Raw genomic sequence first — 115,343 nt, 5'->3', positions numbered from 1 at the left:
AAAGCTGCTCTGGCGGCTAACTTTCTTTTGGAAGATGGTTCCCGGTAAAAATTATTTAACTTCAATAATTTTTATCGCAATCTGCAAATAATTATTTGTAGCAGCAAGTAATTCATATTTCATTGGATATGCGCTAAAAAAATCTACAAATGCGCGGAACTCATGTGTTGGCACTCCAAACTCATCAAAAATAATAATATCTCCCTCCTTTAAATATCTTGCAACGGAGGTTAACACATAAAGAGTCGATGAATACAGGTCGGCATCCATATGAATTACAACTTTACGATTCCAAGAAAACTTGTTCAAAAATTTCGGTAAAGATTTTTGAAACATTCCGCTCCAAAATTCAACACGTTCATCATTGATCGGTGGGAATTTTCCATTCTGGGAATAATCGTTTTTTTTGAACACGCCAAAATCTTCTGGTAAACCAGTAAAAGTATCAAAGCCATAAAATTTCGATTTAGTATTTTTATTATTTTCTACCCACCACTTAAAAGATACTCCGCTTGCTACACCGAATTCCAAATAGTCAATATCATTTTCAAGTTCTTCTTTTTCCAAAATGTATTTATGCATCAACATCCGTTTACCGTAATCAACTTTTTTACAATAGAAATCATTATAGGATGGTTTTGGTGCGTCATTGATCCATTTGGATAGTTTTGAAAGATAAACTAATTGCAAAAAGATGTTGCTAAAAGGATTGATAAAAATGTGCAGCTTAAATCTTTCAAAAAGATTTTTTGTTTTACGAATAAAAAAAAGTTTTGTGTTCATCAAAAATTATACTTGAGTTAAAAAAGGATTGTGAGATCGGTGAGATCTCTGATAATTATTTTCGACTTTGTGTTCTAGGTGTAATCTTCAAATTAAACCGTTTTTTCTTCGGGTACTTCTAATTCAATTAATTTAGAACTAACCCCTTTAATTACGGCAACTTTTCTGGCAAGTTCTTCTTTTTGTGTCGGCTCACCTACTAATTCCAATATTAAAAGACCCTGGTCAGAACAATTATCCAGAACACCGTCGTGTATACCAAGACGCGTTTTGATTAGGCATCCCCAGCCAGTAAGCACTTTTTGAACATTGATTGCTGATTCTTTTCTGCTTCCTATAAGAAGAATTAAAACTGATTTTTTCATAACGAACTCCCGGGTTATTTATTTGCAAAACAAATATAAAAAATTAGCGGGAAACAAATAAACAACTACTCCAAGATAGGATTGCAATTGGCAACAACCATTTGTTTTCACAAAAATATTTCTATGCTGGGATCTATTTTTTCTTATAATATTTCTTCATTGGTTGGAAATAAAAATCTTTCCAACCTTTTTTATAATCATTCCCTTGTCCTTCCGGTAAATCAGAATGAATTAAAGTAATTTTTGTTCCGGTTTTTGTGGCACCAAAAATTATTTCTAACCTTGAATCCGGACAACCAGCAGGAAAATCTGTTGACCGCCATGATTGAATAATTTTTTTATTTGAATAGAGTAAAATATTTTTTCCAGAAATGTAACCATTCCAGGCGGTATAACCTGCTCCGACTTTAGAACTAACAACTGCTTTTCCACCAGTGAATGCACTGTGCTCTTTACTGTTTAACCAGGCTTTATATAATATTTCCGGCGTAGTAGAAATTGTTACTGAAGTTTTAATTTTTTCTAACATATAATCTCCACAAAAATATTACTGCTTGATAAAACTAAATTTTCCATTTTCGCCAACCCGAACAACTATTGAATCTCCGCTTCTAAAATTATTCATTAATATTTCCTGGGAGAGTGGGTTAACTAAATATTTCTGGATAGTTCGTTTTAATGGTCTGGCACCATAAGTTACATCATAACCAATTTTTGCGAGCCAATCTTTCGCTTCATCATCAACTTTAAGCAATATGTTTTTTTCACCAAGTGATCTAACTAATTTTTGAAGCTGTAAATCGACTATTTCTCTAAGTTCATTTTTAAGCAATGGTTTAAAAATTATTACTTCATCAATTCTGTTTAAGAACTCTGGTCGGATTGTTTTTCTTAACATCTCTATTAATTTCACTCTCAGATCGTCCAGAATATCACTTGCATTTTCTTCAGTAAATGATTCAAGTTTATCGTGAATTAACTGCGAGCCAATGTTTGAAGTCATTACAATAATAGTATTTTTAAAATCAACTGTTCTTCCCTGGTTATCAGTTAAACGTCCATCATCAAGTACCTGAAGCAAAATATTGAATACATCATGATGAGCTTTTTCAATTTCATCTAAAAGAACAACCGAATATGGTCTTCTCCTTACTGCTTCAGTTAATTGTCCACCTTCTTCATAACCTACATATCCAGGAGGTGCTCCTATTAATCTTGATACTGAAAATTTTTCCATATACTCTGACATATCAATCCGGACTAATGAATGTTCATCATCAAATAAAAATTCTGCTAACGCCCGAGCCAATTCTGTTTTTCCAACACCCGTTGTTCCTAAAAAGATAAATGATCCGATGGGGCGATTTGAGTCTTGCAAACCAGCACGCGATCTTCTGATTGCATTAGCGACAGCCACCACCGCATCATCCTGACCGATAATACGTTTATGCAATTCATCTTCCATCCGAACTAATTTAGTTCTTTCACTCTCCATCATTTTACTTACCGGAATACCCGTCCACTTAGCTACAATTTCTGCAATATCCTCAGGGTCCACTTCTTCTTTTAACATCTTGTGGTATTTTTGTATTTCATTTAATTGATCGGACTCAAGTTTTAATTTTTTTTCCAAAGAAATTATTGTTCCATATCTAAGTTCTGCAACTTTAGCCAAATTACCATCCCGTTCCAGTTGTTCAGATTGCATTTTTGCATTCTCTATTTCACTTTTCATTTTTTGTATATTTTGGATTTTTCCTTTTTCTAATTCCCAGTGACTTTTCAACCTATTTCGTTCTTCAATCAATCCAACAAGTTCTTTATTCAATTCGTTAATCCTTTTACCAGATTCTTCTTCCTTTTCACGAAGTAAAGCTTCTTTTTCAATTTCTAATTGTTTTAGCTTTCGCTCAATAGTATCAAGCTCTTCTGGCATTGAATCAATTTCAATTCTAAGTTTGGATGCTGCTTCATCAATCAGATCAATTGCTTTATCCGGAAGAAATCTATCGGCTATATATCGTTTAGACAATTTAACCGCTGCGATAATGGCTCCGTCTGTAATTCTAACTCCATGGTGTATTTCATATCTTTCTTTTAATCCTCTTAATATGGAAATTGCATCTTCTTCAGTTGGTTCACCAACGTATACCGGTTGAAATCTTCTTTCTAATGCAGCGTCCTTTTCAATATATTTTCTATATTCATCTAAGGTAGTAGCACCAATGGCATGCAGTTCACCCCGTGCAAGTGCTGGCTTTAATATATTTGCTGCGTCAATTGAACCTTGAGCTGAACCAGCACCAACTAATGTATGAAGTTCATCTATAAATAAAATTATTTCACCATTTGAATCTTGCACTTCTTTTATAACTGCTTTTATACGTTCTTCAAACTGTCCTCTAAACTGAGTTCCGGCTACCAATGCACCGATGTCCAGAGCAACAATTCTTTTTGTTTTTAGATTTTCCGGAATGTCTCCACTTACTATTCTATGTGCTATTCCTTCTGCAATTGCTGTTTTACCAACTCCTGGATCACCAATTATAACTGGATTGTTTTTAGTTCTTCTGGAAAGTACTTGTAAGACACGTCTTATTTCTTCATCTCTTCCAATTACAGGATCTAATTTTCCGGTTTGAGCCAATTCATTTAAATCTCTTCCATATTTTTTTAAAGACTGATATGTATCCTCTGCTGTCTGAGAAATTATTCTTTGATTGCCCCGAATATCCTTTAATGCTGAAAGAATTATTTCCCGGTTTAATCCGTTATCTTTTAATATTTGGCTGGCTTTTCCAGTCACTGAGATTAATGATAATAAAATATGTTCGGTAGAAACAAATTCATCCTTTAGTTTCCCCGCTTCTTCTGCAGCATTATCAAGAAGCTTCGCTGTGTTTTGAGAAAGTTGTTGATTACCGATTCCAGCACCACTTACTTTTGGTAATTTTTCCAAAACTTCATTTATTTTAATTTTAAGATGGTTGATATTTGCTTCAACTTTTTTTAGCATGGAAACAACAATATTTCCTTCATCCTGGATCATTGCTGCAAGAAAATGTTCGGGCTCTACTAGTTGATTATTATAATTTTGAGCGATTTCAATAGAATATTGAACTAATTCTTGTGATTTTACAGTTAGTTTGTTAAAATTAAATGCCATGTAAATCCTTATTACTTCATTTGGTTATACATCAAACTTAATTATTCAGATCCAATATATTGCTTTAAATTTGAATCGCACACTTTCACGTGAAACTGCACTAAAGAATAAATATTTCTCCTTGTTTTTAAGTATTTTTTTGTTCATTGAGATTACTTTGGAATATACGTAATTTTTTATAATGAATAATAATAACGAAGATACCATAGTAGCAATAGCAACGCCGCCAGGTTCTGGGGCAATTGCCGTAATTCGTCTTAGCGGAAAGCAAAGCATTAAAGTCGCAAATAATCTCTTTTATGGAAAAGCAGACTTACAAAACTCCGCTTCTCACACAATCCACTATGGTAAAATTAAAACAGCAAATAGCGCTTATATTGACGATGTTTTGGTTTCAGTTTTTAGATCACCTAATTCTTATACCGGTGAGGATTGTATTGAAATTAGCTGCCATGGAAGCCAGATAATTTCACAAAGAATTATTTCTTCTCTACTTGAACAAGATATTCGAATGGCTGAACCAGGAGAGTTTACTAAAAGAGCTTTTTTAAATGGGAAAATAGATTTGGCTCAAGCTGAAGCAGTTGTTGATCTGATCAATTCCCGAACTGAAGCAGCTTTAAAAGGTGCAAGAAATCAACTTGATGGTATCCTCTCAGCAAAAATAAAATATTTAAGAAATTCATTGTTGGAAATATCTTCCATAATAGAATTAGAATTGGATTTTGCAGAAGAAGATATAGAATTAATAACCAAAAAGAACATCGGCGAAAAAATTAATTCGCTTACTAAAGAAATTGATTTACTTCTTAAATCTTATTCCTTTGGAAAAATAATAACCGATGGATTGAATGTTGCAATAGTTGGTGCACCAAATGTAGGGAAATCTTCATTACTAAATTATTTGTTAAAAGAATCAAGAGCGATTGTAAGTGAAATTCCAGGAACAACTCGTGATATTATTCATGAGGATATTAGCATTGATGGCATCTTGTATAAGCTTTATGATACTGCCGGCATAAGATTGACCGAAAATAAAATAGAAATTGAGGGTGTGGAAAGAAGTCGACAAGTTACCCGTGAAGCAGATTTGATTCTTTTTCTTTTCGATAGCCAGCAAGGTTTTTCAAAAAATTTATATGAAGAAATAATAAACCTATCTAATAAAGAAAGAATTATTACGGTTCTTAATAAAATTGATTTGAAAGATGATCCAAATTTTATTGCTGATGTTAGAATTTCCTCTTTAACCGGCGCGGGCATTCAAAATCTCATTAATCTTGTACGCGAAAGATCATTCGGAGAATTTACATATAGTGAAAATACAGCGATACTGACAAATGTAAGACATTATTCTGCATTAGAACAAACAAAAACTCATTTGTTAGAGGCAGGTTTGTCATTGAAAAACAATTTTAGCGGGGAATATATAGCGGCAGATCTCAGAATCGCAGAAAACTGTCTAAATGAAATAATTGGTTTAATAACTTCTGACGATATATTGAATAATATTTTTTCTAAATTCTGCATTGGGAAGTAATATATTTCACGTGAAACGATTCAATTTGAAAAGGGAATATGGAAAATTTTGATGTCTTGGTAATCGGGGGCGGTCATGCTGGCATTGAAGCCGCCGTAGCTAGTGCCAATATGGGTTGTTCTGTTTTACTAATTACAATGGATAAAAAAGCAATTGGAAGGATGTCATGCAATCCTGCAATAGGCGGTAGTGCAAAAGGACATTTAGTTCATGAAGTTGATGCTCTTGGTGGTGTTATGGGTTTAATTGCTGATAGAACCGGAATTCAGTTTAGAACACTCAACCAATCAAAAGGTCCGGCAGTATGGGCTCACAGATGTCAGTCGGATCGCGAACTATATTCTAATGAAGCAATAAATGTTGTCTTTTCAACAAAAAATTTAAGTGTAATCGAAACTTCTGTTAAAGACCTTATTATAGAAAATCAAAAAGTAATTGGTGTCTTAATTTCTAATAATGAACATATTTTTTGCAAATCTGTGATAGTATGTTCTGGTACTTTTATGAATGGATTAATGCATACTGGGATGAAAAGTACGGCGGGCGGGCGTTTTGGCGAAAAGCCCTCACTTGGACTAACAGACTCGCTAATTAATTTGGGATTTCAGTCTGGAAGATTAAAAACTGGAACACCACCAAGACTTTTAAAAAAATCAATAAATTTTAAAATACTAGAAGAGCAAGCTGGAGATGAACAAATTCAACCTTTTTCGTTAAGAACAGATAAATCGAGCTTTCCTTTTCAACCGCAAGTAAGTTGTCATTTAACATACACTAATCTTCTAACACATAAAATATTGGAAAAGGGCTTTTCTGAATCACCACTATTTACCGGTTTAATAAAGGGAGCCGGTCCTAGATATTGTCCTTCAATTGAGGATAAAATTGTAAGGTTTAAAGATAAAACACGACATCAACTTTTCTTAGAACCAGAAGGCTTAAATAGTGATTTGATCTATCTTAATGGATTTTCTTCATCGCTTCCAGAAGAAATTCAACTTGAGGCAATTCATACAGTACCTGGACTTGAAGATGCAGTAATGGTGCGTCCTGGATACGCAGTTGAATACGATTACTTTCCGCCCTATCAAGTTGACCTTACGATGGAAACAAAACTGATAAAGAACCTATATTTTGCCGGTCAAATAAATGGAACATCCGGTTATGAAGAGGCTGCGGCTCAAGGAATAATCGCAGGAATTAACGCTGGCCTAAAAATTCGGAAAGAAAAAGATTTTACTTTAAAAAGAAGTGAAGCATATATAGGAGTTTTAATTGATGACCTTGTTACAAAATCAACCGATGAGCCATACAGAATGTTTACTTCAAGAGCTGAACACAGATTAATACTAAGACAGGATAATACAGATAGAAGACTTTTGGAATATGGTTACAATTTTGGACTCATCACCAAAGAATTATTTGAATATTTTAAGAAAAGAGAAATATTAATACAAAAATCTATTGATATTTGTAATAAAACAAAGTTGACCGCAGATTCTGTAAATCCACTACTTAATCAGCAAAATACAAATCAAATAATATCAAATGAAACTGTTTCAAAATTATGTAAGAGATCGGAAATATCTTTGAAAAAATTATTGATGTGTATAAAAGAAGAAAATGGAAATAACCTCGCTGATTTGCTAAATGATGAAACAGCATTGATGCAAGTAGAAATTGAGCTAAAATATGAAGGTTATATCAAACGACAAAAAGATCAAATAGATAAGTTGGAAAGATATGAGTTCTTTGCAATACCTTTAAATTTCAACTATCGAGCAGTGGCATCCCTTTCTTCTGAAGCAAAAGAAAAATTGTCTAAGATAAAACCACGATCAATTGGTCAAGCCACCCGGATTTCTGGATTAACTCCTTCAGATATATCAGTTTTATTAGTATATTTGAAACGATAATTTCATTATTGTTTGGAAAATTCATTGGATGCTCAAGAACAGTATCTTCGTCAGCTTACATCACTCTTTCGGGAAAACGGACATAATCCTGAAGAAAATCAACTTGAAAGACTTTCTATTTTCACTTCATTAATTTCTAAAAAAAATCTCACCCTAAATTTAATTTCCCGTAAAGATATTAATTCGGTTGTAGAAAACCACATATTTATTTCCGCTTATTTAAATGTTTTTTTACCAGATAAGATTAATAACTTTTTGGATATTGGAACGGGGGGCGGATTGCCAGGGCTCCCTTTAGCCATCGTTCGACCAACAGCAAAAGGGCTCTTGGTTGATTCTATCAAAAAAAAGGTTACTGCAGTGAACGAGTTTATTAATAAACTTAAAATAAGTAATGTTACGGCGGAAAACTCGCGAGTTGAAAACCCTGAATTTATTATAAAATATTCAAATTCCTTCGACTTGGTAGTAAGCCGGGCTACGGTACCACTCATTATGTTAATCAGTTATTCTCTACCGCTGATTAAAGAGAAAGCATTCTTAGCTTCTATAAAAGGGGGAGACCTTGGTGATGAAATAAAAAAAGCGGAATTAAAATATAAAACCGTCATCAAAAAATTAACTGTTTTTGAATTATCATATAAGCCAAACAATATAAGAAACGAAAAAGGGAAAAAATTATTACTACTGGAATTAAATAAATGACGGATATAAATACTAAAAAGCTTTTTAATGAAATAGCAAATCTTACAACCGAACAAAGAAATCCGCACTCGATGGATATTGATGCTAAGTCTACTGCGGATATTTTAAAAATAATAAATAACGAAGATAAAACGGTTCCTTATGCTGTTGAGAAAGAACTTCCATATATTGCGCAAGCGGTTGAGTTAATAGTAAAAGCTTTTAAAAACGGGGGGCGACTTTTATACTTTGGGGCTGGTACAAGTGGAAGACTTGGTGTTGTAGACGCTTCAGAATGCCCACCAACATTTGGAACACCACCAGGTTTAATTGATGGATATATCGCTGGGGGTAAGGAGGCAATGTTTAAAGCACAAGAAGGGGCAGAGGATTACGAAGAAAATGGTGCCGCTGATGTTGTTAAAGCAAAAGTAACAGGAAAAGATGTTGTTTGTGGTATTGCTGCTAGCAGGCGAACCCCATATGTTGTTGGAGCAGTTAAAAAGGCAAAAGAATTGGGTGCTGTAACTTTGTATATAACTTGCAATCCTAGGGAAAATTTTGATATTAAAGAAGTTGATGTCGCAATTTGTCCCTATATAGGTCCTGAAGTAATTATGGGTTCAACAAGAATGAAAAGCGGAACCGCACAAAAATTAGTCCTTAATATGTTAACAACAACAGCTATGATTAGACTGGGAAAAGTTTATGAGAATATGATGATCGATCTTCAAATGACAAATAAAAAATTAGTAGAAAGATCAAAAAGAATTGTAATGACAATTACCGGTGTTCCTTATGACAAAGCCGAAGATTACTTAAAGCAGGCAGGCGGTCATGTAAAAACAGCGCTTGTTATGATTAGAGCAAATGTAACAGCGGATGAGGCTCACCAAAGATTAATTAAAGCAGATGGTTTTGTTCGTAAAGCCATTGAAGGGAAATACGAATAAGTAAAATTTATAATTATTCTTTAAAGGCGAATCTATGATTCGCCTATTTTTTAAAATCGAGAGGATTGTTTGAAAAAAGGTGAGTTGCTTGAATTAGAAATTTCTAAATATGCTTTTGAAGGGAAGGGAATTGCCCGAATCGATTTAGAAAATAACAAACCTTTTTCTGTAGAAGACACACAAGAGAAAAAAAACTTTGTAATATTTGTTAATGGTTCATATCCCGGCGATAAAGTTATTGCAAAAATCATTAAAGTAAAAAGCTCGTATGCTGAAGCGAAAATTGAAAATATTTTATCTCCATCACCCGAAAGAATAATTGCAGAATGTAAGCACTTTGGCATTTGCGGTGGATGTAAACAACAAGATCTAAATTATCTGACACAGTTGAAATATAAACAAGAACAGGTTAAAGACATTTTTGATAGACTTGGGGGATTTGAAAATTATGAAATGCTAACTGTTGTTCCGTCAAAAAAACAATTTTTTTATAGAAACAAACTCGAGTTTTCTTTTGCCGATAAAAAATGGCTTACCAATCTTGATATGGAAAGAATCATTCCCGATAACAATTTTGCTCTCGGGTTTCATGTTCCAAGAATATTCAACAAGGTGCTTGATATTGAATCTTGTCACCTGCAGTCCGAGGAAAGCAATCAAATACTCAACTTCACAAGAGAATTTTTTAAAACACGGAACTCTACCATCTACTCAACCTACACACACAGCGGATATTTAAGAAACTTAGTTGTTAAACAATCCCGCACTACAAATGATTTAATGGTTAACCTTGTTACGTCAGAAGAGAATGACGATCTTATAGAAGAATACACCAAATCAATCATTAAGCGAATTCCGGAGATTACAACAGTAGTAAATAACATCAGCACCAAAAAAGCTGCAATTGCCCTTGGCGATTATGAAAAGATTTTTTTTGGAAATGGATTTATTTATGATTCAATCGGTAAATACAAATTTAGAATTAGTCCAAATTCATTTTTCCAAACCAACACTCTGCAAGCTGAAAATCTATATCAAACAACTTTAGATTTTACCGAGCTTGCCGGAAGTGAAATTGTGTACGATTTATATTCTGGCTCCGGAACAATTTCAATTTTTATTTCGGATAACTGCAAAAAGGTTTTCGCTTTCGAGATGATAGATTCTTCAATTGCAGACGCACAGGAAAACAGTAAGTTGAATAACACAAAGAATGTTCAATTCATTTCAGCCGATTTAAATAAATCATTCTTAGGAATTGCGAAAGAAAAAGAACTGCCTAAACCGGATACAATTATTATTGATCCTCCACGAACGGGAATGAATCCGGCTACTGTAAATGATGTTATCGAATTAAATCCAAAAAGGATTGTTTATGTAAGCTGCAATCCAACAACTCAAGTGCGGGATTTAAAATTATTTGAATCCGCCGGGTATAAATTATTAAAGATAAAACCAGTTGATATGTTCCCGCATACTTATCATATAGAAAATGTAGCCTTGATGGAAAAATAATTTTATTTTCAAATGGGATTTAATTTCATAATCGGAGTTTATATTCCGAATTGTTTCTTATAAACATTATTCACATATTTATCCAACCAATTAATAAAATATTTCAGCTTCATCTTATTAAAACATTTTTCTTCTGCCTTACACATGGGGATTCTTATAGCTAAGCAGGAATAATTTTAAGATTGGTTTGGAATGATTGTTATGTATTATCAAATTCCTAACTTTGATTTTTTTCATGATTCAACTATCTTTGAGCCGAGCATGGGTTATATGAATAAATACCAGCTTCAAGCTTTTACAAATATCGAGTGGAATTATTGCAGAAAAAGAACGATAGATTATCAGAAGCGCTGAATTATAAAGTTACGATTCGGAAAACCAGATCAATCCTTTTAATGTTTTCTATTTATTTTTTTTGGATGCTTCTCGATTCAATATTTTGGGTGGCATCTTTTCCTAAAAGCACTGTCATCTTTATTGGTTCCAATTTAACCAGATTATTACCAGGATTTCTGATTTGCTTCTTACTATTCAACATTCAGATGAAGCTATTGAATAAATACTCTAACAGGTCATTTCTATTAATGGTATTTATAATAATTTCTACGATGCTTTTATCAATTGCTGATGCCTCGTTGTATATAGTTAATTTTAATTTTTGGGTGAATGCCGCAGCATGGAAAATAAGTGTTCAAGCAATATTTCAAGCGGCTATAAATAGTTTTGTAACCTTTATAGGTACAACCAGTTTGTTCTATATTATTTATTACCGTACTGTTATAAACAAACAGGAACAGCAAATTGCTGAAGCACAAGCGCTGGCTAATGAAGCTCAACTGTTGATGCTTCGTTATCAAATTAATCCTCATTTCCTTTTTAACTCCTTAAATGCAATTCAATCTATGATTGAGAAAGATAAATCGCACGCAAAAGAAATGATTGGAGATTTGGCTGATTTTTTTCGATATACTTTATCAAAAAACAATCAAATGCTTGTAACAATACGTGAAGAAATTGAAGCCGTAAAAAAATATTTGGCAATTCAAAAAGATAGATTTGGAAATCGACTTGAAACAAGTATGCAAATTGATCCCGATGTTCTTAAAATCAGAATCCCATTTTTTCTAATTCATCCATTGGTAGAAAACGCTCTTAAATATGGGTTCGCATCAAAAATGGAAATACTTCAGCTTAAAATAAAAATTGAATTAAAAGATGAAAAGCTTTCCATACTAATTAGTAACTCCGGCAAATTAGTTCAAGTAGAGACTTCAGAAATCAATGAAAAACAGAGCACTAAAACAGGCATTGAGAATATTCGAAAAAGACTTGCCCTTTTTTATCCTTCTATTCATGAATTTAATCTATATGAAAAAGATGGATTTGTTCACGCGCAAATATCAATAAACCTGGCATAACAATGAGAGCTTTAATAGTAGAAGATGAACCTTTAGCAATAGAAAATTTGATGTTCTATTTAAAGGATTATCCAATTGAAATAATTGGTGCAGTATCCAGAATTCCCGAGGCAATTGAACTAATCAAGAAAAATAAGCCTGATGTTGTTTTCCTTGATATCAATTTATCTGGAGAAAATGGTTTTGAATTGCTGGATAAAATTGATACTGGTTTTAAAACCATTTTTGTTACAGCTTATGATGAATATGCAATAAGAGCTTTTGAAGTGAATGCACTGGATTACATATTAAAACCATTGAAAAAAGAGAGGGTTGATAAAGCTGTTAATCGATTGCTTAAAGAAAAAACAGAAACAACCAATCGCCCGAACTATACTATTACGGACACCATATTTTTATCCAATGGTAACCGCGCTTCATTTATTAAGCTAAAAGACATTTGCTTTATTGAAGCAGATAGTTGTTATTCTAAAGTCGTTCTTTCAGGAACAAACACCAAAGTTTTACCACAAACTTTGAAAAGATGGGAAGACTTATTGCCACGGGAAGAATTTATTAGAGTTCATCGCTCGTACATTATTAATATCAACCAGGTAAAAGAAATTAAGAAAAAAAACAACAGCACTTACGAAGTATTTTTTTTAAGTACTAATGGCTCAATTGAAATTAGTAGAAGATATGCTTCTGATTTGAAAGCAAAATTTATAATCCAACTTTAGGATTCAATAATTCTTATAGGTTCTTGCCAAATTGAGTTACCGCTCGCTTAATAATTCTACCGTTTAATTAAAAACATTAGTCGTTTTTATTACTACCTCCTAAATTTGCGAACGACTAATTAAGAGCATTGATACTCCTGTTTATTTCAAAACATAATCTGTATTAAGAAATACCCGAACAATAAAAAAGAGAGACTTGATTATGAAATTATTTTACCAACCTGTAATTGTTGAGAGTATGCTAAAAACAGTGGTCCTGTTTTTGTTATTTACCAATTCCACATTTTCTTTTAACAGGAATGAAATAACTGATTTGCAAAAAGATTTAGAAAACCACAAAAATAATTTTGCCCAGGATGATACGCTTTTTGGTAATCCACCGGATGCAAATGCAGTTATCTTTGGAAAGGGAATCATTACTCTTAAGGATAGAGATGAATATGGGCTGGCAGTATCTCCGGATTTATCAGAAATATTTTATACTGCAAGCGGAACAGGTTATGGATTAATGGTAATGAATAAACAACCAGATGGTTCGTGGTCAACACCAAAGGTTGCTAATTTAAGAAGAAACAATAGCGAAGAGTTTGAGGCGTTTTATACATATGATGGCAGTAAAGTATTTTTTTCTTACATGGTCGGAGAATATGATTCCAAAATCACTTATGTTGAAAAAACTTCCGATGGATACTCAACGCCGGTAGATATGAGTGATTCCCCAATTAATAGTTATAGTGTTTTTTGGAGCACACTTTCTAAAAACAATACAATGTACTTCACTAATTTTACACTTCGGGAAATTTACAAATCGGAGTTGGTAGATGGAAAGTATAAAGAAATTAAAGCTGTTGGCTTACCAAATGGTTCTTACCATCCGTTTATTTCTCCAGATGAAGATTTGGTTTTATTCGATTACAATGGAGACATTTTTATAGCATTTATTATGACTGATGGAAAATTCGGCGTTCCAATTAAATTAGGCAGTCAAATCAATACAAGTTATTGGGAAGGTTGTTCAAGTTTATCGCCGGATGGAAAATATATTTTCTTTTCCCGTTATAATGATATAAAGGAAAAAGGAGATATTTATTGGGCAAGGATTGATGATGCAATAAATTCTCTAAGACCAACCGTTGACGTAAAAGAGAATAAAACTGAAATGCCAAATGAAATTCAGCTTTACCAAAATTATCCGAATCCGTTTAATCCAATAACAAAAATCAGATGGTGGTCACCAGTTGGCAGCAGGCAAGCTCTGAAAGTTTATAATGTTTTAGGCAATAAAGTAATAACATTGTTGGACGAATATAAAGATGCCGGAACTTATGAAGTAGAATTTTCCACCAGAGACGGGGCAAGTGAATTACCAAGCGGATTATATTTTTATCAAATTACAAGCGGAGGTTTTTCGGAGACAAGAAAGATGATCCTGCTTCGCTAAAGGCTTCAGTGGACAAGTATTGTTGGGGTAAATCCATATTTACTGCCACGGAATCATTTGCCGATGGAGCGTGACAGGCAGGAACTCTTCACCAGATGCAGAGCGTAAATTTTCAGTTCGAAAAATTCCATTACCAAGAGGCTTGGTTTTGTTTCTACCAAAAGGTAAATTTACACGGCTGCCTGAAGAGATTACGCAGCAGCCGGCGATATTCCGCTCCGATAGTGGCAATATAGCCGTCATTAAGAATTAATTATCGATCATTTAAACAATACTGAAATGAACAAAGAAGTAACCAAACCCACCCGAATAGCTTCAATTGATGCTTTGAGGGGATTTGATATGTTATTCATTATTCTTCTCGACCATTTTTTCAATGCACTGAATGTTGGGGTTGGTTCACCCTTTACAATGGCAGTTGCAAAGCAGTTTGATCATCCTGAATGGTTCGGCTCAACCATTTACGATATTGTAATGCCCCTATTCTTGTTTATTGTTGGTGCAGCTATACCGTATTCTTTATCAAAACAAAAGCAGCAAGACTCAAGTTTGTTCTCCATATATAAAAAGCTGATCCGGCGTTTTGTGATACTCTTTATCCTGGGGTGGATTGTACAGGGTCATTTACTGGAATTCAACATTGAGACTTTTAGTGTCTTCAGTAACACATTACAAGCCATCGCAGTTGGATATTTATTCTCCAGTATAGCCTACATTCATTTCGGAAGAAATGGAAGGTTGATTATTTTCGCTTCGTGTTTAATAGCTTATATTTTACTTCTTACCATTCCGAATGTTCCAGGAGTTGGCAGTGGAGTATTATTGCCTGAAAGCAGCTTTGCCTGGTATTTTGACCAACTGGTTCTTGGAAAATTTCAGGATGGAACACAATACACATGGCTGCTTAGTGGATTTGGTTTTATTGCTACCACATTGTCTGGTGTATTTGCCGGCGAACTTATAAAATCAAATCTTCCACGAAAGAAAGTAGCATTGTACCTATTTATCATCGGTGTGGCGGGAGTTCTGCTTGGTTTATTGTTAGGCATTTGGCATCCAATCATTAAAAAACTTTGGACAAGTTCTTTTGTCCTTGCATCATCTGGTGTTTGTTTTCTTCTGTTGGCACTTTTCTATTGGGTAATAGATGTAAAAGGAAAAGTAAAATGGGCATACCCCTTAAGGGTTATTGGGATGAATGCAATTGTTGCTTATGTACTTTCACATGTATTCAACTTTCACCTGATTGCTGAACAGGTTTTATATGGATTAAAACAATATGTTGGAAATTTTAATTACCTGGTTCTGGTAATCGGTGGCTTTTGTATCCTGTACACGATCCTATGGTATCTGTATAGAAATAAGACTTTCATTAAAGTTTAATCATCGATAAGGATTTCACAATTCACTGCTCGTTCCGGATCATTCCGTGACTATTAATTTAGTTAAGGAGTAATAATTCATACCGACAAGAGGAGTTCCGAAAATGGTGATTAATTAAAATGCATTTTGAAATTTAATAATGGTGACAATAAAAATAATTGCTATGAAAAAATTAATGCTTTCATGTTTTGCGTTACTACTTATATGCAGCTATTTGCAGGCTCAGGAAGAAATAAAGTTATACAAGAACAGGCCTGCAGAAAAAAGTGGAATTACTGAAAAAGAAACACAATACGGTACTTCCTGGGTTGTAAATGTAACAGAGGCACGGATGTACGCCTATATAGCCCCGAAAGAAACTGCCAATGGTACTGCTGTGTTAATTAGTCCAGGAGGTGGATATGGAGGCCTTGCAATTGAACATGAAGGATCAATGTTTGCAACCTGGCTCAACTCAATAGGAGTTTCAGCATTCGTTCTTTATTATCGTATGCCAAACCAACACCCGGAAATTCCTTTGAAAGATGCTCAAACTGCTGTGGTCTGATTTGCTATATAAGTGGTTAAAAACAAATAAATGGATTCCCTGACCGTAACTGCGTGTCAGATCTATCGGGAGATTATTACGATAATAAAGGAGTCCGCAATGGGCGGACAGGTCAGAAAATAATTAACGAAACCTTTGCAAAGCCGCATAGATGTTCCTTTGATTGGTTAATCAGCGTAAGAGTCTTCGAGTTCGTACATTGTTGCGCCTTTTGTTCTTTCCAGGGCAACTTATTTCAGGACAAGGCAAACTCTGAAAGTTTATGATGTTTTAGGAAAGGAAGTATAAACATTAGTAGATGAATATAAAGATGTCGGAACGTATGAAGTTAAATTTTCCGCCAGAGACGGAGCAAGTAAATTACCAAGTGGATTATATTTTTATCAAATTACAAGCGGAAGTTTTTAGGAGACAAGAAAGATGATATTGCTTCGCTAAAGTTATTCTTGAGAACTACAGCCTGTCCCGATTTTTTTACCGGGAGTCTTAACCGTGGTTCTGTACACAATATAAACTTTGGAGATACAGATCAAATTCCAAACTCGTTCATGTAAACACTATTCACATATTCATCCAACCAATTATAAAATTTCTTTGCTTCTTCTTTATTGAATTTATTCTTTCGCCAGTCTTCAATCAAGTTCGTCGCTTTTTCAACAATTGCTTTTTCTTTTGGAAGAAGTTTTTGTGCTATTCCACTTCCCTTTTGATTAACCACAGCCGAAAGATTTAAATAATCTTTGCTGTTATCATAATCTAATGGATAACACCTGGCTTTTAATTTTAACGCTTTTTTGTTTATCGAAGCAGTCTCTTTATTATCAGCTACCGTTACTTTCGGTAATTCTTTTCCAGCAGCAACCCAAACTGGAGTAACAATTGTAGTAAGCTGCCAGCCTAAAACAGTCCAGAGTGTTGTTAGAGCAGGATCTTCATTCGGTTTTACTCCTTGAATAATCATCGTTGATGTTGAGGAATTCCGAACAATATAATCTCTAAAGAGAATAAACTTTTTTTCTGAAGTATCTTTTGGTAAATCTGTTTTATATAAATCGTTATTTAAAACTGCGTGTTGAAGATTTCTATCTGCCACATCCAGAATAAAATTAACAGATAGGTTTTTATTCTTATATGCCGCATCAAAAATCTTTTCTGCAGTTTGATATCTGAAATAACCATAACCTTCACCCTCTTTTCCACTACAGGAATAATTTGTACGAATAAGATATCCGTTTGGTGCGACAGTTGGATCATTAACATCATACTTGGTTACAGATTTGCAGTCGACTTCAAAATAAGCAGCGGCACCCGTAGCATCAATAACTCCAAAGTTAGCTTCAACTCCCCATTTCCCTTTTTCTTTATGTAGAAATTCTTCAAACTCTTTAACTGATGAACATTTACCTAACGCTGCTTTCATTAATAGTCCTTCCTGATCAGAAGGAACATTACAAACTGAGTAATCATTCAGGTTATAAGAAGCTGTATTGATTATAGAAAAACCGGAGTTGTTGCTTCCCATCCAGACTTCTTTTCCTTCTGCATCTATAGAATTAACTACGGCAATAAAATAATATTTCACTCCTTGGAAATACATTAATTTATTTTGTTCATAATCAGAGTCTCGGTGTTTCCACATTATGGGTCTGCCATCTGCAGAAACTTTTCCTGAAATTATAATTGATGTGCAGGCAACAGATAAAGAATTAAAGATTAATAATGCGATTAGTAAAAACAAAAATCGTTTCAACTGAACCTCCAAAAATTACTTTCGGAAATCTATTCATTATACTATCTAATAATCAAGAGGAAAGTTGAATCTCATTTTGACTTCAAACCAATAAAGTTTTAATTTACACTTAGAAAGCAAAGCCATTAACTAAATTTCGTTGTGAAATTGTTTAATTGCTGGAAAAAGATTGAGCACAATTTATCTAAGGCTAATAAAATGAAAAATATATTAGTGGTTTTTACCGGCGGTACTTTCTCTATGAAAATTGATGAAACTACAGGTGGAGCTATTCCACACTTTTCCGGCAATGATTTAATTGATATGATGCCGGAAATTAAAGCACTTGCAAATATATCGATCTATGACTTTGGTAAATTCCCGGGACCACATATGACACCTGAATTGATGTTATCTCTTTCAAAAAAAATTCAGGAATTCTTAATTGAAACTTCTTACGATGGAATTATTGTAACCCACGGAACAGACACTCTTGAAGAAACTGCTTATCTACTCGACCTTACAATTCAAACACCAATTCCTATAATTCTAATTGGTTCGATGAAGAACAGTTCCGAACCGGATTGGGATGGACCAAGAAATTTAAAAGATGCAATCCAAACCTGCCTGAATCCAAACAGCAGAAATCTTGGCGTGCTTGTATGCCTTAATGGAGAAATAAATGCTGCAAGCGAAGTTACTAAAACTCACACGGATAATATAGAAACTTTCCATAGTTTGGATTTTGGTGCGCTGGGTTTTGTTGATAGAGGAAGAGTTTTTATCAACCGAATGCCGCGGAAGCTTGAAACAATTACAACGGAAATGATTAATTCCAATGTTGATTTGATTAAAGTTTACGCTGGAATGAATGAAAAGTTTTTCAAATTTTCTGTTGATAGCGGAACAGAAGGAATTGTTGTTGAGGCAATGGGTGTGGGCAATGTACCACCGTTATCTTTTGAAGGAATTAAATACGCTGTTGAAAAAGGAATTCCGGTTGTTTTGGTTTCCAGATGCCCGGCTGGTGAAACACTTGATATTTACAGTTATCCCGGTGCTGGAAAATGGTTGCACAAAATGGGAGTTGTTTTTTCGGATTATCTAAATGGGCAGAAAGCAAGAATAAAATTGATGCTTGTTTTAGGAATAACAAAAGATATAAATCAGATTAGAAAAATGTTTGAGGAATAGATTTTCAATTCGCTTTATAATAAACAAGAGATCATACTTGCAAATATTTATCATCTTAATCAGGAAAAGGAAAAGAGACAAGACAATTTTTTTTAATTTTTATAAATAATTTTTCCACTCTTTAATAAACTTTCAAGAAAACCACTCTTGTCATTTTCAATCTCAATCAATAACGGTTCAATTCTTAAATCCACTTTTTTCACTAAATGGAAAAGCAGCGTACTTATATCCAAATATTTGCCATTTGCTTTTTCAACAACAACAGCAATGTCTATATCACTCTCTTCCTTTTGTGTTCCCTTGGCAAAAGAGCCAAAAAGTATTACAAATCGAACCTCAAGATTTTCAACAACTATTCGAGAAAATTCTTGTGCTATTTTAACAACTTTTTTATCCAATCGTAAAACTCTTTGGTTTGTTTTAGTAAAGACCGGCATCGGTTGTAATTTAACTCCTTTAAAAGACTTGTTTTATCATCAGGATAACGAGCTTTAATATTTAACGGCATAAGTTCTTCGAGTAATAACTCATTCTTAAAGCCGCTTATTTTATCAAGCCCTGATTTAGAGGAGAGAATGTTTAAGTTGTGCGTATACGGAGGTTCTTGTTTTTGAATAAACCAGTGAAATGCTTTAATACTTTTTTCAACAACCTGGTGACACATAAACCCAACATAAAGGTACCGCTTTGACTTTAACATCGATTCAGCAGTAATTAAATCATATTCCGCTAAGTCTAACCAGTACCCAATTCTTCCACGAATTTTATCTGTCATTTTATTTTTTGTATTTCAAAATTGCTGATTTAAATTAACGGATTTTTTCCTATTTCTCAAATTAAACTAGATGCCCAAATTATACTGTCGGGTTTTAATAAGTCGGTTATTTTAGAAAAATGTTTGAGGAATAGATTTTAAGAAGGACCTTCAAGGTTTTGAAGAACCTTGAAGGTCTTTAGGTTATTTTTCAATCCCTAAAAGTTCAACTTCAAAAATCAAAGTAGCATTTGGTGGAATCTGTCCTTGTCCCGCACCTTGTTCGCCATAAGCTAAAGCACCAGGAATAAACAATTGCCACTTATCACCCACATGCATCATTTGAAGTGCTTCGGTCCATCCTTTAATAACCTTACCACATTCAAATATAGCCGGCTTCCCTCTTTTAATCGAGTTGTCGAACTCGGTTCCATTTAATAAAGTGCCTTTGTAATTGCAGGATACTTTATCCGTAAGTTTAGGTTGTACACCTGTTCCGGTTTGAAGAACTTTGTATTGTAAACCGCTTGGTAATGTTATTACGCCTTGCTCTTTTCCGTTCTTTGCAAGGAATTCATCACCTTCTTTTTTATTCTTATCACCTTCTGCTTTCATTTTTTCCATCTGTTTTTTCATCATTAATGATTGAAGATTCATCATTGTTTTTTGCATTTCTGCATCTGTTAATAAATAAAGACTGTCTTTTGCAACGGCATCTTTAATACCCTGCAAGAGAACTGCTGGTTCTGTTTCAATAGCATCTTTCTTTAAACTTTTTCCAATGCTAATTCCAATTGAATAACTCACGCTATCTTTCTGTGTTTTCAAATCAGATTTTTTTACTTCACCTTGCTGGCAGGCAGATACTCCAAAACACAAAAGTGCAAAGACAAGAACTAATCGATATTTCATTTATTCTCCTTAATAGATTTTAATTATAAATTTGCCTTCAAAATTAGGGGAAACCATCAAGAATTCAAAACTCATTGGTTATAAATCAAAGCTAATCCTGATAACTATTTTCTAAGTGACCCATACTTTTATATGTCTTACCTTTTATTTCCGAACAGTTGGAATTGTTCCCATAAATTCTGTAGAAGTTGAAATTTCCAAACTCAATTATCCATTGTTAAAATAGATTACCCCGGATTTCAAAATTGCCTTGTTAAATTTAACGCAAAGATTTGCTTCACCAATTATTATGTTAGTCTGGATTCCTCTTTTTCGTTTTTACTTCTCAAAAAGAATAAACTTTCTAACCAAGGATGAGAAAAAGCCGCTCTCACTTATTGTTTTAATCAGAAAATTCTTTCTATTCAGATGTTTTCACCTTATTTTTCGTGGCAAATAATTTGACTTTGCTTTATGCCGCGTCTAATTGCGGTAAACTAAAACTATAATCTGCAGGTGTTCAAATGCAAATCAAACTTGACAACTCAGTTGATGCCTTTGCCAAAGAAATACATAGTTGTTCTGGAATAAATGTATACGATTGTTATCAATGCGGTAAATGCTCCGCCGGATGCACAGTTTCATCTTTTATTGATGAATCACCAACCCGGTTAATCCGGCTAATTCAACTTGGGCAAAAAGAAATAGTTTACAAATCAAAGACTCCATACCTTTGCGCAAGCTGTATCACCTGTTCATCAAGGTGCCCAATGGAAATTGATGTAGTAAAAATAATGGAATCGATTAGAATATCGGCAAAGAAGAATGGAATAGAACCTCCGGTAAAGGAAGTCCCTGCATTTGCGGAAGCATTCCTTGCGCCGATTAAAGCGAATGGAAAATCTTTTGAACTTGGGATGATGGTTGGTTACAAGATAAAAACACTTACACCATTTACCGATGCAGAACTAGGACCAACAATGCTATTAAATCAAAAGCTTCCGTTCTTTCCAACAACAATTAAAAACAGAAAAAGAATTAAGAATATTTTCGATAGATCAGAATATTTTGAACCAAAAGAACATTCTGAAAAGAATAAACACTAGAAAAAGAAAACAGAAGACTGAATACAGAAAACAGAATTAAGTATGAACGGAGCAAAGAATTTTAAAGAATTGATAGTTTGGCAAAAAGCACATGCGTTTGTTGTTGGTGTTTATAAGCTTACAGATAATTTTCCAAAAAGTGACGTCTATGGTCTGACTTCTCAGTTTCGTAGAGCAGCTATATCTATTGCGGCAAATATTGCAGACGGATTTAAAAAATTTGGTAAACAAGATAAAATTCGTTTTCTGAATATAGCACAAGGTTCTGTGGAAGAGTGCCGGTATTACCTTATACTTGCTAACGATTTAAATTACGGTTTCTCGGTTGAGTTAGAAGTGTTAATCGAAGAAGTAAGTAAACTACTTGCTTCATATTCGAATAAAATTCAAGTAGATAGAATTCAAAATTCGGAATATAAAAAACAGACGTTAAAAAAATTCTGTTTTCTGTGTTCTGAGTTCTTAAGAACAAAGGAGATTATAAATGAGTTTTGGATATTACCCTGGTTGTTCTGCCCACGCAACAGCAAAAGAATATGGTATGTCTATGCGTGCAGTTTGCAATGCGTTCAACATTCAACTTGAAGAAGTTGAAGATTGGAATTGCTGCGGCGCCACTCCCGCCCACACAACAAAAGAAGAACTTGGGGTTGCACTTCCATATGCAAACATTGTTAATGCTTCCAAACAGGGACTCGAAAACATCATTGCTCCTTGCGCCGCCTGCTATAATAGATTAAAAGTTGCGGATTATGAAGTTCATCATTCTAGCAGTATGAAAGAAAGAATGAACTTTATCATAGGTGAAACAGCCGAGAAAGATTTAAGAATTATTAATATCCTGGAGTTTTTTAAAGATGTTTATGGATTGGATAAAGTAAAAGCTGCAGTTAAAAAACCATTAAAAGATTTAAAGGTTGCAAGTTACTATGGTTGTCTGCTTGTTCGTCCTGGAAAAATTTTACAGTTTGATGATGAAGAAGATCCAACTTCTATGGATGAATTAATTTCTGCTTTGGGTGGAACCCCGGTTGAATGGTCATGCAAAACCGAATGCTGCGGAGGCAGCCATGCAATTCCAATGAAAGGAATTGTGTTGGACCTTGTTAAAAAAATTCTTACTTCTGCACAAAATGTTGGGGCGGATTGTATTGCAGTTGCGTGTCCGCTCTGTCAGGCTAATCTTGATATGCGGCAGGATCAGATTAATATAAAATATGGGACGAACTTTAAATTTCCGATTCTTTACATTACTCAATTGCTTGGTCTCGCAATTGATATTCCGACAAAAGAATTGGGAATGAATTCACATTTTGTAAGTCCAATAGATGTACTCAAGAAATACAATCTAAATTAAGTTTTAGAAATAGAAAGTGTTCGGAATAAATTCTTAAATAAGATGAAACAAATTTTAAAGCAAGAAAATATTGTCCAAATCATTTATCTGATTCGAGCAGAAAAGGTAATCCTTGATTTCGATCTTGCCTTGCTTTATGGAGTTGAAAATCGCGTATTAAAACAATCTGTAAGAAGAAACCTAAGTCGGTTTCCTTCGGATTTTTTATTCCAATTAAATAAAATTGAATGGAATGAGCTTATCACAAATTGTGATAACCTTAAGAAATACAAATTCAGCCCCGCAACTCCGTTTGCTTTTACCGAACAAGGCGTTGCTATGCTTTCAAGCATTTTAAGGAGTTCTAAAGCAATAAAAGTAAATATAGAAATTATGCGTGCTTTTATAAGTCTAAGACGGCTGATAGATACGAATAAAGAATTTGCATCCAAGCTAAAAGAAATAGAGCACAGAATTTTTAAACACGATGAACAAATTGCTACAGTATTTGAAATACTAAAAGAATTAATGACTCCGCCCGAACCGGAAAGGAACAGAATTGGTTTCTAGAATAAAAAGAAAATTGTTGATTCAGAATAAAGTTTTTAAAGTATAAGGATTAGAGCTAAGAACTCATGGTGCAGAACGAAGAATTAAATTTCATTCTTCGTTCTACACTCTACGTTCTAAACTCACAAGGAGAATTAAATGGCTCGAATTGGAGTCTTCGTTTGCCACTGCGGCGAAAATATTGGAAGAACTGTTGATTGCCCAACGGTTGCACAAAGAGCTGCCTTATTGCGCGATGTTGTCTTCGCTACAGATTATAAATATATCTGTTCAGATCCAGGACAAACGATTATAAAAGATGCAATCAAGCAGCATAAACTTAGCGGAGTTGTTATTGGAAGCTGCAGCCCGTTGATGCACGAAAAAACTTTCCGTCGCGCAGTGGAAACCGCTGGAATGAATCCATTCCTTTGCGAGATAGCAAACATTCGCGAGCATTGTTCCTGGGTTCACGAAGATAAAGTTGCCGCGACCGAAAAAGCTTTAGACCTTATCCGCATTATGGTTGAAAAAGTTAAGCGCAATGTTCCACTTGAACCAATCCGAATTCCAGTAACCAAAAGAGCGCTTGTAATTGGTGGTGGAGTTGCCGGCATTCAGGCTGCATTAGACATTGCAGATGGCGGGCAGGAAGTAATTCTGCTGGAAAAATCGCCATCAATCGGCGGACATATGGCTCAGCTTTCGGAAACGTTCCCAACACTCGATTGTTCTCAATGTATCTTAACTCCAAAAATGGTAAGCGCAAATACTCACAAGAACATTAAAGTTTATGCTTACAGCGAAGTTGAAAATGTTGCCGGCTATATTGGAAATTTTGAAGTTACTATAAAAAGAAAAGCAAGCTACGTTGATAATTCGGTCTGTACTGGTTGTGGTATTTGTCAGGAAAAATGTCCTATCAAAAAAATTCCAAGCGAGTTTAATGAAGGACTCGGAACGCGCAAAGCTATTTATGTCCCTTTCCCTCAGGCTGTTCCAAACAAACCCGTAATAGACGCTGAACATTGCACGCATTTCAAAACGGGGAAATGCGGACTGTGCGAAAAAATGTGCGGACCAAAAGCAATCAGGTGGGATCAGACTGATCAATTTATAAAAGAACAAATAGGAGCTATAGTAGTTGCAACTGGTTACGATCTTTATAATATCAACAAGAAGACTGAAAGTGTCTCGCCTAGCGGGATTAAAGGTTACGGTGAATATGGTTACGGAAAATATCCTGATGTAATTGACGGACTTCAATTTGAAAGATTGGTAAGCGCATCTGGTCCAACCTTTGGCGAAGTAAAAAGACCATCAGATGGGAAAGTGCCGGAAACAGTTGTGTTTATTCAATGCGTTGGTTCACGTGATGCGGCAAAAGGTGTTAGTTACTGCAGCAAGATTTGCTGTATGTATACCGCGAAGCATACGATGCTATACAAGCATAAAGTTCATAATGGAAAAGCATTTGTTTTTTATATGGATATCCGCGCGGCTGGAAAAAATTATGACGAGTTTGTCCGTCGTGCAATTGAAGAAGATGGCGCAATTTATTTGCGCGGAAGAGTATCCAAAATTTCGCAGGAAGGTGATAAGCTTATTGTTAAAGGTGCCGATACCTTGAGTGGTGCTCAAGTGGAAATTGCCGCCGACTTAGTTGTTCTTGCAACGGCAGTTGCTGCGCAACAAGACATTGTTCCACTTGCACAAAAACTTGGTGTTGGATACGATCAATATCATTTCTTGTCAGAAGCTCATCCTAAACTTCGTCCGGTTGAAACCAACAGTGCTGGAATTTTCTTGGCTGGTGCTTGCCAGGCGCCTAAAGATATTCCTGAAGCAGTTGCGCAAGCATCTGCCGCCGCGGCAAAAGTTTTAGGATTATTCAGCTCTTTCGATCTTGAACGTGAGCCTTATGTTGCAAGAGTAAATGAAACCACTTGTGTTGATTGCGAATTTTGTATGATCGCTTGTCCTTACGCTGCCATTGCAAGAAAGGAAATTAAAAATCGTGTGGGCGAAGTAATTCGTATTGTTGCCAACGTTAATGAAGGCAAATGCCAGGGCTGCGGAACATGCGTTTCAATCTGCAGATCAAAATCTCTCGATCTTGCTGGATTTACAGATGAGCAGGTTTACTCGGAAATTAATGCAATGTTTGTTTAAATACTAAATGAAAAACCCTAAACTCTAAACAAATTCGAATATCAAATTTCAAAAGAGTTTTGAGCTTACGTTTTGTTTAGGGATTAGAAATTGGTGCTTTGAGTTTGTTTAGAATTTAGTGTTTAGATATTAGAATTTATATTTTGACATTGTTTTGTAAATAGAAATTAGTATTTAGGATTTAACAACAGGTACACTGATGAATAAACCAGAAAATAATCAAGAAGTATTCGAGCCCAAAGTTGCCGCTTTTGTCTGCCAGTGGTGTACTTATACCGGTGCAGATTTAGCCGGCACAAGCAGATTAAAATACGAATCAAATGTTCGGGTTCTACGTCTGCCCTGCACTGGACGAATTGATTTTTCATTTATCATAAAAGCATTTGAGAACGGGGCTGACGGGGTCCTGATTAGTGGGTGCCACCCAAACGATTGCCATTATAATGCCGGTAACTTCCACGCACGCAGACGATTTGCAATATTCCGCAAGCTGCTTGAATTTGTTGGAATAGATTCCCGACGCATTCAATTTAGCTGGGTCTCGGCAGCCGAAGGTGGAAAGTGGAGAGATGTTGTAAATTGTGTTACTGATGAAATACGCGCTCTTGGTCCGTTTACAAATTATAGGGAAATTATTAAAGAATCTTTTCCGTTCAGAAACTTTGAGAAAGAAAATGAATTGGAACGCGGATGACACAGATTAAGCGGATGTTCGCAGATTATTCCTTTTTATTAATTTTAGTTCGCTTCCAAGGTAAGCATTCAAAAAATAGATGATGGCTAAATTATCTTCAACATATAAAAATTTTTTACTTCAGGTAAAAGAAAGAATTTCTGAAGCCCAGTATCAAGCACTTAAAAATGTTAATAAGGAATTGATTACTCTTTACTGGGACCTTGGCAAAATGATTGTTGAAAAACAGGCAACTACCAGTTGGGGAAAATCGATAGTTGAGCAATTATCAATCGATCTTCGAAAAGAATTCCCAGGTATAACTGGCTTTTCGTCTCGAAATCTTTGGTATATGCGAAATTTCTATTTTACCTATAAAGAAAATTTAATTCTGCAACCATTGGTTGCAGAAATTAGTTGGGTGAAAAATCTTGTTGTGTTAGACAAATGTAAAGATGATCTCGAACGAGAATTTTATATTCGTATGACTAAAAAATTTGGGTGGTCTAAAAATGTTCTCATTCACCAAATTGAAAATCAATCTTACGAAAAGTATTTACTTAACCAAACCAATTTTGATAAAACTGTACCCGAAAAAAATAAACACCAGGCTAAGCTTGCTGTTAAAGATGAGTATACTTTCGACTTTCTTGAATTGGGGGAAGAACACTCTGAAAAAGAACTTGAGACTGAGATGGTAAATAACATCAGGAACTTTCTAACGGAAATGGGCGGCTATTTTGCTTTTATTGGCAATCAATATAAAATTGAAGTTGAAGAAGAAGAGTTCTTTCTGGATCTTCTTTTGTATCATCGAAAGTTAAAAGCATTAGTTGCTGTTGAACTAAAAATTGGAGAATTCAAACCAGAGTATGCAGGTAAAATGCAATTCTATTTGTCCGTTCTTAATGATAAAGTAAAGCTGGAGGGCGAGAATCCTTCAATCGGAATTATACTTTGTAAAGATAAAAAACGATTAATAGTTGAATATGCTTTGAAAGATTTATCGCAGCCAATTGGCGTGGCTACTTATAAAATAACTAAATCCCTACCAAAGGAATTTAAAAATCTTTTACCATCACCAAAAGAAATAGCTGGAATAATTACGGAGATTGAAATACAATAAATGAACTCAAATAAATTTTTAAAAAGAATGAAAGAAAGTTCAATGGAGCGCGGTTTAATCTGTATTAATCCGCGTTATCCGCGTTCTATTGTCTTAATAAAAAATGAGAGAGAATATGTTATCGCCTAATCAAATAGCAAAAGAATTACTGGAATCCGGCAAGGTTGCTGTTGTGGTTGGTTATGCCAGCGGAACGATCCCCGGCAAAACACAAACGCTAATTGCCAAAACTCCGCAGCAGGCAGAAAAATTTGTTTTCAACAAATACTGTGTTAACAACCTGGCAACATATTTAAATAAATCATACAAACTTCCAAAACCAATTGGGATTTTTGTTAAAGGCTGCGATGCTAAAACAATAGTAGGATTAATCCAAGAACACCAAATCAACCGGGAAGATGTTTATATAATAGGTCTTCCTTGTGAAGGTGTTACAGAGCAGGTTAATGGTGAAGTTCTTGGCAAGTGCCGATTTTGTAATGTTCATATACCAAAAATATATGATGTTTTAGCCGGTGAAGCAATAACAGAATCCCCAGTGGACACAAGCAAGAAATTTGCACGGCTTGATATGATAGAACAAATGCCGATTGAACAGCGCTGGGATTTCTGGATGAAAGAATTTGATAAATGCGTTCGCTGTTACGCTTGCCGCCAGGCTTGTCCACTGTGTTACTGCGAACAATGTATAGTAGATAAAACTCAGCCGCGGTGGATTGAATCAAGCGCTCACCAAGTTGGCAATTTAAGCTGGCATTTCATTCGCGCATTTCATCTTGCCGGAAGGTGCATTGGATGTGGCGAGTGCGAAAGAGTTTGCCATCAGAATATTCCGCTTGGATTATTGAATATGAAAATGGCAAAAGAAATTTTTGAAGAGTATGGTTATGTTGCAGGTGTTGATGCCGAAGCAAAACCACCGTTAACAGATTACAAGATGGAAGACGATCAACACTTTATCCGATAGGCAATGGAGATTGATAATGAAAATTTACAAACTTAAAACCAGTTATAAAGATTTTATTAAAACTCTTCTGCAACAAGGGAAAGAGGTTGTTGCTCCAGTAAATTACCAAAACACTCTTCTCTTTAGAAAAATAACTTCCGTTGACGAAGTTGTTGAACCAGAAAATTATATTAACACCGTTCGTTCGGCAAAGGAGTTTGTGTTTCCTATAACCGAACCGATTATTGAATTCTCTTACAAGAATAAAGAAATTCAATTGGATGATTATACTCCGGAGATAAAACAAAAAATTATTGTCGGGCTTCGTCCCTGCGATGCCGCTGCGTTTCCGGTAATAGATAATATTTTTAATTTCGAATACAAAGATAATTTTTATAACAGTCGCAGAGAGGATACCACCTTAGTTGGAGTCGCTTGCGAGAATTCGGATGAAAGTTGTTTCTGTACGTCGGTTGGCGTTTCTCCTGATAGCCTTCAGGGAAGTGATCTCTTCCTGAAAAAAAATAAATCCGGAAATTTTTTCGCTTATGCACACACCGAAAAAGGTGAGCGGTTAGCCGATCAATTAAAAACTGTTCTGGAAGAAGTGATAGAATTAGTTGATGAAAATCCTGTTTACAAACAAACCGCAGAGAAAATAAGAACACCACTTGAAGTTGATAAGATTAAAGATTGGCTCGATAAAAATTTTGATAATCCGGCGTGGGATGAATACGGCGCCCGCTGCCTTGGTTGTGCAAGCTGCGCTTACTTGTGTCCAACCTGCCACTGTTTTGATATTGTTGACGAGATGAAATACGATCATGGTTTGCGCAGAAAAAATTGGGATGTATGTCAATTCAATTCATTCACGTTGCATGCATCGGGACACAATCCACGCTCTGATCAATCAAAGCGATACAGACAGAGAGTGATGCACAAGTTTAAATATTACAGCGATAGATTTAACAAAACGCTTTGTACCGGCTGCGGAAGATGTATTCGTGCTTGTCCGGTTAATTTAGATATATATGAGGTAGTTAAGAGCCTACCCCTAAATCCCCTTCCCAAGGAAGGGGACTTTTAAATCAAAGCTGTATTTTAAAATGAATGATAGATATTTATAAACTAAAATTAATTCTAAATCCTCTCCCTTTGGGAGATGGTTGGGAGTAGGCTATGGAAAATATTTATAAACCATTCCTTGCAAAAATTGAAGAATCAATTTGGGAAACGCCGGATACAAAAACTTTTAAACTAAAGTTTATTGATCCGGAAGTTTCAGAAAAGTTTACATTCCGTGCTGGACAATTTGGAGAGTACTCCGCATTCGGTGAAGGAGAATCTACATTTTGTATTTCATCATCACCTACGCGCAAAGGATATATAGAATGCAGTTTTAAAGTTGTTGGCAAAGTAACAAAATCCCTTAACCAAAAAGATGTTGGCGATGTTGTTGGCTTCCGCGGACCATACGGAAACTGGTTCCCGATAGAAGATATGTTTGATAAGAATTTAATTTTTATTGGCGGTGGAATTGGATTGGCTCCGCTGCGTTCTTTAATCTGGAACTGTTTAGACTTACGTGATAAATTCAAAGACATAACTATTTTATACGGCGCCCGTTCTATTTCTGATCTCTGTTATAAAAATGAATTGAAAGAGTGGGAAGGAAGAACCGATATAAAATTTGTTAAGACTGTTGATCCTGGCGGAGAAAATGGAGAGTGGGATGGTAAAGTTGGTTTTGTTCCCACAATATTAAATGAGATTGCTCCATCGCCAGACAACGCAGTTGCAATTACATGCGGTCCGCCAATTATGATAAAGTATACTATTCAAAATTTAGAAAAGCTTGGCTTTAAACAAAACCAGGTTGTTACAACGCTTGAAAACAGAATGAAGTGCGGGTTGGGTAAATGCGGTAGATGCAATGTTGGCAACACTTACGTATGTATTGATGGACCGGTTTATACTGCCGCTCAGCTTGCAGAGCTTCCGGATGATTTTTAGTCTTGTTGTATTAGTATTTCAATATTGCTAAGTTTGATTAAGTAAAGTATAAAAACATTTTTCACTTATACTATTTTTTAGGAATTGGTCGGATAAAAAAATATATCCGACCATTTTAATTTATGACAACTGAAAAAATAGCCGCTTACGAAAAAAGAAAGATTGCATTAACTTCAGTTATTGCAGCGGTATTTTTAACTTCATTTAAACTGTTGATTGGTTTTCTAACCGGAAGCTTGGGAATATTATCCGAAGCCATGCATTCGGGTCTGGATCTTGTCGCCGCAACAATTACTCTATTTGCCGTTAAGTTTGCCGATAAACCAGCCGACAGCGATCATAACTACGGACATGGAAAGATTGAGAATTATTCGGCACTAATTGAAACTCTTTTACTTTTATTAACCTGTGCCTGGATTATATATGAAGCAGTTAAAAGATTAGTTACGGGTAAAGTTGAAATTGAAGTTACTATCTGGAGTTTCATTGTTATAATTACTTCAATTATTATTGATGTTTCCAGATCAAAGGCGCTTTACCGGGTTGCAAAGAAGCACAACAGCCAGGCTTTGGAAGCAGACGCACTACACTTTTCAACTGATATCTGGAGTTCCAGTGTAGTTCTTATTGGATTAGTAGGAGCCGCTTTTCAGTTTTATTATGCTGATTCCATTTCTGCATTAATCGTTGCAATAATTGTTTTGGTAATTAGCTTTCGTTTAGGAAAGCGCTCGTTTGATACTTTAATTGATAAAGCTCCGGAAGGTTTGAATGAAAGGATTTCATCAATAATAAATGAAATTCCAGAAGTGATCAAATTTCACAATGTTCGTGTTAGAGAAAGTGGTCCATATAAATTTGTTGAACTGAATATTCATGTTGATAAACAATTAAGTATCGATCAAGCTCATAAAATATCTCACAAAGTGGAAGAGGCTATCCTTCAAAAAATAGAAAACATAAATGTAACCGTTCACATCGAACCGGAAGTAGAAAAAGAGCAATTATAATAATTTTGCACAACCCAGCACTAAAAAATGGCGCATATAAAAAATAAATCAAAAGATTGTCTTAATTGTGGTTATGTTTTTAACGATGCAAATAATTATTGCCCTCATTGCGGTCAAGAAAATAACAATTATAATATTCCTCTTAAGCATATGTTTCTAGAGCTGCTCGAAGGAACAATTCATTTTGACACAAAATCATTCCAGACATTTCTGGTACTGCTATTTAAACCTGGGCATTTAACCTTACAGTATAACCAGGGAAAAAGAGTTCGTTATGTTCCCCCCTTGCGGTTATATGTTTTTATCAGTTTTTTATTTCTTATTACCATCAGCATCCTTCCGAGTAAATCCCCCTCAAATCAAAGCACATCAAAATTTGATTTCGAGATTTATTCAATAACCTCTCTCGAACTGACTGGATTAAAAGAATCGAAACTTGATTCCCTGCTTACTATAAGGAAAATAGAGAAAGGGGGATTTGCGGAATACCTTATCCATAAACTTTGGAATCTCTCTAATGACAGTGGCAAGGAGTTTGGACACTCCCTGGTTAAAAATATTTCGTACATGATTTTTATATTAATGCCTTTCTTTGGCTGGCTGGTTTTTCTTTTTCACAAGAAAAGAAAAAGCTATTATTTTGAATACTTAATCTATTCTATACATTTTCACAGCTTTCTTTTCCTTGCGCTTTTTATTTTCATTCTAATTTCTATGGCAGGAATAAATATTTATGTTTTGATTTGCTTTTTACTTTGGATGCTCATATATCTTTATAAGTCGCTCAGAAAAGTATTTACTCAAAAACGATTTTCTGCTGTTATAAAATCTTTTTTCCTATCCATTTTATATTTCTTTTCTCTGCTTGCATTTTTTCTGGCAACTGTAGTTTTAAGTATAGCAATTTTTAATTATTAAACATCCAGCCAATACGTAAATTTAACCAGGTAAATATTATTTGGTTGTGACTTAAACAAATTATTAAAATCTCTACGGAAGGAGAACTCTCCCGGATTGTCATAGTTTTCTTTGAAATTCTGCCATACAAAATAGAAAGCAGAACCGGGGAGAAACTCCCAGCGTAAAACTAAATTTGCCCTAATGGATTTGAAATTAAAATTTGGATTGTTGAAGCTAAAATTTGCCGCACTACCGGAACCATCAGGATCAATGGTATACTCCTCTGTATCTTTATTATAATTTATGGTTGCACCATTTTTTTCAAACACATTATATTCTTTTGTTTTAGGTTTCGCCAACTGTTTAAAGTTTTTATAATCCCCAACAGAAACTAATGGCTGAAGATAAAGCTGCAAAGTAAGTTTTGGGGTAAACGTCCAATTTACTCTAATATTTCCGGCAACAGTTTTTTGATTCATCTCTGCAAAAATATATCTTTTGCCATATGTTGCAGTTGCTACCGGGTCATCAATTTCAGTTACCCATTGCACTTTTTCAAGATTCCTATCCATTGACGGACCGATAGTAATGTTTAACGCTGAAGTTGGTTTCCATTCAATATTCAAACCTGCATTAAAATATTTGCTTCCAAAATCATCGCCGGAATAATAACCGAAAACCTCAGAGACAATTGGCTTTCTGCTATCGCTATAGCCATTAAAGCTAAGTTCATAACCAGGTGGATTTTTGGCTAAAGGTCCCCCACGTGTTAAGCGGGAAGAAAAATTTTCCAAACCATAAAACATCTGCAAACTAAATCCATAATAATTCAAAAATTGGACGTTGGTAAATAAGCCCCAAAAATTGTTTTCAATATTGCCATCAAAATCATAATTTCTTGCATGCGAAACAAAAACATTTTTATTCCTGAAAATATTATCCGGCTCAAACCATTTATATCCAATCACCAAATGTGAGTTTATTGTATTTGCCCGCCACTGAAAACCAGCATCATTGGATTCAAATCCAGGCGACACAACCCCAATTCCACTATTTATATAAAAATTCCCTTTCTGTTTGTTTAACGCAAACCGTGTTATAAATCCAGAAAGCGAAGTACGATTACTATCCAGCTTTGCATACCTGGCATCTGGTCTCTGCATATATCTTAGAGGTGCTTCTTGTAATTTGATCAAATAATCTTTAGAACCTTGCACATATGTGCCGGCTGCATATCCGGTTAAAACATAAGTCTCCGAACTATCAAGAAAAGACCACCCATCAACTCCAAATGCATATGCTTGTTTACTAAGATTATTTTTCAATTCGGGGCTTTGCAGATCTCTGTTTACAGAAGTGACTATAAATCCGAGAGATTGTTTGCCGGAATTAAATTCATTTTGAACCCGTAGAATTCCATAATTAGTCAATGGTTCAACTTCTACTTCTGCTCTATTGCCCAGTAAATCAGTTTTTGCAAAAGTTCTTTCGGTAACAGCATCAACAGCACCAAACGACCAAGTATCGCCTATCTTACCGCTAACTTTAGCTGCGCCAAGTATTCGAGTCTCGGTTGGAAAATTAACATAATCATTTTCACCGGCATCTCCTTCCGGAGTTCGTCCAATTCTTCTGGAATAAAAGAATTCCGGATTCCCCCAGTTAAAATTCCAGTTACTATTTGCCCCGTTAGTGCCAAAATTAAAAATGTTCAATCCTTCTATAAAGAACGGGCGCTTCTCTTCAAAATATGTTTCGAACGCGGATAAATTAACTACAGCAGGGTCAACTTCTACTTGTCCAAAGTCAGGATTAATTGTTGCATCCAATGTTAAATTACTTCCCAAGCCAAGTTTAATATCCGCTCCAAGCATCGTCCTGTATTGGTTGCTTTTATAGAATGGATCATTTATATCATGAACTAAATATTGCGCTTTCTGTACAAGGTAAGGTAAAACTTCTACTCGCTGTTTCGGTTCTATACCTTTTAATCCAACCAATTGTGCAAAGTGAGAAACGTATCCGCTCTCTTTCTTTGGAACCATTACAAAATGATCTTCTTCGTTTTTGCGAACAATCTTGCGGGCAATATTAATTCCCCAAACCATTTCTTCGGCTTTATTAAAACGTAACTGCGAAAATGGGATTTTCATTTCAACATTCCAGCCTTCCGAATCAATTGAGGAAGCGCAATCCCAAATACCATCCCAGGAATCATCGCTCCAGCTATCGTTGTAATATAAACCATCTTCTATGGAACCGGCGGGATTTACTACAAAGTAAAAAGCTGTTCTTCTATCGTGGTAAGAATCTATTGCAATACCAAACCAATCCGAATCCTCCATATCATCTCTTCTGGCTAATCTTCCATGGATTGAATCGGGATGAGAGTCATTTAATTTTGCTGAACAATAAAAATAAGATTCGTCGTAAGCAAACCACACATAAGATTTTTCAGTTGGCTTATCTCCTTCCTTCGGATCCCGTTGTGTAAAATCTTCAATGGGATTATTTTGCCAGACTGACTCAGTAAGTTTACCATCAATTGTAATTTTTTCTGTTGTATGGTATGCTTGTACCCTGGTAGTATTTTCAGGAGTAGCAAATAATTTATACTGGAGAAAAAAACAGAAATAAAATAAAAGTACCGCATTAAAAATTTTACTCATAAGAACCTTTCTTTTACTTTTGATTTATTAGACGAAAAGTAATGGGAAAGGTTGTTGAGTACTTAAACTTTTATTCCCCTTTTTTTAATCAACTGCTCTACAAGTTCTTCCAGTCTGCCATGTACTTGAACAATAACCATCTGTTCGTTTTCAACTGATAAAACCAAAATATCCTTTATACGATCTGGATTTTTCATGTTTACATAAACAAAGCAAAGTTCTTCCCCGTCACAACTCTTTACTAATTTAACCCAGTTTCTTTGCCTGATTCTTTCCTCAAAAGAAGTAAATGAGTTCAAAGTAATTTTTTCGTTCTCATTTAAATTATAAATACCAATTTGAGCATTGGAAATTTTGTCGAGCAAAATTTCAAGATCGAAAGTACGATCTGATATTTTGGCTAACTTGCTTGCTAATAAAATTTCGAAGCCACTAACGGAGTATTCTAACTCTCTATCAAAATCTTTATAATTCATTTCATCAAAGATTTCATTTCTCATATGCTTAAATTCGCCATCTACTCCCCAACAGCCAAAAAGCAGAAATGAAAAAGCGAGCAGCAGGACAATTTTAATAGCTTTTTTCTTATTCATAAAAACACCCGCTATTTAATTTTCTTTTTAAATTGGTCTAAATCCGGAATGTTAAATTTATCAGATAACTTGCTTATTGCTTCTAAATCGATATTGCCAACAATATTTACAAATGTCGCCTGTCCGCCTTTCTCCATAGTTAGCACAGTAACACCGACAATATTTTCGTTAACATTTTTCAAATAGACATTTACTTCTTCGCCTTTTTCTTTAACCTTAACTATTCTTTCCCAATTATCGGAGGTAAGTTTAGTTGTAATGCGAATCATTTTCTGTGTTACATCTGCTTCTTTACTATCAGCAATTTGAAATGTGTAAACCTTTACCAGCTTTAGATTACCAAGTAAGTTTGCCAATTCCTGATCTTTATTTTTAGAAGCTTTGGAAGCTAAGCTTAGTAATGGAGCTTCTATGTTTACCTCCGTAAACTCTTCGGGATTGTATAAACCTTCGAAGCTGCCAAAATCTACATACCCATCAAGTTTTTTATAATCTTCCTGCCCAAATAAAAGAAGTGAAGAAAATATTATCGTTAGAAAAATTAAATTAATTCTTTTCATTTTTTTCTCCTGATTTGAATAAATCATTTATTGCATTTAAACTTTTATTTAAAGGATTTGCTACCTGTTTTGTTAAAATCTCTTTCTCCAATCTGGATTGAGTTGAGTTAAGCACTTTGCCAACCAGTGCAAGTGCCTGCTTTGCTTGTTCGTTTGCGTGCTCAACTTCTAAAGTTGAATATTTTGTTGCATCATTGCTTTTATTATTGTTTCTAAGAGAAATAGCAAAAACAACCAAAACAGCAATAGTAACCACGCTTACTATTGCTGTTTTATATGAAACTCTTGTGAAGATAGAATAAAAATCTACAAGAAATGATGTTGCTTCGAATTTCCTTTCTCCAATTCTCGATTCTATTTTTTGTATAATAGAATCCGGACATTCCATTTCTGGCAGTACATGCAACGCTTCAGCAGCAATTTTGTGCTCGAGATATAACGATTTACAATTACTGCATTTTTTTAAATGATGGAAGACCTTTAACCTTTGAATAATCGAAGCGTCGCCATATGCAGTGTTAATTATTGGAATAAAAATATGTTTGCATTCTTCAGACATTAAAAACTTCTTCCCTTTTCAATTCTTTTAATAAATTTTGTCTTGCTCGTAGAATATAAACTTTAATTGTGTTGATGGGTATTTTCATAATTTCACTTATCTCTCTGTATTTCATACCCTGGATTTCATATAATACCAAAATATGTTTCTGCTCTTCTGATAATTTATCAATAGCGTTTAATACTTTACTCTGCAAAAGCTTCTTTTCAAAAAGTATGTCCGGTTGTTGGGAGCCACTTGAATCGCGAATAAATTCCACCTGATCATCATCTAAATACTCTTCTTTTCTGAACATCACATTCCTTTTTCTCAAATAATCTATGCACTTATTGTAAGTTGTTCTCATAATCCAAGTTTTTACTGCGTTAAGATTTATATCTTCTATATTTTGCCAAAGTATCAGCAAAACTTCCTGGGTTACATCTTCCGCATCCATTCTGTTTCTAAGAATATAGTAGGAATAACTATATACCTTATTCTTGAACTGCTGAAGAATTATTTTATATCGTAATGATTTAATCATATTGCATTATAAGAGACGAAATAAACATTAAAATTGTTACAGTAAAAATTATTTTTTTATCGTTTAGGATTATATCCATTTGTTTTGGATTTACCAAGAATTGATTATATTATTTGTGGTTTAGGTCTAATTACTCCGCTATAATAATAATTGTTATGGAAGAAATTAAAAAAGCAATTGAGCAAATTTTTAGAGAATCAACTTCCTCAAATGAATTGTTCGATACATTACAGAAAGCACTACAACTAAAACTCCACGATGCCCAAACTTATAAAATTTTATTAGGTAATATTGTCCTTACAACTGATGAAGTTAAACTGTTTACTGAAAAACTCTGCGAAGAATTTCCTGATCTTTCTTCTGAACTTTTTATGTGGACAGGGAGCATCCTGGAAAGCGACCCGACAACGGATAATTTGGATTCCGCTTTTGAATATTATAAAAAGGCAATTCAGGTAAATCCCCAGGAACATTTTTCTTATCTTGCAATTTTAAAAATGTACAACAACGATTTGGACTTTCCGCCCAGAATACATATAGAGCCATTGTGTGAAAAAGGATTGTTAGAAGTAAATTCCAAAAGTAAACTTTGTGTTGCAATTGCAGATTTTTATGATAAGATAGAGGAACCTGCTTTAAAGAAGAAATATCTTACACTTTCCGCCATCTTTGCTAAGAAAGAAAAGTAGCCATATAATTGTTGAATTGGATACGGGCAGAAACTGAGATTGAGAAATTATAATTTGGTGATTACGATTAATTATTAACCGAACATTAATCGCTGATCCTAATAATAATAACCAATCGTAAAGTAGAAATAAGCGGTACCCCATTTTATCCTATCGCTCAAATTTCCTTTAAATAAAAAACTTCTACCAACGGAAAAATCCGCAGGACCAAGCGGTGTATCAAAGGATAAAGTTGCACCGGCACCATGTCTAAGATCTTTAAATCTAATTTCTTTTCTATCTGTCCAAACAGAACCCAAATCATATCGGAAACTAATATATGAATCAAAGAAAACGCTGAAGGGAAGTTTGTACCGATATTGAAGTGATGTAAGAAAGATTTGCCTTCCCCTGTAATCATAATCCCGCAAACCAAAAAATGAATTTTGCCCACCCAAAGAAAACTGCTGGCTTAGCGGTAGGGTGTTGTCTGCAACTCCAATTGTAAGTCTTGGGATTATTGTATGCGAGTCATATAATGATAAAAAACCATGATAATCAAAATAAAATTTTGTATAGCTAACATCACCACCAAGCAGCTTTTGGGCAGTTTCGTAAAAGGCTTTTACCAGCATTCCTTTACCAGGAAAAGGATATTTATCCTGCGAATCTATGGTTGATGAAATTAGAAGACTGACTAATTTTTTCTTGTAAATATCCCCTTTATAATCTTGTTTATTTTTAATCTCATCCCACTGGTACCTGCCCTCAAAAATTAGATTTCCAAACCGCTGAACCTGGGCGCCTAAACCAATAGAAAATCCTTTAAAAATCTGACGATATTCCCCATTTTCTGAACGTGAAAATTTCCGATCCGAAAAGGAAGAATCATCTTTATAAACAAACACATCATTAAATTCATAGAAAGCCCTCACTTTATAAGTCAGATACGTATCAAAAATTCTATTCGCTTTATGTTCCAAAATAAATGAACGATTTCTTAAACCACCACCAAACATCAGTCCAAGTTCAGTCCCTGATTTTGCAAAGTTTTCATCTCGTACATCAACATTTACCTGTGTAAGGTTTTCGTTATCAATACGTAACCCAAATCTTATTAATTGGGAGGGTTTTTCATCAACAATAAAGTGAAGCGCATTTTCTTCTCCCTCTTTTTCAACAACAAGATTTATATCATTAAACAAATTTATGCTTCTTAAATTAGAAAGTCCTTTTTCGACTTTCTGATAAGAGAATAGTTCACCCGCATTGAATGGTAATTCTCTTCGGATAACCCAGAATGCCGTTTTTTTATTTCCCTCTACTTCTATCCTTGAAATTTTTCCTTCTGAAAATTTTATTTCGAGTGAACCTTCTTCTTTATTGAAAAAAATGTTTTCAACTTCTGCAAGTGAGTAGCCGCGCTTACGATATAGATTTAGAATTACAATTAATTTCTTAGAAATCTTCCCGGCATTATATGGTTGATTTTGCAAATCAATTAAAATCGAATCTATTTGTTCTTTAGGAAAAAGTGATATACCATCAACTAAAGTATTTTTTATTTTGGTGTTTTCTCTAAGTATAAATCTTACTTCTGTTCCTTCACCAACCGGTTGTGTTTCAACAAAAACGTCATCATAATCGCCCGACTTAAAGAGAGTGTAAATGTCGTCCAGGATTTCATAATTACTTACAGAATCTTTATGCGAGTATTTTAAAAGAAATGGTCTTTCGATAGGAAGAGCATTTTCATTGTAAAAAACTTTTTTTAAGTAAAACTCTTTTTCGTCAATTTTTTTTCTGAATAACAACCTTATTTTTTGCTCAATATCATTAAGCATCGGTTGCGCTGCTTTATAACCTGCGTTAACTAAAGAATCCAGATTTGTAAAATCGTTATTCTTTTTCCTCCCCAGGTCCGGTGCAATAACTACATCTGCGTATTGAAGCTGCTGTATACTTAAAAGTTGCATTGGAATACTTACAATTTGATCTGCAACATTCCAGGGATAAGCTAATTCTTTGGCTGTATTCAACGGACTAGTAGTATTTAAGACAATAATAAAATCGCTTCCCAAATCTTTTGCAACTTTAACGGGGATATTTGCCACTAAGCCACCATCAGCAAGGAGTAATGTATCCATTTTAACAGGAGCAACTAATAGCGATATGCTTGAACTTGCGCGCATTGCCAGACTTAATGAACCCTTATTTAATACAACCATTTTTCCGGTTATTAAATCGGTGCAGACAGCATTAAAATCTGTTTTTAATTCATCAAAGTTAGATCTGGTATGAATTGGTGCGTTTAGAGTAAGCAGGTTCAAATAACTTGATAATAGTTCGCCAGTATTAACTGAAGTTGGAAGTAGTGGTTTTAACCCTTCAAGACGCAAAACAAATAAAGCTTTGTCTTCTGTAATTTTCTGATCGACAAAAAGATCTTTTCTGTTAGAGGAGCTTTTAATTTTTAAAATTTCATCCCAGGGGATTAACGAGGCTATGGAATCCAACGCATCTATATTATATCCCGCAGCATAGAATCCACCAAGTATGCTACCCATACTTGTTCCAACTATTCTATTTATTGGAATTTCTTTTTCTACAAAAGCACGGAGTATACCTATTTGAGAAACACTTCTTGCGCCTCCACCGCTAAGCACTAACGAAACTGTTGGCTCTTGTTTTATTACTTTTTGAGTTAGCCCGAAAGGGATTTTTTTGTAAGTATAATCTAAAGAAATAATACTTTTATTCTGTGGGAAAATTGAACCGGCAACTATTAGGAGCGTTGATAAAAATATTTTAAACAGTTTTATCATTTAATATAAAAGCAGTTTTGAATTGCTATTGAACCCTTTTTACGAAGTATTTCTTAAACCAACAATGCTTTCTGAGATTATATTTTGGCAAACTATTTTACTCAGCGATAAAATTATATTATAGCAAAACTACCAGCACACCTATTTGCCCAAAGTTAGTATGCTTTAATTTCCCAACAATCTTTTTTTTAAAACACAAAATACTATTTTTTCTTAGCCGTCTTTTGCGATTGTTTTTCTGCCGCATCCATTAACTTAGACATAAATCCACCAGACTTTTTAGGATTTTTAACAGGTACCAATTCAATATTTGAATGATGGTGGTTAACATAATACTGTTGTGCTATCGAAAATAAATTAAACATAAAATAGTAAAGGTTTAATCCTGAAGGAAAGCCCATAAACATTAAAGTGAAAAGCACGGGCATCATATAAACAAGCGCCTTCTGGCTTGGATCTTTTATAGACATTTTCTGCTGGAGAAACATTGTTATTCCAAGCGCTAACGGTAGTGCACTAATCTGATTTATTCCGAAAATCGGCAACCTGAAAGGTAGTGTAGCAATAACGTCCGGGGAAGACAGGTTGTTTATCCACAGCATAAAATGAGCTTGTCTCAGTTCGATGGCTACGTTGAACAGTCCCCACAATGCAACAAGAATTGGCATTTGTAAAACCATTGGCAAACATCCACCTGCGGGATTTATTCCGTATGTGGAATATAGTTTCATCGTTTCTTTATTTAATTTTTGTGGATCATCTTTAAGTTTTTCTTTTAGCTCTGCAATTTTAGGTTGCAGTAACTGCATTTTCTTCATCGATTTCAAACTGCTTTTGGTTAAAGGATGAAGCGCCACTTTTATAATCAGTGAAAATACAATAATCACAATTCCGTAATTTGGTATAAATAGATGGAGAAATTTAAACAGCGGCAAAAGTACATATTCAGAAATTGGTCTTATAAGAAATTTTAAACCAAAAAAACTTCCAAAGTCCACGATGGCTTCAAATTTTTTACCAAAAGTTTTTAGGATATCATATTCGACTGGTCCGATATAAATTAAAAAGGAGTTTTTCTGGTAACTTTTATTTTCGAACGGAATTTTAAGTCTTGTATCATAATATTCAATAACTCCGCCGCCAACTGGCTTTTGCTTTCCTTCAATTGAAGCGCCACCCTCTTCGTTTGGTTTATCCGGAGCGATTATAACAGCAAAATATTTATTTCGAACACCGATCCATTCAACTTTACCATTAACTTCTTTATTAACTGTTTCGCTTGGACTAGATGCATTTACAATCGTTTCTTCACCAGCAGAAAACAAACTGGAGTTAGAATAATTTGCTTCGTCAGTAGAATTATGTTCAACAAAATTAATTCCATTTCCCCAAACAACATCATACCGGTAATTGCTTATGATGTTTTCCATATTAATCATTTCAACATCGCACCTGGAGGCGTAATCATTTCCTTTAAAGAAATACGTTTTCTTTATAAAACTATTCTTTCCTATCTGAATTGAAAATCCTATTTTTAAAGAATCTTTCTCACCTAAATTATAATAAAAATTGTTTGCATCGGTGTTAAAGTTAGCCTCACTTGTATTTACTAATTTTCCATCCTTGGAGACAAATACAAGATTAAAGTCACCGTCACTTTTTTCGTTAACTAACTGAACATGATTATGGTAAAAATCTTTTTCGTCTTTTGCGTACCAGGTTCTGTATTTTTTTAGGAAATATCTCTTAATGCGCGCACCGGTACTGTTCAATTCCAGTTTTACTAAACTGTTTTCAATCGTTATTGTTTTTCCACTATCCACAGACTGGTTGAAAATTTTCCCGAGGTAGGAGGTATCTTTTTGTACAGCAGTATTTGCTGGAATTGGTTTATCTTTTACCAGTAAATCTTCCTTCGCTTGTTTTTCAACATTTATTAGTGTGGTATCTTGTCCTTTCTTAATATCCTGCTTTGGAGGCTCAGGATTATTAAAGTAAAGCCATATTATTAAGATTGCACCAATTATGACAAAGGCTATGGTTGTTTGTTTATCCATTAGATTTCCAAATTATAATAAAGGATCGTAACCACCTTTGTTAAATGGGTTACATCTTAAAATACGCCAAACAGATTTATATCCTCCTTTAAAGACGCCATACTTTTCAAATGCTTGTCTGCTATATTCAGAACAAGAAGGATAAAATCGGCAAGAAGGAGGAAACAGGGGCGATATTAATTTCTGATATATTTTTATAAAGTAAACAAAAACGAAACGCATCTTACAAGCCCGACTTTAATTTGATAAGAATATCAATTACGCCGGGCATTATCTCTCTAAGTTTTATTTTCTTATTTACTAATCGAGAATAACCTAAAGGTGTAAAAATTAAAAAGAGTGATAATTTTTTTTCTTTGCAAGCCTCCAGGAATCCGTGTTTGTTAAGACGGTAAGATTCTTTAATTAACCGCCTAATTCTATTTCTCCAAACTGCTTTTCCGGCTTTTTTAGAAACTGCTGCAACAATTTTAACAATTGGTTTATCTTGATTGGTTTCTATTAAAAATGTTACTTTAAGTTTTCGATCTTCTGAGTAAACAATTTTACCATCAAGATAAATTTTTCTAAAGTCTTTTGCTTTCTTGATTCTTTCATTAGCAGAAAGACCAAAATTTTTCAAGACTATTATTTCTCGTCACTTACTGTTAATTTTTTTCTACCTTTTGCACGTCTTCTAGAAAGAACTGCACGTCCATTTTTAGTGCTCATTCGTTCTCTAAATCCGTGTTTATTCACTCTTTTTCTTTTACTAGGCTGAAATGTTCTCTTCATAATCTTTACCTTATCTTCTAAAGGTTCAAAAAATACGCATATACAGGTAAAGTTACAAGGTTTAAAGACTTACCATATAGAACTTTATTTTTCTATCTTTCATGTTTTATGATGTTGCTTGTAAAAAATATCTTATCGTTTCTTTCAATCCTTGCATTAAATCGACTTTTGGAACAAAATTAAGAATTTCAGCAGTATCTTTAATAGATGCCAGGCTATGTTTAATATCTCCCGGGCGTTCAGATTTAAAAACAATTTTGCTTTTACTGTTTGTTTCTTTAATAATTAATTTTGCAATTTCTAAAATAGATATTGAAGAACCGTTTGCAATATTCAATGTCCCATTAAAAATTTCATTTTGTGCAGCTAATACATTTGCAAAAACTACATCTTTAACAAAAACAAAGTCCCTTGTTTGTTCACCATCTCCAAAAATTTCTATAGGATCATTTTTAAGCGCTTTGTTTATAAAGATAGGAATTGCAGCCGCATATTGACTTTTTGGATCTTGCCTTGGACCAAAAACATTAAAATAGCGTAAAGATGTTGTTCGTAAGCCAAAATTTTCAAAATACATTTGGCAATAATATTCGCCATCTAACTTAGTTATTCCATAAGGAGTTTTTGGTTGTGGTTTCATAAATATGAATTTAGGCGATTCTGAATTATCACCATAAACAGCTGCCGAACTACTGTGAACAACTTTTTTTACACCCGCAGCTTTAGCGGCATCTAATATATTTAATAAGCCAATTACGTTAATCTCAATGCATTCTTTTGGTTTAATAATTGATTCTGGAACGCTTACCAATGCCGCAAGGTTGAAAATGTAATCTGCTCCTTCAACAACTTTTTCAACTAGTTTTTTATCTGTAATACTACCCTGATAAAACTTTACAAATGAAGATTGGGGAATATTTCTTTTAAACCCCGATCTTAAATCATCTATTATATGAACTGAAGCATTTTCTTTCATCCAATATTCAGCAATATGGCTACCTATAAAACCTGCTCCACCGGTTATAACAACTTTTACTCGATCCAATTATTTTTCCTTATAATTACTCTCATAAAAATATATCATTGTTTGAACAAAGTCTCTCCATTTCTTCTTTGTAAGAAAAATATTTTAATTAAAACATCAAAATTAATTTGCTCTCAAAACTAATTGTCTCTATTTTTTTACTGATATAAAACGACAAAGACAATGTTGATAACTTGTTAATACTGGTGCTATGTGGAACGGTTTCACATTATAAAAAATGTTTTTCCAATACATTTAAGAGATGGCTTTGTGGTGATTATTCAAAAGCGACGGCAATTAAACCGTTAAAATATTATCGTTTATGTGTTGGTGTTAATTGTTAACAATTTGTTTACGGATTTTATTGTTATAAATTTGTCCCTAAAATTTTCTTGATTTTTATCAGAAATACTTTACTTAATTGTTGATAACTATGGAAAATGTTTCTCTTGTAAGCGGTAATGATTCCAAATTAGTCTGGAAAGAGTGTCTTAAAATAATAAAAGAAAACGTACCTTTTTTAAGTTATAATACTTGGTTTTTACCTATTAAACCGCTTCAAGTAGAAAACAGTACATTTAAGATTCAGGTTCCTAATAATTTTTTTATTGAATGGATTGATGAACATTATAATACTTTAATAAACAAAACATTGCTTCAGGTATTTGGTTCAGAAACAAAACTCATTTATGTAATTTCTACCGAGCAGGAACATGTTTATAACGATGATGAAGTTCTACGTTCCACTGCCCCAGAAATTAAACTAGTTAAGTTGCCCATAGAAGATAAACAACAATTTGAATCATATCTAAATCCTCGTTATACATTTGAGAATTTCATAAAAGGTGAAGGAAATCAATTAGCACGAGCTGCTGCTTTAGCTATTGCTGATAATCCTGGAGAAACGTCTTTTAATCCTTTCTTTATTTATGGTGGTGTTGGATTAGGCAAAACTCATTTAATTCAAGCTATTGGAAACAGAGTTTGTAACACACTGCCAAACAAAAAAACAATCTACCTTTCTGCTGATACTTTTACCGTAGAGTTTGTTGAGTCCATTCAATCGGATACTGTTAATGAATTTTCCGCCTTTTATAAAAACATGGATGTCTTGATTATTGATGACATTCAATTTCTTATCGGAAAGGAAAAGACTCAAGATTTATTCTTTCAAATATTTAATACGCTTCATCAATCAGGCAAGCAAATTATTCTTTCGAGCGATAAACCCCCAAAAGATCTGAAAGGATTAAACGAAAGACTAATTTCAAGATTTCAATGGGGATTGTCAGCTGATATTCAACCACCAGATTTTGAAACACGTATTGCCATTTTAAAAAAGAAAAGTGAGAACTACGGAATATTTCTATCTTCAGAAATAATAGAATATATAGCGACTAATATTACATCCAATATTCGCGAGTTGGAAGGTTGCTTAATAAAATTATTGGCAAGTTCTTCCTTGAACTCTAAAGAAATTAATTTTGAATTAGCAAAAAAAACTGTTAAAGAAATAGCCACCAATAGAAAAGTAAATATTTCAATTGAATATATTACTAAAGTTGTTTGTGAGATACTAAACGTTGAAGAAAATAAAATCCGGGATAAGAATCGTAAAAAAGAAGTTGCTTTAGCTAGACAAATTGCAATGTATCTTTCAAAAGAATTAACAAAATCATCTTTAAAAACTATTGGATTGCATTTTGGTGGAAGAGATCACTCAACTGTTATTCACTCATATAACAGCATAGAAACCTTGATGGAGACAGATGCAACATTGAAAGAAACCATTAACTCAATTAAAAGCAGAATAGAATTGAGTGTTGGTTAACTGTTAATTACGAGTGGATAAATAGTTAAGAAATCATACTTGTTAACATACCGTTAATAACCAAGTGTTTTTATTCAAGTTACTAACATAATGGTTGGTTAGAAAAATCGTTTTAGGAAATAAAAACTTAACTATTTTATACAATCAACATATTAACAGTATTCTTATAATTATTCTTTATTCAAATATATTTTTATATAAGAAAATTAATAAAGGTGTGTATAAAATTCATATGTTTTTACTTAATTAAAAATTGAATGTCTTATCTAAATTCGGTAATTTTAACTGTCAAAACGGAGATAATATAATGGAATTTAAGGTTAACAGTAAGTCTCTTGAAAAACTTCTAACTAAAATTATTCCTGCTGTTCCTTCTCGTACACCAATGCCGATTTTAGAGAATTTTTTGTTCGATTTGAAAGATGGATTACTTGCCATTATAGCTACTGATCTAGAAATAGCTCTTAAGTCTTCGCTTAATGTAGTTTCCGAAGAAAATATTAAAATTGTAATACCAGCAAGATTACTTTATGATATTGTTCGTTCGTTAAAAGAAACTACAATTCATTTTGAAGTTACACCAGCAGGCAAAATTAATCTTAAAACAGAAAATGGTTATTACACAATAAGCTATTTATTACCCGAAGAATTTCCGGACATACCTACCTTTCCAGAAAATGTAACCGAAAAAGAATCTTTAGGAGAAGTAATTATTAGTGGTAGTGATCTTAAAAAAGCGATAGAGCAAACTGCTTTTGCAATGAGTAAAGAAGATATGCGCCCTGCTATGATGGGTACACTGTTCGAGTTTATTGAAGAAGGTGTGCGAATAGTTGCCACTGATGGACACAGATTAGTTAATTTGCTAAAGAAAAATGTTAAAACAGAATTAACAGAACAATATATTATTCCGGAAAGAGCAATCTCCGTACTAATAAAAATATTGGAAGAGAAAGATGTTAGAATGCTGCTTAGCAAAACACATATTTCATTTAAAGTTGGTGATATTGAATTTATAACAAGATTAATCGGTCAGAAATATCCAGACTATAACAGCGTAATTCCATTTGAAAATGAAAACAAATTAAAAATTAAAACTGAAGAAATACATTCCACAATTAAAAGAATGCTTTTATTTTCTCCAACTACTTCACGTAAAGTTAAATTTACAATTACCGAAAATAATGTTGAAGTTTCTGCAGAAGATTTAGATCAGGGTTCGTTCGCTAAAGAAAATATCTTATGCGAATACGCCGGTGAACCAATGGAGATTGGATTCAATTCAACTTATGTTAACGATATGCTTGGGCATCTACAAGGTGAAGAGGAAATAATTTTCAAACTTCACTCCCCAACTAAAGCAGTAATTGTTGAACCAGTTAAAACAAAAGAAGATGAAGAGTTGGTGATGCTATTAATGCCAGTCCGTTTAAATAGTTAAAATGTTATTAAAAAATATAGTACTTAAAAACTTCAGAATACATAAAGACACTAATCTAAATTTTTCTGAAAATATAAATTACATAATCGGGGGTAACGGGCAGGGAAAAACAACTATTCTGGAAGCAGTTTATTATTTGTGTACATCAAAAAATTTTAATTCTAATGCTGATGGCGAATTTGTTAGTTTTAATAGCTCGTTTTTTGAAGTGACCGGTTTATTTAGCAACCTGACCGAAAATAAAGTAAGAATATTTTATTCTCAGTCAGAAGGTAGAAAAAATTTATTTGTCGATGGAAAACAGATTTATAAAACAGCAGACATAATCGGAAAATATCCAATAGTAATTTTAACTCCAGCCGATCACAGCATAACACAAGGAGCACCAGCAGAAAGAAGAAAATTTGTTGATTCAATAATTTCTCAAGCGAGTCAAACTTATTTACAACTGCTTTTAGATTATAATAAAACACTTAGACATAGATCGGCGCTTTTAAATCAAATAAAAGAAACAAATGACAAGAACTTATTTTTACAATTAGATGCGTGGTCAGAAAAATTAATCCAAACAGGAACAGAACTAATTAAGCACCGATTAAAATTTGTTAATGAGTTTTCAATATTTGTAAAAGACTCATACAAATCAATTATGGAAGGAAGTGAAAACCCGATAATTCTTTACGAGTATTTAAACGAATTAGTTTCTGAAGATGAAATCGATATTAAATATAAAAAATTGTTAGAGCAGAAATTACCAGATGAAATAAGAAGAGGAACCAACCTGGTTGGTCCGCATCGGGATGATTTTGTTTTTAGAATAAATGAAATGGATTTAAAAAAATTTGGTTCACAAGGTCAGCATAAAACATTTCAAATTATGTTGCGTTTTGCTGAATACTTTTATTTGAAAGAATCTATAGGAAGAAATCCGATTTTTTTAATGGACGATGTATTTGGAGAACTTGACGCATATAGATCGGCAAGAATTAGCCAACACTTAAGTGAACTTGGACAAACATTTATTACGCTTACTGATTTTTCAAACTTTTCATTTTTAAAAAAATCTGATAGCGACCTTGTAATTAAAGTTTATTCAGGAACGGCTGCATATGCATGATTTCAGAAGTATAAATGAAGTGTTTAAAAAAGATGAGGCTTTAGCCAATATTAGAATTTTTGTAAAGCAGTCGGATATTGTAAGTCTGTTTGGTAGTTTATTTCCAGATTTAAAAAATATTGCCAGTGCCGTTAAGCTTGAAAAAGAAATTCTTTTTTTAAGAGTTGAAAATTCTGTTTGGCGCAGCGAGTTAAAATTTCATCAAAAAATAATTGTAGAAAGAATAAATGATCATTACGGAGAGATCGTGGTTAAATCCGTAAAATTTTTAGCGTAGTTAAATTATTCTATTATACTTAGAACAATATCATATTCAATAAGCCAGTTTAATAGAAATTGAAAAATATAAAGGAGAAAAGTTGACACAGGTAACGAACGATGGTGATTATACCGCAAAAAATATAAATGTATTAAAAGGGCTCGAAGCCGTTCAAAAACGCCCGGCAATGTATATCGGTGATGTAGGTGCGCGTGGTTTGCATCATTTAGTAAATGAAGTTGTTGATAACAGCATTGATGAAGTGCTTGGTGGCTTTGCAGATAAAATTATCGTTACGATTAATAAAGATGAAAGCATTAGTGTTGAAGATAACGGGCGCGGCATTCCTGTTGATATGCATCCGGAAGAAAAACGTTCAGCACTTGAAGTTGTTATGACGGTGCTCCATGCCGGAGGAAAGTTTGATAAATCAACATATAAAGTATCCGGTGGTTTACATGGTGTTGGTGTTTCTGTTGTTAATGCACTATCTGAATGGTTGAAAGTTGAAGTAACAAGAGATGGAAAAGTATATCGCCAGGAATATGTAAGAGGAGATCCTAAATATTCAGTTAAAGAAGTTGGGAAAGCAAAAAAAGACGATAGAGGAACTGTTGTAACTTTTTTGCCGGACTCTAAAATATTTAAGAGTTTCAAATTTAAGTTTGATACTCTTGCAGAAAGAATGAGAGAACTTGCTTATTTAAATAAAAACGTAGTAATTAAATTAATTGATACCAGAAACGGCGGCGAAGAAGCCACGTACCATTTTAAAGGCGGCTTGATTGAGTTTGTAAAATATCTTGATGAAACAAGGGAACCGCTTCACAAGACAATTTATATTGAAGGAGAAAAAGAAAACACACCGCTGGAAATAGCATTCCAATACAACGATTCATATTCAGAAAATATTTTTTCCTATGTGAACAACATAAATACAGCCGAAGGTGGAACGCATTTGATCGGTTTTAAAACAGCACTAACAAGAACCTTAAACAACTACGCTTATAAAAACAATCTTTTAAAAGAAGGAAAGATTACATTATCAGGTGATGATTTTAGAGAAGGATTAACAGCAGTAATCTCCGTAAAAGTAGCAGAACCTCAGTTTGAAGGACAAACGAAAACTAAACTTGGCAATGGCGAAGTTAAATCGATTGTTGAAACTATTGTTGGAGAAAAGCTATCAGAATACCTTGAAGAAAATCCAGCCATCGGTAAGAAAGTAATTGAGAAATGCCTTCGTGCCGCAGAAGCAAGAGAAGCCGCAAGAAAAGCAAAAGAACTTGTAAGAAGAAAAAATGCACTTGATAGCATGCACCTTCCTGGTAAACTTGCAGATTGCTCCATTAACGATCCCGAGCATTGTGAAATTTATTTAGTCGAAGGTGATTCTGCCGGTGGCTCCGCAAAGCAAGGGCGCGATAGAAGGTTTCAAGCGATACTTCCTTTGAGAGGAAAAATTCTTAACGTAGAAAAAGCCAAGCTAAATAAAATTCTGGAAAGTAATGAAATTAAAACAATCATTGCGGCTATTGGCGCTGGTATAGGGATGGAGTTTGATTCATCGAAAGCTCGGTATGGAAAAATTATTATTATGACGGATGCTGACGTAGACGGAAGCCATATCAGAACGCTGTTGTTAACTTTCTTCTACCGACATATGCACGATTTGATAACCGATGGAAAAATTTATATTGCTCAGCCGCCGTTGTATAAAATAAAAAAAGGGAAAGAAGAGAATTATGCTTTTGATGATGAAGAAAGAGACATCATTTTAAAAAGATATAAATCAAGTGGCGGAAATGATGATAAGGATGCGGTTGATGAAGAAGGATCGCCGAAGGGAGTTCAGGTCTCGCGATATAAAGGTCTTGGAGAAATGAATCCGGAGCAGCTATGGTCAACCACAATGAATCCAGAAACACGAACAGTTCTTCAGGTTAATCTTGAAAGCGCGGCAGCAGCGGATAAAATTTTTGAAACACTTATGGGTGATGCGGTTGAACCAAGAAGAGAGTTTATAGAGAAGAACGCAAAGTATGTAAAAAATCTTGATGTGTAGAGAAATTAAAGTATAAAATTATGTATTCGGAAACATTAAAAAATATTGTTGAAGATATCGTCAGCGAAGCAAAACCCGAGAAAATAATTCTTTTTGGTTCTTTTGCCAGAGGTGAAGAAAATGAAAATTCTGACATTGATTTGTTGATTATTGAAAAAAGTCCTTTCTCAAAGAAAAGATCCAGAAGAAAAGAAATTCAAAGAATCAGAGAAAAATTATCAAAATATAAAATTTCCAAAGACATTTTGATATATGATGAAAAGGAATTTGAATTTTGGAAAGATTCCTTGAATCATATTATTGGCAGTAGTTTGAGAAATGGGAAAATATTATATGAGCGATAAAAAATATTCAGAGCAACTACTGCTTTTAGCCAGAAAAGATATTCTTGCATTAAAGGGAATGTTGGAAAACAAAGAGATGTTTCATGATGAAGTATTTGGGTTTCATGCCCAACAGGCTGTTGAGAAAAGCCTTAAAGCGCTACTTTGTTTGAATGCAATTGAATTTAGAAAAACACACGACTTGAGTTTATTGTTCAATCAAATATTTGAAAATAAATTTGAGATTCCAGACAATTTAGAGGACTTGCAAGCTCTAAATGATTTTGCAGTTGAATACAGATATGATTTGTTCTTTGAAGAAGAAGGATTAAATAGAAGAGAAATATTAGAAAAAGTAAACGACCTTTTTTTGTTCGTCGAAAAAAAAATCACAAATAAAGTTTAATTCATTTATAAGAATAAAGTAAATTTTTATGGCTACAATTTTTGAAAAGATAGTTCCTGTTTCGTTAGAAGAGGAAATGAAATCCTCATACATCGATTATGCAATGTCTGTTATTGTTTCCCGTGCCTTGCCTGATGTACGAGATGGTTTAAAACCTGTGCACCGCAGAGTATTATACGGAATGACAGATCTCGGATTGGCATACAATCGCCCATATAAAAAATCCGCAAGAATAGTTGGAGAAGTTCTCGGTAAATATCACCCACATGGTGATACCGCCGTTTATGATTCAATGGTAAGAATGGTTCAGGAATTTTCTCTCCGCTACCCGCTTGTAGATGGGCAGGGAAATTTTGGCTCTGTAGATGGTGATTCCCCTGCGGCAATGCGTTATACTGAAGCACGCCTTTCTAGAATTGCAGATGAGATGCTTCGCGATCTTGAAAAAAACACGGTGGATTTTACAAATAACTTTGATGAATCACTTCAAGAGCCGACAGTTCTTCCATCTTACTTACCAAATCTTTTAGTAAATGGAGCAAGCGGTATTGCAGTTGGAATGGCAACAAATATTCCTCCACACAATCTTACAGAAGTTATCGATGGTTTAGTTGCACTTATCAAGAACCCGGAAATTACAGTAGAAAAATTGATGAAGTATATAACCGCACCGGATTTTCCAACAGCAGGAATAATTTTTGGGTACGAAGGAGTTAAAGAAGCATACACAACTGGTAGAGGCAGAATAATCGTTCGTGCAAAAGCTAACGTAGAAACGCTTAAGAACGAAAGAGAAAATATTATTGTAACCGAACTTCCTTACCAGGTAAATAAAGCAAACTTGATTGAAAAAATAGCCGATCTGGTTCGTGAAGGAAAGATTACGGATATCTCAAATATCAGGGATGAATCTGACCGCGACGGAATGAGAATTGTAATTGAGCTGAAACGGGATGCACAGCCGGAAGTTGTGTTGAACCAATTATTCAAGCACACACAAATGCAAATTACTTTCGGTGTAATTTTGCTTGCGCTGGTTAAAGGAATGCCAAAAATTCTTACTCTTAAAGAAATGATGCAGCATTTCATCAGCCACAGGATGGTTGTTCTTGTTAGAAGAACAAAGTATGAACTTGATGCAGCTGAAAGAAGAGCGCACATTTTAGAAGGTTACATTATTGCGCTGGATAATATTGATGATGTTATAGATACAATCAAAAAATCACGCGATGTTGAAACCGCTAAAAATAACTTGATGCGCAAATTCAAGCTTTCAGAAATTCAGGCTAAAGCAATTCTTGACATGCGCCTGCAAAGGTTAACCGGACTTGAAAGAAAGAAAATTGAAGATGAATACAAAGAAGTAATTAAGTTGATTGAGAAACTGCGCAACATACTTCAAAGCGAAGAAAAAAGATATTACATTATCACCCAGGAACTTCTTGCACTAAAAGAAAAATATGGCGATGAAAGAAGAACGGAGATTATTAAAGACTTCAAGGAGTTTTCTCTTGAAGATATAATTGCAGAAGAAGATGTTGTTGTTACAATTTCGCACAGCGGATTTATAAAACGTTTTCCTGTTAGTGGATACCGCAGACAATTACGCGGCGGCAAAGGTGTAACAGGTGCAGGAACAAAAGAAGATGATTTCATTGAACATATGTTCATCGCCTCTACCCATAACTACATTCTTTTCTTTACTGATAGAGGAAGATGCTACTGGCTGAAGGTTCATGAGATACCGGAAAGCGGCAGAGCATCCCGCGGAAGATCAATTATAAATCTTCTTGAAAAAGAAAAAGAAGAAAACATAACTGCGTTTGTTTCAGTAAAAGAATTTAGCGATGATAAATACCTTATAATGGCTACCGAGCAGGGAACGATAAAAAAAACAGTTCTTTCTGCTTACTCAAATGTTCGTAAAGGCGGAATAATAGCTATCAATCTGAATGCTAACGATAGGTTGATAGAAGTAAAAAGGACGGAAGGAAATAACGACATCGTTATGGGAACTCGAAATGGAATGGCAATCCGCTTTAACGAGAAAGATGTTAGAGATATGGGGAGAACAGCAACAGGCGTGCGCGGAGTTCGCTTAGGTAAGGGAGATGTTGTTGTTGGTTTGGTTGTTATTAATCGTGCTACAACAGTATTGGTGGTAACAAATAAAGGCTATGGTAAACGATCAGATATAGAAGATTATAGGATTACACATCGCGGTGGAAAAGGCGTTATTACGATTAAGACAAGCGATAAAAATGGAAAGATGATTGCGATCCGCGAAGTTAATGATAATGACGAGCTTGTTATTATCACAAAGAACGGAATGGTTATTCGTCAAAGCGTAAGAGAGCTTAGAGTAATGGGAAGAAATACTCAAGGTGTCCGATTGATCCGCCTAAACGAAGACGATTCGATTGCTGACATTGCAAGAGTAATATCCGAAGATGAAGATCTTGGTGAGAATGGAAAAGCTGAAATTAAAAATGATGCAGACGATACAACAGGAGAAGCTGAAGAGAGTTTGGATTTATAAATAAAATGAGCAAAGAAGAAATAATTAAAAGTTGGATTGAATCCTCCGATAGAAATTTCATTTCTATGGAAGTTAACTATAATTCCAAACAATATGATTGGTCGCTATTTATTGGGCATTTGGTCATTGAGAAGTTGCTTAAAGCGATATTTGTAAAATTGAATTCAATAAACCCGCCTCCAATACATAACCTACAAAGACTTGCAGAGCTCGCAAATCTTAAATTAACAGACGAACAATTTTCGTGGCTGGCTGATATAACCTCATTTAATATTCAAACGAGATATGAAGAAAAGAAGATTGATTTTTATAAAAAGTGTACACAAGAATTTACATTAAAGTATACTGAAATAATAAAGGAATTAAGAGATTGGCTGAAACAGGAATTGATGAAGTAATAGAAATAAGCAAACGCTATTTGTTTTTTCTAAAAACGCAAAATATTTTTTTCGAGAAAGCATACCTCTTTGGTTCATTTGCAAAAGGAAATCCTAAAGAATATAGCGATATAGATTTAGCTATTATTGCCCCCAAGTGGAATCCTGATTTAATTGAAGCGCAAATGGTGCTGTTGCGTTTAACAAGAAAAATCGATACCCGCATTGAACCTCACCCGATTGAGACGGCTGACTTTGATGAATCAAATCCTTTCGCTTCGGAGATTATAAAACACGGTAAAGAAATTTCCATCAATTAGAATTAAAAGAGCATTTCATGAAAAATACATCCTCGCTAAACATCGAATCAAAATGTGTTCACTCCGGAATTGGTAAATATGAATTTGGTTCAGTGGTTCCACCAATTTATCAAACTTCTACATTTGAATTTGAATCTGCACAACATGGAGCAAATCTTTTTGCCGGAAAGGAAAAAGGATACATTTATACAAGGATGTTGAATCCCACTGTTGAAGCGCTGGAAAATTGTGTTGCCCAGCTTGAAGGCGGCTATAAAGCGCTTGGCTGTGCAAGCGGTATGGCGGCGGTTCACACGGTCTTTGCCGCGCTGCTAAAAGCTGGAGATCATGTTGTTTGTTCTTCTATCGTGTATGGTCCAACAACCACGCTCCTTAGTACAATTTTGGCTGGCTTTGGAGTTGAAACAACTTTTGTAGATACAGCCAACCTGGAATTGGTTAAACAGGCAATTAAGCCAAACACAAAAGTAGTTTATGTAGAAACACCTGCCAATCCAACACTTTCAATTACAGATCTTGAAGAAGCGGCAAAAATTGCGCACAACTCAGGAGCAAAGCTCGTAGTTGATAATACATTTTTAAGTCCTGTACTGCAAAGACCATTTGAGTTTGGTGCCGATGTAATTCTACACAGTATGACGAAATTTTTAAATGGGCACGCAGATGTTGTTGCCGGAATTATTATTGTGAAGGATGAAGAAACGTATAAACATTTTAGAAAAGTGCTTAACCAGCTTGGTGGAGTTATTGATCCGTTCAATTCTTTCCTTGTTCACAGAGGAATAAAAACTTTATCCTTGCGAATGAAAAAACATTGCGAGAATGCACAAACAGTTGCAGAACATTTGGAAAAACATCCTTTAATTGAATGGGTGAAATTTCCCGGATTACCAAATCATCCACAATACGAACTTGCAAAGAAACAGCAGGATGGATTTGGTGGAATAATTTCTTTTGAAGTTAAAGGCGGCTATGAGGCTGGCGAAAAGATGATGAACTCAGTTACACTATGTAAGCTTGCCGTTAGTCTTGGTGGAGTAGAATCTTTAATTCAGCATCCTGCAAGTATGACTCATCAATCGATGGGTAAAGAAGCGCGAGCCGCAGCCGGTATTACGGATGGATTAGTGCGGCTTTCTGTTGGAATAGAGAACGTGAACGATATTCTTGCCTGTTTGGATAACGCTCTTGAGCATACACAAAAAGCCGATTCTGCATTTGAAGGGAACGCACACTAATTTTATTTTAATTAAAAAGCTAACTACTCATTAAATCATTTAACATTTTAAGATTTGGTGATTCTGACCGTGAGATAATAATTTTTATTATTGCAGTTAACGGAATGGAAAGCAGAATACCAACAATCCCCCAGATATAACCCCAAAGCAGCAATGAAAGTAGAATAACAAGTGGATTAAGTCCCAGCTTGTTTCCAAATATTTTTGGCTCCAGGAAATTTCCTATTATGTTCTGTACAACTATAATTATTAACGCTATTATAAGTGCATAGGATACTGACTCGAATTGAACAAGCGCCATCATCGAAGGCAAAGCAACGGCGATTATTGAACCTACAACCGGAATAAAATTTAATAGAAAAGCGCAAGCCGCCCAGATAATTAAAAAATCAACCCCAAAGATCCACAAGATAATTCCTACAGCTACACCACTTAGAACGCTGGTAAGAAATTTTGTAAGCACATATCGCTGAACCTGATCTGTAATTTCTTTAAAAGTATTTTTTAAAAAATTCTCCTCTTTTTTAAGAGAAAAAGCTTCTTCGCTCTGCCGATTCTTAAAATATCTTTTTGATAAAGCTTTGTAAAAATTTTGATGACCTGTTACTACGAAGATGAAAAAGAAAATTACAAACAGCAGTGTTCCTAAAAAAGAAAAAGTGGAGGAGAAAAGATTTCCGGCAATTAAACTAAAATCTGTTTCATTTAAAAATTTTGAAGCCTGGAAATTTGTGAACTTAGGATCTTTCATCCCCAACGAAAGTGTAGTTGATGATACGATGCTGTTAAGCTTTAATTCATATTGGGGAAGCTGCTGAACAAACCGGCTAAAGGAATCAATAATTACAGAAGTGATTCCTCCGAACAGAAAGATTATAATCAGCAAATCCAGGATGACTAAAACGGAAAGTGGTATTTTATATTTACCAAGCAAAGTGTTTAATGGAGAGAAAACAAAAAAGAGGAAGTAGGCTATCAGCAAAGGAATAAAAATGTTCTGTAACTCTTTTAGAACCATAAAGATTACGACAATTCCAATTGAATTTATAAAGAAAGAAGTGCTGTTTGGTAACTTTAATTTTCCATCGTTCATAATTTTTTTAATTTTGTTATGTACAAACTAAAAAAAATAATTAACAAATCAATCTGAATAATGAAAAAAAAACCGGGCACTTTGGAGAAATGATAATTCTAAATTAACTTTGGGTAGTTTTTAAAACACACAAAATTTTACTAGATGAAAAGAGTTTTATTCATAACATTCTTTTGGCCCCCTTCGGGAAAAGCTTCGCTTCACTGGCCATTAAAAATTATAAAACATCTACCGCAATTTAACTGGCAGCCTGTTGTTCTAACAGTTAACGAAGATACTTTTTCTACCAAAGATGAAAGTATGCTGGATGAAGTAGATAAAAACCTTGAAGTGATCAAAACAAATTACTTCGACCCGTTTGTTTTCTACAGAAAGTTTTTAGGAAAAAGTGCAGACGAACCATTGATTGCTTCTGAAACGATTTCCAAAACCAACAAAAGCTTTAATCATAAACTCTCCATCTGGATTCGGATGAATTTATTTGTTCCGGACGCACGCATTGGGTGGTACCGGCAAGCTGTAAAAGCAGCAGAAGAATATCTTTCAAAAAATCCTGTTGATGCAATTGTATCAATAGGTCCGCCGCACAGCTCTCATTTAATTGGAAAAAAGATAAGTAAACTGTTTCGTATTCCGCATGTGCCGGTGCTTATTGATCCATGGGTTGATATTTCATATTACAGAGGCTTTAAGAGAAACAGAATTACTCTCTGGCTGGATAACCATTTTGAAAAATCTGTTCTGCAAAAAGCGGCGCATGTTGTTTTTGTTACTAAAAGTTCTGATGGAGAATATCAAAAAAAATATCCGTGGTTAAAAGGGAAATCTTCTGTTTTATACTGGGGATATAACGAAGAAGATTTTTCAAATATTCAAACAGGAATAAATGGCAATGAGGAAATAATTCTTCACGCAGGAAATATTTTTGATTTTCAGAACCCACTGCCGTTTTGGCAAACCATAAAGAATGAGATTTTGAATGGACGAAATCTTAAACTAAAATTTATTGGGACGGTGGGTTCGGTAATAAAAAAAGCGTTGGAAGAATTAGGATTGGGTGAACGAACCGAATATTTAGGATTCCTTCCTTATAACCAAGTACTGCAGGAAATGTGTAATGCAAATTATTTGTTAATGTGTGCAACAGAAAAACGCCACATTCCCGGAAAGCTGTTTGAATATCTTAGAACTGGCAGACCAATAATTGCTTTTGGCGATGATAATGATGAAGTAAAGCGAATCCTTGAAGAAACAAATGCGGGTTGTTTGTTTTCTTACAAAGATGGCGCAAAGGAGTTTTTTGAGTTATCAAAAAAACTAAAGACTAAATTTGATTACGTAAAAAAGTATGATAGAAAAAACATTGCCAAAGAATTGGGTAATGTATTAAATGGAATTGGATAACGATTTGTAAAGGTTAAAATAAGCCAGTCCAACTATTTCACTTGTAAAACTTTCCATTACTTTTTTCCTGGAGATTTCGTTTAAACTTTTCAGCCGTTGTTCATCTTCAATGAGCCATTTAATTCCTTCCGATAAATTTTCTGTGGAAAAGGGTTGTGCCAGGTAACCAGTCTTCAGATGTTCGATCATATCCGGCATACCGCCAATATTAAAAGCAGCAACAGGTACTCCACAGGCAAGAGATTCCATAACTGTATTAGGCAAATTATCTTCCAGGGAAGGAGCAACAAATACATCTGCTGAATTATAACAATCAACAAGTATTTCTTCATTAGTAATTCGCCCAAAGCCGTTTGCTTTTAATGGAAGCAAATTTAAATCCTCTCTTGGAGCAGAACCATACACCAGCAGCTCGACTTCATTTACAATTTCCGGATTCTTATGAATCAATAATTCTAAAGCATCAACTAATTGTTTAAATCCTTTTCGTTCTTCATTTACGTTTAATGTACCGAAGAGAACAAAATTTTTCTCCGGTGAAAGGTTCAATCTCTTTCTTGCTTCCGATTTATTAATTGGTTTATAGACAGCTATATCAATCGGATTGGGAATTACAGAAATGGATGATTTATTTAGCAGCGAACTTTTCTTTGCACATTCACCCATCCAGTTGCTGCAAGTAACTATGGATGGATTTAGATGGTTATAAATTTCTAATTTTTTGCGCCATATTTTTTTCGAATAATCATTTTCGTTAGGAGTTTTTAAATAAGGACACTTTCCGCAGGACTCTTCATATTTCTTGCAACCAGCGCTGTAATGGCAGCCACCGGTGAATGCCCACATATCGTGCAGCGTCCAGACAATTGGCTTCCCAAGCTGCGCTAATTTTCTTAATGATTCCAGCGAAAGATAACCCTCATTAATCCAATGGAGATGAAGTACATCTGCTTCATTAATTATCCGGTGATTAGAAATATCTTTTCCAACCGATGCAAATGAAAATCTTCCCTTCTCGGTTTGTGTAAACAGTTTCATCTGGATTATATCGAGAAGCATTCTGGAATTTGTTAATTGTGTTTGAAGAAATCCGGAATTGTAAGAGGCGACTTTTTCATCATTACTAAATTTTCTTTGTACAAGCATTTTGGAATCAACACCAGCCCCAAGCAAAGCTTTGTGAATAGCAAAAGCGGCTTTTGGTGCGCCACCACGGGTATCGGCATTAATGATGTGAACTACTTTCATGAATTTCTATAGCCGAAGATATTAATCTGTAAATCCATTTCGGGATTATTCTTATTAAACCGATTTATGAACGGATACTTGCGGTCAGCTTCGGGTTTAATAAAATACCGGAATCCATTTGCTGAAAGAATCTGGAGAATCTCATCAAGTGATTGTTTGTTGTTTACAAAAGAATGATACTCAACAAAAATATTTTCAACGTTTGCTAAACTATCACCGCAATCTCTCAACACGTCTATCTCGGCACCTTCAATATCCATTTTTAGCAAATCTATTTTCTGTTCGGATTGAAGAATATCTTTTAACTTGATTGATTCAATTTTTATTTTCTTTCCAGTTGAATAAACCGATGAACCATCTGCACCTTCAGATGAAAATTCAATACCTGCATCGTTTATCCACACAGCTTTTGCAATTACTTCCACATCGTTAATGTGGTTTTGATTTAAGTTTTGTAAAAGGAGTTGAGTGATCTTTGGATCTGCTTCAAATGCTTTTATTTTTGCCAGGGGAAAAAGTTGTTTAAAGTACAAACAGCTAATACCAATGTTGGCTCCACAATCATAAATAACCGGAGCGGAATTTGTTGAATGGAATTTATAATTCTCATCAGCAAAAATTTCTTTTACCTGGTTTACAAAGGAAAGACAATCCGGAACATCAACGGTATAATTCAGAAATGAAATTTTTTCCGGTGCGTAACGCGGTTTATCTCCATACATAAAAACCAACCGCATAAACTCCCGCTGGTTTTTATTCTTTAAGAAATAATAGCTTCCCTTGAACAATATTTGAAGAAATAATTTCATTAGGTTCTGTTGTACTTTAGCCCGAATTTGTTTTTGGAAACATAATTAAAAGCTCGAACATAACCATCAATCACTGTGTGGATATTAACATCATTTCGGATGATTTCGCCGGATGATTTTCCCATCTTTTCAATTAATTCCGGATTGGAAAACAGATAATCAAGTTTAATAACAAGATCATCTTCGTTTCCTTCTTCAAAAAAATTTCCATTGATTCCATCCCGTACAAGTTTTTTTTCTGTCCCATCGCAAACAGAGCAGACAATTGGTTTATTAAAACACATTGCTTCATTGATAGACAATCCGCCCATCCCCGCCAGTGCATAGATGGTGGAGGCTTTCAAATATCTGCCGAGTAAAACCGGTTCATAAACACCACCGATGAACTTTACGTTACTTTCAATCGGCAATGAAAGCGCCAACTTTTCCAATCCATCCTTCTGCGGACCATCGCCAATAACAAGCAGCTCTATCTCAGGAAATTTGTTTTTAAGAAGCGCGGTCGCTTTTATAAGAAGCTCAACACGCTTCCAGGGTACAAGCCGCCCAACATGAATTAAACGGAATTTATTTTCAGGAATAACTGGAGGTAATTTATCAACTTCTTTTTTTGCTTCAAGCAGTACATCAGTATCTGGCGAGTTATATGTAATGAAAATTTTTTCTTTTTTAACGCCATAACTCCCAAGAATGTCGTAGGCATCATCAATGTAATTTACATGCGCGTGGCAAAAGTTGTAGTACAAAACTCTTATTAACGCAAGCGAACTAAGCCTTATGAAGTTGATGAATTTATTTGAAGATGCCTGAACCTCAAGATTCTCAGTTACCGAATTCCTTTTAGAGTAAAAGGAGAATGTTTCTTTAAACTTTGGAACGCCAAATGGAATTTCTTTTTCAATCAATTTAATTTTTCCCAAAGCAGCAAGCAGGTGAAGGTAAGGATTAAAAACAAAAGCAAGAACATAGGGCCAGATGGTTACCACAGCGTCCGGTTTTTCTTGTTTGAGTACTTTAGTAAATCCTTTGAAGAATGGTTTACCGTAGAAAGTTTTATATTCCTCAAGTCGTATTAACCTGAACTCCAGCCCTTCATTTTTTTGATGCACACCTTCGCCAAGCGTTTCCCCTCGGTTTCCTGGAGCAACAACAACAATCTCCAGTCCCTCAATTCTGTTTAACCGGTTAAGAACCGAATTGTAGTAATGTGGCAATCCTCCAAATGTAAATAGGATTTTCATCTTTTAATCTATGATTTAGAATTTGAAGAAGTTAGTTTACCATCCTTATTAAAGATGTAATAAGTAAAAGAATTTTGCCAGGGAAACATATTAGCAAAGAGATCTTTGTTCTTTCTGTACATTGTTTTCATAGCGTTGGGGAGCAGAGAATGAGCCATGTAAAAGAATTCCTGATCACCCGTATCGCGTCTTTCGTTTTCTTGGTATTCAACAAAGATTAGCGTGTTTCCTGCTTTAGTAATGTGCCATTTATGAAAGTGTTTTAGTTTAGCAAAGTTAAAAACAATATCTGACATTTTTGTGGGTACCTCAATGTACCCGCTTTGTCCGATGCGCTGGATTTCATTTAAAGCTTTCGCTGGATTTTCCACATGCTCCAAAACATGAGCGCAGTAAACAAAATCGAACGATTTATTTTTGTAAGGCAAATCCTCAACGCTTCCTACAGAGAAAGGAAGATTATCCGTTTTTAATTCGTTATATCTGTGTTGGGTTTTTCCGGGAAAGCGATCAATCAAAAAAGTTGCGTGAGGAAAAGGCTCGCCTCCACTGCCGATATCAAGCACTTTAGAGTTTGTTTTGATATCGAATTTAACAAATCTGTTTTGGTAATCAATTTTCTTTTCGCTCGAAATAAACTTTCTGGTGTAAAGCATTAGCCCAAGCGGACTTTTCGAAAATATTTTTTTAAAAATCATTTTAATTAGTTATCTAAATTTATTTTTAATCCGTTTAAGGCTTAATCAAAAAACTATATCTCCAAACAATTATTATTTCTATAAAAAATTGTAGTTGTGTTGTTATGATTTACAATCGGCAGCATTCCAACAAAATCAATTTTTTTAAATCCGCTTTTCAAGAGAAGGTTAATTGAGTCGGCATATTCGGGGACTTGTGTGTTATCATAAATTATCACGCCATCAGCTGTTAGTTTGTTAATGCAATACTTCACACAATTGTTCCTATCTCTTCCATCAATAATCACAACGTGATATTTTGTATCTTCTTCCAGAATTTCTTTTGCGTAATTGCCATCCGCTTCCAATTCTCGGTAGACCACTTTTGCGTTATCGGGAAGTAATAGAACAATTTTCTCAAACCAAGCCCGATCATGTTCCACCGATTTAATCGTATTTACTTTCTTTGCATACCAAAGAGTTGAATTACCTAACCCATACTCGAAAACGTTAAAATGTTTTTTTAATCGTGGTTCTAAAAATTTTATAAAACCGTATGTGTACCAGGGAATTGGATTTCCATTACCATCAACAGAAGTTTTAGTTTTATAACTTTTAAACCAGCCATCTTCAACCAGGGCACCATTCAGCATAAGCTGAATTGGTCCACCAAGATTGATTGTTCGCAAAATTGCCCAAACTATATTTTTAATTTTTCTAATCATCTTATTTCTTTTTATTTACCAATAACTTTTTTCATTTCTGAATTAAAAGTGTCTTTCCAGACAGAAGGATTTTTCCACTTTAGAAAGAATCCCTGAATTGCCGAAAGTTCAACCTGTTCATAAAACTTAAATACATATAAAATGAAAGGAAACAGAAAAACTAAAATTATTTTTACTGGAAACCGGACAATGGTTTGGAAATCATTAACCTGTGAGGAAATGAGATAAAGAACTACTCCAATTGTAATACACATTGCCAGCTTAGAATTTTCATAAGGAATTTTATAATACTTATTTGAATAATAGTTGGTTACAAAATGGAGCAGCACAAATGATATGAGCGTGCTGTAAGCCGCACCCATCATTCCAAAAATTGGAATCCACCAAAAGTTTAACCCAATGTTAAACAATGATGCAGCCGTTGTTGTGTAAGCCACATATTTAGTATTCTTCGTTAAAAACATTCCAAGCGAAGCCACTATACGCATACCGAAGAAGACATACGAAAAAACAACAATGGGTACAACATGGTATGCGTTCCAATATTGTGTGTTTAGTGCAAATACTTTTATTATCTCTTTACCGAACATAGAAAGCGCTAATCCAGCCCACACGAGAATAAAAGTAAGGTAGGTCATAATTTTTGTGTAATATCTTTTGTCCCCGTCCTTTCCATAAAATTGATAAGCCAGAGGCATCAATGCTAAAGTAAAAGGCATAATCAAGAACATATTGAGAACACCAGCTATTCGATACCCAAGATCGTAGAGTCCAACAGTTGCGTAGTTTGTATACAATTTTAGAATATAACGATCGCTGACGTTCAGAAGCATCATTGCCAGTGAACCAAAGATAAGCGGAATACCAAACCTGATAGAAAGCAAAACCAATTTCTTATCGAATGAAACCGACATGTGTGGAATCATTAATGGAAGAAGAATAATGAAAATTAACAATTCTGCAATCAGGTAAGAATAAAAAACGCCTAGTATACCTATCTTTGCAAAAGCAACAAAGTAAACAGCAAAGCCGAGGGAAACTGACAATTTTAATAAATTAATACCAGTATAAAGAATCGATCTTTCGTCAGCGCGTACCTTGTTTAAGAAAAGCGAATTTAGTAATCGCAGTGAAATAATATAAACACATAAGCGGAGATAATTATAAAACTCAGAAGGTTCGCTGAAGAATTTGGAAATAGAAGGAAGCAATGCTTCACTTAATAAAATAAAAACTAAACAAACAATAACGGAGAAAGAGGTAATGGAAAAAAGCATGGATTTGCGTTTTCCAAGGTATTCCTGTGAGTTGTTAAGCATTACAAGTGATTGCCCCTGCCCTAGATTTAAAAACTCGACTGCAATCAGCAAGGTTACTTCTAATATTCCAAGTATTCCAAATTCGGAAAGAGAAATATATTTTGTATATAACGGAAGCAGCACAACTCCAATGGCTTTAGCTGCTACGTTGCTTACGCTGTAAATTATTGAATGCCGTGCGAAATATTTTAGATTGGCTAACATCTAATAAGTAATATCATTTCATTGTCGCTAAATTTTTAATCGCAAATTGCCGCACTAGACTTTCTTCTTTCTAAATTCTAAAAAAAGTCCGAATGCTAACCCAATTATAACCAGTGAGCTTAAAGAAAGAGCAATGTACTTACTAATATAAAAACTCTTCGGTGCGTAAATAAATTCAACCTGATGCTGACCTTTAGGAACAATTATTCCTCTAAAACCATGATTTACTTTATAGATTTCCATTTCCTTTCCATCAACATAAGCCTTCCATCCGTTTGGGTAATAAGTATCGCCAAGGAATAGGAAATTATTTCCGGTTGCTTTTGCTTCAATTTTGATGAGTTCATCCTTATAATCAATTATGTTTACTAAGGCAGTGCTGTCTGGTTTATCAACTTTTAAATTTCCCTCTTCCATAAACGCAACATCTTTTGGATCGAATAGATTGTTCTTAATTGCATTCAGAACCTCAACCATCGGTTTGGTTTCAATTCTATTTACAAAATAGGCTCGGGGAAGTACACCATCGGTTCTGTAAACAATATTACGATATGTGCTATCCACAAAACTCAATCCCGGAAAAGCAATTGGTTTTTCTGTAATTATATATTTTACATTCAGCATCTTCCACAAAGTAAGGCTAACAGGTGCCCCACCAAGAACATCAACTATATCCTGATATGCGCGGGGTTTAATTCCGGAATATCCATAAAGATCCTGCTGAAGAAAGTAAGCATGGTAATTTGAGTTCTGATTTAATGATCCGAGCGATTGATCTTGTTTTAAATTTAATATCCGGTAGGGGGATTTATCATTCTGCTTTTTAATTATAGTAATATAATCCGGTTCTTTGAAGGAAGCCTGCATGTCTTTGTAATTAACATATTCGGCTCCGCGGCTATCAATTCTCCAAAGATCAAAAATCGTGAAAAGAATTATTCCCGAGACCAAAATATCCTTACTAAGCTTAGAAGTGATATAACCATAAGCCAGCCAGAATGTAAGGGAAGTTAATGCAAAAGCAACAAGGACATCTCCTAAAAACATTTCTGAGGCATATTCGGAAAGAGCTTTCATATAATCTGGATTTTTTTGCGAATCAATTATTCTTGAAGCAAACATATCTTTTAGGGCACTATTAAGAACCAGAGAGATGACGAACAATCCTGTAAATGCGAAAGCCGAATAGCGAACAATTTTTTCTGCACGAAGATCCTTTTCTGTTTTCAAAGAAACTATTTTTTGTATTCCTAATGCTGCCAGCATTGGTAAACTTAGTTGAACCAGAACAAGAATCATTGAAGGTACACGGAATTTTTCGAAGTAAGGAAAATAGTAAAACATCAAATCGAATACAGGAGAAAATGTTCTACCGAATGAAACCAACAGGGCAAAGACAGAAAGAATTGTAAGGAACTGAACAAATGGATCTTTCCATCGCGTAAAAACTGCAAAGAGTGCAAGAAAGAAAACTATAACTCCCATATACATTGCAACATCAACAAACATCATCTGCCCGAAGTACGTATTTACTTTGTACTCCTGGTTGTTGGTAAGAGGTCCTTTGTATGTTGAATTTCCAAATCCATAATATGAAGGAATAATAAAAGTAAGAACTTCACCCGGCGAGAAGGACCAATTGGTTGCGTATTGATAAAAATCTGATTCCGACTGCTTCTTATCCGGTGTTTGCAATTCTGAAATACTTTTTGTTCCTCTTGTAGAATAAGGAGTATAATTCCAGATTTGCGTAAAGTTATCAGCTTGTATAAGTAATGCGATTACAGCAGCAACTGCAAATACTCCAACTGATTTAAATAGTTGAGTGGTAAGTTCTTTTTCTTTTGTTGCTATAGAACGGATAATGTAATACAGAAAATAAATTCCCACCGAAAGGAGCGTGTAAAAAATAATCTGAACATGCCAGCCCTGAACAAATAGCTGAAGTGCAACCGTAAGAATTGCAACATCAAGAAGCTTTATTTTATTTTGGAATTTAAACAGCATTAAAAACATTAATGGATACATGCAAAGAGCGGTAAGTTTTGTAACGTGACCAATAAACAGAAAGACAATTAATCCGGTTGAGAACGTAGTTGCTACCGCAGCAAACAAACTAATTAAATTGCTGCCCGTTTTATATTTAATAAATAAAAAGCTTGTTAAAGCAAGAAGCATTAAATAAAAAGTCCACATAGTGTAATCATTAGCAAAAAATCCTGTTAATGCGGTACGTAAAGTTGTAGCTCCAACATAAATTAGATTGAACCATTTATATCCTACCGAAATTGCATGAGCGGGCATTCCACAGAAAATGTATGGATTCCAGAGTGTGTAACCATCCCCATGCTTTTCTACATAGTTAACCATGCTTTTGCTGGTAACAATATCCCCGGATTGGAAAGTTTTTCCGCCAAAGTAAAGTGGTGAAAAGAAAATCAGAAAAAGAATAAGCAAAATGCCAAGCGATGCAAGTGTTTGGTATTTCGGTGGAATTAACTTATCAAAATCAAATTTAGTAAGAACTGTTTCTTTGTTTAATTTGGTTTGCCCTATTTGTTTTTTAGTTTTGCTCATCACATCTCCGATGAATTAGATTTTCTTTGCTATGAAATTTATTCCCGAACCAATTTTGTTTTCCAACTTAAAATCAATCCACATAAATAAAAATGCTAATGGAAAAGTTAAGATATAATAGAATGGAAGAATAACAAAAAATAATTTTGAAACATTAAGCAGTTTCATTGGAATTTTTATTCCTAACCGCCAGCCTTTATCGCCCCAAAATCCGTAAGTGTATTTTGATTGATAAACTGAAAATCCGATTGGCTCTAATTTATTCTTCAAATCTTCATAAGAATATCCATCACGGGCATGCTCTCCGATAAAACTTTCATCCTCGTTTTCATGAACATCACTTCCGCCAAATGTTGATGGAGAGTTTATCAGCAGGAAACCATCCTTCTTTAATGCCTGGTAAAAGTTTTGAAAAACCTTTATATCATCTTCAATATGTTCCATTACATCTATGCAGGTGATTAAATCAAATTTTTCTTTGTGGTGGATTTGTGTTAGATCTTCCACACCCAGCTTAACATTTTGCAGTTTTTGAGTTTTGAAAAAAACTTCGCAATCTTTTATCCAATCTTCCTTAACATCAACCGCGTAAATTTTATTTGGTTGAAGTTTCTTTGCCATAAAATAAGTGTATTGTCCAAAACCGGTTCCGGCATCATAGATTGATAACTCCTTTCCAGCAGAAAGACTTCTGATTTTTCGCAGTTCTCTTCTTACATACCAGGAACGGAGAAACATCAGATCAAGAATTTTGTAAAATAAAATTCTTAACGAAGGAATTTTCTTTATAACTCCGGCAAAAACATTTTTTATTGGATCGTAGTACATAAGTTTTTTATTAAAGATTAATTTATGAAACGAGGTTGTTTAATCTTCCGATCTTCATCGATTCGCCGTTTCTCCCATTTACCTATTCTTAACTTCTTTAATTGCATTCTCAATTGCATCCAAAACCATACGGGCAGAAATTTTATCCATACAGCTTGGTACAAAATCGCAAGTTTGTTTGTAGCAAACCAGGCAATTTAAATCTGGCAGGACTTTTTGTATTAAACCATAATCTTCAATTTCAGCAGGCGAAGTTGGTCCAAACAGGCAAACAATTTTTTTTCCTAATGCGGTTGCGGCATGTAATGCCATTGTATCGCCTGTTACTAAAACATCTGCCAGATCAAGAAGAGCAAAAAATTTACGGAATGAATTCCTTGTTCCGGTATCAATCAAAAAAGGAAATTTCCGCATCAGGATTTTGTTGCTCTCTTCCTCTTCTGGTCCGCCATAAAGTAAAACGCCAACATCCTTTCTGTTTGAGAGTTCTTGTATTAGTTCGATATAACCATCAAGCCGCCACTTTTTATATTGCCAGCGTTTGCTTGCCCCGGTATTCAAACCAACAAGATACTTATGCTTGCCCAATTCAAACTTTTTTTCAAATTCATTTTTAAATTCAACTTCTTCCTTGCCAAGAAAAAGCTGGATCTTGCTTTTTTTATATTCTAACCCGGCAATTTCATGGATTATCTGCTGGTATGTTTTTTCGTTCTTTTTCTTAAACTCATCAAAGGCTCCCATCTCAAACCAGTCTTCAGCTTCCTTGTTGATTGCAACAACTCTTCCGTGCGAGTTCAAAACGAATCCTTTTTTTTCTTTTGTTTTTACCAGACTTGCAAGTGGAGAACTTACTGGCGAAGCATCCGGGTGAATTAGCAAATCGAATTCTTCAACTAAAAGCCGGGAGATTGTATCTGCATTTTCAAAAATTAACAACTGGTTTATTAAAGGATTATTTTTAAACAAATCTTTAGAGCTTTCTCTTGTTAACCAGGAAATGAATGAGTCAGGATATTTTTTCTTTAAAGATGGAAGGAGCGAGGTAGTTCGCAATACATCGCCGGGAGCGTCTAATTTTATGATTAGAATCTTAAAAGTAATTGGAGAATATTCCCTGCAGGTGTTACACTTAATCCCTTTTGTTTTGTTTGGGATGCAAGGACGATCTCCGGGAAAATGTTTGCAATCAGTTTTTAAAATCATTTTTCAGTTTCAGATATAATTTGTGAAATTAATTCCGGCATTTTATTAAAAGAATTGCCCCGGATTTTTTCTTTGATGTTCAGGGAAAAATCAACTGAACTTTTTAATTGAAAATATTTTTTGATACCTTTATAAATATCAACAGGTGTTGCCGCTTCAACAATAATTCCGGTTTTATTATCTTCAATTGATTCTGCAAGTCCTCCGACTTTTGTAACCACCACCGGCTTAAGAGCACCGTATGCAATATTCAAAATACCGCTTTGCGTTGCACTGCGGTATGGAAGAACAACCAGGTCGGAAATTTCAAAATATTTATTCACTTCCTCATTCGGAACATATTTGTTAATTACTTTCACAAAATCATGCAGATTAAGTTCCTTGATCTTTCTTTCGTAAAAAGAGTAATCATCATAAAACTCGCCCACTACAAGCAGTTTAATTTTTGGATCATATTCGATAAGTGGTTTGAGCGCTTCAATTAAAATATCTAATCCTTTATATTTTCTAACATATCCAAAAAATAATAGAATTTTATCCTGGTCATTAAATCCAAGTTCCTTTCTTAATGAAACATTTTGAATTTTATCCTCGACCTTGTACCAATCATAAACCGGGAGTTCTGAACGGTAAACTTTTTTATTGAAAGATAAATCTGATAGTTTTGTTACAACTTCTTCAGATAGAGCTAAAAATTTATCTGCATTCCGCAAGCCAAGTTTTGTAAGAAGTTTATCAACAAAATGTCCTTCGTGCGAAATTACATTTTCTGTAATGAACAGAATTTTTCCTTTGTACTTTTTCCTGATCAGTGCTGAGATTGAAAAGTAGCAGAAAGAAAAGAATGGATGCCACCAATCGAATATTATTAGATCAGCATTTTCCTTTTTTAATTTATTTGCTACACTAATCCAGTTGAATGGAGAAATTGAATTTACCAATCGTTCACTTGGAGTTTTTTTTACCAGAGTTTTACTGTCATCAAACTGAGTTTTTCCTGGAAAAAGCAAGCCAGGATAAAGGAGCTTGAAATTATAAATTTTTACCTCAAATTTTTCCTGGAGAACTTCATAAAGACTTGAAACGAAAAGAGAGTTCCCCCCGCGGTATGGATAAGCCGGACCAATTATAACAATCTTCTTTTCGATTTTTTTGCTCACTCTATTCTTGATAATAGCGTTTTAAATATAGGAAAATCCAGCCTAAATTTAAGAGAAAATGTTTGGTAGAAGGTTGGGATTAAAATATGAATCGGGGAATCGATGACGGTGAGAATGTTCGCTATTGTGAAGATGAGGCTTGAGACAAAATGTAAATTTGCTTTTCTTTTTCTCAGAGTTTCATTATTTCAAAGATTGTCTAACGGCATCCGCCTTGATTGGTTTTCTAGTGTGCGTTTAACTATTTGATAGTTTTTTATAAGACTTATTTATTAAACTCACAATCCAATCAAGCTCAGATCCACTCTCAATGAAACATTCGACATTACCCATTCCCCAATGTCCGATTTTCGAAACATCACGAACTCTTAAACTTTCTTCTTCTGATAATTCTGCCAAGTCAAGATTAACCCAGATTTTCAATCCAGATTTTAAACCGCATATTTGGCAAAAGCTTTTTGTATCAAGGAGAAGACTTATATATCTTTTAGTTGGATTTTCCGAATAATTAAGGCCAATATTTTTTAATTCTTTGCGCAATTTTTTGTACTGCTCAAAACTTTCTTTCCATTTACCATCTCTGAATTGATTTTCTATTGTCCAATTTTTCCCCACATCATTATTATCTTCGGCTGTGTTAGAAGCATAAACGGTTTCGTGAAGATCAGTATTGATATGCAAAGTAAATTGCTTTAGTGCCATTTCTATATCATCTTCACCAAACTTGTGCCCTAATATTTCTTTCACTGATTCATTTACAATTCTAATAAATTTTTTGTCGGCAGATTGGAATAAATTTTCGGTGGCTTTTTTTATTGTAGTAAAGAGAGAGATATTCCGTGAATAATTTAATAACAAATCTTTCTCAAAAGATTTCTTGCTCAATTTTTCTATTACTTCTTCATCAATTTTATCTGAAAGAGTGAATTCTTGAAGCAATTTATCTTTCCCAATTCCCTTTAACTCGGAATAATAGATTTTGTATGTGTCGCCATTAGTTAACAGCAATAATGAAATACCCCTATTTGCACAGTAATTTAATTTTTCGATTATCATTTTATTGTCTGATAATGAATTTGAAAGAGGCTTTGCTTCGACTAACAACTTTGGAACTTCGTTGACATAAAAGCAATAATCGGTTCGTTTGCCAGCACTATCATCATCTTCAGGAATAACATCTTCTGGGTTTGAGAAATCCCATCCAAGAAATTCAAAGAAAGGACGAATCAACCAATCTTTCGTTTGAGCTTCATTAATATTTTGCGATTTTAATTTTTTGATCGAGGCTATGATTTTTTCTAAAGAGGTTGCCATATTTATTTCATTTTTACGAAATTTGATTTAACACACGAGCTATCCTTTTTCTCTTATATCGTAAATTTTATCATCCTGTGTATTGTGAACCATAATTTCACCAAGAAGCCCAACAGAAAAGAATTGTACACCAACAATTATTAAGAGAATGCCAAGAAACAATAAAGGACGATTGCTGATATAAGTCTTGCGAAACCACCATTCGTATGTAAGGTAACCATTAACAATAAATCCTACAAGAAAAGACAAAGCGCCAAGAAAACCGAACAGATGCATCGGGCGTTTTACATAGCGTGTAACAAACATAACAGTCAAAAGATCAAGAAAGCCTTTAAAGAAGCGCGACAATCCAAATTTTGTTTTGCCATATCTTCGTGGGTGGTGCTTAACAATAATTTCAGCAATTTTAAAACCTTGCCAATCAGCAAGCACCGGCATATACCTGTGCAGTTCACCATAAACGTTTAAGTTTTTTACAACTTCTCGCCTGTATGCTTTCAATCCACAGTTAAAGTCGTGGATTTTTATTCCGCTCATTACGCCGGTAACAAAATTAAAAAACTTAGAAGAATATCTTTTTATCAGCGGGTCAAAACGTTTCTTCTTCCAGCCGGAAACTAAATCGTTTCCTTCTTCCAGTTTTTGTACAAGATTAGGAATTTCGTTCGGATCATCCTGAAGGTCGGCATCCATTGTAATTACAACATCGCCGGTTACATTCTTAAATCCAATTTGTAAAGCGGCGGATTTGCCATAATTTTTTCTAAAGCTGATATATTTAAACTTAGGATCAATATGGGTAATTTCTTTTATAACTTTCAAGGATTTATCTGTGCTGCCGTCATCAACAAAAATTGCTTCAAAATCGCAGGCAATAGATTTAAGAGCCTTCCTTATTTCAAAGGCAAGAGGTTTAAGAGATTCTTCTTCGTTAAAAAGAGGAATAACTATAGAGATTTTCTTAAAAGAGGTTTTCTTTTGAACAAATTCTCCAGGCGGTTTATTGCCCGGGGTAAATTTTCTTCTTCTGTAACGATTGTAATAATGCTTTTTTTGTGGTCCCTGTTCCTGCCCCGGCTGCCCTTGTGGCTTTTGTGTCTTATCGCCTTGATTGCTTTCCTGCATCGGGGAACTGTTTGAATCAGTATTTCGTTTTTCTTCCAATTACACTTTCCGTTTTTACTATCGGAAAGTTAATTGAATAAATCGCCAAAATCAATTTGGTTTATAACCCTCTTTTTGGCAATTGACTATTATAAAATCAATCGATACTTTTTGACAGCAAAAGTAAGAGTTAAATGGGAAGAATAATTTACTGGGCAATAATTAGAACTGCAATTGTGATCCCGGCATTGTGGATTATGATGGGTTATGTTCATTTTCAATTTTTGTGGTTTGTAGTATTTCTTTCTATCTATGTTATCATTTTGCATCCTGCTATAGTTCAGTATAGAAAATTTGAACTGGATAACAAGGAAATAATTGAATCTACTTTATGCTCTTCCTGTAAAAGTTTTGATAAAAGTGCTGTTCTGTGCATGAAATATGATCAGCATCCAACATTAGAAAATCTGCCTTGCGAAGGAGTAGATTGGGAGCCAATTAGCAGTATTAATTATGAAGAAGAAAAGCAAAATTAAAAAAGATGAAGCGCTGGCAACAATAAAATTCTGTACCGAGTGCGGAGAAGAATTGGATGATTTTTCAGTTTCAGATAACTCAAGTTCAGAAGCAGCACTAAAGCAGCATCACAATTGCCGGAAAACAGGAAAGTTTAATGGCGATATGTGTTCAAGAGTTTTTATTACTAAATATGATGAAAATGAAAATTTGGAGAAACATGATGATTTGGAACCTAATGAGGATGAAGTTTATTAAATAAATTTTCCAGTGCATCAACAAATCTTGGTCCTGGTCTTAAGTATAAATCCGGATCCACAACAATTACCCTTCCATTTCTAACAGCTTTTAAGGATTTCCATTCCCTGTATGCCTCAACAAGATTTTTCGTTTCGCTATTGGTCATTCCAGTCATTAAAATGTAGTCTGGATTTCTTTTCAATACTTCTTCCCGGCTAAAAATTGGATAATTGAGTGGAGAATCGCTGGCAATGTTGCTTAATCCAACCGAAGTAATCAACTCATTTATAAAAGTATTTTTACCGGCAAGGATAATCGGATTCAATCCAATTAAGAACATTGCTTTTTTACTTGGATAGTTTTTAACTTCATTAGTTATTTTTTTATATCGAAAATCCCAACCCGAAATAATTAAACTCGCTTTATCTTCCATATTAAAAATCTTTGCGAAATCCGTAAAAGTTTTTTTTATTCCTTCATAATTCCGCGGATTGGAAACGAATACCTTGAAACCCAAAGAGCGAAGTTTTTCAAAACTGTCCTTAACATTGCCTTCAACGGTTATAAAAATTAAATCGGGTTTAAGACTTAAGATTTTTTCATAATCGATAGAAAGCATATCACCAACCCTGGTGATTTTCTTAGCTTCTTCCGGGTAGTTACAGTAAAGTGTGTTGCCGATTAATTTATCACCGGCTCCAATTGCAAAAAGAATTTCTGTAATATTGGGCGCAAGGCTTATAACTCGCCTTGGAGTTTTGGCAAGTGAAACGGTGTAATTAAGATCATCCTTGATTGATTTAATAGTATCCGGAACCTTTCCATTCTCTTTATGGCAGGAAGATAGAAAAGATAAAAGAAATACTGAGGCAAAAAAAACGAGCTTATTCATTTAATATTTACTAATTCATCTTTGGAAAAGATATTTCTAAAAAATTGAAATCGCAATGAGTTAATGAAAATAAAGTTTACTAAATTTATTTAAACAAAATTTATCCAGGGATAATAAAATGAAAAGTAAATTTCTAAAAGTAATTTTAATGTTTTTTATAGTTAGCATTCCGCTAAATGCGCAAAAAGGATTTCAATCTTTCTATGATCGAAATGAATTTCTATTTGCTTCCCCCGGCACTATCAAATATGGCTTAAATGGATATGATAATCCGGCGCTTCTAACTTATGTGGAAAAATTTGATTTAATGTTTAACTGGTCAGATCGCTATAGCAATTGGAGCGACCTGAAGCACTGGGGATTATTTGTTGCAACTTCAAATTTTGGATTTGGAGTTGTACATCAAAAAATTGGTGGCAATGCTACTTCCGATTATAAAGTATCAACTGCGCTTGGCAGCAGAAATTTTAGTTTTGGAATTAGTTATGGATGGACAAAAGGACATATTGAAGAATTTAACAGAACAGATATTATGTCTTTCGGAGTTTTAATCAGACCATTGAAATATTTCTCCTTCGGTTTGGTTGGCACAGCATCCACTCAAGTAAATGCACGGGAAGGTTACATCGATCTGGCTGTTCGTCCTTTGGGGAATGAGATTATTACTTTATTCGGTGATTATTCAACAAGAAACAAATCCACTTATGGAATTAAGAAAGATAATTGGAGTACCGGTGCAGCAGTAGAAATTTTATCCGGTTTAACTCTTACTGGCAGATATTTTGATTCAAAGGATTTTACGCTTGGAATTAATTTAGGATTAGGCAACATTGGATTCAGCAGCCAGGCTCATTACAATAAAGAAAGCCACCACGCATACAATATATATGGAATAAGAGTCGGAGGCTACGATAGAAATTTATTTTCAACTTTGCTTCCGCCAAAAAATTATTTAGAGATGAACCTGCTTGGTGAGGTTAAATATCAGCGGTACAAATTCTTTGATAATTCAAACACGCTTTACTCAATCATTCAACAAATTAATGCAGCAAAGGAAGACAAAAGTATTCTGGGAATTGCGATTAACACATCAGGAATGAATGCCAACAGAGAGATGCTTTGGGAAATAAGAGAAAGGTTAAGAGATTTCAAAACAAGCGGGAAGAAAGTTATCATCTTTATTGATAATCCTGATTTAACAATCTACCACTTTGCTTCTATTGCTGATAAGGTAGTTATGGATCCCATTGGATATATGAACCTTACCGGATATGTAATGGGAAGAACTTTTTATAAAAATGCTCTTGAAAAAATAGGAGTTGGGATTGATGAACATCGTTTCTTTAAATATAAATCTGCTGCAGAAAGTTACTCTCGGGAAAAAATGTCTGAAGCAGATAAAGAACAAAGACAAAAATTGGTTGATGATTCATATGATTTAGCCCGCAGAGAAATTTGCGAAAGCAGGAATTTTTCTTTTGAGCAATTTGATAATTTTGTTAACGAATATGGAGCCTTCCTTGCCTCCGGTGCGTTAGAAAACAAACTAGTTGATACTTTAGCCCGGTGGGATGCAATTCCGGATATTATTAAAAAAGTTGAAAAGAAAGATATGCGGCTTGTCGGCTCTTCAGAAAAGTTAAACTTGCCTTCAGATAATTATTGGAGTGAACCTAAAAAGATTGCTGTAATTTATGCTCTCGGAGCTTGCGCAATGGATGAAGGAATTAATGCACGCAGCTTGGTGAAAGATGTTAATGCTGCCGCCAACGATCCTCTTGTAAAAGCAATTGTTCTCCGTGTTGATTCGCCCGGAGGCGATGCAATGGCTTCCGATTATATTGCCGAAGCAATTAAAAAATGCAAGAAACAAAAACCTGTAATTGTTAGTCAGGGATCTGTGGCTGGTTCCGGTGGTTATTGGTTGTCTATGTATGGTGATTCGATTATTGCAGCACCAAATACAATCACTGGTTCAATTGGAGTTATAAGTCTCTGGGCATACAACAATGGCTTCAAAGAAAAAATAGGGCTTTCAACAGATTATGTTAAAAGAGGCGAGCATGCCGACCTTCCTTTTGGGATGGTAATTCCTTTTCTTGGTTTAAGTCTTCCGGATAGAAATTTAACCATCGATGAAAGAAGCAGGTTGGAATCATACATTAAAACGATGTATGGTGAATTTGTAAACAAAGTTGCTGAAGGAAGAAAGCTAAAAACAGAATATGTCGATTCGATTGGGCAAGGCAGAGTTTGGAGCGGAACGGATGGATTGAAAAATGGTCTTGTTGATATTCTTGGTGGACTTGATGATGCAATTAAGCTGGCAAAGAATAAAGCCGGAATTAAGGAAGACGAGTTAGTAAATATAATTCAACTGCCAGCAGCCCAGTTGTTTAATTTTAATTTCTTGCAGCCAAAACTATTTGGATTTGAAATGAAGGAAGATGAATTTTTATCTAATTTAAAATTCAGGTTGCAAAACAATGGTAAAGCAATGCCTGTAATTCCGCTTGAAGAAATGGATTTTGGGAAATGATTATGTAAAAACAGAAATGACATATTTTAATAATATGTCATTTCTTTTATGTTTTGTATTTACTTGTTTTGGTTAGCGTTAATTACGCATGAGCATGAATATCAACACCAATTTGTTTTAGTAAACCGGGCAAGCCTCCGCCAGGTACGCTTTGAAGATTAACCTTAGTAATCTTATTATTTTTAACTTTAATACCGATTTTTTCTTCCGGCATTTTAACTTGTTTATTCGTTGCCCGGATGGTGCCTAAACCTGGGATAGGCGGCATCATATCTTTAGAATGAGTTCCGGTTAGGCGTACTGTTATATCAACATTATCTGGGGTTTCTTTGATGATCTTATGATTAAATCTGAAATCAGGCAATCCAGAATTTAATGCTCGATGTGTACCAAGAAATTCTGTGCTGTTAAGTGGTGTTGGGGTAATACCTTCCACAACCATATCATTTGAAACTAAGCTTTCCGCTTTTTTGAAATCGTTTTTTTCAATTGCGGTCATAAACTCGTTTACAATTTCTGATGGTTTCATTTATAATGTCTCCTTTATATTAATTTGATGTTTTGTTTATTACTTGCCCTCATTAATACAATAGATTTCATACAATAAATAAACAAGGTACAAAAGGGGGACAACTTTTTTATGGCACTTGATTTTTGAAAAATTGGAAGATTGAAGAATGTGTGGAAAATTTAAAACACAAAAAGCGGTCAGCGACCGCTTTTCAAAATTCTAAATGCTTTACAATTATTTTAAATCAGTTACTTTAGAAATATCGTCAAGCTTAAAAAACTTTTCCTGGAATTTGATGTTTCCAGCTGGTGATTTAACCGCTTTAATAAACTTAACATTCACTTTCGAATCTTTATGTTTACCTTTTGCCTTATCAGCAAATGATTGTTGCTTTGCCATGATTTCTCCTTAATTTTAACTGGTTCAAATATATGAATAACCACTCAAAAATAAAAGGTTCAAATCGAACCAAGACTTGTAAAATTACAAAGACGGAATTTATATCTTGATGGTATTGTTTATTCATTGGTTAAAAATCATTATTATTAACAATAGAAATTGCGCAAAGAGAACGAAATATGGAAATAAAACACTACCTGGTAAAACCAGATTCTAAAATAAAACTCTCGGATTTTAAGACAGGCGAAACGGATACTTTTGAATCCAAAGAAAAAGCAACCGAGATGTTGGAAAAGAATATTCTTGAAATGGCAGAACAGCAGGCATTGCTTTATGCCCAGGATAAGTTTTCTCTTTTAATAATTTTTCAAGCGATGGATGCCGCCGGTAAAGATGGGGCAATTAAACATGTAATGAGCGGATTAAATCCTCAAAGCACTCAGGTACATTCTTTCAAAGCTCCTTCTTTAGAGGAACTTGATCATGATTTTTTATGGCGAATAAATAAAGCACTTCCGGAAAAAGGTAAAATTGGAATTTTTAACCGTTCCCATTATGAAGAAGTGCTTATCGTTCGGGTTCATAATCTTATAAAGAATCAGAAAATTCCGGAACAATTTATAAATGATAACATCTGGAAGCTGCGATACAATCAAATAAATAATTTTGAACGCTATCTTTATGAAAATGGAACGTATGTTATAAAATTCTTTCTTCACATTTCCAAAGAAGAACAGAAAAAAAGATTTATTAAAAGAATTGATGATCCATCAAAGAACTGGAAGTTTGGTGAAGAAGATATAAAAGAAAGAAATTTTTGGGACGAATATCAGAAATGTTACCAGGAAGCAATTTCAGAAACTTCTAAAAAGCATGCATCTTGGTACATTATTCCTTCAGATAAAAAATGGTTCGCAAGATTAGTGATTTCAGAAATAATTGTGAAGACCTTGAAGTCGATGGATTTGAAATATCCCAATGTTGATGACAGCGAGAAAGAACGGCTTAAATTAATCAAAGAAATGCTGAAGAATGAAAAAGAATAAAAAATATTGGATTCTGATAATTATTTTTTTGTTTGAATTATTTTTTTTTGGCTGCGGTAGAAAGTTGCCTGTTGAAACTGATCTGAGTCAGCTTCATTTTAAAATGATGAACCAGGATAGCATTCTAGTTGTTTTCCCGGATTATCTAAAAGGTAAACCGGCTATCCTTGGAATGATATTTACCAACTGTCCGGATGTTTGTCCTTTAATTACCAACAATATGCAAAGAATCCAGAAGAGACTAATGAAAACGGGAATTAAAGAAATCAATTTTGTGTCGATTACATTTGATCCAATGCGGGATAAACCTTCCGTCTTAAAAGATTTTGCTGAGCTGCGGGAAATAGAAACAAGCCATTGGCAATTTTTAACTGGTGAACAAAGCGATATTGATTCACTTAGAAGACGATTAAAATATTTGGCAATTGCCGGCGATTCAACAAAAACAGCCGATGGAAAATTGAGCTACTTCTTTGTTCATACGGACAGGATTTATTTGATTGATCAGGATGCGCGAGTGAGAAAATATTACAAAGGAAGTGAAGTGAACCTGGATGAAATTGCTGCTGACATAAAATTATTATATAAGTGATTACAAAAGATTAAAAAACAAATTCTAAAAACTAAACTCTAAACAAATTCTAAAATGAAAATTCAGATTTCAGAATTCAAAAAATTACTTTTACATAAATTGCGTTTTGTATTTGTTTAGGATTTGGTGCTTAGGATTTAGAATTTATCAAGCGGAGTATAAATGTTTCTGATTTTTTCCTTAATTATTCTTCTGGTTCAACAAACAAATATAGATATAATGGATCCCTGGTTGCGTCCGGGAGCAAAAGGAATGAACACCGCGATGTACTTTGAAATAGTAAACAAAACCAATGAAGCTGATACACTTTATATGGCAAAATCCAGTTTGGCAAATATTGTAGAACTGCATGAAACGTACAAACAAGGCGATATGATGGGAATGCGGAAGACTAAATTTGTTGTCATCAGTCCAAAATCGTCTTTCAAATTTCAGCCAGGCGGAAACCATATTATGATGATTGATTTAAAGAAGCGCTTAATAAAAGGAATGAGCGGAGAAGTAAGTTTATATTTTAAAAAGGCGGGAAAGATAAAAGTTAAAGCAGTTGTAAGGAAGTAATTTGGAATTGAAGAATACCATTGTGACGAACCTGATCCCTGCTTAAATTGTGATCCAAATAATCCAAATGATTGGCATTGGGTAAGAACTTGGAAAATGAACGACATAGGAGAAAGGTTACCATAATTAGGAGTTTTTCTTGCCATGTTAAAAATTAAATTTCTGTTTTTTTTATATTTAATAATCCTTAATAATTTTATTATAGCCCAAACATTTAGTTTTTGTTTAGGCACTAACTCATATGTGTTAAATACAGAAGGTAAACAATTTGGTAAATCATTTACACATTCGAAGTTTTACCCCTTAACTAATCCATATTTAGGTATCGATTTACAAATGAATGAGACGATATCATCCGGTTTTAAGTTTGGTTATTTATATACCAAAATTCATGAAGAGGATTTTACTGGACTTGAATTAGAGGTGCTTTTAAAATATTATCCTTTGGGTAAAATGTTTTTACAAGGCGATATTAACTTTCATTTTAATATGCCATATAAACGTGAGCTGAGTTCAAGAACAATCCGAATGATTGGAGTTGGTGCGGGTTACAATCTAAGTAAAATTATAACATTAGAAGTATTGTATTACCTGCCACTTAAAAAGGAGTACTTGCCCAAATCTTACTTTTGGGGTGGTCCAAATGAAATTAGGAATGTGATTAAATTTGGAATTTTATTTTATCCTCCACTAAGAAAATCTAACTAAATAATTAGTTGTTTATCTTTTCCTTTTCCAGAGCCTCATAATATTTTCTAATCAGGTTTTCGTAATCTTTGGCGTAGCCCTCCTGAACGGCTTTATTCAATTCATCTTTTATTTTAGCTTTCCGTTTTATAGAAAGATTTAAATCTGCCGGAGATTGCCTTACAATATTTTGTTTCTACATAATTCCATCTGGGTTTAGACTAATTTAATCCCCGTTCTTAAGATTTCACAAGTAAAGGGATTGCTTTCATTGAAATCATTGTAGTCAAAAGGATGTGGCTCAATCTTCAAATTTATTTTTCTTCGCAGCTTCATAAGATTTATAAGTTCATCATATCCATTTGTAAGTTCTTCAATAACAATTGCAATATCAATATCGCGATCGTCATTAAATTTGTTTGCAGCAAATGAACCGAATAAAAAAGCTTCTCTAATTTTATATCCTTGTTGGATTAAGAAAGACAAAAACTCTCTGGCAATTCTTATAGCTTCTTTTTGATCCATTCTCTAAACTCAGTTATCTTATTAAAATAGATTGTGGTAAATTCTTCAGTGCATCTTTTATAGAATTCCTGTTTATAGTCGTCAGATCTTGCATTTATATTAAACGTAGTAACAGTATCAAGAAAATCTTTTTTCAATTCATCTTTTGTTTACAGACAATTACAAAACGCTAATTGCATTGAATCTTGTTTTAATTTTCCATTGCCATTGAGGATAAACTCAAAATGTTTTAGAATTTTTTTCTTATCTATAAATTCAATCTGTGTATGATCAACATCGCGGTTATTTTTAGGAAGCGAATAAAATTGAGATAAGCCTTCCCAATCAAGATCTCTTAAAGAAGCTATATCTTTTAAGAAAAAGCCGACCCAATACTCTCCGATTTTAGAGTTTGGTTTTTCATAATGGAGTTTATCCTTGGCAATAGAAACATAATTATGATCTAATTCGAAGCCTATATAGTTTCTACCTAGTCTTTTAGCAGCGATTGCAGTTGTACCAGTTCCCATAAATGGATCGAGGATAATATCTGATTCATCTGTACTCATCAAGACCAACCTTTCTAAAAGATGAATAGGTAATTGACAAGGGTGCTCGTCACGATATTTATTATGTTTTATTCTATGTATATCAGTCCACACATCAGAAAGAAGTGGACCGAAGGGATGCAATAATTGTTTTTTACCACCATAGTCTTTTAATAAAAAACCACATTTTCGACAGCGTTTATGAGGGTACCTTAATTCATAAAACTTGTTTTGTTTTATATCTTTGGTATAATACAAAATACCATAATGAGAAGGTTGCAAAGATTTGCCCATTGGAGCAGTTGGAGCATCCCAGGAAATCCAATGCTTAAAAGTCGCATGTTCATTTAGTATGGATGAATAGTAAGTTAACCACTTAGGAATATTGTGAACAAATATTGAACCCGAAGGCTTTGTTACTCTTACCATTTCGCAAATCCATTTTTCACACCAGTGCAGGTATTCCTTGAACTCTAAGGAATCTTTATAACCATTATATTTTTTATTTAGATTAAAAGGTGGATCGGCAAATGTAACATCAACAGAATTATCCGGTATCTTTTTAAACAATTCTATTGAATCGCCGGCTAGTATTTTATTAATAAATTCTTTCATAATTATTTAATTATCTCAGTTAATAATTCTTTAAATCTTTCTAACTCATCCTTGTGAAAAGTAAAAACATCTTGGTATGCAGAAACCATTCTTTTTAAATCACCCTTTCGGACATACCAACCGATACCATCAACGAAGCCAATAAATTTTGCTTTTGGATAATGGTGTTTAATTAATGCATCAATTGAAATTTCTGTTTTGGATTTGTCTCCTTGTCCAGAAGATGTTGTAACTAAGTATGAACTTTCAATTATTAATAGAGGATTTTTCTTGTTCGGAATGATAAAATCCATCGTTCTTTTTGAGTCGGGTGCATTAGTAATTAATTCAGAAAGATCCCCTCTTTCAAAAGTTACCTTGAATTCATCTAAGATGTTTTCAATAACTGTTTCAGGATTATTTTCTTTTTTCCCAGAATAAGAGCCCTTTTCTTTGTATCTGATTAATGTGTCAATCAAATCCGGAATTTGATACTGTAATTTAGAAATACTCAATTTCTTTAATTCAAAAAGAGGCAAAGTTTTAGCCAGAAACGGGATGGTTGCTCCTTCAAAAAATAAATTTATAATGCCTTGTCTAAAATATTTATCTGTTTTGATCATCAGAATAATCTTTGAATCAGACCATTCTGCTATTCCATCATCAGATATTGTTACTTTCTTAAACCATTTTTCCTTGACCAATATTCTATTTAACTCTGCATCATCGACAACTCTTATTAATGTCGTAATTCTTTTCAAATTCTCATTTGAAAATCCAGTCAAAGCAAGTAAAGCGCGCAATCCATTTTCTTTTTCTAAAATTAATTTTTCAAATAATTCTTTTTTAAGTCCATTAAGTTCAATTTCGTTCTTTAAATTCAGAAGTAACTCTTTAATTGAATTAACATACCCCTCATAACTTTCTTCAAATTCTTTGTTATAGAAATAAAATGTGTTCTTATCGATAACTCTTTTGAATTTTACATCAGTTGATTTCATTATTATCCTCTTAAACCAGTTTTTTAAAAAAGAGAACATATTCGTCCTTCATAGTATTTTGCAGACCTTTAATGGGTTTAACAATGCTTTTAAAAAGTTTTAGCTTAGCTTCTTCACAAAAAGAAATTATTTTATCCTCTAGTCGTATACCACCGGTTTGATTAGTATTCGACCCAATAATAATTACAGCATATTTATTAGGTTTAAGCACTCTTGCCATTTCAAAACAGACAATTCTCATATCAGTAAAATAATTATCAAGCCTTTCGGTTTTATTTTTACCTCTTAACCCAAGCATTTTTTCTTTTAATTTGTCTACATCAATTCCAAGATAATTCAATTGGTCTTGATCATTTTTTGCATAATCAATTGCGAATGAATATGGTGGAGAAGTAATAATACCATCAAAGGAATTATCTTCCAATTTTAATGACATTGCAGATGAGTCTTTCGAGATACTTACTTCTCCTAATATGCAATTATTAAAGTATGGATTTTCCAAATAATTCATAACCGTATATATATAACGGTCTAAAACTCTCTTAAATAATTCTTTATGAGTTGAACCTTTTGTTCTATTAAAATATCCCATGGAGTCGAGGAATGACAATAAAGTTAAGTAGTATTCGGCTTCATTAGAAAAAAGAGTGTTGTCCGTTTTAGAATCATATTTTTTCTTATTTGAAAAGAAATCGAATAACTTATCTTCCTTTTTGCGCAGTTTAAGAAGTACCTCCTTGCTCACTTTTAAAGCTTCAAATTTTGTCTTTGTCATTAAGCGACAGAATGGACTAACATCTACTGCCACGGAATTAATTCCCAACAATACCGATTCAATATTGGTTGTACCACTACCACACATTGGATCTAAAACAAGATTACCTTTTTTTAACCCAATAATGTTTAGTAAGCTTTTTATTAGTTGAGGATGAAATTTACCACGATATGGGAATAAAGAATGTGTTGCATAACCAGTTGAGAATTGTCCGTTTTCAAAATAATTCTTAGTTCTACTTGACCTGCTTATTATTTCGAATGATGGCTTTTGTGTATTAGCTTGGAAATGTAAAGTCGGCTTTGAATTAATTGTTTTAAAGTAGGCGCTTCTATTAATTAATTCAGACTTTGGTAATGAATTATATTCTAGATAAGCTAATTCCAATTCGAATAATTCTGTAACCGAAGGTAATAATTCGACCTCATTGTCGAACAAAATATTTGTAAAATTATATGTAAAAATATTTTTCTCATTCATACGTCAAATATATCAAAGTAAATCTAAGCATTCAGTAAAAATATCTGGCAAATCTCACGTTACAACTAATATTTAGTTGTTTATCTTTTCCTTTTCCAGAGCCTCATAATATTTTCTAATCAGGTTTTCGTAATCTTTGGCGTAGCCTTCCTGAACGGCTTTATTTAATTCATCTTTTATCTTGTCTTTCCGTTTTATTGAAAGATTTAAATCTGCCGGAGATTGCCGCGCAAAGGTATCGCCGCTTTTGGATTCTCTTTGTTTCTCGAAATCTCTTTCGTTTATGGAGCGCTGAGCATCGAGAAGTTTGGATAGAATTTTTTCCTGCTTCTGAACTAATTCATCATTTAGTTTTTGTGTCTTCATATCGGCAACAACTTCCTGCATTTCACTAAGAATTTTATCTAAGTTGGCGGGAAGTTTCTTTGTTTCCCCGGCTTGCTTTGCTTCGTTGTTTAATTCTTCAAGCGATTTGCGAATCATTTCCTGCTGCTGTGCCAGCCTTTGAAGCTCGGCTTGCTGCTGCATGGAAAATTGTCCCTGGTTTAACATCTGGGTTAAATTGTTCAGATTCATTTGCTGCGGCCCGAGCTGTTGAAGCTGCTGCATCAAAGACGGCATTCCGCCTCCGCTTCCTCCACCGTTCATCATACTTTCCATAGCGCCTTTCATTAATGTGGCGGCTTCGTTTAACGAACCCATTGCCTGTCCCTGCTGCATCGACGCCATCGAACCGCTTCGATTCTGAAGTCCATATGTTGATTGCTGCATGCTTCTTTTAGCATCGCCCAATGCTTTTGCCATTTCTGGTGTTATGGCAAATGTCTTCTGCCCTAATTCATTAAGCTGTGAAAGTATTTTATCCATTCCTCTTTCAAGATTATTCTGCTTCTTTGCGTTCTCGTTAAACAGCGGTGAATTAGCATCGAGCTTTTGAGTTTTGTTTTTTAGCTCTTCCTGCTCTTTAGAAAGAGTTAAAAGATTATCCAGTACCTTCATCATATCATTAAAAACCTGTTTTTGGTTTTGCGACTGCATTTGCTGCTGAAGGCTGCTCATTTGCTCTTGCATCTTTTGCATATTTTGTGAAAGCTGCGATTGGCTTTGCTGCGCCTGTTGTTTCTGTCCTTTCATTAATTGTTGCTGAGCATCTTTGGAAAGTTCTTGATTCTGTTGTTTCTGTAATTCCTCCATTGCTTTTTCCATTTGGTCGTTCGGCATATCTTTAAAATCCTGCATCTTCTCTTGCAGCTCTTTCATTTTATCTTCAAGATTCTTAAGATTTTCAGTTGTCTCTTTCTGCTGGTTATTTAAATCCTCTTTCTGGTTTTCATTTGATAGATCACTTTTTTGTGTTTGCTGTTTTAGGTCTTCCATCTGTTTGGTAAGATTATCCAGTCGCTTTTGTATTTCATCCAACTTTTGTTCTATTTGAACCCGTTTTAATAGCTGCATCGTTCGCTCAATACTTTTCTTCATCGCTTCTTCATTAAACTGCATGTTCTCCATTGCTTTTTGAATTTGATCGCGGTTCAGATTTTGGAGAAGCTCCTGCATCTTTTCCATTGCTTTTTTCATCTCTTCATTGCCAAGCTCATCAAACAATTTTTGTAGCTCCATGTATTTTTGAAGAGTCTCTTTGGAAAGAAGATTATTCTTTTGCATGTCGTCCTGCATTTTGGACATATCTTTTTTTACATCATCAATCTTTTTTCCAAGCTCATCAAATTTATCCAGAGCTTTTTCAATCTGTTCCTTTTCCTGCCAGGTAATTTCTTTTTTGTCCTGTTTCAAATCCTGATTTATCTTTTCCAAATTTTCTTTCAGCTTTTTTGCTTCGTTAAGTGTTTCTGCCAATTTTTTTTCTGCATCATCGTGTGTCTTATCCACATCCTTGAACAATTCATCCAGTGAAGGAACGCGAACGGTAAAGGTTCCGGTCTTTGTGGATTTTGGTCCGCTTACAAAATCGTTGTCAAAAATTTCTAAATAATATGTAACAACATCTTCCACCGCAAGCTGCAATGGGGAAAGATTCCAGATGTAATTTATATCCTCTTCTTTTGCGGTTTTCGTCAAAGGAATTTCAACCGAAGAAAAATCTCCCGGTGTCTTTTCCTTTTTCGAGGAAGACATTCGGTAATGAAGCAGAAGTTTGTTAAAGCCAAAATCATCGCTTACTTTTAACAGAAGTGGAAGCCGATCATCTTCGCCGAGTGAAATATTTTTGTTGGGAGCAATAATTTCTATTGATGGAAAACCATCTGTTAACGCTTTTATAGAATAGGTAACAGGATTTTCATTCTGATTATTGTCTTTATCAGTTAAAATGATTTTGTAGTCTTCATCCTTTTTAATCCGGTATGTACCAAGAGCGTTTCTTCCTTCAAGCTTCAATTGAAAGTCTGAACTGTCTTTAAAAAATAATTTTGCGCTCTTTAAATTTTCTTTCGTTGTTGAAATGAAGAATTGGATTTGACTGCCAACAAGTGACGTAACATTTCCATTATCTTTCTGATTAACAGTTGGAAGTTTTGAATAAGATGGCGGAATTACGGTAACATCCATATTTTTAATTATTGGTCTATCAATAACGGTGATTTTATAATTTTCACTTTCCACATCTTCCGCTTTAATGAGATAATTAAAAGTGCTGCGCACTGCGGGAATGTTAAATGAATATATGCCGGTTGAGTCGGAAGAGATGTTTTTGAATTCATAATCTGTTTGTTCGATATTTTTAATTCCAATACTTACATTGGATGGCTTTGGCCCGATAATGTGGGCGGAAATATTTAATTCCTGACCCTTGGTAATTTCTTTATTACCAGGAATTATGATAAAACCGAATTTTGCCGGAGGAATAAAATCTTTGTTGAAGTTAAACAATCTAAACGAGGCAGCATTTAATCCTGGGACAAAAATTATAAGAAGCGCTCCAATTGTAATAGCAAGAATAAAAAACTTAAAAAGCTTTTTAGCTTTTTCGAAGCTAACAACATCAGCAAAATTTATTGATTGTGTTTTGTGGTAAACTTGTTGGAATGCAGCATCCCGCAAATCAGTTGAATAAAGCGATGCTTTGCCGGAAGATTCAACAAGCTGCATAGCGTTTAGTAAATCATCTTTAATAATTGGAAAAAATCCACCGACCTTCTTTGCATATTCAAAATAATTTTTTCTATTGAATAGGTTGAAATATTTCAGAATTGGGATGATGAAGAGATAAGAAATTAGTCCAAAGGATATTATTAAAAAGAATAATATGAAAATAGTTCTAACTCCGGATGAAAAGTTGCCAAGCATTTCAAGGAAAGCAAGTGCTATAAAAATTTGAATGATTCCTATTGCTGCCAGTTGAACGCCCATTAAGCATAACGCAGAATATTCTCTCTTTGAGAGGTTATCTATCTTATCAATTATTTCTTTGTAATACGATTTAGTGCTCATAAAGTTTAACAGTAACTATGTTTAATTATTTCTCGTTATTACTTTCTTGCAAATAACGATGCAACAGTTAAACAATTCAACTTATTAAAAGATTCTAAAAATTTTGCTGCTGACTTAAAGCCCACACGACAATGTTTGTTCCAAACTTTAGGGCTTCTTCTCTTTTTTGTGGTGGATCGTTGTGTACTTCGGGATCATTCCAGCCATCACTCGGATTACTTTCGTAAGTATAAAGAACAGCAAGTCGTTTATCCAAAAAAATTCCAAATGACTGCGGAGGTTTGCCCTCGTGCTCGTGAGTTTTTGGAACACCGTTCGGAAAATTGTAAAAACAGTTAAACAAGCCATAGTTGTATGGCAGTTCTAAAAGTTCTTTGTCAGGAAAAACTTTTTTTATTTCTCGTCTGAACACTTTATCCAATCCATAATCGTCATCAACATAAAGAAATCCACCGTTTTCCAAATACGATCGAAGTCGAGCTGCTTCGGCATCGGACAGAACAATATTCCCGTGCCCGGTTAAAAATAGAAACGGGTAAGAAAATATATCATCACTTTTAACATCAACAAAAACGTAATCAGCCTTTACTTTTATGTTAGTGTTTTCGCTAATATACTTTAACAAATTTATTTCTTCTGATGGATCGTTATACCAATCGCCGCCTCCATCATATTTTAATCGTGCAATCTGAAAAGCAGATTTATCCTGAGGATATAATACGTTTGCTATTAATGCCAATATTAATAAAATTTTTTTTGTCATAATCTCAAATATTATCTGCCGACAATATATCGATGAACAGCCTGATTATCAATTTAAAATCTTTTGCTCCAACTATTTACTTTTATATTTTCTTAATTTTACTCTTACTCTTACTCTTACTCTTACTCTTACTCTTACTCTTACTCTTACTCTTACTCTTACTCTTGGTCTTATTCCCTATATCATACATGTATATCAACCGCGGGAAACTTTTTGAGGATCAAGAGCAAGAATAAAAGCGAGAACAAGATCAAGGAGTTTATAAAAATTCTATTTTAATTTTCATTTCGTTACTTTTACAGGGAATTAATAAATAGCAGAAATTATGGAAATCGAAAAATTCAATGTACCTCTAATATCACTTCTTCCATTTGTTTTGATGTTATTGTCTATTGCAATCTTTCCATTGTTCTGGAACCATTGGTGGGAGAAGAACAAAAATAAATTATTAATTGCCGGCATACTTAGTCTGCCAATAATCATTTTTCTTTTCTCAAATGGTTTATCTGAAAAATTATTTGAAACAATGGTTTTCGATTATGTTCCGTTCATCATTTTACTTGGCTCGCTTTTTACAATTACTGGTGGAATATATTTAACCGGCGATATCGAAGCTAAGCCGGTTATCAATCTGGCTTTTCTTGGAACTGGCGCTGTACTGGCATCCATAATGGGAACAACCGGAGCCGCAATGCTACTTATCCGCCCATTGATTCAAACAAATAAAGAAAGGGAATTCAAGGTTCACACAATTCTGTTTTTTATTGGAATTGTAGCCAACTGTGGGGGATTACTTACACCCCTTGGTGATCCACCATTGTTTATGATGTATTTGCGGGGAACACCGTTTACATGGTTCATACAATTATTTCCGGAATGGTTGTTTGCAAATACGCTACTGCTATTAATTTATTATTTCGTTGATTCGTATTACTATAAGAAAGAAAAACCAGAGGCAATTTTCCGGGATGAAACAAACATTCGTCCAATTAAAATTGAAGGCAAAATAAATTTTGTTTGGATGATTGGCGTAGTGCTATCGGTTGCGTTTTTGAATGAACAATATTTACCAGTAATTCACCAAAATGAATATTATAAATTTATCCGCGAAGGCGTTATAATTATTATGGCAATTCTTTCTTTGTTTTTTACTCCACGATTAACGCGTGTTTCAAACAACTTTACCTGGGGACCGATCCAGGAAGTTGCTTTTTTATTCTTTGGGATATTCATAACAATGGTTCCCTGCATTTTATATCTGGAGTACAATGCAAAACAGCTTGGAGTAAATTTTGCAAATCAATTTTATTATGCTTCTGGTGCGTTAAGTAGTGTTCTGGATAATACTCCAACTGCGGTTACATTCTATTCGCTTGCTCTTGGGTTGGGAAAACAAACAGCAGATATGGTCGCTGGAATTCCTTATGAGTTTATGAAAGCAATTTCTGTAGGATCTGTATTCTTTGGAAGTATGACCTACATTGGAAATGGTCCGAACTTTATGGTAAAATCGGTTGCAGAAGAGAACAATATTAAAATGCCTGATTTCTTTAGTTACATTATAAAGTTTTCTTTAATTGTGTTACTGCCAATTTTTATTTTGGTGCAGTTGCTTTTCATTTAAACGATCAGACGTTATAATCAATTTATACGATTAAAGAGAGATAAACTATATTTCAAATCGTAATTGTTTAAAAGCTGAAGCAAGTTCTTCATTAAAAGGTTCAAGGTTTATTTTATAGTTGCTAAATTCTCTTCGATACCTGTATTCTTTCCGTAGTTTATCAAAATAATCCGGAAATTTTTCTGGAGGCAACGCAGCACCTGATCTTAAAAGTGAATCATCGTAATTTATATTGTACACATTTTTAATTGCAGTGTTTAATGCTGCTTCAAATCTTTGGTTACCGTCAACTTTAATTTCACACTCATCTAAATTTGGAAGAATTGGTTTCCACTTCGGTTCCTCATTAAGGAAATTGCAGAGCTGATTATAAATCATTACCGTTCCATTCACCTTACCCTCAAAAGAATAACCGGCAATGTGTGCCGTTCCAATTTTTATTTTTGATAGAAGCCCGCTGTTTATTTTTGGTTCGTTTTCCCAAACATCAAGAATGGAAATTAACGAGTCAGCTTTTTTTAATCTATTAAGCAGAGCGGAATTATCAACAACAGGTCCACGCGATGTATTTATTAAGACAGAACCGGGCTTTATCAACTTTAAATTGTTTTCATTTATAAGATGAAAAGTTTTATCCACACCCGATAGATTAAGCGGAATGTGAAGTGAAATTATATCGGAATTTAATACATCATTTAAGCCAACAAAATCTTTTCGTTTGGTTTTTCTTTCTAATGGAGGATCATTTTGCAAAACATTCATGCCAAGCGATTTGGCAATACTTGCAACACGGCTCCCAATATTTCCTGCTCCAATTATCCCAATATTTTTTCCCTTTAATGAAAAATTATTGTGAGTGGAAAGTGAAAGTAATGCTGTAAAAACATACTCGGTTACAGCATCAGAATTACATCCAGCGGCATTGGCGAAGGCAATTTTTCTTTCTTTCAGGTAATTAATATCAACATGATCAAAACCAATTGTGGCAGTTCCAACAAATTTTACCCGGGTATCTTTAAGAAGATTTTCATTTACATCTGTTATTGATCGAATAATAAGAACATCAATATTTTTTAATGCTCGCCTATCTATCTTTCTCCCGTGAATTAAACATACCTTTCCAAGGTTTGAAAAGGCGGCTTTTGCAAAGGTTATATTTTCGTCAACAAGAATGTTCATTGTTTTATTCAAAATAAATTATTTAAGAAAATGATTATGAATTCTTTATATCAGGGAAAGAATTTCATGTTACTGAATTAACAACCAGTATAAACACAATGGAACAGTCTCTAATATTGTAATGCCACACTGAAATCGTTATCTTTTACATAGAAATTTACAAATTAGGAGCAAGATAAGCTAAATGAAGTTTAAGATTAGAACCCATACTTGTGGTGAATTAAGAGAAACCAATATTGGCGAAACAGTTGTTCTGAATGGCTGGGTAGATACAAGGAGAGATTTAGGCGGAGTTATTTTCATTGATCTGCGGGATCGTTACGGATTTACCCAGGTTGTATTTGAACCTCACTTTAACAATGAAGCTCACAACCAGGCAAGAGAACTAAGAAGTGAATTTGTAATTTCTATCGAAGGAAAAGTACGGCATAGACCGGAAGGAACTGAAAATAATCAACTAGCCACCGGGATGATTGATGTGATGGTTGAAAAACTTGTAATATTAAATGTGGCTAAAACGCCACCATTTCCAATTAAAGACAGTGTTGATACGAGTGAAGATGTTAGATTAAAATATCGATACCTTGATTTGCGTCGCCCATCCGTACAAAAAAATTTATTACTGCGCCACAAAATGTATCAGATAGTCAGAAAGTATTTCGATGGAAAAAGCTTTGTTGAAGTGGAGACCCCGGTTCTTATGAAAAGCACTCCGGAAGGTGCTCGCGATTACCTGGTACCAAGCAGACTTCATAAAGGCAAATTTTATGCGCTTCCACAGTCACCACAACAATACAAACAATTGTTAATGGTGTCTGGGTTAGATCGATACTTCCAAATTGTAAAATGTTTTAGAGATGAAGATTTACGTGCTGATCGTCAGCCAGAATTTACCCAAATAGATGTTGAAATGTCTTTCATTGATCAAGAAGATATTTTTGAGGTGGTTGAAGGATTGATGAAAAATTTATTCAAAGAGATTAAAAATTACGATCTCACAGTTCCAATTCCTCGTCTTTCTTTTGAAGAAGCTATGGAAAAATATGGAAGCGATAAACCGGATTTAAGATTTAATCTGGAAATGGTAACATTAAATGATGTTTTACAAAACTCATCTTTCCGGGTTTATCAGGAAGCTATTAAAAAGGGTGGAATTATCACCGGACTTGTAATAAAAGGTTGTGGGGATTATACCAGAAACCAACTTGATGTATTAACTGAGTTTGTTAAAAAGCAAGGTGCTTCGGGTTTAATCTGGATTAGAGTGAAAGAAGAAGGGATGGATTCACCAACCGTAAAATTCTTAAGTGAAGAAGAACAAAAAGCAATACTTGAAAAGCTCAACGCAAAAGCCGGGGATTTAATTTTCATACTTGCTGGTCAAAGATTAAAGACACTAAATGTTATGGGGGCACTCCGGCTTGAGATGGCAAGAAGGTTAGAATTTATAAAATCAGATGCTAAACCAGCATTATTATGGATTACGGATTTTCCATTATTAGAATGGGATGATGAAACGAAACGATTTTATGCGATGCATCATCCATTTACATCTCCCCGGGTTGAAGATATAGAATTGATGAAAACGGACCCGGCAAAAGTAAAAGCCCGGGCATATGATCTGGTATTGAATGGAAATGAAATTGCTGGTGGAAGCATCAGGATTCATGATTCAAATCTTCAATCTTTAATGTTTAAAACTCTTGGAATTTCTGATGAAGATGCTGACTATAAATTTGGTTTTCTTATAAATGCATTTAAATATGGTGCACCACCTCACGGAGGAATTGCTTTTGGATTTGATCGTATGGCAATGTTATTTGCAGGAGAAGCTTCAATACGTGAAGTTATCGCTTTTCCAAAAACGGCAAGCGCTGTTTCATTAATGGATGACTCACCCTCAACAGTTGGTGAAGAACAACTTAAAGAACTGCATATTAAAATCAGATAGATTAAGGTGGTTTGTTTTGGAGACTTCCTGTGAGAGTCCCCAGGATTTTAAAAATCATCCGCAATATAACTTGTTAATTAATAAAATCATTCTAACTGCGCTTAAAAAACATTTCGAAAAGTTAATTTCTTAAACAAAAGATAGCCGAAGATTTTACCAGTAGCGGGGTAAATATTACCACTTTGCTGTTATTTTCTCCCTCCGCCATTTGCAAACAAAAGCCTAATTCCATAAAAAATATAAATTTAACTTGACTATTTAAATTAAAAATTATTATTTTGCGTTTGTGTTTTCCTTGAGGGTTGCAATTAATGGTTTACTATTTGAGGTTCTTTAAGCAATCATAGTTATTCTTATTTAAATTTTCTCAAAAGCAACCGGAGAACTAAATGGGTCAGCAACAGCTTTTATTAATCGTTTTAGGAATTTTAATAGTGGGGATTGCGATTTTTGTTGGCATATATATTTTCCGTGCTAATGCTATCGAATCGAAAAGAAACAATGTATTAAATGAATGTATTAACCTGGCGGGTATGGCACAACAACACTATTTAAAACCAATAACGATGGGTGGAGGAGGCAAAACCTTTTCTGGGTGGATAGTTCCAAGACCATTGGCTTTAACTGCAAATGGACGGTTTGAAGCAAATGTATTTCCCGATCATGTGGAAATAATTGGAACAGGAAACGAGGTGGTTACAGGAACAGATTCAGTAAAAGTGCAAACAAATGTTTTTGCAGATAGTATTAGCACAACAATTTTACGATAGTTTTAATATGCAACAAGTAGAAGTAACTATTACTTTGTTGCGTGTAAAAATTACCGAGATTAATTTCGATAATGAGTAAAGAAAGTAATTTAATAAAAAACAAAAAAATTCCTTGTGGTACGATTTTGGTTCTTTTAATGTCACTTAATTAACATAATTCCTAACAAATTTCAGGAGAATTAAAATGGGTCAGCAACAATTATTACTTATCGTACTTGGCGTTATTATAGTCGGTATCGCCGTGGTAGTTGGTATTAACATTTTTACTGCAAGCAGTTCTAATGCAAACCGCGATGCAGTTGTAAGCGATTTAACAAATCTCGCATCTATGGCACAGCAATATTACAGAAAACCTTTAGCAATGGGTGGTGGCGGAAATTCATTCGTTGGTTTTACTGCTGGTAAAATTCCTAATTCATTAAAATCCAATCCAAATGGAACCTATAGTATCTCTACCGCTGGTACCGCAACAAGTATAGCATTTACTGGTACTGGAAAAGAAAAAGGATTTGATGGTTCTGGAGCAATATCAGTTGTAATGGTTGTAGCCCCAGATTCTGTTACATCCACTACAAATTCTAATTAAATTTAATTTATTAAATTTCTAGGCTGTTGAACTTTTTAATGGATTGTTTGACAGCCTTTTTTTATTTTAGACGCAAAAATAATTATGATTGAATTAAGATTCTCTGCAGAGAAACAAAACGGTCAATTACTTAGTGGATCACTTACCTCTGAATCTGCTCGTGAAGGTAAAAAGAAGATCCACAAACTTGCCGAAAAGAACCAACTAAAAATTAAACTTATCGAAAGAAAATCCGTCTATTTATATAAAATTCGTAAAGGAAATGAAAAGCCCGTTGTTGGTGAGCAGAAAGCTTTTTCAAAAGCTGAAGTTATCACCGCATTAAATAAACTCGGATACAATGTTCTTTCGGTTAATAAAAAACTACTCGATTTTAATTTCAAACCACCACAGCAGGAAATTGTTTCTTACGTAAAAATTAGTGCAGAATTACTCGAGCAAAAACTTCCGTATAATGAAGTAATGACTTTACTTATTAATGACATACCCAACAAAACATTAAGAGAATCTTTAAAAGAAATTAGTAATGAATTAAAAAAAGGCTCTGATAGTGAAACAATTTTTTTAAGATACCAGGGAGTGTTCGGTAAGTTTACAGCATACATGCTTGGTCTTGCTTCTAAAAGCGGAAACATGACAGAAATATATCATGCTACCGCAAAATTTTTAGAAAGAAGATTGGAATTTAAAAAGAGCCTTAGAAGTGCATTAATTACTCCAATGGTAACGATGTTTGTTTTGTTTTTGGCAATACTTTTTTATGTGGGATATATTTTTCCAGAGACTGCCAAGTTGTTTACAAAATTTGATATTGCACTTCCTCCTATGACGGCATTTACATTAAAACTAAGTGACTTTTTAATAAATAATGTTTGGCTGGTAATTGCAGCAACAGTACTTCCACCAATTATTTTGTGGCAGTTAGCGTCTACTAAAAAAGGAAGATTAATTGCACACAGGTATTTATTAAAAATGCCAATCATTGGAAACTTAATACATAAAACATTAATTGAAGTTTTCTGCCGCGTATTTTATACAATGTACAGCGGATCGGCAGAAAGCATAGAACCAATAAGAATAGCTGCAGAAGCAACAGATAATGCGTATTTTGAAGATAGAATAAAAAATATTGCAATCCCTATGATGGTGAAAAAAGGAATTGGTATTACAGATGCGTTTGAACAGAGTGGGGTATTTACAGCTACAGCACTTTCCAGATTTCATTCGGGTGAAGAAACCGGAACTATAAAAAACACCGCACTTCAATTAGCAAATTATTATGAAAGCGAAACTACATATCGATTAAAAAATGTTATTGAGCTTATCCAGGTTGTTATTGCAATGGTTATTATGGTTGTTATGATTCTTCTTACTCTTATATCAGCAGAAACAGCAACAATAAATCCGAAAAATCCAATGATGTCATTCTTAATAAATTATTTATCTGGTATTATGCTATGATCGATTCCAACTTAGAGATGACCGACAAAATAGGTTATCTTCTTTTAAAGAAAGGTATTATTGACATAGAAACTCTTGAGAAGGCTCTGCGCATTAAACAGAACGAAGAAGGAAAAATTAAAAGAAACCTGGCGCAAATTCTTGTTCAGGATTATAATTTTGATCATGATACTATCTTCCGGCAAGTAGCCATCCTTTATGCTTTTAGAGAATTGAATGTTAAAATTGAAGAATTGCCGGATAACCGAATTGATGAAATCCGTAAAATGATAAACATTGCCCCGGAAGAAGTTAAAAATCAAATACTGGAACACAAGGTAATTCCGTTTCAATATGATGAAAGGATAAAAGATAAATTAATTCTTGCTGCAATCGACCCAACCGATAAAAGTATTACAAAAATAGCTTACGGATTAAATGCTAAAAAATATGAAGTAAGTTATATAAGAAAAAAAGATTATCAAAAACTAATTCAGATTGTACTTCCACCGGAAAATGAATTTTTAAAAATGATGGAAGAACAAACTGAAGAGTTAAATATTGAAGTTGAGGAAGGTTCATTAGACGAAGAAGCCTTAGAAGCTGAAATAAATAAAAGTGCTTTAATTAGTTTGGTGGAAGGTTCGCTTGTTGAGGGCGTAAGAAGGAATGCAAGCGATATACATTATGTACCCAAAAGCGGAAACAAAACAGAAGTTTCTTTTAGAATTGATGGCGATCTTAAGGTGTGGTTTGTGCAGGATAATGTTTGGCCAGAAGCAGTTATTTCAGTAGTTAAAGACCGGGCAAAAGGTTTGGACCGATTTGAAAGAGAAAAAGCGCAGGATGGTTTCATTCAAAGAGAAATCGATGGTCATATAATTCGTTTTAGAGTTTCTGTTCTTCCAATGGTAGGTACTGAACTAAAAAATAAATTTGAATCTATTGTAATAAGAATCCTTGATGATAGAAAAGTAATCCGGGATTTAAACAAACTTGGTCTTACCGGTTATGCTAAAGAATCTTTTGAAAAAGCCATAAACAGACCGCAGGGAATGGTCATCCTTACGGGTCCTACCGGAAGCGGTAAAAGCACAACGCTTGTTGCCGCCCTGTACCAGGTTATAGATCCTACTGTAAACGTATTAACAGTTGAAGACCCGGTGGAATATGTTATTGAAGGTGCACGCCAGTTAAAGATTGGTCATAAGATGAATTTTGAACAAGCGATCAGGTCAATACTTCGTCACGATCCGGATATAGTTCTTGTTGGAGAAATGCGCGATAAAGAAACTGCTGAGGTGGCTATAAAATTAGCTAACACTGGGCATTTAACCTTTTCAACACTTCACACTAATGATGCACCCAGTGCAGTATCCCGCTTGTATAAAATGGGCATTGAACCGTTCTTGATTGCTTATGCAATTAATATAATTGTTGCACAAAGACTTATAAGAAAATTATGCGATTGTAAGAAAAGAATTCGTAATTTTGACGAAGCGCTTATGAAATCCGCCGGCTTGAACATTGCAGAGTGGAGAGATTATGAAATTTATGAAGCTGCCGGCTGCCCCAAATGCAGCAATTCCGGATATAAGGGTAGAGTGGCAATTCACGAAGCGTTGTTCTTTACAAAAGAAATAAGAGAAATAATCGTACGGTCGGGCATTGAAGTTGACGAAGAAGCTATACGCCAGCAATCCAGGAAAGATGGAACTTTGAACTTGCGCGAAGCAGGTTTCCAGAAAGTTGTATTAGGACTAACATCAATCCAGGAAGTGATGGCATGCACCACGGAAGATTAACATTTTATAATTAATAACCGATTATTGGTAACTTATAAATGGATTTAAGTTTTAAAGAGTTAAATGGTTGATGAAGCAAAAAATATTTTAAAAGCTTTTGCAGAAAAAATTCCTGCAACAATCTTTGGTCCGGATAGAATAAATTTTCTTATCGAGAATATGAATAAGTTATCTGACAATGAAAAAATGATTCTTTTAAATATGATGAATAAATTGTTGACTGGAATGATTGAACGCGATGCTTCCGATATAGAACTTGGTGGTTACGGTACAAATGGTAATGTTTGGTTAAGAGTATTTGGTAAAAAAATACCAATTGATGAGTTTTCAACTTTTACTGGTGATGAAGCCGGAATATTAATCCTGAATTTGTTGAATGAAAACCAAAGAAGATATTTAACCGTTACAAGAAACCTGGATTTTTCTTATACATTTAGATATACAAGAAGAAATGAAGATGTAAGATTTAGAGCCGATGCCTATTTTGATCTTGACCGGCTTGCACTAAATATGAGGTCAATCTCCTCCAACTTACGCTCAATCGATGCACTTGGATTTAATCCAAATGTATTAAAAGTTTTAAGCCACACATTTGTTAAACAGGGATTAACTTTAATTACCGGAATAACCGGCTCTGGTAAATCGACTACACTGGATGCTATTGTGGATTGGCATAACGATAGCGATCCTGCACATGTTGTTATTATTGCAGCACCAATCGAGTTTGTTCATAAATCAAGAACCTGCATTATAAGGCACAGAGAAGTTGGACGCGATGTGCTTTCATTTAAGGAAGGTGTTATACAATCACTCCGCCAGGATCCGGACATTATTATTATTGGTGAAATGAGAGACCCGGAAACAATTATGGCAGCTTTAGAAGTTACAGATACTGGACATAAAGTTTTTTCAACTTTGCATACTTCTTCAGCGGTGGAATCTATCGACAGAATAATTGCAGAAGTTCATCCTTCTGAACAAGAACGTGTTAGGAACCGGCTTGCCGATGTACTTGTGTGTGTAGTTTCGCAGAAATTAATACCAAGTCTTGATGGAAAAAGAATTTTGGCAAAAGAAGTTTTAGTGGTAAATTCCAGTGTTCGTGCAGCAATAAAAAACAATAACACCGGCGAAATTTATATGATGATAAATCAAGGCGGGCAGCAGGGAATGATGACAATGGAACAGGATCTGAAACGTTTATATATGGCTAAAAAGATTTCTCTGGAAAATGCGATGTCGTACGCCAATAGTAAAACAAGAATTCAACAAATTCTTTCTGCGGTGTAATTAAATGAAACCATTAGTTTGTATATATTGCGAAGGAAGCGATGTTAAGGTTGCCGTAATTACCAAAGAAAGGGACCGGTACCAATTACTTCGCACAGCAGATTTTGATGTTTTCCATCCTAAAGCAATGCAGGCAGATGCAGTTGCAAATTTAAATTTTGAATCGAACGACATCTCGTTAATGGATATGGATAAAGCCACTGATGGTTCAATAAACATATCTAACGAAGGCTTACTTAACTCTGCTTTGTCAGATATTAAATTAACAAAGTGCGATTTCATTCCTGCAATTACAGAACCGGCAATTCACTATCATGTTTATGAAGGACCAAAAGACTCAAATCTTTCCAGGCTGCAAGATTCTATAATTGATGAGATTCAAAAATCTAAAAACGTGCTTGTGCCAAGGGATAACATCGGCTTTACAGAGTTAGATGGTGGTTCCCTTTTAAGTGTTTTTGTTGATGGTGAGATTCAATGTATTAATCTTGTCAATTCACTCGCCCAGCATAATAACAGGAGATATTATAAAATTCCTTCTGTTAAGAGTGCAGAAATAACTCTTACTTATTATGTAGCAAAAAAGAAAAAGTTTTTCCCGGATGATTACTCCCTGATCGTTTATATTGGTAAAGAGTACAGCAAACTTATCTTCTTACATGGAAGGAAACTTAAACACATCGGAACCACTCTGGATGTTGGTACAATAAATCTTCATACCTATGATGTGTATTTTTCAAAGATACTTCTCGAGATGGAAAACGGTGGAATCCCTCGATTGGATAACGTTGTTCTTTGTGGTGAAGATGATTCAGAAAATTTAATTCTCTCTTTCTATGGAACATTTCCGGAAGCAAACGTTAGCCGCCTGGAGTTTGATGATCTTGACATCTCTTTATTAGATGAAGCACAAAAAAGTAAAATATCTTCTTTCAGTGTTCCTATTGCAACGGCATATGAATACATCGATGAACTTAATAAAGCATATCATGGTATTAACTTATTGCCAAGATATGTTAAAGAAGAGCAGAAATTTTTCCAGTTTGGATGGCATAGCTATATATTATTGCCAATACTGTTTGCTGTTGCTTTATTCTTTACTTATCACATTCTAACTAACAACAAACAGATTAATATTCTTACCCGGCAGGTAAATGAACTTAAGGAAATACAACGGCAAAACCAGAAAATCCTTGGTCAAATAAATTACTTTGAAAACAGAATTGTAAGTTTTGATGCAACCAAGATCATCCTCGATTCCGCCAGCGCCGGTGCAGAAGTTTGGGGAAAGATGACTGAGAATATGGCTCGATTTATTGGATCGAGAAAAAGCATGTGGATAAATTCCATTGGTGTTGATCAAAATAAAACAGTTGCTGTTTCCGGTTTTGGATTATCCAGAAGTGTGCTTACAGAATTTGCAGATTCATATAATACATCTTTATTAAAGAATATTAGATACGAACCATTAAGAACAAGTAAAGCTTACAAATTTGAACTTTCATTTGACTTGTTAAATTTATCCGGCGGTAAAAAATGAGCCGCAAAGTAAAAAATACTTTAGGATTAGTTGGAATTTTTGTGCTAATAGTTTTAGCCGGCGGATTATTCAGCTATGTTTATCAAAAAGGAAAAATTACCAAATACACTAAAGAACTTGAACAGCTTAAAAAAAGCGGCTACAACACAGAAGAATTAAAAACCCGCTTAAAAGATGTTGAAGAACAGGCGGTAGTTTTAGATTCAATTATTTCTAAAAGAAAGTTTAACATACCACAGCAATTACTACAATCAGCTTTTTACAATTTTGTTAACGGTGTAAGTTACAGCTTCTCAGATCAAACACATGTAGATATTGAATTTGTGGAGACTAAGAAAGAAAAGAATTTTAATTACTTTACTTTCAAATTGTCTGGTGCGGGCGAGTTTAATGATATTTACAAGTTGTTTTATGCAATTGAACAAAGTAAAGAATTGAAAAAAATACAAACCGGAAATTTAACAACAAACACTTTTTTTGATTCAGATGGTATGCCGCACTACCTCGTTAACTTCAACTTTATTGTTAATGTTTATTACTCCGGCGACGATAGATTTACTACAGCAAATTTTAGGGAAAACAGATTAATACCCGGACAAGTTTATGATATTTTCTACCCGCTAATTAGAAATGAAATGCCGCCAAACACAGAGGGACTGCTTGAATTAAATGGTTCTAAACTTCTTGCATTGGTACCCGATGGAGCTTTTATTGCAGATGCAAAAGGAAATACTTTTATGCTTTGGGAAGGAGACCAGGTTTATTTGGGCTACTTAACAAAGATTGATTACGAAAAGAACAGCGTAACATTTATTTTGAACAAAGGTGGAATAATAGAGAAAGTAAATTTGGAATTACAAAAAGAAGAAATTCAGAAGAGAAAATAAAATGAAAAAGCTAATTATCTTTCTGGTAATAATAGCAGCAGCAATACCAATATATGCTCAAAAAGAACTGGAAAAAACTTTAAGCCAGTATACCAATCCCGATGAATTGGTAACGCTTTCAGAAAATCTTTCGTTCGACCAGGCAATTGTAATCTTGAATAAGATAAGTGAAAAGACTGCCGGCAAAAAAATAGTCTCTACAGTTTCATCCGATAAACCTATTGGTGTGCAGATTGAAAAGATGGCTTATAGAAAAGCCCTGGCTATCATTGTTCAATACAGTGGTTACACTACCGATGAAGGTGAAGATGTAATAGTGATTAAGAGAAAGGAAGCCACAACAGAAGAAAAGAAAGCGGATGCTACTTATGCCGATATTAATACTCGCGAAGTTAAAATATCCTGTGTTTTCTTTGAAGCAGATGTTGGTAAAATGCGCCAGCTTGGTGTAAACTGGACTTTCCTCCTTTCAAATAAGGATTATAGTTTTGGCGGAGACATGCGTTCTTTTATTTCCGGAAGCCAAACTCAAGGCACGGGGCAAGCGCAGCAACAAGTAGATTTTAATCTTTCCGGAACTTCTAAATTTAACGTTGGCGATTATGTTGGTGATGCAACTGCAATGTTCAAGGCGTTTGAAACCGAAAACCTTGGGGAAATTATAGCCAGCCCTTCCGTTGCAGTTAGAAATGGTACCAAAGGAAGAATACAAATTGGTTCCGACTTCTCTATAAAAACCAGGGACTTTTCCGGTAACGTGATAGATAAATTTTATTCAACTGGTTCAATCATTGAAGTAACTCCACATATTTATAACCAGGATGGAATCGATTATGTATTACTTGAACTGATGGTTGATAGAAGTTCGGCTGTTCCCTCAGAAATTTCTACTGAAATAAAAAGAACAAATGCCACCACGCAAGTACTTATGCTAAATAATGAGGAAACAATTATTGGTGGTTTATACATTAACGATGAGCAAATTGAAAGAACCGGCATTCCATTCTTAAAAGATCTTCCCTGGTGGGTGCTTGGTATTAGATATTTAACTGGCAGCGATAAAATAACGGTTACCAAAAAAGAAGTTGTCATTTTGATTTCAGTGGAACTGCTTCCTATGTTAAAGGATAGAATCAATTATACTTCAAAGGATAAAGATAGAATTCAAGACGAAATAGAAAGCCATAAGGCGAAAATAAAATTATACAAATCGAGTCTATCGCCAAATGAAAACGATAAATAGGAAATAAAATGGAATCAATTCTTATTGTTGATGATGACGTAAATCTTTGCACTGTTTTAAGAGACGAGCTTACAGAAGTAGGCTATGCCGCAAGCTCTGTTTATAATGCTGACGATGCTTTGAAACAGTTGCTTTCAAACAAGCAGGTGGATTTGATTCTGCTTGATCTTAAAATGCCAGGCAAGGATGGTTTTTACGTATTGCAAATGTTAAAGAAAATGAACCTGAGCGTTAAAGTAATTGTGCTTACAGCATATGCAGATGTAAAAAGCGCAATCGATTCTGCTAAAATGGGGGCAAATGATTTTATTAGTAAACCGTATGATCTCGATGAGCTATTAATTACGATCAGGAAGGTCCTCCAAAAAGAAAAAGAACATGAAGATTAGCTTTCGCATATTACTAATTAATTTTGTAATAGTAGTTTTAATCTTTGCAAGCTCAACTTTAGTTTTTTATTCATTAACTAAAAAGTTAATATCGTTACAGCATTCTAAAACCCTGTTAAATTCTGCTAACGATTTCGTCTTCGATTTTCAATCCTCCATTCAAGAAATGGACGAAGAGTTTCTTCGCCTAAAAACAGTTTCTAACTTTCAAAAACCAGTTGATTTGGATGATAAAAAAATTGATTTTCTGTTCAAGCAGAATGGTGATGACGAAATTATCCCCGATTATTATTTCGTAAAATCAACCATCATTTTCGATTCCAAATTTTCATCACTTGCAAACTTCATAAGCAAAAATCCTAATTCTATAATAAAAAGTTTTAATTTGGGTGGCGGGCAAAAAATTATCTATGGCAAATCAATCTCTAAAGAATTCCTTGATAATTTATCCAAGCGGATTAGGGCAGAAGTTGCTATTGTTTTGAATAATATTCCGTTGGAAGTTTCTAATCAAACAGAAAACGAAAAATACTATGTAAATATCATCAATGCATCAAGGGAATTGAATAACAAAACCAATTTTGAAATAACAAAAGAAGAGCTGGAAGGTGCGGATTTTTATGCGGTATCTTATCTTTCAAATGATTTTTATTTAGCCAACTCAAATATAAAGTTTCTTGTTTTTTCCAAACTGCCGGAAGCAGCCGAGTTAAGATCGAATATTAATTCCCTGTTAATAATAATTGGTCTTCCGGGTGTTGCCTTGTCTCTTATTCTTGTTATGTTGTTTACTGGAAAGTTAAGAAAACAAATTGGGCAGCTTAGTGAAACAGCAGAGAAAATAAGAAGTGGAGATATTAAACGAAGAGTGAATATTAAATCTAAAGACGAGCTTGGCAAGTTGAGTAATGCCTTCAATAATATGCTTGATGAGTTAGAAAGAAAGGAGAATGCTTTAAATGAATATTCTGAGTTTATTACTCTTATAAACCAAAATCCAACACTTGTAGAAGTATCCGATGCGGCATTAACAAAAATTATAAAGTCAATAGAGTTTTCCGCAGGTCGTCTTTCTTTGGTAGTTGATAGAAAAGTTAAAACGATTTCAAGTTACGGTGTACAAAAGGAATTAATTAAGGATGAAGATAATATTGACCTTTACCAGCGCGCTATAGAAAAAGGTGAAACGGTTGAATTTCGGTTTGACGAAAACTTACCAAAGCTTAGTTCCGGCTTACTTTCTTTAGACATAAAATATATTTTGATTTTCCCAATCTTATATAACCGGAAGGTAATAGCAATACTGGAATTAGCCTCTATTTCCAATCCTAAAGATAATGTTAAGGAGTATCTGGAAAATATTAAAGAGCAGCTTGCAGTTGGGTTAAGTAATTCATCAGCATTCCATCAATTAGAAAATTTTGTGAACGAGCTTAAAAAGCTTAATGAAGAATATCAGAAACAGAACGAACAAATTTCTGAGCAAAATCAAAAACTTGTAGAGCTGCACAAACAGTTAAGTGAAAAAGCAGAAGAATTGAATATTCAAAAGGAGAAAGCCATTGAGTCTTCCGTATTAAAATCTCAATTCCTTGCTAATATGTCCCACGAATTAAAGACACCACTTAATTCAATACTTGGTTTAAGTGAATTAATTTTAAACGATAAAAGCTTGTCTTCTGCAAATAGAGAAAAGCTTGTGGTAATTTTGAGGAATGGCAACCGATTAATTAATCTAATAAATGATATTCTAAGTTTTTCTAAAATTGAAGCCGGCAAGATGCAGATTGAACCGGAAGATTTTTGCTTTAAAGATTTAATTGATGAAGTTGAATCCCAGATCATTCCTCTTACACGCAACAAGGCTTTGAATTTCGTAATTCACAACGAGCTGAACACCAGCATTGTTCTAAACGCTGACCGAAAAAAAATCTCGCAGATCCTTTTGAATTTATTAAGTAATTCCGTGAAATTTTCCGATAAGGGAATTATAGTTTTAAAGAGTAAACTGTTGAACGAAGATAAAATTCAATTTGAAGTAATAGATTCCGGAATTGGTATTTCCCAGGAAAACCTTCAGGTAATTTTTGAAGAATTCAGACAGATTGACGGCTCTTCTACAAGAAAGTATAATGGTACTGGTTTAGGATTGGCAATCTGTAAAAAATTTGCAGAGATTCTTGAGGGCGAACTTGTTTGCGAAAGTGAGGTAGGGAAAGGTTCTATCTTTAAACTTACAATTCCCATAAAATTAGTTGCAATAAAAAAGCTAGAAACTAACCTTAACTTATTTGAAGAAAAATATAGCGGAACTATCCTGATAATTGATGATATAAAAGAGAATCGATCATTTATTGGTGAGTATTTATCATCTAAGAAATATGAAATCATGTTTGCGGATTCCGGCGAAAAAGCAGCTGAACATTGTACCAACAAACGACCATATGCAATTGTATTAAATCTCTTAAATCAAAAAGAAAACAGTTGGGCTATTCTCAATCAATTAATCTCCAATAAACTAACCGAGCAAATACCAATAATTACTTATGCCATACTTGAAGAAGCAAAAATCGGTTATGGTTTTAATGTATTCGAGTATTTTCAAAAGCCGCTTTTGCAGGAAAAAATTCTAAGCTCAATTACAAAGTATGAAAACTTATCCAGCAGAAAAATAGAAAAAGTTGTTATAGTTGATGACGATAGTTTTGAAACTCGCGAATTAAAAAATCAGATGGTTGGCAAAAATATTAAACTTAATTTTCTGCCCAGCGATTTTAAGTCTGAAAGTTCTCTTGCACAACTGCACCCCGATTACATTGTAATAAATCTTACATCTCCTTCTTCCGATGGATTCAATTTGCTTTATTCAATTAAAGAATCCCCTCTTCTTAGAGCCATTCCTGTAAGTGTAAGTGTATCAGATCAACTTACTAAGGAGGATGTTATAAGATTGAGTTATGGCGTTAAGAAAACTGTTACCAGCGCTAAAAATTATCCGCTTGATGTATTAAAAGTAATTAGGGATAGATTACATCTTGAAGAAGGACTGCCAGATGTAGATACATCTGCTATATGGATAGAATCGCAACCTGATTTTAGTAATAGCGATAGAGCAAGTTTAAAACCAGCTTTAGATAAAAAGAAAAATTTAATATTAATTGTTGACGATGATGCTGACACATTATTTACGGTGGGTGAAATTGTTAAAGAAACCGGTTGCGATATAGCGTTTGCAAAAAATGGCTTAGAATGTTTATCGGCATTAAGCGCAATTAAACCTGGTTTGATTCTTCTTGATATTATGATGCCCTTGATGGATGGCTTTGAAACTATAAAAAGAATTCGTTCCGATTTGAATTATAAAAGTATTCCGGTTTTTGCACTTACAGCTAAAGCAATGCTTGGTGATAAAGAAATTGTAATGCGTAATGGTTTTGATGATCTGATTCTCAAACCGGTTAATTCAGTAGACCTGGCAAATAAAATAGGCAAGCTTCTTTTTCACAGATCGGGTTTGATGGTTCATCTGGATTCTTGAAAATTTATTGTTAAAATTCTAGATGTTAGATGTATTTTAGTTGTTAAGAATACGGGGTCTTATAGTCCGCCAAATTTTGTTTAAGTTTGATTATGGAAAAAGAATAGTAAAAAGAAATGAAAAAAATATTAGTCATAGATGATCATCCTGACAGTGTCTTCCTGTTGAAAGACAGATTGGAGCGTGAGGGATTTGAAGTTATAACTGCTTATGATGGCAAGACCGGTATGCAGCGGGCTTTTAATGATAATCCCGATTTAGTATTACTTGATATTATGATGCCTGGTATTGATGGGCTTGAAGTTTGCCGTACATTAGTAAATACACAAAGCACTAAAGATATTCCCGTTATTCTTGTAACTGGCAAAGCCGAAGCAGAAGGAACCAAGGAGGGTTTACAGGCTGGTGCTTTCGATTACATTCGTAAACCCGTAAATAAAATTGAATTGCTTGCACGTATTAACTCCGCACTTAAGCTAAGAGAAACCACAAAGCTTCTGATTGAGATGGAGAAGATAAATACATTTGCAGCTACTGTTGTTACCGCCAACCACGAAATTAAACAACCACTAACTTTAATAAATCTTTGCACTGCTGCAATTAGAAGAGAGATTGGTAAAGAGGATATAAATCGTGAGGCTGTTAAAAAACGAATTGAGTTTATAGAAACTGCTGCGCGGGATATAAATAATGTTTTGGAAAAATTTAGGGCAATAAGAAATCCAAACTTTTCTCCATATGTTAATAATATTCAAATGGTGGATTTAGATAAGAAGGAAATTGAAAAGTCAGATTAATTTTTGAACGATTTCCAGCATTTGCTCGAATTCATATGGCTTTGTTAGTATAGAATCCACTTCTAATTTTTCAATTTCCAAATCAACTTTTGCCGATGAGCTTCCGGTGGATAAGATAATTGGTACTTTCAAATCCAGAGTTTTTATTTTGTTAATGCAAGTAATCCCATCCATTTCTGGCATGTTGTAATCAATAATTAGTAAATCAACTTTAATTTCTTCAGTTAAAACTTTTAAAACTTCTGCACCGTTCTGTACACAAATAACCTGATAGTCATATGATTCCAGTAATTCTGCAAGCAAATCTCTTAACATAATTTCATCATCAGCAAGAAGAATTATTTTTTCTGTTTTAACTTTTTCTTCTTTTCTTAGCATTTCAAAAGCCGGAAGGAAAATATTAAAGCGTGTACCTTTGTTTAAACTACTTGAAACATCAATGTGTCCATTGTGTGCTTTTACTATGCCATAAGTAACATATAAACCAAGCCCGGAGCCCGTGTCCTTCTTCTTCGTAGAAAAGTAAGGATCAAATATTTTAGATAAATTTTCCTCGTTAATACCTTCGCCAGTATCTGCAACCGAAATACAAACATAATTCCTCTTTTCAAGAAGCGGAAACTCAAATTGGTTCTTTTTATCAACGCTAAAATTGTTTGCTTCTAAAGTAATTGTACCTGTTCCTATAATGGCTTCTTTGGCATTGATGCAAAGATTTAACAGCACCTGGTATATTTCTGTTGAGTTACCCATAATTTCAAAAAGATTTGGGCTTATTTTTTTTTCAATTGAAATATTTCTGGGGAAAGTTTGGTTAACCGATCTTAAAAGTTCTTTTAATATATCGGTTGGTTTTATCAGAGTTTTACGTCTAGAGGTTGGTTTACCATAATTAAGTAAACCCTTTGTAAGGTCAGTTGCCCGCACAGAGCAGTTTTCTATGTTTTCCAAAAGATAGAATAATTCTTCGTGATTCGTTAGTTTTTTCTTTAGGAGATTTACACTTCCAAAAATACTCGATAGCAAATTATTAAAATCGTGTGCAATTCCACTGGCAAGCTTACCTATTGTTTCCAATTTTTGGGATTGAATCAATTTGCTTTCCAATGCGGTATTTAACTTTTGTGTAACTGTAGAATTAATTGCAAAAGCAAACAATGCAGCTAATTGCTCAAGGTAATTAATTTCAAAAGTGGAGTAATTTGTTTTTGCTTTTGCAAAAATAAGAACAGCCAAAATTTTCTTTTCTATAAAACAAGGTAGAATTACAATGCTTTCAACGTTTGTTTCCCGAAAAATACTATAGCCGATAATGTTGTTTTCTCCCCGGCTAACAACCATTGACTTTTTGTTTATTTTAAACCATTCCGTTAAGTAACTAAAGTTAGAAGTTAGTTCCAGAAGAAGACCCGCACTATTTTTAACGCATTTATCGTCATCATATAATTTAAATTCCATTTGGTGTCTGGCATTATCATCGTTAATAATAGTTATGCCGAAAGAACTTTCGGATAAATTTACACAGCGCATTAATATTTCAATGGTTAAGTCATCAAGGGATTTTTCTTTGATTAGAAGGGAAATTATGTTTTCCCATTCTTTTTGAAACAGAAAAATTTTATTTTGCGCAGTATTCTTATTAGAATCATTAGGAACAATTGAGTGTGAAGAACCTGAAATGGAATAACCGATTTTATTTTCGTGACTAAAAAAAGGACTGATTAAAAAATCATTTTCTCCACTTATGTCTTTAGTTGCAATGGATTTATTTTTAGGTTTTTGTGAATCTAAGGTTAATTCATCAATTGTAAATAGTGACCCAACTTTCTTACCTTTTATTCTTTTTCCATTAAACAATATTTTAAACGCAAGGTTATAAAAAATAATTTTCTTCTGGCTATCTGCAAAGGCAAACGGAGTAGTAATATTCTTTGAAAAAGCGTTAAGCGCTTCTATGAAAACAGAAATATTTGCAAGTGAACTTTGTTTACTCATTAGGGCGTAAATTAAACTTTAGGATTTTTGAGTAAAGAGTTTTTTGACTTATTCCAAGCGCGCGGGCAGTATCTTCTCTATTCCAATCATTGGCGCCAAGTGCCTTTTTAATATGAATTTTTTCCATTTCTTCCATCGAAAGAATGGGTCCATCTGTAGAATCATTTGATATAGATAAACTACGATAAGAACTTGGCAGATTCAGATCGTCCGGTTGAATTAAATTTCCATCTGCAAAAATTATAGCTCTTTCAATAATATGCTCAAGCTCCCTAACGTTGCCCGGAAATTTGTATTGAAGCAACGCCTTTTCAGCTAAATCAGATAATTTTTTAGGATCGCGAATGGAGGTTTTTACTTTAAGAAAATGTTCCGCTAAAAGAGAAATATCTTCTCCGCGTTCCCTTAGCGGAGGTACGGTAAGTGTAATAACATTCAGTCTAAAAAGAAGATCTCTCCGGAACAATTTTATTTCTGCTTCTTCTAACAGGTTTTTATTTGTTGCGCCAATAACTCTCACATTAGAATTCAAATTAGTAACCCCACCAACTCTCCGGTACTCTCCATTCTCCAAAAATCTTAATATTTTTGGTTGAAGGGTCAAGCTCATTTCTCCAATTTCATCAAGAAACAGGGTCCCACCATCAGCCATTTCAACCAATCCCTGTTTGGGAGTTTTGGCATCTGTAAAAGCACCTTTTTCGTGTCCGAATAATTCGCTTTCAATTAATTGATCTGGAAGCGAAGCGCAATTAATAACTACAAAGGGTTTCTCGCTTCTTTCGGAGTGGCGATGAATAAATTCTGCAAGCAATTCTTTACCTGTGCCGGTTTCTCCTTCAAGCAGAATATTAGAATCGGATTTTGCAGAACGAATAGCCAGGTTCATCAGATGCTGCATTTGTTTGCTCTGACCGATGATTTTGCCAGCTACCTTTTGATCGAACTTAGTAGAGAGAATTGTGTTTTTAACAATCAGGTCCTTGTGTTCTAGAGCTCTCGAAATGGTTATCAACAGCTCATCAAATTCATACGGTTTAGAAACAAAATCGTAGGCGCCCATTTTAATGCAATCAATTGCACTTCGTACTTCGGATTTTGCTGTTAGTATAATTACTGGTAGCAGTGGAAAATTTTCATTAGCAAATTTTAAAACTTCTTCACCCGCAATTTCTTTCATCTGAAGATCAAGAAGAAGGAGGTCGTAGTTTTTATTTCTTAGATTTTCAATTGCATATTTCCCATCATAAACGGCATCAACATTAAAGCCTTCGTTTATCAGTTCTTCTTTTAGCAAATAGCATAAAGTTTCGTCATCATCGGAGATTAATATTTTGGAATTTTTCTTCATTGTAGCGCTTAATTTTCACCTAAATATACAAAAAATATTAAACAAAATATTTGCTTGAAAATTTAAGATAAGTTTTAATTTTCTCTAAAACAGTTCACTGTTTAGAAACGGAAGTTCGGGTAAGTGTTTTGGTTAATTAGTTAAATAATATTATATTTAGTTTCAAAAATGTGAAGAAAACACATAAAATTTTCATTCATAAGAAGGTTGTCGGGCGCGTAGCTCAGGGGTAGAGCATCTGCCTTTTAAGCAGAGGGTCGCTGGTTCGAGCCCAGCCGCGCTCACGAAAAAGCCTTGTAAATGTTGATTTTACAAGGCTTTTGTTTTTTAAAGAAAATTGACTGAAGTAGAAACTGAAGTAGAAAAAATAAAAATTGTGCAAACTTTTTAATTAAAAACTCCCCGAAATTTCTTATAATAATATTAGTAGCATTCTTTATTAATTTACCCGATTCAAGTATTACATTAACTGTCCTTCTTATTTATATTTCTTGAAGCTATACAAAACTTGACTGAATTAAACTCTCTCAAGTCTTTGCATCCTTTCAATGATTAGATTTTTATATTTTTCTCTGTACTCATCTGTTAAAAAACTTTTGTCAATAAAATCCAATAAGTTTGGTACCGACCTATTAAATTTTTTATATAAATTATTCAATGCAACTTTATTAATGTTTAGAGTAAATGCAAACTGATCAAAATCTTCTTTCTTAAGTTTATTCTTTTTGCCATTTAATGTTAACGCCATCTCTTCTTGATCTTCTGGAAGCAATAGCTTAGTTGCCAATAGATCATAAGCTGGTGAAAACTGGACTTCCCCTTCTTTATTTGTCAATAAAGAAAAATTTTTTAGATGCATATCAGCGTTACCGGTTATAAATGAGAACAGAGTTATTTCAAAGAATCTTAGCAAATCATTTCCACTATATGTAGAATATCTTTCAATCGCTTTACCGACTTTCTCCATTGAACCTTTATATTTTCTATCTGTTAACACGCCAGTTAATTGCGCCATATCTTCAAGAGGTAGTTTTCCATTTTCAATTCTGTCAAACCTTTGAGAAATATATGATAGCTCACCTGATTTTAATCTTATTAAAGAATGACTTGCAGTATTAATTCCCACCAATTCAGCAAGATGCATTGTTAGGTCTTCTATCTCCGGCATCATTGGGAATCGTTCATAAGGAGGCTTTAGAATATACTTTCCCCATAGTCCAACCACGGTTAACCTTTTTTGATTTTTGTTTTTACTATCAGTTTCAACATCTAGAGAAACTTTTGGTTGAACTCCTGTTACTGATATGCTTTTATCCAAAACAATGAGTGCTAATTTACCAACTTCACGTATTCCGAAATTAACTTCTGGTGGTACTTTTAATTTGAAAAATCTTTTGACGCACTTTGGATGGAATTCACCTGTTCCATTAATTATCGGTTCATAGCAATAAAGACATTTCAATTTCTGAATCATAATGAATACTTTTTATTTTGATTCTTCGTGAGGAACTATACTAACAGCGCCGATACAATCTCTGCATACTTGCAACAGAAGACTCATTCTATCTTTTGAATCAATTTTCCAATTCTCATTAACAATATCCAAAAGCCAACCCTCTGGAATTAACCCATCAAAAAATGGTAACATTGTATTGCTCTTATATGTTTTTTCAGTAAGAGGCATTGTGAGACTTATTGGTTTCGCATTTTCATTATTTAAATAATCGGAATCATAGTAAAAGCTAAAACCATTTTCATCTTCTATAATTTTGCCTGCAAATTCGTCATGGAGAAACACTTTTCCTATCTTACTCACTGGTTTCCTCCATTGCTTTTCTTACAGGACCAAGTTCAGTTCCAAAAAGATTAAGCACTTGATTTATTTTATCCAATCGTAGTGTTTTTTTACCTTGTTCTAAATCTCGTATGAACCGAAGACCTACACCGGCTCTATCAGCAAGTTCTATCTGAGTCAGATGCAACGTCCGCCTTTTTTCCTTTATAAATTCTGCTATATAATTCTTTGACATGTGAATCAATTTGTTTTATTGATAATTTATACCTTTTCGGGTATAAATTCAACTAATATTTTGCAATTATACCTTTTCGGGTATAAATATGGCAAACAAGATGTTTTTATACCCCAAAGGGTATAGTGTGTTTTTATGGATGTCGACTTATTTTTTCAATTTATAAGTTAATTGAGTTTATAGATTTGTATCAGTAAAAATTGTTGTTCATATCAAGAAATAATTCTTCATTGATGTCAAGTATAAACTCAAATGTTTTTTTAACACCCACCTCAAGTAATCTTGATTATATTCCTCTTTAATATTTCTGATTCTGAAACTACAACATCACTTCCTCGGCTAACTATCCAGCTTCCAGGTTTTCAACAATTTCAAGCGCTAATACATCTGGATCTGGAAGGTTATCCATATCACCAAGACTATCATCCTTCAACCAGAATATATCGAGATTGGTTTTGTCTCTTGCAAATATTTCATCGTAAGTGAATTTTTTAAATCGATCCGTTTCTTTTCTCTTGCCATTTTAAGCAAGAGAAGATATGTAAGCTGTTCTACATAATCTCCGTAACTTACACCGTCATCTCTTAAAGTGTTGCAGTAATTCCAAACACGTTGAACTATGGACGCAGTTGTCATAGTAATGGATAATTAAAAATTAATAATGAATAATTGTTTTTATGCGTAGTCGTTTTTATCATTTAATTAATAAAACGTTAGAATTTTTAGCACAAATTTATAACTAATTTTTTGAACGAATCTTTCGTTTTTCAATTTCTCTAATTCTTAATTGAGAATAAGCACAACATCGGTAACACAAAATAAGCAAGACATCGTGCACTGTTAGTAATATAGAATTAGCAAACATCGTATACAATTATTAGTAATAAAAAACATCTTAAAAATCTGAGAATTTTATAAACTTGC

The 115,343-nt window shown here is 34.1% G+C and carries 106 protein-coding genes and 1 tRNA gene (1 of these 107 running past the window's edge); 59 read left to right on the top strand and 48 right to left on the bottom strand.

From position 1 onward, the window contains the following. On the top strand, positions 1–2 hold a 2-nt sliver of the coding sequence (locus tag NTX22_08155) for a glycoside hydrolase family 13 protein (protein ID MCX6150477.1). It extends 1,789 nt beyond the left edge of the window; a 2-nt sliver of its 1,791-nt coding sequence is all that appears in the window; the start codon falls outside the window, past its left edge; its stop codon straddles the left edge of the window (only 2 of its three bases are visible, at positions 1–2). A 49-nt stretch (positions 3–51) separates the two neighbouring features. On the opposite strand, the gene NTX22_08150 is transcribed toward NTX22_08155, so the two are convergent. The 4 genes from NTX22_08150 to clpB form a co-directional block, all read right to left on the bottom strand. Next, positions 52–783, bottom strand: a complete 732-nt coding sequence (locus NTX22_08150) for a class I SAM-dependent methyltransferase (protein MCX6150476.1) — start codon at positions 781–783, stop codon at positions 52–54. Positions 784–875: 92 nt separating this feature from the next. Then, entirely contained in the window at positions 876–1,148 is a 273-nt protein-coding gene (locus tag NTX22_08145) for a hypothetical protein (GenBank protein MCX6150475.1), read from the bottom strand. 133 nt (positions 1,149–1,281) lie between these two features. Beyond that, positions 1,282–1,677 (bottom strand): SRPBCC domain-containing protein, encoded by a 396-nt coding sequence (locus tag NTX22_08140; protein ID MCX6150474.1) that lies wholly within the window; start codon positions 1,675–1,677, stop codon positions 1,282–1,284. Positions 1,678–1,695: 18 nt separating this feature from the next. Next, positions 1,696–4,314 (bottom strand): ATP-dependent chaperone ClpB, encoded by a 2,619-nt coding sequence (gene clpB, locus NTX22_08135; protein ID MCX6150473.1) that lies wholly within the window; start codon positions 4,312–4,314, stop codon positions 1,696–1,698. 181 nt (positions 4,315–4,495) lie between these two features. On the opposite strand from clpB, the gene mnmE reads away from it, so the two are divergent. The 11 genes from mnmE to NTX22_08080 all read left to right on the top strand — a co-directional run bounded on the left by mnmE (position 4,496) and on the right by NTX22_08080 (position 16,430). Further along, positions 4,496–5,854, top strand: coding sequence for a tRNA uridine-5-carboxymethylaminomethyl(34) synthesis GTPase MnmE (gene mnmE / locus NTX22_08130; GenBank protein ID MCX6150472.1), 1,359 nt, complete (start codon positions 4,496–4,498; stop codon positions 5,852–5,854). A gap of 38 nt (positions 5,855–5,892) precedes the next feature. Beyond that, positions 5,893–7,770: a tRNA uridine-5-carboxymethylaminomethyl(34) synthesis enzyme MnmG gene (gene mnmG, locus NTX22_08125; GenBank protein ID MCX6150471.1), complete on the top strand. Its 1,878-nt coding sequence runs from the start codon at positions 5,893–5,895 to the stop codon at positions 7,768–7,770. Between the two features lie 24 nt (positions 7,771–7,794). Next, a complete protein-coding gene (rsmG, locus tag NTX22_08120) occupies positions 7,795–8,475 on the top strand; it encodes a 16S rRNA (guanine(527)-N(7))-methyltransferase RsmG (GenBank protein MCX6150470.1) in 681 nt (226 codons plus the stop codon). Next, positions 8,472–9,407 (top strand): N-acetylmuramic acid 6-phosphate etherase, encoded by a 936-nt coding sequence (gene murQ / locus NTX22_08115; protein ID MCX6150469.1) that lies wholly within the window; start codon positions 8,472–8,474, stop codon positions 9,405–9,407. Before rsmG ends, murQ begins: the two co-directional genes overlap by 4 nt. 69 nt (positions 9,408–9,476) lie before the next feature. Beyond that, positions 9,477–10,922: a 23S rRNA (uracil(1939)-C(5))-methyltransferase RlmD gene (gene rlmD / locus NTX22_08110; GenBank protein ID MCX6150468.1), complete on the top strand. Its 1,446-nt coding sequence runs from the start codon at positions 9,477–9,479 to the stop codon at positions 10,920–10,922. 201 nt (positions 10,923–11,123) lie between these two features. Continuing rightward, positions 11,124–11,276 (top strand): hypothetical protein, encoded by a 153-nt coding sequence (locus NTX22_08105; protein MCX6150467.1) that lies wholly within the window; start codon positions 11,124–11,126, stop codon positions 11,274–11,276. A gap of 230 nt (positions 11,277–11,506) precedes the next feature. After that, on the top strand, positions 11,507–12,340 hold the full coding sequence (locus tag NTX22_08100; protein MCX6150466.1) for a histidine kinase: 834 nt from the start codon (positions 11,507–11,509) through the stop codon (positions 12,338–12,340). A gap of 2 nt (positions 12,341–12,342) precedes the next feature. Continuing rightward, positions 12,343–13,059, top strand: a complete 717-nt coding sequence (locus NTX22_08095; GenBank protein ID MCX6150465.1) for a LytTR family DNA-binding domain-containing protein — start codon at positions 12,343–12,345, stop codon at positions 13,057–13,059. Between the two features lie 202 nt (positions 13,060–13,261). Continuing rightward, a complete protein-coding gene (locus NTX22_08090) occupies positions 13,262–14,500 on the top strand; it encodes a T9SS type A sorting domain-containing protein (GenBank protein MCX6150464.1) in 1,239 nt (412 codons plus the stop codon). 279 nt (positions 14,501–14,779) lie between these two features. After that, positions 14,780–15,883, top strand: a complete 1,104-nt coding sequence (locus NTX22_08085) for a DUF5009 domain-containing protein (GenBank protein MCX6150463.1) — start codon at positions 14,780–14,782, stop codon at positions 15,881–15,883. Between the two features lie 175 nt (positions 15,884–16,058). Next, entirely contained in the window at positions 16,059–16,430 is a 372-nt protein-coding gene (locus NTX22_08080; protein ID MCX6150462.1) for a hypothetical protein, read from the top strand. A 529-nt stretch (positions 16,431–16,959) separates the two neighbouring features. On the opposite strand, the gene NTX22_08075 is transcribed toward NTX22_08080, so the two are convergent. After that, positions 16,960–18,180, bottom strand: coding sequence for a hypothetical protein (locus tag NTX22_08075; protein ID MCX6150461.1), 1,221 nt, complete (start codon positions 18,178–18,180; stop codon positions 16,960–16,962). A gap of 198 nt (positions 18,181–18,378) precedes the next feature. Here NTX22_08075 and NTX22_08070 point away from each other — a divergent pair, with 198 nt between their 5' ends. Continuing rightward, positions 18,379–19,353 (top strand): asparaginase, encoded by a 975-nt coding sequence (locus NTX22_08070; GenBank protein ID MCX6150460.1) that lies wholly within the window; start codon positions 18,379–18,381, stop codon positions 19,351–19,353. A 92-nt stretch (positions 19,354–19,445) separates the two neighbouring features. On the opposite strand, the gene NTX22_08065 is transcribed toward NTX22_08070, so the two are convergent. From NTX22_08065 to NTX22_08055, 3 genes are all read right to left on the bottom strand, one after another. Beyond that, positions 19,446–19,751: a nucleotidyltransferase domain-containing protein gene (locus NTX22_08065; protein ID MCX6150459.1), complete on the bottom strand. Its 306-nt coding sequence runs from the start codon at positions 19,749–19,751 to the stop codon at positions 19,446–19,448. Further along, entirely contained in the window at positions 19,727–20,128 is a 402-nt protein-coding gene (locus NTX22_08060; protein MCX6150458.1) for a HEPN domain-containing protein, read from the bottom strand. The genes NTX22_08065 and NTX22_08060 overlap by 25 nt, the downstream gene beginning before the upstream one ends. Positions 20,129–20,311: 183 nt before the next feature. Then, positions 20,312–21,019 (bottom strand): FKBP-type peptidyl-prolyl cis-trans isomerase, encoded by a 708-nt coding sequence (locus tag NTX22_08055; GenBank protein MCX6150457.1) that lies wholly within the window; start codon positions 21,017–21,019, stop codon positions 20,312–20,314. A 503-nt stretch (positions 21,020–21,522) separates the two neighbouring features. On the opposite strand from NTX22_08055, the gene NTX22_08050 reads away from it, so the two are divergent. The 12 genes from NTX22_08050 to NTX22_07995 all read left to right on the top strand — a co-directional run bounded on the left by NTX22_08050 (position 21,523) and on the right by NTX22_07995 (position 32,847). Further along, positions 21,523–22,104: a 4Fe-4S dicluster domain-containing protein gene (locus NTX22_08050; GenBank protein MCX6150456.1), complete on the top strand. Its 582-nt coding sequence runs from the start codon at positions 21,523–21,525 to the stop codon at positions 22,102–22,104. Positions 22,105–22,146: 42 nt separating this feature from the next. Continuing rightward, positions 22,147–22,689 carry a four helix bundle protein gene (locus NTX22_08045; protein MCX6150455.1) on the top strand — a complete coding sequence of 181 codons (543 nt, stop codon included), beginning with the start codon at positions 22,147–22,149 and terminating at the stop codon, positions 22,687–22,689. Beyond that, complete coding sequence (locus NTX22_08040; GenBank protein MCX6150454.1) at positions 22,589–23,461, top strand: CoB--CoM heterodisulfide reductase iron-sulfur subunit B family protein; 873 nt, start codon at positions 22,589–22,591, stop codon at positions 23,459–23,461. The genes NTX22_08045 and NTX22_08040 overlap by 101 nt, the downstream gene beginning before the upstream one ends. 42 nt (positions 23,462–23,503) lie before the next feature. Beyond that, the gene (locus NTX22_08035) at positions 23,504–24,010 is read left to right on the top strand and encodes an ORF6N domain-containing protein (protein ID MCX6150453.1); all 507 of its coding nucleotides are present in this window, start codon (positions 23,504–23,506) and stop codon (positions 24,008–24,010) included. Between the two features lie 138 nt (positions 24,011–24,148). Next, the gene (locus NTX22_08030) at positions 24,149–26,161 is read left to right on the top strand and encodes a CoB--CoM heterodisulfide reductase iron-sulfur subunit A family protein (protein ID MCX6150452.1); all 2,013 of its coding nucleotides are present in this window, start codon (positions 24,149–24,151) and stop codon (positions 26,159–26,161) included. Between the two features lie 199 nt (positions 26,162–26,360). Further along, complete coding sequence (locus tag NTX22_08025) at positions 26,361–26,855, top strand: hydrogenase iron-sulfur subunit (GenBank protein MCX6150451.1); 495 nt, start codon at positions 26,361–26,363, stop codon at positions 26,853–26,855. Between the two features lie 79 nt (positions 26,856–26,934). Then, entirely contained in the window at positions 26,935–27,960 is a 1,026-nt protein-coding gene (locus NTX22_08020; protein ID MCX6150450.1) for a PDDEXK nuclease domain-containing protein, read from the top strand. Positions 27,961–28,075: 115 nt separating this feature from the next. After that, on the top strand, positions 28,076–28,927 hold the full coding sequence (locus NTX22_08015; protein ID MCX6150449.1) for a 4Fe-4S dicluster domain-containing protein: 852 nt from the start codon (positions 28,076–28,078) through the stop codon (positions 28,925–28,927). Between the two features lie 16 nt (positions 28,928–28,943). Continuing rightward, on the top strand, positions 28,944–29,993 hold the full coding sequence (locus NTX22_08010) for a 4Fe-4S dicluster domain-containing protein (protein ID MCX6150448.1): 1,050 nt from the start codon (positions 28,944–28,946) through the stop codon (positions 29,991–29,993). A gap of 92 nt (positions 29,994–30,085) precedes the next feature. Further along, positions 30,086–30,919, top strand: coding sequence for an FAD/NAD(P)-binding protein (locus NTX22_08005; protein ID MCX6150447.1), 834 nt, complete (start codon positions 30,086–30,088; stop codon positions 30,917–30,919). 122 nt (positions 30,920–31,041) lie between these two features. Continuing rightward, complete coding sequence (locus NTX22_08000) at positions 31,042–31,929, top strand: cation diffusion facilitator family transporter (GenBank protein MCX6150446.1); 888 nt, start codon at positions 31,042–31,044, stop codon at positions 31,927–31,929. Between the two features lie 27 nt (positions 31,930–31,956). Continuing rightward, positions 31,957–32,847 (top strand): DUF3667 domain-containing protein, encoded by an 891-nt coding sequence (locus tag NTX22_07995; protein MCX6150445.1) that lies wholly within the window; start codon positions 31,957–31,959, stop codon positions 32,845–32,847. Here the strand turns inward: NTX22_07995 and NTX22_07990 are convergent. From NTX22_07990 to NTX22_07970, 5 genes are all read right to left on the bottom strand, one after another. After that, entirely contained in the window at positions 32,844–35,498 is a 2,655-nt protein-coding gene (locus NTX22_07990) for a DUF5916 domain-containing protein (GenBank protein ID MCX6150444.1), read from the bottom strand. The genes NTX22_07995 and NTX22_07990 overlap by 4 nt on opposite strands. 62 nt (positions 35,499–35,560) lie before the next feature. Further along, positions 35,561–36,091 (bottom strand): DUF4252 domain-containing protein, encoded by a 531-nt coding sequence (locus NTX22_07985; protein ID MCX6150443.1) that lies wholly within the window; start codon positions 36,089–36,091, stop codon positions 35,561–35,563. An 11-nt stretch (positions 36,092–36,102) separates the two neighbouring features. Next, positions 36,103–36,651, bottom strand: coding sequence for a DUF4252 domain-containing protein (locus NTX22_07980; protein MCX6150442.1), 549 nt, complete (start codon positions 36,649–36,651; stop codon positions 36,103–36,105). Next, complete coding sequence (locus NTX22_07975) at positions 36,638–37,210, bottom strand: hypothetical protein (protein ID MCX6150441.1); 573 nt, start codon at positions 37,208–37,210, stop codon at positions 36,638–36,640. The genes NTX22_07980 and NTX22_07975 overlap by 14 nt, the downstream gene beginning before the upstream one ends. Then, a complete protein-coding gene (locus tag NTX22_07970) occupies positions 37,203–37,733 on the bottom strand; it encodes a sigma-70 family RNA polymerase sigma factor (protein MCX6150440.1) in 531 nt (176 codons plus the stop codon). The genes NTX22_07975 and NTX22_07970 overlap by 8 nt, the downstream gene beginning before the upstream one ends. Before the next feature lie 155 nt (positions 37,734–37,888). Between NTX22_07970 and NTX22_07965 the strand changes: the two genes are divergently transcribed. After that, positions 37,889–38,422 (top strand): hypothetical protein, encoded by a 534-nt coding sequence (locus NTX22_07965; protein MCX6150439.1) that lies wholly within the window; start codon positions 37,889–37,891, stop codon positions 38,420–38,422. Positions 38,423–38,520: 98 nt separating this feature from the next. On the opposite strand, the gene NTX22_07960 is transcribed toward NTX22_07965, so the two are convergent. From NTX22_07960 to NTX22_07935, 6 genes are all read right to left on the bottom strand, one after another. Continuing rightward, positions 38,521–41,226, bottom strand: a complete 2,706-nt coding sequence (locus NTX22_07960) for a BamA/TamA family outer membrane protein (GenBank protein MCX6150438.1) — start codon at positions 41,224–41,226, stop codon at positions 38,521–38,523. A 203-nt stretch (positions 41,227–41,429) separates the two neighbouring features. After that, positions 41,430–43,283, bottom strand: a complete 1,854-nt coding sequence (gene yidC, locus NTX22_07955; protein MCX6150437.1) for a membrane protein insertase YidC — start codon at positions 43,281–43,283, stop codon at positions 41,430–41,432. A gap of 12 nt (positions 43,284–43,295) precedes the next feature. Further along, positions 43,296–43,505 carry a membrane protein insertion efficiency factor YidD gene (yidD, locus tag NTX22_07950; protein ID MCX6150436.1) on the bottom strand — a complete coding sequence of 70 codons (210 nt, stop codon included), beginning with the start codon at positions 43,503–43,505 and terminating at the stop codon, positions 43,296–43,298. 1 nt (position 43,506) lies between these two features. Further along, entirely contained in the window at positions 43,507–43,905 is a 399-nt protein-coding gene (gene rnpA, locus NTX22_07945) for a ribonuclease P protein component (protein ID MCX6150435.1), read from the bottom strand. Between the two features lie 5 nt (positions 43,906–43,910). Beyond that, entirely contained in the window at positions 43,911–44,057 is a 147-nt protein-coding gene (gene rpmH, locus NTX22_07940; GenBank protein ID MCX6150434.1) for a 50S ribosomal protein L34, read from the bottom strand. Positions 44,058–44,163: 106 nt separating this feature from the next. Next, positions 44,164–45,102, bottom strand: coding sequence for an NAD-dependent epimerase/dehydratase family protein (locus tag NTX22_07935; protein ID MCX6150433.1), 939 nt, complete (start codon positions 45,100–45,102; stop codon positions 44,164–44,166). Positions 45,103–45,514: 412 nt separating this feature from the next. Between NTX22_07935 and dnaA the strand changes: the two genes are divergently transcribed. The 11 genes from dnaA (at position 45,515) to NTX22_07880 (ending at position 56,997) form a co-directional block, all read left to right on the top strand. After that, positions 45,515–46,912: a chromosomal replication initiator protein DnaA gene (dnaA, locus tag NTX22_07930; protein MCX6150432.1), complete on the top strand. Its 1,398-nt coding sequence runs from the start codon at positions 45,515–45,517 to the stop codon at positions 46,910–46,912. Between the two features lie 307 nt (positions 46,913–47,219). Further along, positions 47,220–48,353 carry a DNA polymerase III subunit beta gene (gene dnaN, locus NTX22_07925; GenBank protein MCX6150431.1) on the top strand — a complete coding sequence of 378 codons (1,134 nt, stop codon included), beginning with the start codon at positions 47,220–47,222 and terminating at the stop codon, positions 48,351–48,353. Position 48,354: 1 nt separating this feature from the next. Continuing rightward, positions 48,355–49,470, top strand: coding sequence for a DNA replication and repair protein RecF (gene recF, locus NTX22_07920; GenBank protein MCX6150430.1), 1,116 nt, complete (start codon positions 48,355–48,357; stop codon positions 49,468–49,470). Continuing rightward, on the top strand, positions 49,463–49,747 hold the full coding sequence (locus NTX22_07915) for a DUF721 domain-containing protein (GenBank protein MCX6150429.1): 285 nt from the start codon (positions 49,463–49,465) through the stop codon (positions 49,745–49,747). The genes recF and NTX22_07915 overlap by 8 nt, the downstream gene beginning before the upstream one ends. Positions 49,748–49,829: 82 nt before the next feature. Then, positions 49,830–51,794, top strand: a complete 1,965-nt coding sequence (gene gyrB / locus NTX22_07910) for a DNA topoisomerase (ATP-hydrolyzing) subunit B (protein ID MCX6150428.1) — start codon at positions 49,830–49,832, stop codon at positions 51,792–51,794. A gap of 20 nt (positions 51,795–51,814) precedes the next feature. Then, entirely contained in the window at positions 51,815–52,138 is a 324-nt protein-coding gene (locus tag NTX22_07905; protein MCX6150427.1) for a nucleotidyltransferase domain-containing protein, read from the top strand. Beyond that, entirely contained in the window at positions 52,128–52,523 is a 396-nt protein-coding gene (locus tag NTX22_07900) for a HEPN domain-containing protein (protein MCX6150426.1), read from the top strand. Before NTX22_07905 ends, NTX22_07900 begins: the two co-directional genes overlap by 11 nt. Positions 52,524–52,551: 28 nt before the next feature. After that, positions 52,552–55,062 carry a DNA gyrase subunit A gene (gyrA, locus tag NTX22_07895; GenBank protein MCX6150425.1) on the top strand — a complete coding sequence of 837 codons (2,511 nt, stop codon included), beginning with the start codon at positions 52,552–52,554 and terminating at the stop codon, positions 55,060–55,062. A 5-nt stretch (positions 55,063–55,067) separates the two neighbouring features. Beyond that, positions 55,068–55,460, top strand: a complete 393-nt coding sequence (locus tag NTX22_07890) for a HEPN domain-containing protein (protein MCX6150424.1) — start codon at positions 55,068–55,070, stop codon at positions 55,458–55,460. Beyond that, entirely contained in the window at positions 55,433–55,759 is a 327-nt protein-coding gene (locus NTX22_07885; protein MCX6150423.1) for a nucleotidyltransferase domain-containing protein, read from the top strand. Before NTX22_07890 ends, NTX22_07885 begins: the two co-directional genes overlap by 28 nt. Before the next feature lie 17 nt (positions 55,760–55,776). Next, positions 55,777–56,997: an aminotransferase class I/II-fold pyridoxal phosphate-dependent enzyme gene (locus NTX22_07880; protein MCX6150422.1), complete on the top strand. Its 1,221-nt coding sequence runs from the start codon at positions 55,777–55,779 to the stop codon at positions 56,995–56,997. Positions 56,998–57,016: 19 nt separating this feature from the next. Here the strand turns inward: NTX22_07880 and NTX22_07875 are convergent, their stop codons facing one another. Then, positions 57,017–58,090: an AI-2E family transporter gene (locus tag NTX22_07875; protein MCX6150421.1), complete on the bottom strand. Its 1,074-nt coding sequence runs from the start codon at positions 58,088–58,090 to the stop codon at positions 57,017–57,019. Between the two features lie 144 nt (positions 58,091–58,234). Between NTX22_07875 and NTX22_07870 the strand changes: the two genes are divergently transcribed. After that, the gene (locus NTX22_07870) at positions 58,235–59,494 is read left to right on the top strand and encodes a glycosyltransferase (protein MCX6150420.1); all 1,260 of its coding nucleotides are present in this window, start codon (positions 58,235–58,237) and stop codon (positions 59,492–59,494) included. On the opposite strand, the gene NTX22_07865 is transcribed toward NTX22_07870, so the two are convergent. The 12 genes from NTX22_07865 to NTX22_07810 form a co-directional block, all read right to left on the bottom strand. Beyond that, positions 59,477–60,742 (bottom strand): glycosyltransferase family 4 protein, encoded by a 1,266-nt coding sequence (locus NTX22_07865; GenBank protein ID MCX6150419.1) that lies wholly within the window; start codon positions 60,740–60,742, stop codon positions 59,477–59,479. The genes NTX22_07870 and NTX22_07865 overlap by 18 nt on opposite strands. After that, positions 60,739–61,551: an FkbM family methyltransferase gene (locus NTX22_07860; GenBank protein ID MCX6150418.1), complete on the bottom strand. Its 813-nt coding sequence runs from the start codon at positions 61,549–61,551 to the stop codon at positions 60,739–60,741. Before NTX22_07860 ends, NTX22_07865 begins: the two co-directional genes overlap by 4 nt. Next, positions 61,551–62,792 carry a glycosyltransferase family 4 protein gene (locus NTX22_07855; protein MCX6150417.1) on the bottom strand — a complete coding sequence of 414 codons (1,242 nt, stop codon included), beginning with the start codon at positions 62,790–62,792 and terminating at the stop codon, positions 61,551–61,553. Before NTX22_07855 ends, NTX22_07860 begins: the two co-directional genes overlap by 1 nt. An 8-nt stretch (positions 62,793–62,800) precedes the next feature. Next, the gene (locus NTX22_07850; GenBank protein MCX6150416.1) at positions 62,801–63,490 is read right to left on the bottom strand and encodes a class I SAM-dependent methyltransferase; all 690 of its coding nucleotides are present in this window, start codon (positions 63,488–63,490) and stop codon (positions 62,801–62,803) included. Between the two features lie 53 nt (positions 63,491–63,543). Then, positions 63,544–64,194 carry a hypothetical protein gene (locus NTX22_07845; GenBank protein ID MCX6150415.1) on the bottom strand — a complete coding sequence of 217 codons (651 nt, stop codon included), beginning with the start codon at positions 64,192–64,194 and terminating at the stop codon, positions 63,544–63,546. Between the two features lie 11 nt (positions 64,195–64,205). Continuing rightward, complete coding sequence (locus tag NTX22_07840; GenBank protein MCX6150414.1) at positions 64,206–65,717, bottom strand: oligosaccharide flippase family protein; 1,512 nt, start codon at positions 65,715–65,717, stop codon at positions 64,206–64,208. Positions 65,718–65,771: 54 nt separating this feature from the next. Beyond that, on the bottom strand, positions 65,772–68,294 hold the full coding sequence (locus NTX22_07835; GenBank protein MCX6150413.1) for a YfhO family protein: 2,523 nt from the start codon (positions 68,292–68,294) through the stop codon (positions 65,772–65,774). A gap of 15 nt (positions 68,295–68,309) precedes the next feature. Then, a complete protein-coding gene (locus tag NTX22_07830) occupies positions 68,310–69,122 on the bottom strand; it encodes a class I SAM-dependent methyltransferase (GenBank protein ID MCX6150412.1) in 813 nt (270 codons plus the stop codon). Positions 69,123–69,200: 78 nt separating this feature from the next. Then, positions 69,201–70,328, bottom strand: a complete 1,128-nt coding sequence (locus NTX22_07825; GenBank protein ID MCX6150411.1) for a glycosyltransferase family 9 protein — start codon at positions 70,326–70,328, stop codon at positions 69,201–69,203. Continuing rightward, on the bottom strand, positions 70,325–71,488 hold the full coding sequence (locus NTX22_07820; protein ID MCX6150410.1) for a glycosyltransferase: 1,164 nt from the start codon (positions 71,486–71,488) through the stop codon (positions 70,325–70,327). The genes NTX22_07825 and NTX22_07820 overlap by 4 nt, the downstream gene beginning before the upstream one ends. A gap of 237 nt (positions 71,489–71,725) precedes the next feature. After that, positions 71,726–72,802, bottom strand: a complete 1,077-nt coding sequence (locus tag NTX22_07815) for a DUF5655 domain-containing protein (GenBank protein ID MCX6150409.1) — start codon at positions 72,800–72,802, stop codon at positions 71,726–71,728. Between the two features lie 39 nt (positions 72,803–72,841). Continuing rightward, positions 72,842–73,966 carry a glycosyltransferase family 2 protein gene (locus NTX22_07810; protein MCX6150408.1) on the bottom strand — a complete coding sequence of 375 codons (1,125 nt, stop codon included), beginning with the start codon at positions 73,964–73,966 and terminating at the stop codon, positions 72,842–72,844. A 134-nt stretch (positions 73,967–74,100) separates the two neighbouring features. Here NTX22_07810 and NTX22_07805 point away from each other — a divergent pair, with 134 nt between their 5' ends. Continuing rightward, positions 74,101–74,442, top strand: coding sequence for a hypothetical protein (locus tag NTX22_07805; protein MCX6150407.1), 342 nt, complete (start codon positions 74,101–74,103; stop codon positions 74,440–74,442). Next, entirely contained in the window at positions 74,420–74,680 is a 261-nt protein-coding gene (locus NTX22_07800; GenBank protein ID MCX6150406.1) for a hypothetical protein, read from the top strand. The genes NTX22_07805 and NTX22_07800 overlap by 23 nt, the downstream gene beginning before the upstream one ends. Here NTX22_07800 and NTX22_07795 read toward each other — a convergent pair. Next, positions 74,658–75,554, bottom strand: a complete 897-nt coding sequence (locus NTX22_07795; GenBank protein MCX6150405.1) for a cobalamin-binding protein — start codon at positions 75,552–75,554, stop codon at positions 74,658–74,660. The genes NTX22_07800 and NTX22_07795 overlap by 23 nt on opposite strands. A 118-nt stretch (positions 75,555–75,672) precedes the next feature. Here NTX22_07795 and sppA point away from each other — a divergent pair, with 118 nt between their 5' ends. Next, a complete protein-coding gene (gene sppA / locus NTX22_07790) occupies positions 75,673–78,093 on the top strand; it encodes a signal peptide peptidase SppA (protein ID MCX6150404.1) in 2,421 nt (806 codons plus the stop codon). 82 nt (positions 78,094–78,175) lie between these two features. On the opposite strand, the gene NTX22_07785 is transcribed toward sppA, so the two are convergent. Further along, complete coding sequence (locus NTX22_07785) at positions 78,176–78,622, bottom strand: ester cyclase (GenBank protein MCX6150403.1); 447 nt, start codon at positions 78,620–78,622, stop codon at positions 78,176–78,178. A gap of 216 nt (positions 78,623–78,838) precedes the next feature. After that, entirely contained in the window at positions 78,839–79,003 is a 165-nt protein-coding gene (locus tag NTX22_07780) for a hypothetical protein (GenBank protein ID MCX6150402.1), read from the bottom strand. Between the two features lie 179 nt (positions 79,004–79,182). Here NTX22_07780 and NTX22_07775 point away from each other — a divergent pair, with 179 nt between their 5' ends. The 4 genes from NTX22_07775 (at position 79,183) to NTX22_07760 (ending at position 81,910) form a co-directional block, all read left to right on the top strand. Beyond that, complete coding sequence (locus tag NTX22_07775; GenBank protein ID MCX6150401.1) at positions 79,183–80,049, top strand: polyphosphate kinase 2 family protein; 867 nt, start codon at positions 79,183–79,185, stop codon at positions 80,047–80,049. Next, complete coding sequence (locus NTX22_07770; GenBank protein MCX6150400.1) at positions 80,036–80,641, top strand: SCO family protein; 606 nt, start codon at positions 80,036–80,038, stop codon at positions 80,639–80,641. Before NTX22_07775 ends, NTX22_07770 begins: the two co-directional genes overlap by 14 nt. Positions 80,642–80,803: 162 nt before the next feature. Beyond that, the gene (locus NTX22_07765) at positions 80,804–81,202 is read left to right on the top strand and encodes a copper chaperone PCu(A)C (protein ID MCX6150399.1); all 399 of its coding nucleotides are present in this window, start codon (positions 80,804–80,806) and stop codon (positions 81,200–81,202) included. A 144-nt stretch (positions 81,203–81,346) separates the two neighbouring features. Beyond that, positions 81,347–81,910, top strand: coding sequence for a hypothetical protein (locus NTX22_07760; protein MCX6150398.1), 564 nt, complete (start codon positions 81,347–81,349; stop codon positions 81,908–81,910). A 195-nt stretch (positions 81,911–82,105) separates the two neighbouring features. Here the strand turns inward: NTX22_07760 and NTX22_07755 are convergent, their stop codons facing one another. The 6 genes from NTX22_07755 to NTX22_07730 form a co-directional block, all read right to left on the bottom strand. Next, positions 82,106–82,414 (bottom strand): nucleotidyltransferase domain-containing protein, encoded by a 309-nt coding sequence (locus tag NTX22_07755; protein ID MCX6150397.1) that lies wholly within the window; start codon positions 82,412–82,414, stop codon positions 82,106–82,108. Positions 82,415–82,563: 149 nt separating this feature from the next. Then, entirely contained in the window at positions 82,564–83,556 is a 993-nt protein-coding gene (locus tag NTX22_07750; protein ID MCX6150396.1) for a DNA methyltransferase, read from the bottom strand. 2 nt (positions 83,557–83,558) lie between these two features. Beyond that, positions 83,559–84,536, bottom strand: a complete 978-nt coding sequence (locus tag NTX22_07745; GenBank protein MCX6150395.1) for a DpnII family type II restriction endonuclease — start codon at positions 84,534–84,536, stop codon at positions 83,559–83,561. A 10-nt stretch (positions 84,537–84,546) separates the two neighbouring features. Beyond that, entirely contained in the window at positions 84,547–85,791 is a 1,245-nt protein-coding gene (locus NTX22_07740) for a hypothetical protein (protein MCX6150394.1), read from the bottom strand. A gap of 72 nt (positions 85,792–85,863) precedes the next feature. Beyond that, entirely contained in the window at positions 85,864–89,241 is a 3,378-nt protein-coding gene (locus NTX22_07735) for a hypothetical protein (protein ID MCX6150393.1), read from the bottom strand. Positions 89,242–89,335: 94 nt separating this feature from the next. After that, the gene (locus NTX22_07730) at positions 89,336–90,004 is read right to left on the bottom strand and encodes a DUF4159 domain-containing protein (protein MCX6150392.1); all 669 of its coding nucleotides are present in this window, start codon (positions 90,002–90,004) and stop codon (positions 89,336–89,338) included. 325 nt (positions 90,005–90,329) lie between these two features. On the opposite strand from NTX22_07730, the gene NTX22_07725 reads away from it, so the two are divergent. Then, entirely contained in the window at positions 90,330–91,628 is a 1,299-nt protein-coding gene (locus tag NTX22_07725) for a sodium:proton antiporter (protein ID MCX6150391.1), read from the top strand. 45 nt (positions 91,629–91,673) lie between these two features. On the opposite strand, the gene NTX22_07720 is transcribed toward NTX22_07725, so the two are convergent. Next, positions 91,674–92,807: a 4-phosphoerythronate dehydrogenase gene (locus NTX22_07720; protein ID MCX6150390.1), complete on the bottom strand. Its 1,134-nt coding sequence runs from the start codon at positions 92,805–92,807 to the stop codon at positions 91,674–91,676. Positions 92,808–92,991: 184 nt separating this feature from the next. On the opposite strand from NTX22_07720, the gene aspS reads away from it, so the two are divergent. The 12 genes from aspS (at position 92,992) to NTX22_07660 (ending at position 109,043) form a co-directional block, all read left to right on the top strand. Further along, positions 92,992–94,758 carry an aspartate--tRNA ligase gene (gene aspS, locus NTX22_07715; protein ID MCX6150389.1) on the top strand — a complete coding sequence of 589 codons (1,767 nt, stop codon included), beginning with the start codon at positions 92,992–92,994 and terminating at the stop codon, positions 94,756–94,758. Between the two features lie 389 nt (positions 94,759–95,147). Further along, positions 95,148–95,528, top strand: coding sequence for a hypothetical protein (locus tag NTX22_07710; GenBank protein MCX6150388.1), 381 nt, complete (start codon positions 95,148–95,150; stop codon positions 95,526–95,528). A 184-nt stretch (positions 95,529–95,712) separates the two neighbouring features. Then, positions 95,713–96,114: a hypothetical protein gene (locus NTX22_07705; protein ID MCX6150387.1), complete on the top strand. Its 402-nt coding sequence runs from the start codon at positions 95,713–95,715 to the stop codon at positions 96,112–96,114. Between the two features lie 84 nt (positions 96,115–96,198). Continuing rightward, complete coding sequence (locus tag NTX22_07700; protein ID MCX6150386.1) at positions 96,199–97,575, top strand: type II secretion system F family protein; 1,377 nt, start codon at positions 96,199–96,201, stop codon at positions 97,573–97,575. Then, the gene (locus NTX22_07695) at positions 97,572–99,359 is read left to right on the top strand and encodes a GspE/PulE family protein (protein MCX6150385.1); all 1,788 of its coding nucleotides are present in this window, start codon (positions 97,572–97,574) and stop codon (positions 99,357–99,359) included. The genes NTX22_07700 and NTX22_07695 overlap by 4 nt, the downstream gene beginning before the upstream one ends. A gap of 63 nt (positions 99,360–99,422) precedes the next feature. Next, complete coding sequence (locus tag NTX22_07690; GenBank protein MCX6150384.1) at positions 99,423–100,649, top strand: PilT/PilU family type 4a pilus ATPase; 1,227 nt, start codon at positions 99,423–99,425, stop codon at positions 100,647–100,649. Between the two features lie 4 nt (positions 100,650–100,653). Next, entirely contained in the window at positions 100,654–102,189 is a 1,536-nt protein-coding gene (locus tag NTX22_07685; GenBank protein ID MCX6150383.1) for a hypothetical protein, read from the top strand. Beyond that, on the top strand, positions 102,186–103,076 hold the full coding sequence (locus NTX22_07680; protein MCX6150382.1) for a hypothetical protein: 891 nt from the start codon (positions 102,186–102,188) through the stop codon (positions 103,074–103,076). The genes NTX22_07685 and NTX22_07680 overlap by 4 nt, the downstream gene beginning before the upstream one ends. A gap of 1 nt (position 103,077) precedes the next feature. Continuing rightward, positions 103,078–104,319: a hypothetical protein gene (locus NTX22_07675; protein ID MCX6150381.1), complete on the top strand. Its 1,242-nt coding sequence runs from the start codon at positions 103,078–103,080 to the stop codon at positions 104,317–104,319. An 8-nt stretch (positions 104,320–104,327) separates the two neighbouring features. After that, on the top strand, positions 104,328–104,708 hold the full coding sequence (locus NTX22_07670; protein MCX6150380.1) for a response regulator: 381 nt from the start codon (positions 104,328–104,330) through the stop codon (positions 104,706–104,708). Then, positions 104,698–108,246 (top strand): response regulator, encoded by a 3,549-nt coding sequence (locus tag NTX22_07665; protein ID MCX6150379.1) that lies wholly within the window; start codon positions 104,698–104,700, stop codon positions 108,244–108,246. The genes NTX22_07670 and NTX22_07665 overlap by 11 nt, the downstream gene beginning before the upstream one ends. A 116-nt stretch (positions 108,247–108,362) precedes the next feature. Beyond that, on the top strand, positions 108,363–109,043 hold the full coding sequence (locus NTX22_07660) for a response regulator (protein MCX6150378.1): 681 nt from the start codon (positions 108,363–108,365) through the stop codon (positions 109,041–109,043). Here the strand turns inward: NTX22_07660 and NTX22_07655 are convergent. Both NTX22_07655 and NTX22_07650 read right to left on the bottom strand, forming a co-directional pair. Continuing rightward, positions 109,035–111,038: a response regulator gene (locus NTX22_07655; GenBank protein MCX6150377.1), complete on the bottom strand. Its 2,004-nt coding sequence runs from the start codon at positions 111,036–111,038 to the stop codon at positions 109,035–109,037. The genes NTX22_07660 and NTX22_07655 overlap by 9 nt on opposite strands. Continuing rightward, a complete protein-coding gene (locus NTX22_07650; protein ID MCX6150376.1) occupies positions 111,031–112,389 on the bottom strand; it encodes a sigma-54 dependent transcriptional regulator in 1,359 nt (452 codons plus the stop codon). Before NTX22_07650 ends, NTX22_07655 begins: the two co-directional genes overlap by 8 nt. A 212-nt stretch (positions 112,390–112,601) precedes the next feature. Between NTX22_07650 and NTX22_07645 the strand changes: the two genes are divergently transcribed. Further along, a tRNA-Lys gene (locus NTX22_07645) sits at positions 112,602–112,673 on the top strand. 233 nt (positions 112,674–112,906) lie between these two features. Here NTX22_07645 and NTX22_07640 read toward each other — a convergent pair. The 4 genes from NTX22_07640 to NTX22_07625 form a co-directional block, all read right to left on the bottom strand. Next, on the bottom strand, positions 112,907–113,863 hold the full coding sequence (locus NTX22_07640) for a HipA domain-containing protein (protein MCX6150375.1): 957 nt from the start codon (positions 113,861–113,863) through the stop codon (positions 112,907–112,909). Positions 113,864–113,875: 12 nt separating this feature from the next. After that, on the bottom strand, positions 113,876–114,205 hold the full coding sequence (locus NTX22_07635; protein MCX6150374.1) for a HipA N-terminal domain-containing protein: 330 nt from the start codon (positions 114,203–114,205) through the stop codon (positions 113,876–113,878). Then, on the bottom strand, positions 114,198–114,419 hold the full coding sequence (locus NTX22_07630) for a helix-turn-helix transcriptional regulator (GenBank protein MCX6150373.1): 222 nt from the start codon (positions 114,417–114,419) through the stop codon (positions 114,198–114,200). Before NTX22_07630 ends, NTX22_07635 begins: the two co-directional genes overlap by 8 nt. A gap of 429 nt (positions 114,420–114,848) precedes the next feature. After that, the gene (locus NTX22_07625; protein MCX6150372.1) at positions 114,849–115,055 is read right to left on the bottom strand and encodes a type I restriction-modification system subunit M N-terminal domain-containing protein; all 207 of its coding nucleotides are present in this window, start codon (positions 115,053–115,055) and stop codon (positions 114,849–114,851) included. Positions 115,056–115,343 lie beyond the last annotated feature (288 nt).

Source organism: Ignavibacteriales bacterium, from assembly GCA_026390815.1.
GTDB lineage: Bacteria > Bacteroidota > Ignavibacteria > Ignavibacteriales > SURF-24 > JAPLFH01.
The sequence above is the reverse complement of the archived record's forward strand: the minus strand, read 5'-3'. Positions and strand labels throughout refer to the sequence as shown.

Excerpts from the sequence above, each read along its gene's own strand:
- NTX22_08145 (MCX6150475.1), bottom strand. The coding sequence starts at position 1,148 with ATGAAAAAATCAGTTTTAATTCTTCTTATAGGAAGCAGAAAAGAATCA.
- NTX22_07705 (MCX6150387.1), top strand. The coding sequence starts at position 95,713 with ATGGGTCAGCAACAATTATTACTTATCGTACTTGGCGTTATTATAGTC.
- NTX22_07765 (MCX6150399.1), top strand. The coding sequence starts at position 80,804 with ATGTTTCTGATTTTTTCCTTAATTATTCTTCTGGTTCAACAAACAAAT.
- NTX22_07655 (MCX6150377.1), bottom strand. The coding sequence starts at position 111,038 with ATGAGTAAACAAAGTTCACTTGCAAATATTTCTGTTTTCATAGAAGCG.
- NTX22_08105 (MCX6150467.1), top strand. The coding sequence starts at position 11,124 with ATGTATTATCAAATTCCTAACTTTGATTTTTTTCATGATTCAACTATC.
- NTX22_07900 (MCX6150426.1), top strand. The coding sequence starts at position 52,128 with ATGAGCGATAAAAAATATTCAGAGCAACTACTGCTTTTAGCCAGAAAA.
- NTX22_08095 (MCX6150465.1), top strand. The coding sequence starts at position 12,343 with ATGAGAGCTTTAATAGTAGAAGATGAACCTTTAGCAATAGAAAATTTG.
- NTX22_07755 (MCX6150397.1), bottom strand. The coding sequence starts at position 82,414 with ATGGATCAAAAAGAAGCTATAAGAATTGCCAGAGAGTTTTTGTCTTTC.
- NTX22_07770 (MCX6150400.1), top strand. The coding sequence starts at position 80,036 with ATGAAAAAGAATAAAAAATATTGGATTCTGATAATTATTTTTTTGTTT.
- NTX22_07745 (MCX6150395.1), bottom strand. The coding sequence starts at position 84,536 with ATGAAATCAACTGATGTAAAATTCAAAAGAGTTATCGATAAGAACACA.
- NTX22_07990 (MCX6150444.1), bottom strand. The coding sequence starts at position 35,498 with ATGAGTAAAATTTTTAATGCGGTACTTTTATTTTATTTCTGTTTTTTT.
- NTX22_08150 (MCX6150476.1), bottom strand. The coding sequence starts at position 783 with ATGAACACAAAACTTTTTTTTATTCGTAAAACAAAAAATCTTTTTGAA.
- NTX22_08060 (MCX6150458.1), bottom strand. The coding sequence starts at position 20,128 with ATGACAGATAAAATTCGTGGAAGAATTGGGTACTGGTTAGACTTAGCG.
- NTX22_07710 (MCX6150388.1), top strand. The coding sequence starts at position 95,148 with ATGGGTCAGCAACAGCTTTTATTAATCGTTTTAGGAATTTTAATAGTG.
- NTX22_07825 (MCX6150411.1), bottom strand. The coding sequence starts at position 70,328 with ATGATTTTAAAAACTGATTGCAAACATTTTCCCGGAGATCGTCCTTGC.
- clpB (MCX6150473.1), bottom strand. The coding sequence starts at position 4,314 with ATGGCATTTAATTTTAACAAACTAACTGTAAAATCACAAGAATTAGTT.
- NTX22_07970 (MCX6150440.1), bottom strand. The coding sequence starts at position 37,733 with ATGATTAAATCATTACGATATAAAATAATTCTTCAGCAGTTCAAGAAT.
- NTX22_08040 (MCX6150454.1), top strand. The coding sequence starts at position 22,589 with ATGAGTTTTGGATATTACCCTGGTTGTTCTGCCCACGCAACAGCAAAA.
- NTX22_08050 (MCX6150456.1), top strand. The coding sequence starts at position 21,523 with ATGCAAATCAAACTTGACAACTCAGTTGATGCCTTTGCCAAAGAAATA.
- NTX22_07685 (MCX6150383.1), top strand. The coding sequence starts at position 100,654 with ATGAAACCATTAGTTTGTATATATTGCGAAGGAAGCGATGTTAAGGTT.
- NTX22_08090 (MCX6150464.1), top strand. The coding sequence starts at position 13,262 with ATGAAATTATTTTACCAACCTGTAATTGTTGAGAGTATGCTAAAAACA.
- yidC (MCX6150437.1), bottom strand. The coding sequence starts at position 43,283 with ATGGATAAACAAACAACCATAGCCTTTGTCATAATTGGTGCAATCTTA.
- NTX22_07865 (MCX6150419.1), bottom strand. The coding sequence starts at position 60,742 with ATGAAAGTAGTTCACATCATTAATGCCGATACCCGTGGTGGCGCACCA.
- NTX22_07660 (MCX6150378.1), top strand. The coding sequence starts at position 108,363 with ATGAAAAAAATATTAGTCATAGATGATCATCCTGACAGTGTCTTCCTG.
- NTX22_07665 (MCX6150379.1), top strand. The coding sequence starts at position 104,698 with ATGAAGATTAGCTTTCGCATATTACTAATTAATTTTGTAATAGTAGTT.
- yidD (MCX6150436.1), bottom strand. The coding sequence starts at position 43,505 with ATGCGTTTCGTTTTTGTTTACTTTATAAAAATATATCAGAAATTAATA.
- NTX22_08015 (MCX6150449.1), top strand. The coding sequence starts at position 28,076 with ATGTTATCGCCTAATCAAATAGCAAAAGAATTACTGGAATCCGGCAAG.
- NTX22_07775 (MCX6150401.1), top strand. The coding sequence starts at position 79,183 with ATGGAAATAAAACACTACCTGGTAAAACCAGATTCTAAAATAAAACTC.
- sppA (MCX6150404.1), top strand. The coding sequence starts at position 75,673 with ATGAAAAGTAAATTTCTAAAAGTAATTTTAATGTTTTTTATAGTTAGC.
- NTX22_07640 (MCX6150375.1), bottom strand. The coding sequence starts at position 113,863 with ATGATTCAGAAATTGAAATGTCTTTATTGCTATGAACCGATAATTAAT.
- NTX22_07630 (MCX6150373.1), bottom strand. The coding sequence starts at position 114,419 with ATGTCAAAGAATTATATAGCAGAATTTATAAAGGAAAAAAGGCGGACG.
- NTX22_07725 (MCX6150391.1), top strand. The coding sequence starts at position 90,330 with ATGGAAATCGAAAAATTCAATGTACCTCTAATATCACTTCTTCCATTT.
- NTX22_07875 (MCX6150421.1), bottom strand. The coding sequence starts at position 58,090 with ATGAACGATGGAAAATTAAAGTTACCAAACAGCACTTCTTTCTTTATA.
- NTX22_08045 (MCX6150455.1), top strand. The coding sequence starts at position 22,147 with ATGAACGGAGCAAAGAATTTTAAAGAATTGATAGTTTGGCAAAAAGCA.
- NTX22_07690 (MCX6150384.1), top strand. The coding sequence starts at position 99,423 with ATGGTTGATGAAGCAAAAAATATTTTAAAAGCTTTTGCAGAAAAAATT.
- NTX22_07730 (MCX6150392.1), bottom strand. The coding sequence starts at position 90,004 with ATGACAAAAAAAATTTTATTAATATTGGCATTAATAGCAAACGTATTA.
- NTX22_07805 (MCX6150407.1), top strand. The coding sequence starts at position 74,101 with ATGGGAAGAATAATTTACTGGGCAATAATTAGAACTGCAATTGTGATC.
- NTX22_07975 (MCX6150441.1), bottom strand. The coding sequence starts at position 37,210 with ATGTCTGAAGAATGCAAACATATTTTTATTCCAATAATTAACACTGCA.
- NTX22_07815 (MCX6150409.1), bottom strand. The coding sequence starts at position 72,802 with ATGGCAACCTCTTTAGAAAAAATCATAGCCTCGATCAAAAAATTAAAA.
- NTX22_07995 (MCX6150445.1), top strand. The coding sequence starts at position 31,957 with ATGGCGCATATAAAAAATAAATCAAAAGATTGTCTTAATTGTGGTTAT.
- NTX22_07980 (MCX6150442.1), bottom strand. The coding sequence starts at position 36,651 with ATGAAAAGAATTAATTTAATTTTTCTAACGATAATATTTTCTTCACTT.
- NTX22_08030 (MCX6150452.1), top strand. The coding sequence starts at position 24,149 with ATGGCTCGAATTGGAGTCTTCGTTTGCCACTGCGGCGAAAATATTGGA.
- NTX22_08035 (MCX6150453.1), top strand. The coding sequence starts at position 23,504 with ATGAAACAAATTTTAAAGCAAGAAAATATTGTCCAAATCATTTATCTG.
- NTX22_07750 (MCX6150396.1), bottom strand. The coding sequence starts at position 83,556 with ATGAAAGAATTTATTAATAAAATACTAGCCGGCGATTCAATAGAATTG.
- NTX22_07840 (MCX6150414.1), bottom strand. The coding sequence starts at position 65,717 with ATGTTAGCCAATCTAAAATATTTCGCACGGCATTCAATAATTTACAGC.
- NTX22_07835 (MCX6150413.1), bottom strand. The coding sequence starts at position 68,294 with ATGAGCAAAACTAAAAAACAAATAGGGCAAACCAAATTAAACAAAGAA.
- mnmE (MCX6150472.1), top strand. The coding sequence starts at position 4,496 with ATGAATAATAATAACGAAGATACCATAGTAGCAATAGCAACGCCGCCA.
- NTX22_08070 (MCX6150460.1), top strand. The coding sequence starts at position 18,379 with ATGAAAAATATATTAGTGGTTTTTACCGGCGGTACTTTCTCTATGAAA.
- NTX22_07800 (MCX6150406.1), top strand. The coding sequence starts at position 74,420 with ATGAAGAAGAAAAGCAAAATTAAAAAAGATGAAGCGCTGGCAACAATA.
- NTX22_07695 (MCX6150385.1), top strand. The coding sequence starts at position 97,572 with ATGATCGATTCCAACTTAGAGATGACCGACAAAATAGGTTATCTTCTT.
- recF (MCX6150430.1), top strand. The coding sequence starts at position 48,355 with ATGTTATTAAAAAATATAGTACTTAAAAACTTCAGAATACATAAAGAC.
- dnaN (MCX6150431.1), top strand. The coding sequence starts at position 47,220 with ATGGAATTTAAGGTTAACAGTAAGTCTCTTGAAAAACTTCTAACTAAA.
- NTX22_07960 (MCX6150438.1), bottom strand. The coding sequence starts at position 41,226 with ATGATAAAACTGTTTAAAATATTTTTATCAACGCTCCTAATAGTTGCC.
- NTX22_07625 (MCX6150372.1), bottom strand. The coding sequence starts at position 115,055 with ATGACAACTGCGTCCATAGTTCAACGTGTTTGGAATTACTGCAACACT.
- NTX22_07880 (MCX6150422.1), top strand. The coding sequence starts at position 55,777 with ATGAAAAATACATCCTCGCTAAACATCGAATCAAAATGTGTTCACTCC.
- NTX22_07700 (MCX6150386.1), top strand. The coding sequence starts at position 96,199 with ATGATTGAATTAAGATTCTCTGCAGAGAAACAAAACGGTCAATTACTT.
- NTX22_08010 (MCX6150448.1), top strand. The coding sequence starts at position 28,944 with ATGAAAATTTACAAACTTAAAACCAGTTATAAAGATTTTATTAAAACT.
- NTX22_07905 (MCX6150427.1), top strand. The coding sequence starts at position 51,815 with ATGTATTCGGAAACATTAAAAAATATTGTTGAAGATATCGTCAGCGAA.
- NTX22_07780 (MCX6150402.1), bottom strand. The coding sequence starts at position 79,003 with ATGGCAAAGCAACAATCATTTGCTGATAAGGCAAAAGGTAAACATAAA.
- NTX22_08080 (MCX6150462.1), top strand. The coding sequence starts at position 16,059 with ATGCTTTCATGTTTTGCGTTACTACTTATATGCAGCTATTTGCAGGCT.
- NTX22_07675 (MCX6150381.1), top strand. The coding sequence starts at position 103,078 with ATGAAAAAGCTAATTATCTTTCTGGTAATAATAGCAGCAGCAATACCA.
- dnaA (MCX6150432.1), top strand. The coding sequence starts at position 45,515 with ATGGAAAATGTTTCTCTTGTAAGCGGTAATGATTCCAAATTAGTCTGG.
- NTX22_07795 (MCX6150405.1), bottom strand. The coding sequence starts at position 75,554 with ATGAATAAGCTCGTTTTTTTTGCCTCAGTATTTCTTTTATCTTTTCTA.
- NTX22_08085 (MCX6150463.1), top strand. The coding sequence starts at position 14,780 with ATGAACAAAGAAGTAACCAAACCCACCCGAATAGCTTCAATTGATGCT.
- murQ (MCX6150469.1), top strand. The coding sequence starts at position 8,472 with ATGACGGATATAAATACTAAAAAGCTTTTTAATGAAATAGCAAATCTT.
- NTX22_08025 (MCX6150451.1), top strand. The coding sequence starts at position 26,361 with ATGAATAAACCAGAAAATAATCAAGAAGTATTCGAGCCCAAAGTTGCC.
- NTX22_07680 (MCX6150382.1), top strand. The coding sequence starts at position 102,186 with ATGAGCCGCAAAGTAAAAAATACTTTAGGATTAGTTGGAATTTTTGTG.
- NTX22_07870 (MCX6150420.1), top strand. The coding sequence starts at position 58,235 with ATGAAAAGAGTTTTATTCATAACATTCTTTTGGCCCCCTTCGGGAAAA.
- NTX22_07830 (MCX6150412.1), bottom strand. The coding sequence starts at position 69,122 with ATGTACTACGATCCAATAAAAAATGTTTTTGCCGGAGTTATAAAGAAA.
- NTX22_08020 (MCX6150450.1), top strand. The coding sequence starts at position 26,935 with ATGATGGCTAAATTATCTTCAACATATAAAAATTTTTTACTTCAGGTA.
- aspS (MCX6150389.1), top strand. The coding sequence starts at position 92,992 with ATGAAGTTTAAGATTAGAACCCATACTTGTGGTGAATTAAGAGAAACC.
- NTX22_07915 (MCX6150429.1), top strand. The coding sequence starts at position 49,463 with ATGCATGATTTCAGAAGTATAAATGAAGTGTTTAAAAAAGATGAGGCT.
- NTX22_07985 (MCX6150443.1), bottom strand. The coding sequence starts at position 36,091 with ATGAATAAGAAAAAAGCTATTAAAATTGTCCTGCTGCTCGCTTTTTCA.
- rpmH (MCX6150434.1), bottom strand. The coding sequence starts at position 44,057 with ATGAAGAGAACATTTCAGCCTAGTAAAAGAAAAAGAGTGAATAAACAC.
- mnmG (MCX6150471.1), top strand. The coding sequence starts at position 5,893 with ATGGAAAATTTTGATGTCTTGGTAATCGGGGGCGGTCATGCTGGCATT.
- NTX22_08000 (MCX6150446.1), top strand. The coding sequence starts at position 31,042 with ATGACAACTGAAAAAATAGCCGCTTACGAAAAAAGAAAGATTGCATTA.
- NTX22_07850 (MCX6150416.1), bottom strand. The coding sequence starts at position 63,490 with ATGATTTTTAAAAAAATATTTTCGAAAAGTCCGCTTGGGCTAATGCTT.
- NTX22_08100 (MCX6150466.1), top strand. The coding sequence starts at position 11,507 with ATGGTATTTATAATAATTTCTACGATGCTTTTATCAATTGCTGATGCC.
- NTX22_07720 (MCX6150390.1), bottom strand. The coding sequence starts at position 92,807 with ATGAACATTCTTGTTGACGAAAATATAACCTTTGCAAAAGCCGCCTTT.
- NTX22_07735 (MCX6150393.1), bottom strand. The coding sequence starts at position 89,241 with ATGAGCACTAAATCGTATTACAAAGAAATAATTGATAAGATAGATAAC.
- NTX22_07965 (MCX6150439.1), top strand. The coding sequence starts at position 37,889 with ATGGAAGAAATTAAAAAAGCAATTGAGCAAATTTTTAGAGAATCAACT.
- NTX22_07785 (MCX6150403.1), bottom strand. The coding sequence starts at position 78,622 with ATGAAACCATCAGAAATTGTAAACGAGTTTATGACCGCAATTGAAAAA.
- NTX22_07855 (MCX6150417.1), bottom strand. The coding sequence starts at position 62,792 with ATGAAAATCCTATTTACATTTGGAGGATTGCCACATTACTACAATTCG.
- NTX22_07890 (MCX6150424.1), top strand. The coding sequence starts at position 55,068 with ATGAGCAAAGAAGAAATAATTAAAAGTTGGATTGAATCCTCCGATAGA.
- NTX22_07740 (MCX6150394.1), bottom strand. The coding sequence starts at position 85,791 with ATGAATGAGAAAAATATTTTTACATATAATTTTACAAATATTTTGTTC.
- NTX22_07760 (MCX6150398.1), top strand. The coding sequence starts at position 81,347 with ATGTTAAAAATTAAATTTCTGTTTTTTTTATATTTAATAATCCTTAAT.
- gyrA (MCX6150425.1), top strand. The coding sequence starts at position 52,552 with ATGGCTACAATTTTTGAAAAGATAGTTCCTGTTTCGTTAGAAGAGGAA.
- NTX22_07860 (MCX6150418.1), bottom strand. The coding sequence starts at position 61,551 with ATGAAATTATTTCTTCAAATATTGTTCAAGGGAAGCTATTATTTCTTA.
- NTX22_08055 (MCX6150457.1), bottom strand. The coding sequence starts at position 21,019 with ATGAAATATCGATTAGTTCTTGTCTTTGCACTTTTGTGTTTTGGAGTA.
- NTX22_07845 (MCX6150415.1), bottom strand. The coding sequence starts at position 64,194 with ATGATTAGAAAAATTAAAAATATAGTTTGGGCAATTTTGCGAACAATC.
- NTX22_08140 (MCX6150474.1), bottom strand. The coding sequence starts at position 1,677 with ATGTTAGAAAAAATTAAAACTTCAGTAACAATTTCTACTACGCCGGAA.
- NTX22_07670 (MCX6150380.1), top strand. The coding sequence starts at position 104,328 with ATGGAATCAATTCTTATTGTTGATGATGACGTAAATCTTTGCACTGTT.
- NTX22_07650 (MCX6150376.1), bottom strand. The coding sequence starts at position 112,389 with ATGAAGAAAAATTCCAAAATATTAATCTCCGATGATGACGAAACTTTA.
- NTX22_08005 (MCX6150447.1), top strand. The coding sequence starts at position 30,086 with ATGGAAAATATTTATAAACCATTCCTTGCAAAAATTGAAGAATCAATT.